This window comes from Grimontia celer, from assembly GCF_900055185.1.
Classification (GTDB): Bacteria; Pseudomonadota; Gammaproteobacteria; order Enterobacterales; family Vibrionaceae; genus Enterovibrio; species Enterovibrio celer.
Window position 1 is genome coordinate 115,344 of sequence record NZ_FIZX01000003.1, and the last position, 115,343, is coordinate 230,686.

The following is a 115,343-nucleotide window of genomic DNA, read 5'->3' on the forward strand; positions in this document are numbered from 1 at the left end:
GCCGCAGGTATTGTCCTTACGGGCGGTGCTGCGCAAATGCAGGGACTGGCGGAATGCGCTGAGCGTGTCTTCCAGAACCAGGTGCGCGCGGGGCTTCCAGCCGGTGTGACAGGGCTGACTGACTATGTCAATGCGACCTATCACGCCACTGCAGTTGGGTTACTGCATTACGGCAAAGAAAACCTATTGAACGAATCGAGCGAGCCGGAGCCTAAAAGAACTGTATCAGGCATGTTCAGTAAACTTAGTGGCTGGCTTAAGAAAGAATTTTAAACCTGATGCGAACAGGAAAGACGGAGAGAACACATGTTTGAACCGATGATGGAAATGTCCAACGATGCAGTAATTAAAGTCGTTGGTGTTGGCGGCGGCGGTGGTAATGCAGTCGAGCACATGGTGCGTGAGTCAATTGAAGGGGTGGAGTTCATCACCGTCAATACCGATGCTCAGGCACTGCGCAAGACAGCGGTAAGCACCGTTATCCAAATTGGTGGCGATATCACGAAAGGTCTAGGTGCGGGTGCAAACCCACAGGTAGGCCGTGAATCTGCAATGGAAGATCGCGAAGCGATTAAAGCTGAGCTCGAAGGTGCCGATATGGTATTTATCGCGGCAGGCATGGGCGGTGGTACCGGTACTGGTGCGGCACCTGTGATTGCTGAGGTAGCGAAAGAGCTGGGCATTCTAACCGTGGCAGTAGTGACTAAGCCATTTAGCTTCGAAGGTAAGAAGCGTATGGCGTTTGCGGAGCAGGGGATTGATGAGCTTTCTAAGCACGTTGACTCTCTGATCACTATCCCGAACGAGAAGTTGCTGAAAGTTCTGGGTCGCGGCATCACCTTGCTGGATGCGTTTGCGAAAGCAAACGATGTATTGCGTAACGCAGTACAGGGCATCGCAGAGCTGATCACTCGTCCAGGCCTTATCAACGTCGACTTTGCGGACGTCCGCACTGTGATGTCTGAAATGGGTCATGCCATGATGGGTAGCGGCGTTGCAACGGGTGAAGACCGTGCAGAAGAAGCGGCCGAAATGGCAATTTCAAGCCCACTGCTGGAAGATATTGATCTGGCAGGCGCTCGTGGTGTTCTGGTGAACATTACAGCTGGTTTTGATATGCGACTGGATGAATTTGAAACTGTGGGCAACACTGTTAAAGCGTTCGCCTCTGACAACGCCACTGTGGTTATCGGTTCGTCCATGGATCCAGAAATGAGTGACGAACTTCGCGTGACTGTAGTCGCTACAGGTATTGGTAACGAGCGTAAGCCAGACATCACTTTGGTGCCAGGCACGCAGCAAAAACCAACACCGGTAGAAAATAAGGCACAGCCTTTGCAAGAAACACCAAAGGCGGCAACGCCTGTGCAAGGTGGACGTCCTTCAGAACCGTCTGTTCAACCACAGACTTCTAACGTTGCACCGAAGCCGAAACAGGAACAAGACTACCTAGATATCCCTGCGTTTTTACGTAAACAAGCGGATTAACAATAGGCAGTGCTTGGTTTGTGTACAGCAGCATGGTATCATGCTGCCCGTTTTGCCCTATTGTGACACTGTAATGAGTGATTTGGGGCGCAAAAACATGTATTCAGTTGGGAATGGCAGATGATTAGACAAAGAACATTAAAAACTATTGTTCAAACGACCGGAGTTGGTTTGCACTCTGGCCGTAAGGTCACCTTGATCCTGCGCCCGGCTGCAGCGAACACAGGCGTGATTTATCGCCGTACTGACCTGAATCCACCGGTAGATTTTCCGGCGGATCCGGCTTCTGTACGCGACACCATGCTGTGTACTGCACTGGTTAATGATGATGGCGTACGTATCTCTACCGTTGAGCACCTTAACGCTGCTCTGGCTGGTATGGGTATCGATAACGTGATTATCGAAGTAGATGCACCAGAGATTCCAATTATGGACGGCAGCGCAAGCCCGTTCATTTATCTGCTGCAATCTGCCGGTATTGAAACACTTAATGCACCAAAGCGTTTTGTTCGCATTAAGAAACCTGTTCGCATCGAAGACGGCGACAAGTGGGCAGAATTGCTGCCATATGACGGCTTCCGCCTTGACTTCGCCATCGATTTCAATCACCCGGCAATTGAAGCTGAGCAACAAAATCTGGTGTTGGACTTCTCTTCTCAGTCGTTCATCAAAGACATCAGCCGCGCACGTACCTTTGGTTTCATGCGTGACATCGAGTATCTCCAGTCACGTAACCTATGTCTGGGTGGTAGCTTTGATTGTGCAATCGTCCTTGATGATTACCGAATCCTGAACGAAGAAGGCCTGCGTTTCGACAACGAGTTGGTGAAACACAAAGTATTGGATGCCATTGGTGACCTTTATATGTGTGGCCACAACATCATTGGTGAGATGCGCGCATACAAGTCAGGCCATGCGTTGAATAACCAGTTGCTGCGTGCAGTGCTGGCTGATCAAGAAGCATGGGAGTGGGCGACATTTGAAGATGAGCAGACGCTCCCAGTGACATTCGCACAACCAGGTATGGTTCTAGCGTAATCGAAAGAACAAAGAAAAAACCGAAGCTAAAGCTTCGGTTTTTTTATGCCTGTAGAAAGGTGACTAATCTTCCCGATTCGACGTGGCTGCGATGGCTTCCAAGCGTTTTTTTACTTTTTCCGGCGCGCCTTCAGCGATAGCTTTAAGATACTCGGCCGCCATAGGGCTAACCTTGCGCATCTTTTTCTCAGCCTCTTTAGCTTCTTCCTTTTTCTCTAAATCGACGGCTAGCGCTGGGTTAACCTTTATCTCAATCGTCATTAGCGAAGGGAGTGTGTTCCTTCTAAGCGCGGACATCAAAGTGTGTCTGTCATAGTTTAGCCTGGTTGCCCATGCTGAAGAACCGCACTCCAAAATCAAAATACCATCACGGTAATTCGCCACGCGGCATTGTTTTGCCGATTGGGTAGGCAGCAAAGCCTTAACCTGCTCATTGAGCTGGGAAAGCGCCATGGCTCGCTGACGCACTTGCCCGGTCAGTGAGCTTTCCAGTAGTTCCTGGGCGGCTTGTGGTCGATGGTCTCTCATTGATGTCTGTTATCCCAAAAAGCATAGTTAAAGAGTATCAATTCCCGGCTATTCTCTCCATGTCATCCCTGCATAAACCTTGATATGGCGTTATAAGTTTGCACCACAACTGAACATAAACTGCACTAAAAAGGTTCTAGTCAATGAACGGGTTCTAATTTTTGTCAACGAAAGTCGATGAACCCGCATTACAGGTGGGATGAGCGATAGATATGCCTTATTATAATCAGCCTTGAAGTACCATAGCGTGATTAACTGATTCACAGGCCTTGAAATCTGACTCCAAAGGCACAAGATCAACGCTATAACGCATCGTTAATTCTTCCGAAAGAATTTTGGCAGAGGGATATGCTGATTGTTCTCTGCCGCACTGGATCCAGGCTTTGGCCAACACGCTAAAGCGACAAAATGAGAGAAACGGCAAAGCCATGTTATCGAAACTAATTACCAAAGTAATCGGAAGCCGCAATGACCGCACACTGCGTCGCCTTCGCAAAGTTGTAAACGAAATCAACAACCTTGAACCGCAATTTGAAGCACTCAGCGATGAAGAGCTGAAAGCTAAGACGGCGGAATACCGTGAACGTATCGAGCAAGGTGAATCACTGGACGCTATTCTGCCGGAAGCCTTTGCTACCGTACGTGAAGCGTCTAAGCGTGTTTACGGCATGCGTCACTTCGATGTTCAGATGATTGGCGGCATGGTACTGAACAATGGCCAAATCGCAGAGATGCGTACCGGTGAAGGTAAAACCCTGACCGCAACCCTGCCAGCTTACCTGCATGCGCTTACGGGCAAAGGTGTTCACATCGTCACGGTGAACGACTATCTGGCAAAGCGTGATGCTGAAACTAACCGTCCACTGTTTGAATTCCTGGATATGACGGTTGGCGTGAATGTGCCAAACATGCATCCGCAAGAGAAAAAAGAAGCGTACCTTACAGACATTCTTTACGGAACCAACAACGAGTTCGGTTTCGATTACCTTCGCGACAACATGGCATTCCGTGCCGAAGACCGCGTTCAGCGCTCCCGCTACTTTGCCGTAGTGGATGAGGTCGATTCAATCCTTATCGATGAAGCGCGTACCCCTCTGATCATTTCCGGTCCAGCAGAAGACAGCTCAGATATGTACACTCGTATCAACACGCTGATCCCACAACTGGTTCGCCAGGACAAAGAAGATAGCGAAGAGTACCGTGGTGACGGTCACTTCACTGTTGATGAAAAGGGCAAGCAGGCTCACCTGACAGAAACCGGTCAGGAATTTGTTGAAGAACTGCTGAAGAAAAATGGCCTGATGGAAGAGCACGACACTCTGTACTCTCCAGCCAATATCACTTTGCTTCACCACATCAATGCTGCACTGCGTGCGCACGTGCTGTTTGAGAAAGACGTTGATTACATCGTGAAAGACGATGAAGTCATTATCGTTGACGAACACACAGGCCGTACTATGCCTGGCCGTCGTTGGTCTGAAGGTCTGCATCAGGCTGTTGAAGCCAAAGAAGGCGTGAAGATCCAGAACGAAAACCAGACGCTGGCATCGATCACTTTCCAGAACTTCTTCCGTCTGTATGACCGTCTGTCAGGTATGACAGGTACCGCAGATACCGAAGCGTTCGAGTTCCAGTCGATTTATGGTTTGGATACTGTAGTTATTCCAACCAACAAACCAATGGTCCGTGATGATATGGCGGATCAGGTTTATATGACCGAACGTGAGAAGTTCAACGCGATCATTGAAGATATCAGAGAACGTAGCGAGAAAGGCCAGCCTTCTCTGGTGGGTACGGTTTCGATTGAAAAATCTGAGCTGCTTTCGAATGCACTGAAAAAAGCGGGTGTTAAGCACTCAGTACTGAACGCAAAATTCCACGCTTCAGAAGCAGACATTGTCGCTGAAGCGGGTGCACCAGGTGCGGTGACCATCGCGACCAACATGGCGGGTCGTGGTACTGATATCGTGTTGGGTGGTAGCTGGCAGACTGAAGTTGCTAAGCTGGAAAACCCATCAGAGCAACAAATTGACGATATCAAAGCGAAATGGCGTGAGCGTCATGACGCAGTGAAAGCAGCGGGTGGCCTTCACATCATTGGTACCGAGCGTCACGAATCACGCCGTATCGATAACCAGCTACGTGGTCGTTCAGGTCGTCAGGGTGACCCAGGCTCAAGCCGTTTCTACCTGTCGATGGAAGACTCACTGATGCGTATTTTTGCTTCTGAGCGTGTGTCAAACATGATGAAGAAGCTGGGTATGGAAGAGGGCGAAGCGATTGAGCACCCATGGGTGAACAAGGCGATTGAAAACGCCCAGCGTAAAGTAGAAGGTCGTAACTTCGATATTCGTAAGCAACTGCTGGAATTCGATGACGTCGCTAACGACCAGCGTAAGGTAGTTTACGAGCTACGTGATGAGTTGATGGAAAATACCGACATCAGCGAAATGATCGAGCAAAATCGTGAAGACATCGTCGATGCGGTGATTGATCAGTACATCCCACCTCAATCTCTGGAAGAAATGTGGGACATCGCAGGACTCGAAGGCCGTCTGAAAGCCGACTTCGACGTTGAGCTTCCTTTGCAGCAGTGGTTGGACAACGACGACAAGTTGTATGAAGAGCAACTGCGTGAGCAGATCCTGAATAACATCGTTGATGTCTACAAATCGAAAGAAGCCGCTGTGGGTGCTGAAACCCTGCGTAACTTCGAAAAAGCGGTCATGCTGCAAACGCTGGATACGCTTTGGAAAGAGCACCTGGCCGCAATGGATCACCTGCGTCAGGGTATCCACCTGCGTGGTTATGCGCAGAAGAACCCGAAACAGGAATACAAGCGTGAATCGTTTGAACTGTTTGAAGGCCTGCTGGAGTCACTGAAGTCAGATGTGATCATGACACTGAGCAAAGTACGTGTACAGCAGCCAGAAGAAGTGGATCGCATGGAAGAGCAGCGCCGCGCGCAGGCAGAAGCCGCAGCACGTCGCCAGCAAATGAACCATGCCGAAGCGGAAAACCAATTGGCCGACGGTGAAACACAAAATGCATCGTCAGAAACTGTGGTTCGCGATGGCCGTAAAGTGGGTCGTAATGAACCTTGTCCTTGCGGTTCCGGTAAGAAATTCAAGCAGTGCCACGGTAAGATTGATTAAACCTAGGCACGCGAAAGAAAAGGCCGCTTAGCGGCCTTTTTTATGGAAGTGAGATAATTAAATGGAAAAGAAACGACTTCATATCGCTGCAGGGATCATTTTGAACCCTGAAGTCAATGCGATTTTCATCACCCAGCGTCCAGCCAAGGCTCACAAAGGCGGCTTTTGGGAATTTGCTGGTGGTAAAGTTGAAGATGGTGAATCTGCTCTGGAAGCGGTTAAGCGAGAGCTTGAAGAAGAAGTGGGGATTACCGCTAAGACTATTGAGCCATTTATTTCACTGGCGCATGAATACCCTGATAAAGCGTTGGCTTTCGATTTCTTTCTTGTCAGAGAATTCGAAGGTAAACCGTTTGGTAAAGAAGGGCAGCCAGGGGAGTGGGTGGCTATCAGTGAGCTAGCAAACTATACCTTCCCCGAAGCGAACGATCCGGTGCTGGATAAAATCCGCGAGATTCTGGGTTAATTGTTTCAGTGTGGAAAATAGGCTCCTAGGACCTAAGCCCCAGGAGCTGATCTTTTTCAGTTATCTTCTGACCAGCCGTCACTGTCAGACATATCCGGTGCACCGGCAATACGCTTTTCTTCATCGGCCCATTCGCCAAGATCAATCAGTTGGCATTTCTTGCTACAAAACGGTCGAAATGGGCTGACATCGCCCCAAACCACAGGAATGCCACATTGTGGGCAATTGACGATGGTTGGCTTTTCTTGACTCACAAAAACCTCTTTAATTAACAAACTGCCAGAGATAAGGCCATCATGTCTGGGACAGGCTGACTCTCATCAAATGGCATAAAACGGATGGCAAAACGCGACTTGTGACCAGATACTAACGGGAAAGCATTGTATTCAGTCGAGAGTTGAATGCGTAGCAAGCTTGCTCCTTCCACATCCTGCTGATAAAACCCATTCACCACCGTACATGGCTGAAGGCCAGCACTGCCGCGGGTCAGACGCAACCAGAAGCTCAGCGCGTTCTCTAGCGGAGCAAGCGTCTGCTTCCATTGTTCCGCATTAGATTGCTTGTGTGCCAGCGGAAGATTCAGCCAGTGGTGCAGAGACGGCAAATCAAAACTGCAGGTACCACCAGGAATGGAAAAGCGCTGGCGGATAGATGACAAAAACTTATCTTCACGAAGCTTCTGGCCAAGGCGCGAACCCTGCAGCAATGCTTGCTGGATCTGGCGGCTTTCAAGCAATAGCGCTTTTAGTTGTTCAGTATCGACATTTGGCACATCGAGCCATGTTTCGAGCTTGGCACGTTGTTTCTCTAAATCCTTGGCAAGGTCGCCCTTTACCTGTACCTGTTCCAAAATCTCAACCAAGTCGAACAGGCTGCGGAAAAATACGCGCCACTGACCGTCATCAGTCAGTGTGGAAGATTGATTGATTTGATCGAGTAGGTACTCAAGACGCAGGTATACGCGAACCTGCTCAGTCAGGGGATGCTCGTAAAGGGTGTCACTGCTCATCTTGCTTCCCGTTTATTGCGCCGCCAGAGCGAGATACTGGTGGTGCAATGTTTCTATCTGTTGTGACAACACTTTGCTGTCATCTTCATTGGTTATGACGTCATTAGCAGCTTCAAGTCGCTGTTCGCGAGTGGCCTGCGCGGCGAGAATGCTTTTAACCTGCTCTTCTGGCACTTGGTCCCGTTGGGTGGTTCTGGCAATTTGAGTGGCTTCACTGACATCGACAACCAACACACGTTGGCAGAGTGATTGAAGACCATTTTCCACCAGAAGGGGAATGACTAACAGGCAATAAGATGACTTGGCCTGAGCGGTTTGGGTAATCATCTCGTGTCTGATCTTGGGATGCAACAGACCATTGAGCCATTCCTTGTCTTCTGGATGAGAGAAAACGTGTTCGCGCAGTGCCCCGCGGTTCAGCGTGCCGTCGTCATTAAGCATGGAAGCACCAAACTTTGCCGCAATAGCTTTTAGTCCCTCAGAGCCAGGTTCAACCACTTGTCTGGCAATCACATCGGCATCAATCACCTCAATGCCTTTTTCCGCGAACAGGTTGGCAACCGTGGTTTTTCCACTACCAATACCGCCTGTGACGCCTACCACGTATGCCATGAATCAGTAACCCAGGTAAGAAGTTAAGTACCAGTCGATGATCTTATTGCCCCAAAGCAAACTGATCCACCCCGCAATCGCGAGATAAGGGCCAAATGAGAAAGGTGTTTCTTTTCCGGTGCCTTTGACACGCATCATAATGATGCCGCCAATCGCACCAACAAACGAGGCCATCAGCACCACCATCGGCAGCGCTTGCCAGCCAAGCCAAGCGCCAAGAGCCGCTAAGAGCTTAAAGTCACCATATCCCATTCCTTCCTTGCCTGTCAGGATCTTAAACAGCTGGAATACGCTCCAAAGCGAAAGATAACCCGCCATCGCACCAATAACTGCATCTTGCAGCGACACCGGAGAAACACCAACAAGTGCGAGCAAAATACCTGCCCACATCATAGGAAGTGTCATTTGATCCGGCAGCAGCATGGTGTCGAGGTCGATAAAGCAAAGAGCGACCAGTACAAAAGTGGCACCAATCACAGCCAGTGACCAATAGCCAGTCAAGTTGAACGCCACAAAGCCTGAGAGGACTGCTGTCAGGATTTCGATAAGAGGATAGCGAACGCTGATTTTAGTTTTGCACGAGCGGCATTTACCGCCAAGGAACAGCCAACTCAACACAGGAATATTGTCAATGGCACGAACCGGGGCTTGGCAAGAAGGGCAATGAGATCGTGGCAAGCTCAGGTTGAAGATGTCGCTTTCCTTTGGAGCAGGCATGTCATCAGGAAAGCACTCATGGCACTCCTGCCGCCACTGGCTTTCCATCATTTTGGGAAAACGGTAAATCACCACATTGAGAAAACTGCCTACGATGAGGCCAAACAGCGAGGCGAGAAAAACATACAGACCCGGAGAGTCAAAAAGCCAGTCCATCAATCAATCCTGTGTAAACTTTGTTGGGTATGATAACGACTTGTGCCGCTTCGCTCCATGTGAAATGAAGCAGTTAGCCGCACAAAACAAAGAAGGGTCGGAAGCCTAGCCCATCACACTCATTAGATTGAACATTGGTAGGTACATCGCCACCACCAATGAGCCGATAAGAATACCCAAAGTGACGATGATCATCGGCTCCAGAATTTTACCGAGATTATCTACCGTGTTATCCACGTCGGCTTCATAGATACCAGCCACTTTATTCAGCATGTCATCCAGCGCACCTGATTCTTCTCCAATCATTACCATCTGGGTCATCATGTCAGGAAATTCTCCGGTTTCCTTGATGGAACGGTGAAGAGGGCGGCCACCAGACGTTTGCTTATGCACTTCCTCAATAACCATTTTAAAGTGGCTGTTATTAGCTGTTTTGCCCGCGGCAGACAAACCATTGAGTAATGGAATACCGGCACTAAACGTAGTCGCAAGTGTTCGGGTAAATCGAGAAATGGTGGCTTTGGTCAGCACATCCCCAATTACAGGAATATGCAGTGAGAATTTGCTGACTTTAAGTCTGAAGCTGTAGCTTCTGTTCACGCAAGCTTTAAAGGCAGCAACAAACAGAATGAGCGCCACCAACAGATAAAGCCCGTAGTCCCGAATCGCGTCAGATATATTCAAAACTTTTTGTGTGAACCAAGGTAGTTCTGCCCCGAAAGAAGAAAACACATCTTTGAAAGTTGGGATCACGAAGATCAGCATGCCGATAGTCACGCCAATAGCGATAACGCAGACGATCGAAGGATAGATCATGGCTTTCACCACTTTCGCCCTCGTTTCCTCGCTCTTTTCACGATAGACACAAATACGCGCAAAGATTTGCTCCAATCGACCGGTTTGTTCACCGGTGGCAACCAAATCACAGTAAAACTGATCAAAAAGAGGTGAGCTCGCTTTCATCGATTGCGCCAGTGAAGAGCCCGCTTCAATGTGGCTGTAAATCTGGCTGATGATCAGTTTCATTTCCGCTTTCTTAGCGCTGGATTTTAGCAGTCTCAGCGTTTCTCCTAGCGGCACGCCCGCTTCCAGCATGGTTGCCATCTGGCGGGAGAAAAGGGTGATATCTTTGGCTGTCGCCGAGTTTCTGCGGCGAACCCAGGAGGACGGCGAACGCTTTTTAATTTTCTCCAAGCGAATGTGTTGTTCCTGAAGGGATTGCCTAGCTTCTTGCTCTGAGAATGCCAGTGTCTGGCCTTTTACCTTGGCGCCTTTGGAGGTAACGCCGCGCCACTGATAAGAGAAAAGTTTATTGGGACTGGAGGCCATGATATTTCCTTTTACAGACTGATCACGCGTTGCAGTTCTGCAAGGCTGGTGATGCCTTCATTGAGTTTTTCGATACCAGATAATTGGAGCGTTAACATGCCATTGCCCATGGCGAGGGTTTCAATGCGGGACGCTGACGCGCCATTACCAATCGCTTCTGCCAAATCTCTACTAATTGGCATGACTTCGTAAATACCGACGCGGCCAAGATAGCCATGGTTGCAATGATCGCACCCTTCCGGTGAGGCTTGATAAACCAGCTCTGGTTTGAGCGAAGGATAGTGTTGTGTCAAGGCTGTCAGATGATGGTCATTAATATCATGCGGCACTTTACAGTGTGGGCAAAGGCGACGGCCTAAGCGCTGGGCGATAATCAATGTGAGTGAAGCGGCAAGGTTATAGGCAGCAACGCCCATGTTTGCCAGACGGGTGACACTTTCCGCCGCTGAATTAGTGTGCAAAGTCGACAATACCAAGTGACCAGTTTGTGCCGCCTTGATACCGATTTCTGCGGTTTCTAAATCACGGATTTCGCCGACCATCACCACATCTGGATCCTGTCGGAGAAAGGCACGTAGTGCCTTAGCAAAATCCAACCCGATGTCGTTGTTGATGTTGACCTGGTTAATACCGGGAAGATTGATTTCAACTGGGTCTTCGGCGGTGGAGATATTGCGATCAGCGGTATTGAGATACTTCAGACCAGTATACAAAGAAACGGTTTTTCCGCTTCCCGTCGGGCCAGTCATCAAGATCATCCCTTGTGGGCGATTCAGCGCATTCAGATAATCTTGTTTTTGCTGCGCGTTATAACCCAGAGAGTCAATATCCAGCGCAACACTGCCGCCGTCCAAAATCCGCAGCACCACCTTTTCACCCCAGAGCGTTGGTAGAGTGGAAACCCGCATATCAATGGATTTTTCTTCGGAAAGATTCAGCTTAATCCGTCCGTCTTGTGGAAGACGGCGCTCAGCGATATTCAGCTTGGCGATAATTTTTAACCGTGTTGAAAGACGGCGCGAGATACCGGCTGGCGGGGTGCTGTGGGTCTGCAAAATACCATCCAAGCGGAAACGGATTTGATAACTCTGTTCGAATGGTTCGAAATGGATATCGGAAGCTTGTTTACGGACAGCATCCATCAGGACTTGTTGGATGTAACGGCTGACGGGCGCATCGTCCGAAAACAGGTCTTCGTTTTCAGCAATGTCATCGATGCTGTTACTCAGTGCTTCCAACTCAGAGTCTGTCACACTGTTGGTTCGAACTCTTTCCGTGACATTCTTACCATAAAGCCGTCGAATCGCCCCTTCAATTTGGCCATGTTCCAACAGTATGGGATTAACTGAATAACCTGTGGCGAACTGGAAATCATCCTGAATATCTATTCGTGTGGGGTCACTAACCCCTAAAAGCAGTTGCTGATTGCGAATTTCTAAAGGGAGAGATTGGGAATAAAGCACCAAATCTTTTTGATTCAAAGTCGTGTTGGTGTTTTCCCAAGGATATTGCTTGATGTCCTGCAAAGGCTCGCCAAAAATTTCAGAAACGGCTTTAGCGAGCGCTTCACTGGATAGGATCTTTAAAGCGAGCAAAGCCGAAGGTGTGCTCACACCTTCGGCTTTGATTTTTGCTGTGATTTCTTGCTCCTGCGCTGGGGAAATGTATTCCGCTCGGCGCAGGGCTACAGCAAGGTTTAGTAACATTATTCTTATGGAGTTGCCGGAGCATTACATCCATCGATATCGCCAGCAGCAGTTATAATTTCTGCTTCAGCTACACACTTCCAAGCTTCCGCATTTCTTGTGAAAGTAATTTTTTTATCACCAAAAGATGAATGTTCAGTATCAAATGTAAAGACTAAAGTTCCTGCCACTGCATCATCGCCTGTAGTAGCTGCCGTACCAGTGATCTTTCCAAGGGCACCTACTTTAAATTCACCCGCAGCCTCATCAGGATCTAAAGCATCTGCAAAGGTTGCTAAAGTGTTGGTATTGTTCGCGGCAATATGCAATTCAGCTTTAGTTAGTAGATTTTTAACCGAGGCAACACCAGCTTTAGCATCTGACTCAAGTTTGTATTTGCTATATGCAGGCACAGCGATTGCAGTCAGTGCACCAATAATCCCCACTACAATGAGGAGCTCAATTAAGCTAAAACCCTTTTGCTTTTTCATATCCATTACTCTCCAGTTTATATATTTACGCAACTGTGTGCTTAAAGTGGTTCCAAGATAAGGCGGATAGAAAGGGGAAAACAGCAGATAAAATTCGGGTTACGAGTGGTGGGTTGTCTTTTCTGTAACTGATTTGTTAATCAATTACTTTAATGTGAAGCGCGAAATAAAAAAGCAGGCGTTATGCCTGCTTCTATCAATTAGTCGATTGATATTAATGAGTTACTTTAGTCTCATCGACAAGTCCATGGCGCGAATATGTTTGGTCAGTGCACCGACTGAAATGTAATCCACGCCGGTTTCTGCAAATTCGCGGATGGTATCAAGGGTGACATTGCCGGAAACCTCCAGCGCGACTTTCCCTTTGTTGAGCTCCACAGCTTGGCGCATCATTTCGGTGGTGAAGTTATCAAGCATCACGATGTCTGCTCCTGCATCAATCGCCTGCTGCAGCTCATCCAACGATTCAGTTTCAACTTCAACCGGTTTACCAGGATTTAACTTCTTAGCCGTTTCTACCGCACCTTGAATACCGCCGCAGGCAATGATGTGGTTTTCTTTAATGAGGTAGGCATCGTAAACACCAATGCGGTGATTAAAGCCGCCCCCACAGGAAACTGCATATTTCAGCGCGTTGCGAAGCCCGGGAATAGTTTTACGTGTATCCAGCAGGCGGGTTTGGGTGCCAGCAATCTTTTCTACGTAGTGGGCAGTTTCTGTTGCGCAGCCAGAAAGTGTCTGGATAAAGTTCATCGCGTTACGTTCGCCGGTTAGTAGAGTGCGGGCTGGGCCTTTCAGTTCGCAAAGCACCTGATTCGGTTCGACCTTATCACCGTCTTCCACTTTCCAGTCGATAGTGACCGTGCTGCCAAGTTGGCGGAACACTTCATCAGCAAAAGCACGGCCGCAAAATACGCCAGCCTCACGAGTGATGATAGTTGCTTCACCTTGAGTGTCGGCAGCAATCAGACTGGCTGTGATGTCATTGTCCGCATTAATCTCGCCGCCCAAATCTTCTTTCAGTGTATCAGTGACGCAGCGAACCACATCTTCTTCAAGGTGTGCTTTGAGGTAGGCGATACGGCTTTGGCTATCATGGACGCGTGAAGTATTTGAAAGATCGGACATGGTGGTTCCATCACAGTGAATTCGGTTTAAATCAGGCTTTACCTGAACATTGGCAGCAAGTTTACCGCCGGGACAGAAATTTTGCGAGGTAAGAGGTGAGTTCTCTGTATGCTGAATCGTTAGAAAGTTGTGCCTGTTTTGGCAAATGGCGGGTTAAAATAGTCAAAGACCTGTTTTGCAGCTGAGTTTTCAATGTTAACCATCACCGATCATTTGTTGGATAGCGCCAGTTATGTTCCTTCGCCTCACTTTAACGAGCGCCCGGTCGAGGAAGACATTTCGCTGCTGGTGGTACATAACATCAGCTTGCCGCCGGGTGAATTTGGTGGCAGCTATATCGAAGATTTCTTTCAGGGAAAACTCACCTCTACATCGCATCCTTTCTTTGATGAAATCCGCAATGTTCAAGTCTCAGCCCATTGCCTGATTAAACGTGATGGCAGTGTGGTGCAATTTGTTCCTTTCAATCAACGAGCTTGGCATGCTGGGGTGTCTTCATTTGAAGGCCGTGAGCAGTGTAATGATTTCTCGATTGGTATTGAGCTTGAAGGAGCAGATGACTTGCCATATACAGAGGCACAGTACGTTTCATTAGCAGATGTATCTCGCGCTATCATGAAGCACTATCCTGCTATTACCCCTGGGCACATTACTGGCCACGAGCACATTGCACCAGGAAGAAAAACCGACCCCGGCCAGTCATTCCACTGGGAGAAGTTTAAAGCGCTCCTCTAGGCCAAAAAAACAGAGGGGATGTGCGTAAAGGTGTGTTGACGATTTACTACACCACCTGAAACGACTTTGAGACTGAGCGCACAGAATTCCAACCGTGACCAAAATAATTGGTCTGACCATTACATCTCCATTGATTAATAAATGCGCGACATCTAATTGTAACTTCTATGACTTAAATCAAGTTTACGGTGGACACTAAAGCCGCATTCTGGTAACTTTTTATGTGTTTGGTAATTGGTCTTACCAATTTACAAGGCCAGAAAATGGGATAGGACGCGCAGGAACTCCGGCGCCAAATAAATAATAAAACGATGGCTATACAACGGATTCGTCAACCCAAACTATCTGACGTTATTGAGAAAGAGCTTGAAAGCCTAATTCTGGAAGGAACCCTCTCGCCTGGGCAAAAACTGCCACCAGAGCGCGAGTTGGCGAAGCAATTTGATGTTTCCCGCCCCTCCGTCCGAGAAGCAATTCAGCGATTAGAAGCCAAAAAACTCCTTAATAGAAAACAAGGTGGTGGCACCTTTGTGAGTGAGCGCTTGTGGCAGCGTTTCTCCGAGCCTTTGATTGGCCTGTTGGCTGACCACCCTGAAAGCCAGCTTGATTTGCTGGAATCCCGTCATGCGCTGGAAGGTATTTCCTCCTATTTCGCTGCGCTGCGTGGAACTGATGAAGATTTAAAGCGAGTGTGTGCTTGCCACGACAGCATTCGCGAAGCCCAGCAGCTTGGTGATTTGAAAGCCGAAGCCGCCGCCGTTATGAAATACCTGATTGCCGTTACCGAGGCATCACATAACGTGGTTCTGCTGCATATCATGCGCAGTCTGGCGCCATTGCTGGAGCAAAACATTTTGCAAAACTTTGAGTTACTGAACCGACGTGAAGATGTCGTCGCGAAAGTAACCAAGCACAGAGCCAATATTGTTCAGGCGATTACCGCTGGTGAGCCGGAAAAAGCCCGCCAGGCATCGCATGCACATTTGGCCTTTATCGAGGAAACCCTGCTGGATCTGGGCCGTGAGGAGAGTCGAATTGAGCGCTCTCTTCGCCGGATACAGCAACGCAAGGACGAGTTGGAATAGCGGATCCCGACAGCTTTGAGGAGTTGTCAGGAACCGTTTTTTCAGCTGCGACAACATTAGTTTTGTACGAGTCAATCAACGAAAGGATAGATCGCCATGTCTGAAGTCATGAAAAATGACGTGGACGCACTAGAGACCCAAGAGTGGCTAGCAGCTCTTGAATCAGTCGTTCGTGAAGAAGGTGTAGAACGTGCCCAGTTCCTGCTTGAGCAAGTTATGGAAAAGGCGCGCCTTGACGGTGTTGATATGCCAACTGGCATCACCACCAACTATGTGAATACCATCCCTGCAGACAAAGAGCCTGCATACCCGGGTGATGTAAACCTGGAACGTCGTATTCGTTCTATCATTCGTTGGAACGCGATCATGATCGTGTTGCGCGCATCGAAGAAAGATCTGGAACTGGGCGGCCACATGGCGTCTTTCCAATCTTCAGCTGCATTCTACGAGACCTGTTTCAACCATTTCTTCCGCGCACCTAACGAGGTGGACGGTGGTGATCTGGTTTACTACCAAGGTCATATCTCACCGGGTATCTACTCGCGTGCATTCGTTGAAGGTCGTCTGACTGAAGAGCAACTGGATAACTTCCGTCAGGAAGTCGACGGTAAAGGTATCTCTTCTTACCCACACCCTAAACTGATGCCTGAGTTCTGGCAGTTCCCAACCGTATCTATGGGTCTGGGTCCAATCTCTGCTATCTATCAAGCACGTTTCCTGAAGTACCTGAACGGTCGTGGTTTGAAAGACACTACCAACCAGCGCGTATACGCATTCCTGGGTGACGGTGAGATGGATGAGCCAGAATCACGCGGCGCGATTTCTTTCGCAGCTCGTGAGAAGCTGGACAACCTGTGCTTCCTGATCAACTGTAACCTGCAGCGTCTGGACGGCCCTGTAATGGGTAACGGCAAGATCATCCAAGAACTGGAAGGTCTGTTCAAAGGTGCTGGCTGGAACGTGGTTAAGGTTGTTTGGGGTAGCGGTTGGGACAAACTGCTGGCGAAAGACACCACCGGTAAACTGCTGCAACTGATGAATGAAACCGTTGATGGTGACTACCAGACGTTCAAAGCAAAAGACGGTGCTTACGTTCGTAAACACTTCTTCGGCAAATACCCAGAGACTGCAGCACTGGTTGCTGACATGACTGACGAAGAGATCTTCGCGCTGAAGCGTGGTGGTCACGAGCCGTCGAAGCTGTACGCTGCATTTAAGAGCGCACAAGAAACTTCAGACCGTCCAACAGTGATCCTGGCTAAGACCGTTAAAGGTTACGGCATGGGTGAAGCGGCTGAGGGTAAGAACATTGCGCACCAGGTTAAGAAGATGGATATGACCCATGTTCTGCACCTGCGTGACCGCCTGGGTCTGCAAGACCTGCTGTCTGACGAAGACGTTGCTGCACTGCCTTACCTGAAACTGGAAGAAGGTTCAGCGGAGCACCAGTATCTGCACGCTCGTCGTCAAGCGCTGAAAGGCTACACGCCTAAGCGTCTGCCTAACTTCACTGAAGAACTGACTCTGCCACAGTTGGACGCATTCCAACCTCTGTTGGAAGAGCAGAAGCGTGACATCTCTACCACCATGGCTTTCGTACGTGCACTGAATGTGCTGCTGAAAGACAAAGGCGTGGGTAAAAACATCGTTCCGATTATTGCGGACGAAGCGCGTACCTTTGGTATGGAAGGTCTGTTCCGTCAAATCGGTATCTACAACCCGCACGGCCAGAACTACACCCCACAAGACCGTGACATCGTTTCTTACTACAAAGAAGCAACGTCAGGTCAGGTACTGCAAGAAGGTATCAACGAGTTGGGTGCAATGTCTTCATGGGTTGCTGCGGCAACTTCATACAGCACCAACGATCTGCCAATGATCCCGTTCTACATCTACTACTCAATGTTCGGCTTCCAACGTGTTGGCGACATGGCGTGGATGGCTGGCGACCAACAAGCACGTGGCTTCCTGCTGGGTGCAACTGCGGGTCGTACAACTCTGAATGGTGAAGGTCTTCAGCACGAAGATGGTCACTCACACGTTATGGCAGGTACGGTTCCTAACTGTATCTCTTACGACCCAACTTTCGCTTACGAAGTAGCAGTGATCATGCAAGACGGTATCCGTCGCATGTACGGTCCAGAGCAAGAGAACGTGTTCTACTACCTGACGCTGATGAACGAAAACTACGCGCAGCCAGCAATGCCAGAAGGCGCTGAAGAGGGTATCCGTAAGGGTATCTACAAGCTGGAAGCATACGCGGGTGACAAAGCTAAAGTTCAGCTGATGGGCTCAGGCACCATCCTGAATGAAGTACGTGCAGCGGCTGACATCCTGAGTAAGGATTACGGCATCGCATCTGACGTATTCAGCGTGACGTCTTTCAACGAACTAGCACGTGATGGCCAGGCGTGTGATCGTCAGAACATGCTGAACCCAATGGCAGACGCGCAAGTCCCATACATTGCACAAGTGATGGGTACTGAGCCTGCTATCGTAGCGACTGACTACATGAAGAACTACGCGGACCAAGTTCGTGCGTTCATTCCTGCTGAGTCTTACCGCGTGCTGGGTACTGACGGCTTCGGTCGTTCAGACAGCCGTGAGAACCTGCGTCGTCACTTCGAAGTTAACGCTGGCTACGTTGTAGTTGCTGCGCTGACTGAACTGGCGAAGCGTGGTGACATCGAGAAATCAGTGGTTGTTGAAGCCATTGAGAAGTTCGGTATCGACACTCAGAAAGTGAACCCACTGTACGCGTAAGAGGCATATATCAAATGGCAATCGAAATTAACGTACCAGACATCGGTGCCGATGAGGTTGAAGTTACTGAGATCCTCGTTAGCGTTGGTGACAAAGTTGAAGAAGATCAGTCGCTGATCACCGTTGAAGGTGACAAGGCGTCGATGGAAGTACCTGCATCACAGGCCGGTGTGGTTAAAGAAATCAAAATCGCAGAAGGCGACAAAGTTTCTACCGGTTCTCTGATCATGATTTTCGAAGCCGAGGGTGCAGCTGAAGCTGCACCTGCTCCTGCAGCAGAGGCCGCTCCAGCAGCGGCACCTGCTCCAGCAGCAGCGGCTGAACTGAAAGAAGTTCACGTACCAGATATCGGTGGCGACGAAGTAGAAGTCACTGAAATCATGGTAGCGGTTGGCGACAGCATTGAAGAAGAGCAATCTCTGATCACTGTTGAAGGCGACAAAGCATCAATGGAAGTACCAGCTCCTTTCGCTGGTATTCTGAAAGAAATCAAAGTAGCAGCGGGTGACAAAGTGTCTACCGGCTCACTGATCATGGTTTTCGAAACTGCAGGTTCAGGCGCAGCAGCACCAGTTGCAGCGGCTCCAGCAGCAGAAGCTCCTGCGGCAGCACCAGTCGCTGGCGGCGTGAAAGAAGTTCACGTTCCAGATATCGGTGGTGACGAAGTCGAAGTGACCGAAATCATGGTAGCAATCGGCGACAGCATCGAAGAAGAGCAGTCACTGATCACTGTTGAAGGTGACAAGGCTTCTATGGAAGTTCCTGCACCATTCGCAGGTGTGCTGAAAGAAATCAAAGTAGCAGCAGGCGACAAAGTGTCTACTGGCTCGCTGATCATGGTATTTGAAGTGGCGGGTGCAGCACCTGCACCAGCGGCGGCAGCGCCAGCAGCATCTGCTCCTGCAGCGGCTCCAGCTCCTGCTGCGGCACCTGCAGCAGCTTCTGCGCCAGCAGCAACTGGTGATTTCCAGGAAAACAACGAGTACGCACACGCGTCTCCAGTTGTTCGTCGTCTGGCTCGTGAGTTTGGCGTTAACCTGGCGAAAGTGAAAGGTACTGGTCGTAAGAGCCGTATCCTGAAAGAAGACGTTCAGAACTACGTGAAAGACGCGCTGAAGCGTCTGGAATCTGGTGCGGCGGCTTCTGCTTCTGGTAAAGGTGACGGCGCAGCATTAGGCCTTCTGCCTTGGCCGAAAGTTGATTTCAGCAAGTTCGGTGAAACTGAGGTTCAACCTCTGTCTCGCATCAAGAAGATTTCTGGCGCGAACCTACACCGTAACTGGGTAATGATCCCTCACGTGACTCAGTGGGACAACGCTGACATCACAGAGCTGGAAGCATTCCGTAAAGAACAAAATGCTATCGAAGCGAAGAAAGACACTGGCATGAAGATCACCCCACTGGTGTTCATCATGAAAGCTGTTGCGAAAGCGCTGGAAGCATTCCCAACGTTCAACTCTTCGCTGTCTGAAGACGGTGAGAGCCTGATCCTGAAGAAATTCGTTAACGTTGGTATCGCAGTAGACACGCCAAACGGCCTGGTTGTTCCTGTCTTCAAAGACGTGAACAAGAAAGGTATCTATGAGCTGTCTTCTGAGCTGATGGAAGTATCGAAGAAAGCACGTGCTGGCAAGCTGACTGCAGCTGACATGCAAGGTGGTTGTTTCACTATTTCCAGCCTGGGTGGCATCGGTGGTACTGCATTCACGCCAATCGTGAACGCACCTGAAGTTGCAATCCTGGGTGTGTCTAAGTCAGAAATGAAACCTGTATGGAACGGCAAAGAATTTGCGCCTCGCCTGCAGCTGCCATTGTCTCTATCGTATGATCACCGCGTGATCGACGGTGCAGACGGTGCACGTTTCATTACTTACCTGAACGAGTGTCTGTCAGACATTCGCCGTCTGGTACTGTAAGGCAACACTCCCCCGATCAGCGTTCGTCTGCATATGGCGAACGCTGATTTGATGTACAGCTCACAGGCTATGGGTTTTTATTTTTCAGCTTGTTAACACGGCTGTAAAATGTCAGGCCAAATGCGAGGCTGCAGATGTACCGCGCAGTGAAACAAATGGTCCAAAATAATAAAACTCTTAGTCAGGGATATAAGACTACAACGAGGTCAGAATGAGTAAAGAAATCAAAGCCCAAGTCGTCGTACTGGGTTCGGGTCCTGCAGGTTATTCAGCGGCGTTTCGCTGTGCAGACCTGGGTCTGGACACCGTTCTGGTAGAAAAATACAGCACGCTGGGTGGTGTGTGTCTGAACGTGGGTTGTATCCCATCGAAAGCACTGCTGCACGTTGCGAAAGTTATCGAAGAAGCAAAAGCGATGGCTGACCACGGTGTTGTATTTGGTGAACCAACTACAGACATCAGCAAAATCCGCGTATGGAAAGAGAAAGTTGTTAACCAACTGACTGGCGGTCTTGGCGGCATGGCTAAGATGCGTAAAGTGAACGTGGTTAACGGCTACGGTAAATTTACCGGTCCTAACACCATCGTGGTTGAAGGTGCAGATGGCGCGACCACTGTTAACTTCGACAACGCAATCATCGCTGCGGGTTCTCGCCCAATCGAACTGCCATTTATCCCGCATGAAGATCCACGCATCTGGGACTCTACCGATGCACTGGAACTGAAAGAAGTTCCTGAGAAAATGCTGGTTATGGGTGGCGGTATCATCGGTCTGGAGATGGGTACTGTTTACCACTCACTGGGTTCTCAAATCGACGTGGTTGAGATGTTCGACCAAGTTATCCCAGCAGCAGATAAAGACATCGTTAAAGTCTTCACCAAGCGTATCAGCAAGAAGTTCAACCTGATGCTGGAAACCAAAGTGACTGCGGTTGAAGCGAAGGAAGATGGCATCTATGTAACGATGGAAGGTAAGAAAGCACCTGCTGAGCCGACTCGTTACGACGCAGTACTGGTTGCTATCGGCCGTGTACCTAACGGTAAGCTGCTGGACGCTGAGAAATCAGGTGTTGAAGTTGATGAGCGTGGTTTCATCAACGTTGACAAGCAAATGCGTACCAACGTACCGCACATCTACGCGATCGGTGACATCGTAGGTCAGCCAATGCTGGCTCACAAAGGTGTTCATGAAGGTCATGTAGCGGCTGAAGTTATCGCTGGTAAGAAGCACTACTTCGATCCGAAAGTGATTCCTTCCATTGCGTACACTGAGCCAGAAGTGGCTTGGGTTGGTCTGACTGAGAAAGAAGCGAAAGCACAAGGCATCAACTACGAAGTTGCTACCTTCCCATGGGCTGCATCTGGCCGTGCAATCGCGTCTGACTGCTCAGACGGTATGACGAAGATGATCTTCGACAAAGACACTCACCGTGTTATCGGTGGTGCGATTGTTGGTACCAACGGTGGCGAACTGCTAGGCGAAATCGGTCTGGCTATCGAGATGGGTTGTGATGCAGAAGACATCGCATTGACCATCCACGCTCACCCGACTCTGCATGAGTCTGTTGGTCTGGCTGCAGAAGTGTTTGAAGGCACGATTACTGACCTTCCAAATGCGAAAGCGGTGAAGAAGAAAAAATAATTTCTGATTCCAGAATTGAAAAGCGTCTCTTAGGAGGCGCTTTTTTATTTCTGCTGTTTAATAAATTAGGCTTGGTGTTAGCGTTACTTTACAAGCGTAAGAGCTTGATATAACGGCTTTTTGAACCAGTCTTAAAATTTTTAAACGGTCAGCGTATTTTTATTTCGATTAGGTCAAAGAAGTGTTTGATAATGTTTCTGAATAATTGAAAAAACGCATAATATTGCGGACATTGATCGTGTGTTTGTCTGATTTAGCGTAAGCCTATTTGGTTCCCCTTTTTGACAGCGTGTGTGCTCATCACCACTTTTCTGTCAGCCCTACCTTTTTGCTTTTTCAACAATACCCATCGATCGTTTATGCAGTTTGAGGTTCCCATGTTTGCGTTTAGCCAACTTTCGTTTAAGACCAAGCTTTTTATACCGCTTGCGTTTGTTAGCACCATTTTTACTGGCGTCTTAGTGGCGTCTTATCAGACTTTTGAAAGACAAATTACGCTCAACGAAGAGCTTAATGAGCAGCTTCAGCCCACATTCACTGATATTGAAGATGCCTACCGAGACCTCTATCAGTCGCTGGGAAGTTTGGAAGGTTTGCTGGCGCGAGGAGTATCACCAGCAACGATTGAAGTGCAGCAATTCGAGTTTTATGACAATGCACCGAAAGCGGTACAGCGTATGAAATCCTTTCAATCTCTGATTGATACGGGCATTGTCGATAGATCTCTTCAGGCTGATCTAAACCGACTCACACAGAAGACGGATCGTTGGCTTGATGCTTTGGAAGTGATTATTAACGAGCCTTCCACCGCGAAAGCTCGATATGCAGAGCAACATAAGGCTCTCTCCGACGATTTCGCCGACATCCGAGGTGATATCAAGATCCTTGAGAAGGCGATTGAGGCTGCGACTAAACGAGTTTCCGGCGAAATCGCTGAGTCCACGATTAGCGCTGAGCGCTTGATTGTTGGTGGCACGTTCGCTGCGCTTATTCTGGCACTGGTCGGCGGGATAGTGCTGTCCCGAATGCTGATGAAGCCGATCAATGAAATGTTGGAAGCACTGAGAAACATTGCTTCAGGAGATGGCGATCTAACGCAGCGACTGTCAGTGCAATCACAAGACGAAATTGGACAACTTGGTAACGCATTCAATGAATTTGTCACAAAGATACAAACCAGTATCAAGCAGGTTGTTGATGCCTCTCATGATGTCCGTGCTCAAACAGAGCAGATCGAAACGGCGATGCGAAGCAGTGTGACGCAAACAGAAAGTCAGCAACGTGAAAGCGACATGATCGCTGCTGCGGTACAGGAAATGAGTGCCAGTAGCTTCCAGATCAGCGAAAACGCTTCGGAAGCAGCAGAAGCAACTCATACTGCGACGCAGGAAGTGGGCGCAGCGCAGGATAGCCTTGCGAGCACTGTGAGCGCCATGGCATCGCTTCGTGAGCGTATTGAGCAGTCACAATCGACCATTGGTACTCTTAACAATGATGTCGACAGCATTGCGTCAATCATCGACGTGATTCGTGGCATCGCAGAACAAACCAACTTACTGGCATTGAATGCGGCGATTGAAGCTGCGCGTGCGGGTGAGCAGGGTCGAGGTTTTGCTGTTGTTGCCGATGAAGTGCGCGTGCTGGCGAACAAGACTCAGCAAAGTACGGAAGAGATCCGTGAAATGATTGAGCGCCTTGAAACCGGCACCAAGAATGCCGTGGTAGCTATGGATGAAAGTAGCGAAGCGAGCCAGAAGACCGTCGCTCAAATCCAGCAAACCTCGGAATACCTGGATGCAGTATCCACCATGATTGTCACCATCAATGACCAGAACAGTCAGGTCGCAGCAGCGTCTTCTCAGCAAAAGACAGTATCGGAAGACATTAACCGCAACATTCACGGTATCGTGGAAAATGGAAAGCAAGTGCACGATAACCTGGAAGAAGTGGAAGGTGTGTGCCTGAATCTGGCGGAAAGAAGCCGACAACTCGACAGCGTGGTTGGCGCTTTCAGAGTCTAAGCGTTCACGCACAAAAAACGCCGCAATTGCGGCGTTTTTTGTTTTTTTTGGCAACGTTTAAAGTTTAAAGCGTTTTACCAGTTCGTCGAGTGTATGCGAAAGTTCCCGCAACTCATCGCTGGCACGAGCCATGTTCTCAGCCGTATCTGCGGTTTGCTGAGTGGTTTCGTTAATGTCTTCGATGTTGCGGTTGATGTCAGCAACGACGGTCGACTGTTCTTCCGTCGCTGTTGCGACTTGAGTGTTGATGTCTGAAATCAGTACGATTTGCTCGTTGATTTGCATCAGTGCTGAAGAGGCATTCTGTGACGCATCCGCGCCCTGGAAGGTCAGTTGTTGACTGCTCTCCATCGCTTCAACAGCAGATTGCGCTTCTTTCTGCAGATCATCGATCATGGTCTGAATTTCATTGGTGGATTCCGCGGTTCGGCTGGCAAGGCTTCTCACTTCATCGGCAACCACCGCAAAGCCGCGCCCTTGTTCGCCAGCACGTGCCGCTTCAATCGCTGCATTCAGGGCCAGTAAATTGGTTTGTTCTGAAACGCCACGTATAACATCCAAAATTCCACCGATTTGCTGGGTATTACCAGCCAGCTTGCGGATCACCTCTGCCATGTTGTCCATGTCAGTGGCGAGCTGCTGAATACTGTCTTGCGCCGACATGACCACGCTCTGGCCCGTCGCCGTTTCATTCGCTGCATTGTTGGCTGAATCCGCCGCATGAGCAGCATTGGCCGCGATTTCATTCACTGTCGCGCCCATTTCATTGATGGCGGTAACAACAAGCATGGTACGGTCACGCTGACTTTGACTCTGATTCTGGGTCATTTGCGCTTGCTCAGCCACGACAGAAGCCGAGTTGTTAAGTGACTGGCTGGTGGCTGCAACATCACCCACCACTTGATGGATTTTGCTGACGAAACCATTGAAGCCCTGCGCAAGTTGACCGATTTCGTCGTTGCCTTTTACCTCAAGACGTTGGCGGAGGTCGCCTTCGCCTTCACCGATATCACGGAAAACTTTCGCCAAATCGGAGATAGGACGGGTGATAGTCGATGCAAGGAATACCGCAGCAACGGCAATCAGCGCACACACCAAGACGGACAGCAGGATGATCTGCTGTGCCGTGCTGGTGAGTTCATCGTAAACTTCGCCGGTCGGCACTTCGGCGACTACAAACCAATCCAAAGAAGGAATGTAGCTGGATGCCAAAAGAACATCACGCTCACCGGTTGATGTCGCAATCAGGTTAAAGTCACTTTGAATTAACAGGTCACGAACATTTCCCTGATACATCTGAGAGATGTTACTGCTGCCCATGTGGGCACTGTCGCGGTGCAACTGCACTCGGCCGTCACGGGAAACCATAAATACAAAGCCACTCTGCTCGACTTTGAACTGGTTCATGAAGTTGACCATGTTATCCATTGAACGGGACAGACCAGCCAATAGGGATCCGTTAAGCTGTTGATAGTTTACAAACAGCTTCAGGTCGCCGTTATCTTCCCGGTATACACTGGTGGTGCGCGCTTTACCGCTGCTGACCAGTTTAAAGAACCAGGAGCTGTCTTCTGGTTTCAGTTGACGCAGAAAGCCGTCCTGGTTCCAGTAGTCACCGTTTGCACGGTTGGCGACAGAAGCATCCGTTAATTGGTATTGTTGTTTAAGGGATTGAAGTGTCTCAACGATATCCGACTTGGAGCGTGGGTCCCCAGCAGCCTGAACGGCGGTTGCCATCATTGGCATACTGGCCAATTGCTCTGCGGCGGCTTTCAGTTGGGTGACACTTTGCTCCACTTCTTCACGGATATTGGTGAGAAGTAGTGGCAGCTCATTGTCGAGCAGACGCGCCTCTACCATATCGTGGGCTTTGGTGAGACTCAGGAAACTGACGAGGGTGGTGGAAGCGATAACCGCTGAGATCATCGCAAAAATGAGTTTCTGTTTTATAGTTAACCGCGTGAAATACATGCTTTTCTCCGTGGTGCCGATATGCGTTCGGCGTCGTTATTAGCGTTCATGGAACATTGAAATTGCAAGGCAGCAAAAAATGTTGATTAGGCTTCTAAAGGGCAGGTTGGTTACTGCAGCGATACTGTTGTCGGCCACGCTGTCTGCATCTTTAGCGTTTGCGGAAAATAATTCTCAAAGACCAACTATTGGTTTAGTACTGGGTGGCGGGGGCGCGAAAGGCGCAGCACACGTAGGTGTGCTAAAGGCTTTGGAAGAAATGCACATCCCTGTGGACTACATTGCCGGTACCAGTATGGGTGCCTATGTAGGTGGACTTTATGCCACGGGCATGAGTGCTGATGAAATTGGTGCCATGATGGAATCCATCGACTGGAATGAAGGTTATCAGGACAGAGTTTACCGCGGCGACCGTCGTATCCGCGACAAAGAGCATGAAGACCGTTATAACCTCTCCACCAATCTCGGCTTCGATTTTAAAAGTCTGAAAACACCGCAAGGGGTTGTTCAGGGTCAGAATATGATCCGTATTCTTCGAGACTCGACGGGCAATCTGCCTTCCTTTGCATCGTTTGACCAAATGGTGGTGCCATACCGAGCCGTTGCAACAGACATTGAGCGACTGATTCCCGTTGTCATCGGTGATGGGCAACTGACCGAAGCCATGCTTGCAAGTATGGCTGTACCGGGGGCATTGCCTCCTGTGGAGCTGGATGGGCATTATCTGGTCGATGGCGGTTCAGTGAATAACTTACCCGTTGATGTAGCGAAAGCGCTGGGTGCTGATATCGTCATTGCTGTCGATATTAGTACCGACTACTACCCGGCAGAAGAGCTGGGCTCTTACCTTCAGGTTATGAATCAGTTGGTGAACTTTATGGTTCGCCAGAGCACGGAAAAACAAATCGGAAACATGGATAAGAACGATTTCCTGTTGACCCCGGATGTGGGTGATATGGAAACCACAGAGTTTGACCGTGTGCCGGAAGCACTGCAGAAAGGCTATGAGATCGCCATGGCCAATCGGGCGGCGCTGGAAAAAGTGAGCCTGACTTCCGGTGAATATCAGGAGTATGTGGAAGAAAAACAAAAGCGCCGCCGAATGATGCTTTATGGTGACACGTTGGATGTGGACCGTATCGTGATTAACAACGACACCAGCTTCTCTGACGAAGTACTTAAAGCCCGTCTAGACCTGGAAACCGGCAAAATGGATTCCGAGAATCTTGAGAAGTCGGTACAGAACCTCTATGCGCTGGATCGGTTCGAAACCGTGCGTTACCACCTTGAACAGGTAGGTAAGGAAAATGTGCTGGTCGTTGATGTAGCGGAAAAGAGTTGGGGGCCGAACTTTGTCGACTTCCGCTTTGCCCTTGAAGATAACTTCGAGTCAGATACCAATTTCTCTGCGGGCGTGAGTATCAACACTACGGGGCTTTCGGATTATGGCGCAGAGCTTCGCTCGACGTTTGAATTAGGTACTGACAAGAAAGCACAGGCTGAACTCTATTTACCATTCTCCGCCGAGCAGACCTTCTTTGCGGAAATCCTGGGTGGGTTCGAGGTCAGAGAGCGTGATGCCTACTTTAGAGAGGAAGAGCCGGTACTGGGCAATGATACTTTTGCCGTCGGCGTTCGTTACAGCGAGGTAATTGGTGATATCAGTGTGGGTTGGCAGCCAAAGCTGTGGGGCGAGTTTAAGCTGGGTTACCGCCATCTTTACGGCGAAGAGAAAGTGGCGAGCAGTGAAAGTTACCGGAGCGACTATGAACGAGCCATGCCATATCTTTCGTTTACTCTCGACACTTTGGATAACCGGGTCTTCCCGAACTACGGCGCCTATATTGATGCCTCTCTTGGCTATGCAAAAGATAGTCTGAAATCTCAGGGTGAGCGTTCGGACAGTGAAGCGGCGGTGCTTAATGTAGAAGGTATCTACGCCCAAAACTGGGGCAAGCACACCCTTTACGGCAAAGCGAAATATGGCACCATCAATGCCAGAGTGGGCAATGTATTGATTGAGCCACATGAGCTGGGCGGCTTTCTGAACCTGTCAGGTATTCCAAGAGATTCGCTCTGGGCGAACAATATCGCTTACAGTGCGTTGGTTTATCGTTATCGTCTGCTGGATAACGACTTTGGATTGTTTAAATCTCCTGTGTATTTAGGCACTTCCTTCGAATACGGTGGAGTGTGGAACAACCCAGACTTTTCACTAAAAGATATACCGTTTTACACCGCAGGCAGTATATTTGCTGGGGTCGATTCACCATTGGGGCCAATCATTGTCGCCTATGGTCGTACAGAAAATGATCTCGATTCGTTCTATTTTATAGTCGGGTCCCAATTCTAAAGGACGCAGAGAACGAAGTGACCACTTCGTTCTCACTGACAAATCAGATGTTTCATTCCATGCCCGGAATTTAAAATTTGGTTAAAAAGTGATAACATGCCAGCTTCGTTATGCAGGGCACCATAGAAAGATAGCTACCTCCTACATTTCATCCGGTGCCTGCTAGCCGAGCTTAATTCCAAGGATGTCTGGCCGCGACGGCCGGACCGCAATATGAGGAAAACGTCGTGCTTGAAGCCTATCGTAAACACGTCGAAGAACGTGCTGCTCAGGGCATCGTCCCTAAACCACTTGATGCGGAGCAAACCGCAGCCCTAATTGAACTGCTCAAGAACCCACCTGCCGGTGAAGAAAGCACTATTATCGATCTGCTGGAAAACCGAATTCCACCAGGCGTAGACGAAGCGGCATATGTTAAAGCTTGCTTCTTGTCTGCTGTAGCGAAGGGCGAAGACAGCTCTCCACTGATCAGTAAAGAGCGCGCAGTTGAACTGCTTGGCACCATGCAAGGCGGCTACAACATCGAATCACTGGTCGCTCTGCTGGATGATGACGCACTGGCGCCAATTTCGGCTAAAGCGCTCTCTCACACTCTGCTGATGTTCGATGCTTTCTACGATGTAGAAGAAAAAGCGAAAGCGGGTAACGCATTTGCGAAGCAGGTGATGGAGTCTTGGGCGGAAGCTGAGTGGTTCCTTTCCAAGCCGAATGTTCCTGAAAAAGTCACCCTGACAGTATTTAAAGTGACTGGTGAAACCAACACTGATGATCTTTCACCAGCACCGGATGCCTGGTCTCGTCCAGACATCCCACTGCACGCTCTGGCGATGCTGAAAAACGAGCGCGACGGTATCAACCCTGACCAAGCGGGCGTGGTTGGTCCAATCAAGCAAATCGAAGCACTGAAAGAAAAAGGTCACCAACTGGTTTACGTGGGTGACGTTGTCGGTACGGGTTCTTCTCGTAAGTCTGCGACCAACTCTGTACTTTGGTTCATGGGCGATGACATTCCAAACGTTCCAAACAAGCGCGCAGGCGGTTTCTGTCTGGGTGGCAAAATTGCCCCTATCTTCTTCAACACCATGGAAGATGCTGGCGCACTGCCAATCGAGTTGGACGTTTCCAAGCTGAACATGGGCGATGTGATTGACATCTACCCGTTCAAAGGTGAGGTTCGCAGCCACGGCTCTGACGACGTGCTGTCTACGTTCTCCCTGAAAACTGACGTACTTTACGATGAAGTACGCGCAGGTGGCCGTATTCCATTGATCATCGGCCGTGGCCTGACAGACCGTGCGCGTGAAGCACTGGGTCTGGCTCCATCTGACGTTTTCCGTCGTCCTCAACCAGTGGCTGACTCTGGTAAGGGCTTTACCCTTGGTCAAAAAATGGTAGGTAAAGCATGTGGCGTTGAAGGTATCCGCCCTGGCACCTACTGTGAGCCTAAGATGACCACAGTAGGTTCTCAGGACACTACTGGCCCTATGACTCGTGATGAGCTGAAAGACCTGGCGTGTCTGGGCTTCTCTGCTGACCTGACTATGCAGTCTTTCTGTCACACTTCGGCGTATCCTAAGCCAGTTGATGTGAACACTCACCACACGCTGCCAGATTTCATCATGAACCGCGGCGGTGTTTCCCTGCGTCCGGGTGATGGTGTTATCCACTCATGGCTGAACCGTATGTTGCTGCCAGATACAGTAGGTACCGGCGGTGACTCACACACCCGTTTCCCACTGGGTATTTCGTTCCCAGCAGGTTCTGGTCTGGTTGCATTCGCAGCAGCGACCGGTGTGATGCCTCTGGATATGCCAGAATCAATCCTTGTTCGTTTCAAAGGTGAAATGCAGCCAGGTATCACTCTGCGTGACCTTGTACATGCGATTCCTTACTACGCCATCAAGCAAGGCCTGCTGACGGTAGAGAAAGCAGGTAAGATCAACGCATTCTCTGGCCGCATTCTGGAAATCGAAGGTGTTGAGCACCTGACGGTTGAGCAGGCATTCGAACTGTCTGATGCATCAGCAGAGCGTTCTGCTGCAGGTTGTACTGTGAAGCTGTCTCAAGAGTCAGTGGCAGAGTACCTGTCTTCTAACATCGTGATGCTGAAGTGGATGATCAGCGAAGGTTACGGCGATCGTCGTACCATCGAGCGTCGTATTTCTGCGATGGAAGCATGGCTGGCGAACCCAGAGCTGATGGAAGCTGACGCAGATGCAGAATATGCAGAAGTGATCGAAATCGATCTGGCTGAGATCAACGAGCCAATCCTTTGTGCGCCAAATGACCCAGATGATGCACGTCTGCTGTCTGACGTTGCTGGCGACAAGGTAGATGAAGTATTCATCGGTTCTTGTATGACCAACATCGGCCACTTCCGTGCAGCAGGTAAACTGTTGGATAAATTCGGTGGCACGCTGGAAACCCGTCTTTGGGTCGCTCCACCAACTAAGATGGACCGAGACCAGCTGACTGAAGAAGGCTACTACGGTATCTATGGCCGCGCTGGCGTACGTATCGAAACTCCTGGCTGTTCACTGTGTATGGGTAACCAAGCGCGTGTTGCTGACAAGGCAACCGTACTGTCTACCTCTACCCGTAACTTCCCGAACCGTCTGGGTACAGGTGCGAATGTTTACCTGTCTTCTGCTGAGCTGGCATCTGTTGGTGCTATCCTGGGTCGTATCCCGACGGTTGAAGAGTATCTGGAATACGCGAAGCAAATCGATGCGACAGCGGCAGATACCTACCGTTACCTGAACTTCCACCGCATGGATCAATACACCAAGAAAGCGGATGAAGTGATTATCCAAGCAGCGGTTTAATGCTTGAATAACTGATAAAAGAAAGCCTCCTAATTGGGAGGCTTTGTTCGTTATAGGGGATACTGATTTCCTAGGACCTAGGACCTAGGACTTAGGTCCTAACTTCAATGTTCTCGCTACATTCTGAGCGGTCAGTTCAACATTCTCTTTGGCATTAGTCAGCGCATCTTCCAAGGTACATGCACCTGATACCACGCTGAACAACACATCGATCCCGTGGTCATACACCACAACGCTATCTTGAGTGATGCTACCTGCGATGCCGATGACTGGCAGGTTAAATTGCTTGGCACAGCGTGCTACACCAATTGGGGTTTTGCCGTGAATGGTTTGGCTGTCGATCCGGCCTTCGCCCGTGATGACCAGATCTGCATCTTTCAGCTGCTCTGACAGGTTAACGGCATCCATCACGATTTCGATACCTGGACGCAGATCAGCATGGAAAATACCCATCAACGCAGCACCCATACCGCCTGCGGCACCCGCACCGGCACTGTTTTTCACGTCGCTGCCAAGCTCTGATTTCATTAGGTCAGCATAGTGAGCAAGGTTAGCATCCAACGCTTTGACCATTTCTGGTGTCGCCCCTTTTTGCGGGCCGAAAATCGCTGACGCGCCTTTTTCACCACACAGTGGGTTGTCGACATCACAGGCCACCTCGAGTTTTACGTTTTTGAGGCGGGAGTCGACTTCGCTACAGTCAATGGTGTGAAGACTTGCCAATGCAGCGCCACCAAAGCCAATCGCTTGTCCGTCTTTGTCCAACAGCTTAACGCCAAGTGCTTGAGCCATGCCTGCACCACCATCGTTGGTTGAGCTGCCGCCGATACCGACAATCAGGTGTTTGGCGCCATGATCCAGTGCAGCTTTAATCAGTTCACCCGTACCGAAGCTGGTGGTTACCAGAGGGTTGCGCTCTGTGGGTGGAACCAAATGAAGGCCTGAAGCTGCAGCCATTTCGATAACAGCGGTTTCGCCATCACCCAGAAGACCAAAGAAGCCTTCAACGGGTGTACCGAGTGGGCCAGTAACCTTAGTTTGAATAATGTTGCCGCCAGTGGCATCGACCAGGGATTGCACTGTGCCTTCGCCGCCGTCTGCCATGGGCAGTTTGACGATGCTGGCTTCTGGCATCACGCGGCGGAAGCCATTTTCGATTGCAACAGCCACATCCATCGCAGACAGACTTTCTTTGTAAGAATCAGGAGCAATAACAATTTTCATCAGCAACGTCCTTTTAAACAAACAGGCCAAACACGCCAAAGATCAGAGTCGAAACCAGCGCGATAACGAAACCGACCGCTGATTCATAAGGAATAAGTTTGAGTCGCTCTTTCATGTCCATGTGAACGGCACCGCCAGTTGCATGGAAGAAGCTGCCGTGAGGCATGTGGTCGAACACAGTCGCACCAGCATGGATCATCGCCGCGCCTGCTAGAGCTGGAACACCTAACTCAAGGATAGTATTAGCAAAAACACTGCTCGCGACGGCGGTACCTGCCGTGGTGGATGCGGTGGCCAGCGACATCAGCGCACCGGAGAACGGGGCAAGCAGGTAAGAAGGCAGGCCAGAGCTTGTTAGCAAATCAATCAGGCCACTTTTTAGGCCAGAGTTGGCAATGATGCCCGCCAGCGTACCGGTACCGAGAAGCATCACTGCAACCGGCGCCATGCGGTTAAGGCCAGAGACTGCAAAGTGGTTGGTGTCCTTAAAGCGGCGCATGGCAACGGCACCTAAAAGGCCACCCAACGGTAGGGCGATTAATGGGTCAATATTGATGCCGGCAATCGGGCGAAGTGCCAGAAGAGAAATTGCGACCATAGGCGCCACAATGGCTGCGCCAAACGAAGGCAGGCGACTCATATCTACTTCAACGACTTCCGATGCGGCGACTTTACTGCCACGGTTGACCAGCTTCTGTGCAATGAAATACGCGACAAACATACCGCACAGGCCAGGAATGACACCTGCTGCCATCACAGAGGTTAGCGGGACATTGAAAGCATCAGCTGCGGCAATGGCGTTCGGGTTTGGTGACATCACGTTACCGGCTTTACCGCCGCCAACCATCGCCAGTAGGATAGCCATTTTCGACAGGTCGGCACGGCGAGCAATCGCCAGCGCAATTGGCGCTACAGTAATCACTGCCACGTCGACGAACACGCCAACGGCGGTGAGGATCATGGTGGCGACTGCAAGTGCCAATAGGGCGCGGGTTTCACCTACTTTCTTCACTATGGTTTCAGCAATGGTGGTAGCCGCGCCAGATTCAATCAGCACGCCAGCCAGCACACCCGCTGCCAGTATACGAAGCACTGCAGTAACAATGCCCTGTGCACCGCCAATCATCAGGGAAACGGTGTCAGTCAGTGATACGCCACCGACAATACCGCCCACTAGGGCACCAATGATCATGCCGTAGGCTGGCGGCACTTTTCTCAGAATAAGGGTGATAGAAACGATCAGGGCAGCCAGTGCACCTAAGGTTGAAACTTCAGTCATCTCATACTTCTCTGCTGAAACGAATAACTGTCTGCACTGTACGCCTGAGGTAAGACGTAAGCTTTAGGCGCTCGCCCAAATATAGTGTGGAGTATTACGGCTTTATTTGTTCATTTGCACAAAATTAGTGTTTTTGATGCCAGGTAATAAAGGAAAGGTAAAGCAGGGTTTTGTCTTCTAACTTATTGATATCTAGCTCTGTTATCTCCGAAATGCGCTGCAGACGATAGCGCAGCGTGTTTCGGTGAATATGCAGCTTTTCGCACGTTTGAACTAAATCACAGTTCTGCTCAAAAAATGCAGTGAGAGTCTTCACCAGCGTACCGCGTGCATCATGGTCAACCAAAGTGGTGAACAGGGAATGAAGTTGCTGGGTTCGCCAATCCTGCTCAGGCATGGCGCTCAACAATACCGCAAGGGCATGATCTTCAAAATAAAGTACCGGCTCTTCAGCATGGCCTGATGAAAGTGTTGCGATTGCAGTTTGATAGGATTTGGCAAGTCCTTTGAGGGAAGGAAAATAGCCACCGTAGGCAATCTGAGCACGGAAAGCTTTTTGTTCCGCAATGCGCTTGAGCAGCTGTTTTACTTTCTTCTGCTCAGACTTTCTCGACCATTCTCCGTTATCAACACTGATCGGTTTCAGCACCACGATTTCGTTTCGAGAGACTGAGGTAATACCCACCAAATTGTCCCGCTCAGGGTGCTCGAGCATGTGTACCATTGATTGGAGGTGTTCCAGGGAAAGTGACTCAGCCTGATGGGGGTAAAGTTTAATCACGGCGGCGACACGGGGCTGTTCTAAATCCAAATCCAGTCGCTGGGCGATGGATATTAACTGACGGTCGTTAAGCTCGGATTCGCGTATCAATTGAAGTAGTAGCTCTTCCCGGTGGCGTTTATCCCACTGCATCTGGGAGATCAACGCGGCTTGCTCAACGATGAGCTCGGCGGTCATCTTGACCAGCTCGCCATAGCTTCTCACCTTGTCCGGATCGCCCGAGATCCCGACAACACCAATAGCTTTACCGTTAAACACCACAGGAAGATTAATCCCCGGTCTGACGCCCATCAGCAAGTTTGAGGTTGCTTCATTAATCTCAACAACGCGCGACTCAGCAAGTGTCAATAATGCGCCTTCATGCTTTTGATGCAGACGGCTCGGATCGCCGGAGCCTATAATTAGGCCCTGCTCATCCATCACGTTGACGGAAAAGCCGATGATTTTCATCGTACGTTCGACGATTTGACGCGCGATCATGCTGTTGAGTTGCATTAGGTCTTCAGATCCTGACAATGAGCAAACTTTCCAACCGCCAGTTCGGTAAATGGCTGGCATACATAGTGATATCGAGGATACCACGTGGATTATGAATTTCGACGCAATACTTTAGATGATAGCTTTCATGCGGAACTATCAATGGGGCATGAGGCTCTGGGGCGCTGGCTGGTTGATGAACTTGGCACAGACCATGATGCCATTGATGAAGTTTTGGAAAATCTGAAGCTGGTCATGGAGCAAGGTGGTGAATGGACTCGCTCAGGTAAAGTGTTCCTCCTGCAACTGACACAGGAAGAAGCCTTGGTGCAGGCCAATATCGTGCTTGAAGGCAGTGATGAAGAGATGCCAGATGTGGATCTTCATGCCTATGAAGAGGAAAGTGTGTCACTTTGTGGGCCAGAAGACCTCCTTTTGGTGCTTGAAGCATGGCAAGACTTCATCCGCCGCTATGGTCGCTAATTAACTGATATTTAAAGATAACGGTAATGGATGACCGTTAGTCCAATCTTTTATCCTTCCTTTGTCTAACTTTCCTGACGCAACTTTTTGGTGCGTCGTTATACCTATTTTGACTTCCTGCCTGATCACGGTGAATTTCGTGCACCAATATGGTGCATGTCATTTTGCATATATCTCACATTTAATTTAAATAATTGAAATTAAACAAAATAAAAAACTGGCACATCATTTGTTTATAAGTTAACCAGAACACAAATATTTTCTGGTTCAAGGAGACGGTAATGAAATTGATCAACGCAATTATCAAACCCTTCAAGCTCGATGATGTGCGCGAAGCACTGGCTGAAGTCGGCGTGGATGGTATGACAGTGTCAGAAGTCAAAGGTTTTGGTCGTCAGAAAGGCCATACCGAATTGTATCGCGGTGCAGAGTACCAGGTAGATTTCCTGCCTAAAGTGAAGCTGGAAATTGCAGCGCACAGCGAGAATGTTGACGAAATTATTGAAGCCATCAGTAAGGCGGCACAGACCGGCAAGATTGGCGATGGAAAGATTTTTGTTTATGACCTCCAGCAAGCTGTACGTATTCGTACTGGCGAGATGGATGCAGAAGCGATTTAAGGGTTTAGGGGAGTAAGAAAGATGGAACTGACTACAACTGTGACAGAGCTGCGTTATGCGCTCGATACCTTTTTCTTTTTAATTTCAGGTGCACTGGTAATGTGGATGGCGGCAGGTTTTGCCATGCTGGAAGCTGGTCTGGTGCGTTCTAAAAACACCACGGAAATTCTCACCAAGAATGTTTGTCTGTATGCGATTGCATGTACGACTTACCTGCTGGTGGGTTACAACATCATGTACGTCGACAATACGGAAGGCGGCTGGCTGCCATCGTTCGGTGCCTTGATTGGTACTCAAAGCGAAGGCGCGGACCACTCTCTTGAATCTGACTTTTTCTTCCAGGTTGTCTTCGTAGCGACTGCAATGTCTGTGGTTTCTGGTGCAGTAGCTGAGCGTATGAAGCTTTGGGCTTTCCTGGCGTTCTCTGTTGTACTGACGGCGTTTATCTATCCTATGGAAGGTTACTGGACTTGGGGCGGTGGCTTCCTGTCAGAAGCAGGTTTCAGCGACTTTGCAGGTTCAGGTATTGTTCACATGGCGGGTGCTGCAGCGGCATTGGCGGGTGTTCTTCTGCTGGGTGCACGTAAAGGCAAATACGGTAAGAACGGTCAAATCTACCCAATTCCAGGCTCAAACCTGCCATTGGCGACCCTGGGTACTTTCATCCTGTGGTTCGGTTGGTTCGGCTTTAACGGCGGTTCGCAGCTGATGGTGTCAGACTTTGAAAACGCAACAGCAGTTGGTCAAATCTTCCTGAACACCAATGCGGCAGCGGCGGCAGGTGCTATTGTGGCACTGGCAGTGTGTAAAGCCACTTGGGGTAAAGCTGACCTGACAATGGTATTGAACGGCGCGTTGGCTGGTCTGGTAGCGATTACTGCTGACCCACTGTCACCATCTCCAGTCGCGGCACTGACTATCGGTGGTCTGTCTGGTGCACTGGTTGTTATCAGTATCGTTGGTCTGGACAAACTGAAGATTGATGATCCAGTAGGTGCTATCTCTGTACACGGTACTTGTGGTCTGTTTGGTCTGCTGGCAGTACCTTTCAGCAACGCTGACGCGACCTTCGGCGCTCAAATCTTCGGCGCAGCAGTTATCTTTGCTTGGGTATTCGGTGCAAGCCTGGCGGTTTGGGCAGTGCTGAAAGCCACCATGGGTATCCGTGTGGGTGAAGAAGAAGAACTAGAAGGCATGGACTTCCACGACTGTGGTGTTGATGCTTACCCAGAGTTTGTTAGCGTGAAATAATATGTAACATTTCTAGCTGCTACCAAGCCCCGCATCCTTTGGATGCGGGGCTTTTTGCTATTTATCGGTTACATAACGTATTGCATACGCATATTTGGTGTGTATACTAATCGCATTGATAAACGTTCTCATTTGAATTTGCACTTTAGGGAATCAAGGATATGAAAAAGCTATTGACTGCATCAGCACTGATGTTTGGAGTTATGGGTACAGGCGTAGCGCAAGCTGCAGAAGAAGTTAACGTATACTCTTACCGTCAGCCGTTTCTGATTGAGCCAATGCTTGACCAGTTCACCAAGGAGACAGGTATCAAGGTAAACGTGAAGTTTGCTAAGAAAGGTATGGCTGAGAAAGTTGAGCAGGAAGGCGAATACAGCCCGGCTGACGTTCTGCTGACCGTTGATATCTCTCGTCTGATGGAGCTGGTAAATAAAGATCTGGTTCAACCTGTTGATAGCAACATCATTGATGAAAACGTACCTGCTCAATACCGTGATGGTGAAGACCGCTGGTTTGCCCTGACTACGCGTTCTCGCGCGGTATACTCTTCTCGTGACCGTGTAGGTCAACTGGGTGCGGACTTTGATTACATGGATCTGGCGAAGCCTGAATTCAAAGGAAAAATCTGTACACGCTCTGGTAAGCATCCGTACAATGTTTCCCTGATTGCTTCTATCATTGCTAACCATGGCGAAGCAGAAGCAAAAGAGTGGCTGGAAGGCGTGAAAGCGAATCTGGCTCGTAAACCACAGGGTAACGACCGTGCACAAGTCAAAGCGATCTCTGAAGGTTTGTGTGACGTGTCTCTGGGTAACAGCTACTACCTGGGTAAAATGCTGGCAGACGAGAAGCAAATCCCTTGGGCTGAGAGTGTATACCTGAACTACCCTGGCCAAAAAGCTGACGGCACACACGTGAACATCAGCGGTATGGCGATGGCGAAATACTCGCCAAACAAAGAAAACGCACAAAAACTGATGGAGTACCTGACGTCAGATGCGGCACAAAAGATGTACGCGGAAGTGAACTACGAAGAGCCAGTTAAGCCGGGCGTTGCAAGCTCTGAGCTGGTGGCATCTTGGGGTGAATACACTGCAGACGATCTGCCACTTGAAACCATTGCGGATAACTACGCAACAGCGATGAAACTTCTTGATGAAGTGAAATTCGACCTGTAATGGTAAAGGGGGAACTTGGTTCCCCCTTACTGCATTCTGACGCCATAATGTTGTAGGCAATGTTAGAACAGAATCGATTTTTGAAAGCCAGTAGTTGGGTGTTTTCCCTGCTGCTGGTTTTGCCTATTTTGGCAATCTTTTACACTTCGCTTGGTGAATCCGACGAAGTCTTCGGTCACCTGATGTCGACGGTGATGGGTACTTACACGCTCAATACCGCATTGTTGGTATTGGGAACCGTTTCTCTTTCCCTATTAATGGGCATTCCCTCTGCTTGGTTGATGGCCAACTATGCCATTCCCGGTGACCGTTGGTTGCAGTGGGCCTTGGTACTTCCCCTTGCAATGCCCGGCTATATTGTTGGCTATATCTATACTGATTGGTTTGATTTCGCGGGCCCTATCCAACTCCTTTTACGGGATGTGACCGGCTGGACGTCAGCCGCGCAATATTGGTTCCCTGATTTACGTACCTTGCCGGGTGCATGTTTTGTCTTGGCGTTAGTGCTGTACCCGTATATCTACCTTCTTGCCCGTGCGGCGTTCATGGAACAAAGCCTGACGTTGACCCAATCTGCACGCCTGCTTGGCTGCACTCCGACCCAAAGCTTTTTCCGTGTCTCACTGCCGCTTGCCCGTCCTGCTATCGCAGTTGGGGCTTCGCTGGTTGCCATGGAAGCGCTGGGTGATTTCGGTACCGTTTCCTATTTCGCAGTGAGCACGCTGACAACAGCGGTATACGACACCTGGCTGGGTTATTCCAACCTCAATGCCGCGGCGAAAATCTCTGCCATCATGCTGGTTGTGATTTTTGTGCTGATCAGTAGTGAACGCTATAGCCGCCGCAAACAGAAGCTTTTCAGCCAGAATGTCACGCCGGATACCATTGCCAAATCGCCACTTCGTGGTAAGTACAAGATGCTGGCAACGGTTTGGTGCTGGGGGCTGTTTACCATCGCGTTTATCGCGCCGCTTGGTCAGCTTCTTATCTATGCGTGGGATTACCATTCCAGCAGTTCGGTGGAAGATTTTGCACAATACAGTGTGAACAGCCTTTATGTATCGGCGATTGCGGCGGTAGTTGCATTGATTATTGCGCTATTAGTGAATTTCTATAAGCGTCTGTCCGGCCGCGCCGCGAGTAATGTGCCCATTCGTATCGCCTCAATGGGGTATGCTGTGCCTGGGACAGTGCTGGCGATTGGGGTGCTGATTTTCTTAACCAGCGCCGATCACATTATCAATGATATTGCTAAAGCCTTGGATTGGGGACGTCCGGGACTCCTTCTTTCTGGCACCATGTTCGCTATGTTGACGGCATTTGTGGTACGTTTCAGTGCGGTTGCTATTGGTAGCGTTGAGTCCAGCCTTGCGAAGGTATCGCCTTCGCTGGATATGGCTGCACGCACTATGGGATGCAACGTGCGCAGTATGATTCAGCGCGTGCAGTTGCCTTTGATTCGACGTGGCTGTTTGATTGCCATGCTGTTGGTGTTTATCGAATCGATGAAAGAGCTCAATGCTGCTTTGCTGCTCCGTCCTTTCAATTTCGAAACGCTGGCGACCTATGTATTTAACTATGCTTCTGACGAGCACTTGGAGTACGCCGCATTGCCTGCGGTATTGCTGGTGCTGGTCGGACTTATCCCTTTGATCATGATTAACCGTTCTCTGGAGCAAAGCCACTCATGAGTTGTGCACTGACTGTAAGCAATCTGATTTGTCGTTATAACGGCCAGGCAGTGCTGAATGATCTCTCCTTCCGCGTCGAGAAAGGCGAAATTGTCTGTTTGTTGGGGGCGAGCGGCTGCGGTAAAACGACTTTATTGAAAGCTATCGCGGGTCTATTGCCGCTCGACGGCGGAGAGATGATGATTAACTGTCGTCAGATCGTTGGAGCTTCGCTGAATGTGCCACCTGAGCAGCGCAACATAGGCATGATTTTTCAGGACTATGCTTTGTTCCCGCATTTAACGGTTGCGGAAAATGTGGCATTTGGGCTGAAAGGTTGGCATAAAGCTGCGACCAATGTGCGCGTCAAAGAAATGTTGGCGTTAGTGAAGCTAGATGGCTTGGATACGCGCTACCCGCACCAACTCTCTGGAGGGCAGCAGCAGCGTGTAGCGATTGCACGTGCACTGGCTGGCAAGCCGGATTTACTGCTATTGGATGAACCTTTTTCCAACATCGATACCCAAGTGCGCCATAGCTTGATCAAAGAAATCCGTAAGATTTTTAAAGAGCAGGGCGTGACGGCCATTTTCGTCACTCACAGCCGCGAGGAGGCCTTTGCGTTTGCCGACAAGCTGGCAGTGATGAACAAAGGCGTTATCGAACAATACGGCGGGGCGACGGAGCTTTATTACAGCCCAAGTAGTCGATTTGTTGCAGATTTTCTGGGGCACGGTTCTTACGTGCCGGTTTCTGTGAATGGCGACAGTAAAATGTATACACCATTAGGAGAGTGGCCTGTTGAGCAGGCCGCTAATGGAAGCGATTTGGAATGGCTTATCCGCCCACAAAATCTCTCGATTACTCCGGATGATTCGGGCAATGGTGTCGTGAGTGATGTGCAATTTATGGGGGATAGCTGCCGTTATCTGGTAGATGTGAATGGCCAGAGTTTAATGGTGTACTCCAATCAGTTGCTGGATATGGGCGATAAGGTGAGGCTCGATATCAGGCCACATCCGCCGGTACTATTTGAAGCCTCTTGAATCGGCTGGGTACCACGGAAGAACAAAAAAACCGGCGAATGCCGGTTTTTTATTGGTTGAATACTAAGATCAACAGACCTTCGGAGTTTAATGCCCGCAGAGCATATCAATGTAACCATCAGCCTGACGAATCAAAGCTTCTTTGTCAGGTTGCTGGTTGGATTGAAGGTAAAGAATGTAGCAAACACCGTCGAAGAGTCGCGCCAGTTCGATAGCTGAGCGGCGCTCGGGGATAACCCCCTCTTGAATGCCTTGATTGAAAAGGGCGGTATATTGCTCGAGTACCACGTTCTTGCCTTCAACAAAATTAGGCCAGATGTCTTCGCGAATGGAAGTGCTCCACTCGTACCAGACTTTGAGCCATTCTTTATCTGCGAGTGCTGCATCGATGACAGCGGAAGTCACAAATGAAAGTGAATTGCGGATTTGGTTTTTGCCCAGATGAAGGTGGCGGGCAATAATCTGTTGAAATTCTTTTTCCGCTTCTTTGAGTACGGCTTCGACGAGATCTTCTCGTGTAGGGAAATAGTTAAACACTGTCGCTACAGAGACTTGTGCCATATCTGCGATATCAGCATGTCCTGCACGCCCGATGCCACGCTTTGAAAACACTTCCAGCGCATAGCCGAGCAGTTGTTCCTTTCTCTGCTCAGGCGACAAACGGGTCCTTGTACGTCCACTTGATGTAGTCATCCTGGTTCCTGCCAACTTATAACGAGTTTGGTTTGCTTATATCTGGCAAACTTTATATTGATGTAACGCTTTACTTAACAACTGCTTGCGGAGTGTACAACAGCAACAAGTTGCTTAACAACGGCTTGACACCATTGAGCGTCGAAATTTTGACGTGCATCGAGAGTAGGCTTGAGCTGGCGGCAGTGGTAGAATGACCGACCTCATTTACACAGGTAGTCTGGCGGATAGCCGTCGAGGGTTAGAATGAAACATACCGTAGAAGTGATGATTTCAGAGCAGGAAGTCCAACAGCGTGTGAAAGCGTTGGGTGCTGAAATCACTGAGCACTATAAAGATTCTCAGGACCTGGTCATGGTTGGCCTGTTGCGTGGTTCTTTTGTATTCATGGCGGATTTGGCGCGTGCCATTGAGCTGCCTCATTCAGTCGACTTCATGACAGCATCAAGCTACGGCAATGCGATGGAAAGTACCCGTGATGTGCGTATCCTGAAAGATCTGGATGATGACATCAAAGGGAAAGATGTTTTACTGGTGGAAGACATTATCGACACTGGTAACACCCTGAGCAAAGTATGCGAAATCCTGTCTATTCGTGAGCCTAAGTCTATCCGCATCTGTACGTTGCTCGACAAACCGGAGCGCCGTGAAGTAGATGTACATGTAGATTGGTATGGCTTCAAAATCCCTGACGAATTCGTCGTGGGTGTGGGCATCGACTATGCTCAGAAATATCGCCACCTACCATACATCGGTAAAGTGGTACCACTGGAAGGTTAATGACCTGACAGTCATGAAAAAAGCGACCTTTTGGTCGCTTTTTTGTATCTGTACATTTCTGAGATTTTCCGGGATTATTCTGGCACCAATTCAGCCATCGCAGACTCATAACCTGCTTCCAGTGTTTCCCGGCTATTTGCCGTCATTCCTAAATCTTTCAATACACCATCGCTGATGTCATAGAACCAGCCGTGAATTTTCACGTCCTGTCCACGCTCCCAAGCCGCGCGCAGTATGGTGGAGTTGCCCAGATTATAAACCTGCTCAGCAACATTGATTTCGCAAAGCTTGTTACCTTGCTCTTCCAAAGAAAGAGCGCTCAAGAAGCGCTTATGCTTGCGGTAAAGATCGCGGATATGAAGTAGCCAGTTATTGATGAGGCCAAGCTCAGGGTTTTCGATAGCAGCATGAACACCACCACAGCGGTAATGGCCACACACAATGATATGTTTGACTTGAAGCACGTCGACAGCGTATTGCACGACAGATAGACAGTTGAGGTCGGTGTGAATCACTTGGTTGGCGACATTTCGGTGAACGAAGAGCTCGCCCGAGTCCAGTCCTGTCAGGCGCTCCGCCGGTACACGACTGTCAGCACAACCTATCCATAGGTATTCGGGGTGCTGAGATTTTGCCAGTTCCGCAAAGTAAGCCGGATTGTCTTCCTTGATGGTTTTAGACCACTTCACATTATTGGAAAGAAGCTGCTTTATTTGAGCCATGGCGCCCCCTGAAATTTACTGCGAGCAACTATACACCACATAAGATCATATTTAGATACAATTTAACACTTTCTACTCAACATATTAGCTCCTCCTACCAGCAGTATGGTTGATATAACAGATCCCTGTTACCGCAATTGATCGGTATACTAGGGCGCGCTTTATCTCCTACCCGCTAACTATTTGGGAACAAAATGTGTACACCAGCCGCAAAGAAACGCGGATGGTTTGGGAAAAGTTGCGTCTTTGATTTGTTGGAGAGCACGGATAGGAGAGCTGATTACCTACTTGGGTAATTGGGTAGCTTGCCGAAAAAGGAAGTATTAAAAGGGAGCAAGTTGTGAATTTAGACCGATTCAAACACTGGAGCCTGAAAGGCGACATTTTCGGCGGTGTCACTACTGCCATCATTTCTCTTCCCCTTGCGCTTGCATTTGGTGTCGCCTCTGGCGCTGGTGCTGAAGCAGGTCTTTGGGGCGCTATTCTCGTTGGTTTGTTTGCTGCGCTGTTTGGCGGCTCCTCCACACTGATTTCTGAACCGACCGGCCCGATGACGGTCATTATGACCGCTGTCCTCACCTCTATGATGGCGAGGTACCCTGAAACGGGCATGGCAATGGCCTTTACTGTCGTTATGATGGCGGGCGCATTCCAGGTCTTACTGGGCACGCTAAAGCTGGGTAAGTACGTCACCTTAATGCCATATAGCGTGGTATCCGGTTTTATGTCCGGTATTGGTGTAATACTGATACTGTTGCAAATTAGCCCGCTAATGGGGCAGGCAGCGCCTCCTGGCGGCGTGCTGGGAACGATTCAGGCATTGCCTGAAACCGTCTCGAATCTCAGTTTTAAAGAGCTTTTCCTCGGCCTTCTGACACTGGGTATTCTGTTTTATTTTCCGAAAAAATACCGTAAGTACATTCCTGCCCAGCTCGTTGCGCTGGTACTGGTAACTCTGTTATCTGTCATTTTCTTTGATATTGAGAGCATTCGCCGTATCGGTGAAATTCCGACAGGTTTACCGTCGATTGTGTTCCCGACTTTTACCCCGGAACAGCTCACCACTATGGTGATTGATGCATTGGTGCTGGGTACCTTGGGTTGTATCGATACGCTGCTGACGGCAGTAATTGCAGACTCACTGACCCGAGAAGAGCACAACTCTGACAAGGAGCTTCGTGGTCAGGGTATTGCGAACATTATCTCGGGCATGTTCGGTGCACTGCCAGGTGCCGGTGCCACCATGGGTACCGTGGTGAACGTTCAGGTTGGCGCTCGTTCACCATTGGCAGGGATTGTTCGTGCCCTTATTCTCGCGGCAGTGGTATTGGTCGCAGGCTTCCTGACAGAGCCGATTCCAATGGCTGTGTTGGCTGGTATCGCACTCTATGTGGGCATTAACATTCTTGACTGGAGTTTCCTGCAGCGCGCCCACAAAGTGAGTAAGCACCAAACGGCCATTATGTATGGTGTGATGGCGTTGACTGTCTTTGTCGATTTGATTGTTGCTGTTGGCTTGGGTGTTTTCATTTCCAACGTGATCGTGATTGAAAGGCTTAGCCGAGAGCAGGCGAAGCAGGTGAAAGCCATCAGTGATGCGGATGAAGATGATGTGCCTTTGACAGATGAAGAGCGAGATTTATTAGATAATTCTGATGGAAAGGTGTTGTTTTTCTATCTCTCCGGCCCAATGATCTTCAGCGTGTCCAAAGCCATCTCCCGACAACACACCAGTATCGGCGATTATCGCGTCATGATCCTGGATTTGAGTGATGTGCCTCTGATTGACATGACAGTGGGTCTCGCGCTGGAAAACGCCATTGCCGATGCCCGCGAAGCGAATTGTACTGTGTTCTTGCTCAGTCCTCATGAGCAGACCACAGAACAGCTAAAACGCCTTCATGTTGGCGACTGGGTCGCTGACACGCACATGTTCGACTCCCGTTACGATGCGCTCAATGCTGCCAAGCGGCTAACGGAAGTCATGCCATAAAAGAATAAATAACACTTATGAAAGCAATTGAGATCGACAATCTGGTCAAGGTATATGGCACAGATGTCAAAGCGCTTAAAGGGGTGTCTTTATCGGTTGAGGAGGGCGATTTTTACGCCCTTCTTGGTCCTAACGGTGCCGGAAAATCCACGACGATTGGTATTGTCAGCTCACTGGTAAACAAAACGTCTGGCAAGGTGAAGATTTTCGGTTACGACATCGACACCCAACTGGTTGAAGCTAAGAAGCAAATCGGTTTGGTACCGCAGGAGTTTAACTTCAACCAGTTCGAGAAAGTGGAACAAATCGTTGTTAATCAGGCCGGGTACTACGGTGTAGAGCGTGAAGAAGCCAAGCGCCGCGCTAAAAAATACCTCACCCAGCTCGACCTTTGGGAAAAGCGTAACGAATCTGCCCGTAATCTTTCTGGCGGCATGAAGCGCCGTCTGATGATTGCACGCGCCCTGATGCATGAGCCAAAACTGCTTATTCTCGATGAGCCTACAGCGGGCGTAGATATTGAACTTCGTCGCTCGATGTGGACTTTCCTGCAGGAAATCAACAAGCAGGGTATCACTATCATCCTGACAACCCACTACCTCGAAGAAGCGGAAATGCTGTGTCGCAATATCGGCATCATCAATCGTGGTGAGCTGATTGAAGACACTTCGATGAAAGCGCTTTTAAAGAAACTGGATGTAGAAACCTTTATTCTGGATTTGGCGCCGGACAGCTCAGTAAAAAGCTTGGAAGGCGTGCAGTGGGTGCAAGTCGATGACCACACACTGGAAGTCGATGTACATAAAACCACGGGCCTTAATACAGTCTTCGAGCAATTGAGCGCGCAAGGCATTCAGGTGCTTTCGATGAGAAACAAAGCCAACCGATTGGAAGAGTTGTTCGTGACGCTGGTGCGCGAAAATGCGGAGGCCAAAGCATGAATAAACTGTATTGGGTAGCCTTTAAAAGCCTCATCATCAAGGAAATAACCCGTTTTACCCGTATTTGGGTGCAAACGTTGGTGCCGCCTGCCATTACCATGACCTTGTATTTCATCATCTTCGGTAACCTGATTGGCAGCCGGATTGGTGAGATGGGCGGCTTCAGTTATATGGCCTACATCGTGCCGGGTCTAATCATGATGTCGGTTATCACCAACTCCTACTCCAACGTGGCCTCTTCTTTTTTCAGTGCCAAGATGCACCGCAACATTGAGGAACTCATGGTTGCGCCTGTACCGAACTACATCATGATTGCGGGCTATGTTGGTGGCGGTGTGGCGAGGGGCTTGGCTGTTGGCTTGATGGTCTCTTTGGTGTCGTTGTTTTTCGTCGACCTGGAGATTGCGCATCTGGGCGTGATAGTGGCAACGGTGATTATGACATCTGTGGTCTTTTCACTCGGTGGACTGATTAACGCTGTGTTTGCGAAAACCTTTGATGACATCAGCATCATTCCGACCTTCGTACTGACACCGTTGACCTATCTCGGTGGGGTGTTTTATTCGCTCTCCCTGCTGCCTGAATTCTGGCAAGGCGTGTCGAAACTCAACCCAATCGTCTATATGGTGAACGCGTTCCGATATGGCTTCTTGGGTGTGTCCGATGTGAATATCGTGACGTCATTTGCTGTATTAAGTTTGTTTGTCGTCGGACTTTACACGCTTGCGTGGTATCTCATCAGTCGTGGTATTGGCCTTCGAAGCTAAGCGTTACATGAGCATAAAAAAACCGCCTTCCGGCGGTTTTTTTATTGTCTGAGTACGACCGTATTACTCTTCGCTGTCGTCAACGACCTGTGGGGTCAAATCAACTGTAAGGTTGTCGATAAGTCTCACTTGGCTCAGGAAGGCAGCTGCGAGGATCACGGCTTTAGAAGTGTGCTCGCTGATAGGTTGCAAGCTGTTGGCATCACGGATGAAAATCTCGTCAGGCTCCAGACCTGCTGCGCGCAGTTGGTCGTTACCGTCAAGCACCAGTTCGCTGTAGTCGCTACGGCCACCACGCATTTGGCTACTGATCCAACGCAGGGTCTTTGCCAGCACTGGTGCACGTTGACGCTCATCGACGGTCAAACGGGTATTACGGCTGCTCATGGCTAGCCCATCCATTTCACGCACTGTCGCAACAGGAATGATTTCGATAGGCAGGCAAAGATCGTCCACCATTTTTTTAATCACAGCCAGTTGCTGGAAGTCTTTCTCACCAAAGCAAGCAACATCCGGTTGAACCATATTAAACAGCTTGGAAACAACGGTTGCTACGCCTTTAAAGTGGCCCGGACGGGAAGCACCTTCAAGCACACCAGAAAGGCCCGGAACATCGACAAATGCGTGATTGTCCATGCCATGGGGGTACATGATGTCGGCTGTTGGGGCGAATACCACCTCAACCCCTTCAGTGTTCAGTTTGGCAATGTCTTCATCCAGCGTGCGTGGATACGCGGCCAAATCATCTGCTTTATCAAACTGCATTGGGTTAACGAAGATGCTAACAACCACTACATCGGCATTCTCACGGGCTCTGCGAACTAGAGTGAGGTGACCGTCGTGCAGGTGACCCATGGTAGGGACAAACGCAATGCGCTGGCCTTCACGGCGCCATTGCTGAACCTGTTCACGGAGTGGGGCAATCTCAGCGATTACTTGCATTTATCGGCATTCCTCAGTTAAACGTCTGCTCTGGGCCAGGGAACTCGCCGCTTGCCACTTCTTCAATGTAACGGGACACAGCCAGACGCATGTCGCCCGTTTCTTTCAGGTAGTTTTTGGAAAAACGTGGGATGTAGTTAGCAGAGATGCCAAACATGTCGTGCATCACCAGAATCTGGCCGTCCGTCGCATTACCTGCACCGATACCAATGACAGGTACACGGACAGCATCAGTGATGCGCGCAGCCAGCGCTTTTGGCACACATTCCAGCAAGATAACCTGAGCACCGGCTTTTTCGAGTGCCAGTGCATCCTGAACCATTTGCTCTGCTTTTTCCTCTTCGCGGCCCTGGATTTTAAAGCCACCGAAGATATTAATAGATTGAGGGGTCAGGCCAAGGTGCGCACAAACAGGCACAGCGCGTTGGGTCAGCATGGTGATGGTATCAGCCAGCCAAGCGCCGCCTTCCACTTTCACCATGTTGGCGCCCGCTTGCATCAGAACCGCTGCGTTTTTGCAGGCTTCTTCTGGCGTGGCAAACGACATAAATGGCATGTCGGCCATCAGAAGGCTGTTCGGGCTCCCTGCTCGTACGCTGCGCGTGTGATAGGCGATTTCGTCAATCGTGACAGAAAGGGTGTCACTCTTTCCTTGCAAAACCATGCCCAGAGAGTCGCCAACCAGCAACACAGGCATTTCCTGCTCTTCAAACAATTGGGCAAAACTGGCGTCATAAGCAGTTGCCGAAGCAAATTTACGTCCTTCCTGCTTCCATGCCATTAAGGTACTAATCGTAATTTTTTTCATCTTGTCTCCCAAACCCTGCTTGTTTTATTTCGGTGCCTAGGCGGGTGTGCTTACGCGAGGGCAGTCAGGCCGTTTTTATCCGTGACGGCGACCAGCTCTGCGACAGCACTGCCATCAGGCAGCTGCAAGTCAGGGGCTATTTCGGCGAGAGGGTAAAGCACGAATTCACGCACTTTCATCCCGTAGTGTGGAACGGTTAACCGTTCACTTTCCAGCTGGAGATCCCCATACAGCAGGATATCCAAGTCCAGAGTTCGTGGTCCCCAGCGTTCTTCTTTACGCTCGCGGCCGAACTCCAGCTCAATGCGCTGTGTATGATCAAGAAGATCTAACGGTTGAAGCTCGGTGTCAATGGCTGCAACCGCATTCACGTAATCGGGCTGGTCGGCGGGACCCATCGGCTTACTGCTATAGAGCGAAGATGTACAGACAAAGCGGGTACCCGGCAGGTGTTTCAGTGCCTCAATCGCATGTTGGGCTTTTTCTACCGGATTGCCTAAGTTACTGCCTATAGCAATGTAAGCACGGATCATGATTCTGTATTCGACTTCGGTTTAGGCTTCCGGCTGCGAGGCTTGGTTTTGCGGCGGCGTCGGGTCTTTTTCGCCGCACTGGCCTTGTTCAGCACCTGTACCATGTCATGGCGATCGTCACGGTTCGCTCTTTGGAAGTCATCCCACCAGGTGGCGAGCTCTTCCAGTTGTCCGCCTTCAATCTTGCCGCGCATTTCAAGGAAATCGAATGCAGCGCGGAACTTGTTTTGTTCCAGCAGTTTGTAAGCGCGGTTACCTGAGCGGCGGCTCAAACGAAGCTGCAATTGCCAGATGTCACGGATCATCGCAGTAAAGCGACGCGGGATCGCGATGCTCTTCACCTGCTCATCCAGGATGTCATTGGCAGCGACCATAAAGGCGTCGTAGTAGTTCAAGCCACTTTCGAAGGCGATTTCTTCTGCGCGGGTTTCCAGCGGGTACCACAGCATGGCGGCATACATAAAGGCTGGATTGATGCGCTGGTCATTGGCGACGCGATCGTCGGTAGATTTTAGTACCAGCTCCAACATCTTCTCGCATTTACTGCTGCGATCTTCGGTGAAGTGCTCATCCAAAATCGGAAACAGTGGTGAAAAGAGGTTGTAGTCGCGTAGCAGGCGATAGGTATCCAAGCCATTGCCGGATTGCAAAAGTTTGAGGCTTTCTTCAAACAGACGGGCGGCTGGAATATCACGAAGCAGGTGAGCCAGCGCAGGAATTGGCGCAGCCGTTGCTTCGTTGATTTGCATGTCGAGCTTCGCGGCAAAGCGCACCGCACGCAGCATACGAACCGGGTCTTCACGGTAACGGGTTTCCGGATCGCCAATCAGGCGGATCACGCGGTTTTTCAGGTCTTCAACGCCACCTGCATAATCGCGTACCGAGAAGTCATCGATGTTGTAGTATAGGGCATTGACGGTGAAGTCTCGGCGCTCTGCATCTTCATCGATGGTGCCGTAAACGTTGTCTCGCAGCAGCATGCCGTCATTCGACTGGCTGGCGGACTTATCACCTTTATCAGCGCCGTGGTGACCACGGAAGGTCGCCACTTCAATCACGTCACGACCGAAGAGAATGTGTGCCAGACGGAAACGGCGGCCAACCAGGCGGCAGTTTCTGAACAGCTTGCGCACTTCTTCCGGCGTCGCGTTGGTCGCGATATCGAAATCTTTTGGCTGTTTATTCAGCAGCAAATCACGCACACCACCACCAACGAGGTATGCTTCAAAGCCTGCTTTATTCAGGCGATAGAGCACCTTCAGCGCATTTTCGCTGATATCTTTTCTTGATATACCGTGCTCTTGGCGTGGAATAACTTCTAGCTTCAGGTCATCAATCGCGCGTGTTTTATTATCGCGATTCAATACCTTACGGCAAAAGCTGGTAACTCGATTAAAGATAACTCACCTCGTATCTGACAGGTCGGGCCATAAAAACGACGGCATATGATATATCACCGCTCCGTATTTTAGAAAGCTGTAATCACTTCCGTCTCATTTGGCAGCTTACTTATCTGCCAGTTTTTCTCGCCCCAAAGGAGCAGTTCTTCCACCGGAGCCCCCTGTAATTCAGCAGGAACAGGGTGCCCTAAAAATGCCAATGCAGCTTCAAGGGCGGGACCAGGATGGGTGTTGTCGATGGCCGGTGCATGGTTTTGCTTAGAAAGCTTATTACCGTCGGCGTTGAGTGCAAGTGGCAAGTGTAAATAACTCACCTGAGGTGCGCCCAGTTTTTGATAAAGAGAAACCTGTCTTCCCGTCGGCTCAATAAGATCCGCGCCACGAACGACCTCTGTGACACCTTGATGAATATCGTCCATCACCACCGCTAGGTTGTATGCATAAAGGCCATCACGGCGCTTAATAATAAAGTCTTCCGCCGCCATCGCAGGGTCGAGTGGCATCACGCCATGTTTGATATCGACAAACTCTGTCACAGGATTATCAATGCAGACACGAACGGCAGAACCGTCAGCGTCCAGCGTGCGGTGTCGGCAGGTGCCGGGGTAAATGCCACCCGCGTCTTTTATCTGGCGTCGGGTGCATTGGCAGAAGTAAGCTTCGCCGTTTCTTAGCCAGTGCTCGATCTTCGCTTGATACGCACCGTAGCGATCATGCTGGTAAAGAATGCCGTCATCCCAATGAAGGCCGTAGGCGTCCAGTGTTTTGAGAATGGCATCAGCCGCCCCGGCGACTTCCCGCGGCGGATCGATATCTTCGATACGAACCAACCACTTACCTTGATGGGCTTTGGCCTGAAGGTAGCTTCCCAGCGCTGCCACCAAGGACCCAAAATGTAGGGGGCCTGATGGCGAAGGGGCAAATCGCCCGACGTATTGCATTTTCTGTTTCTCTGAAAAAGGAAAAAGGGAGCCTTAGCTCCCTTTTTGCCATGAATCTCGGTAAAGCGGTAGGCTTAGCCTGCCATTTGCTTTTCTTTGATTTCTGCAAGGGTTTTGCAGTCAATACACAGATCCGCAGTAGGACGGGCTTCAAGGCGACGCACACCGATTTCAACACCACAAGAATCACAGAAACCGAAATCATCGTCTTCCAGACGCTGAAGGGTTTTGTCGATCTTCTTGATCAGCTTGCGTTCGCGGTCGCGGTTACGCAATTCCAGGCTGAATTCTTCTTCCTGCGCCGCACGGTCAACAGGATCTGGGAAATTAGCCGCTTCGTCTTGCATGTGATGTACAGTACGGTCAACTTCTTCCCTGAGTTGATTACGCCACGCTTGGAGGATTTTACGGAAATGATCAACTTGTTGATCATTCATGTACTCCTCGCCAGCCTTCTCTTGGTAAGGTTCTAACCCGGCCGTAGCCAGGATGCCCAGCGATTTCTTTACTTTGCTCTCTGGCATTAAGCGTTCTCCTAAATACACCCTGACCTGCTCGGTCAAAAGAGGGCGGTATCTATATCAGAAACCCTATAACGAGGCAATCTTTGTTTTTGCCTCTTGTCATCCCAGTGTGAAGATGCCTACATTTTTTCTCAATTCTGGGAGAACGGGACCCGTTTATTTATGCTCATATGGACTGATGAAAGTGTCGTTTGGTAACACAGAATTTCCACACCAAGTGCTTGAGCGTCTATAAGTAGCTGATTATAGACCGCATCTATGTGTTTTGCCGCTGACACCTTCTCAATTCCAGAATGAAGCACGGCAAAAAACAGCACCGCGCGTTTTCCTTGTTGGGCGAGCACGCCCAATTCCCGTAAGTGTTTCTGACCCCGAGTGGTGACAGTATCCGGGAAGAAGCCTTGTCCGTCTTCTTCCAATAACGTGACACTTTTCACCTCTATATAGCAGTCTTCTTTGTCTGGTGATTGAAGCAGGATGTCGATGCGGCTCCTCTCTTCACCATATGGTACTTCGGTACGAAGGGTTTCATAACCCTGCAATTCCGCCACCACATCCTCTTTGATTGCTTCCACCACCAGACGGTTAGCCTGTGCTGTATTAATGCAAATAAGGTGCCCGTGTTGAGTTTCTGTCAGCTCCCAGCTGTTGGCATATTTACGCTTGGGATTGTCAGAAGTGGAGTACCACACGGTATCACCCGGTGTGGCGCAACCAGTCATGGCACCTGTGTTTGCACAGTGCATGGTGACTTCAGAACCATCCGCTAATGTCACGTCGGCAAGAAAACGTTTATAGCGACGGATCAAGGTGGCCGGTTGCAATGGAGGGTCAAATTTCATGATTGTCCTTGATAAATATACCGACGAACATCAACGGGTTAATGTCCAACGATTCAGGCATTGATAATGTATGCCGTGCCCATTTTCAGCCGGTACCGATGCATAAATGCCGAAGTGATAAAAAGTGAGCGGTATTCGGAGCGAACGTCGGTTTTCTGTCGGCCTGGCTCGGCGCGCTAAGGTGATGTGCGGCACGAAATTATGTTCTGCAGAGCGATCTAAGATTTTTGCGGCAGCCTCATGCAGCTGGCAGGCCAATGCTCTTAACGTGGCATTCTCCTCAATCCCTAGCCAGAGGATGCCCTGTTTGGGGAATTCTCCGGTTTCTGTGGTTTGGGTGGAGATAGCTGGAAGCGATACTTTGTCTGCAGCCTCACACAGCGAGCGATAGGCAGGGCTGTCGACTTCGCCGAGAAACGCCAGGGTAATATGGAGGTTATCATCGGGAACGGGCCGACCGTGTTCTGCCAGCGTTTGCTTGAGTGCAACAATGGCGCTGCGGCTCTTGGCGTTGTGCGTGTCGCTCAAATCTAAAGCGAAGAAGAGTCTGCGCGTTTCCTTGCTCAACGTCCTGCATCCTTGCGTGATTTGGGTATACTGTTCGCGTAATTCTGACATAAAGGCCTTTCCATTGTCACAGCTCCCTATCGACAGCGTCTTAGATGACGTGATCTCCGCACTGACCCAATCTTCGCAAGTGATTCTTAAAGCGCCACCGGGGGCAGGTAAATCGACAAGATTGCCGCAGGCGCTGCTGGAGCAAAATGTCTTCGAAGGAAAAATCATCTTGCTGGAACCCCGTCGTATAGCGGCAAGAAACATTGCCCGTTTTCTGGCTTCCCAGCGCGGTGAGAAAGTGGGCGAGACGATAGGTTTACGTGTGCGTGGAGAGACCCGTGTCAGTGACAAAACCCGCCTTGAGATCGTCACTGAAGGCGTACTGACAAGAATGATCCAATCTGACCCAGAACTCGACGGTGTCAGTTTGGTTATCTTCGATGAATTCCATGAGCGCAACCTTCATGCGGATCTTGCGCTGGCGCTCTCTCTGGATGTACAGGGCGCGCTTCGTGATGATTTAACCTTATTGGTGATGTCAGCGACACTGGATGATGCGGCGCTAAAGACCCTGTTGCCTGAAGCCAAGGTACTGACGTCCGAAGGGCGAAGTTTTCCGGTAGAAGTACGTTATCAGCCGATCGCGAAACAATATGGCTATGAGGGTTTAGTGGCGTCTGCCGTTGCGAAATTGATGCAGGAAGAAGAGGGTTCAGCGCTCGTGTTTTTGCCAGGTGCAGGAGAAATCACCCGAGTGGCCGAAGCGTTGGAATCGAAAGTACCCCATGGTGTGATGGTTTGCCCGCTGTTTGGTCAGATGAATGCCAAAGAACAACAAGCTGCGATCGCATCAGCACCGAGAGGCCAACGTAAGGTGGTACTTGCAACCAACATTGCAGAAACCAGTTTGACGATTGAAGGCATTCGTTTGGTGGTGGATTCAGGGCTTGAACGCGTAGCGCGCTTTAACCGCAAAACAGGCATCACCAAGCTCGAAACGGTGCAGATTGCGCGCTCGTCTGCGATTCAGCGGATGGGGCGGGCAGGTCGCTTATCAGCGGGCCTTTGTCTACGCCTATACAGTGAAGACGTGTTCCAGCGGATGCGGGCTGTGCCAGATCCTGAAATCGTCACCAGTGACTTGATGCAATTGGTGCTGGAAATCGTGCAGTGGGGCTGTGCGCCGGAAGATTTGCAATGGCTTGACCTTCCGCCAACCCAACATTGGCAGCAAGCCGTTGCCCTATTGCGACAGCTGGATATTCTCGATGAACACAATACGCTGACGCACAAAGGCAAGCGGGTGACTGAGCTGGGAACAGATGCCCGTCTTGGAGCAATGCTTATAGCGGCAAAGGCGTTTGGTGAGGAAGCCATTTCCACAGCCTGCTGGTTGGCGGCATGGGCAGAAGAACCACCGCGAGGCAAAGCCGACCCTGATTTGCGCCTTCAATTGATGATGGCAATGAAAAAGCCGACCTGTCGCCAGCATGCCGCGCAATTGGTTGCAAGAATGAAGAGCACACTGTCTGAGGGTTTATCCGGTGACTGGTTGCCCATCCTTGCTGCAGCGGCGTGGCCAGATCGGATTGCCAAATCCCGAGGCAACAATGGTCGCTTCTTATTAAGTAATGGCCATGGGGTGCAAATCGATGCCGATCATCCACTCTCGGGGGAAGAAGCGTTAATTGCGGTGGACTTGATGAGTGTTTCGCAAGGCGATAGTCGTATTTTTACCGCCGTGCGTACGGATTTTTCAACGTTGCAAACCCGTCTGCCTTCACTGTTTTCTGAACGAGAATGGGTAGACTGGGACGAAAAGAAAGGTGCGTTGGTCGCTGAGGAACACCTTTGCTGCGGTGAAATCGTTGTCGCTAAAAAAGCGATAGCACGATTAAGTGATGACATGCTGACACGTGCCCTGATTCAGGCGATTAAGCGAAAAGGCGAAACATCGTTACCGATGTCAGACAAAGCGGTAAGCCTTTTGAACAGGGCGCGATGTGCGCAAAGCTGGGAATTAGCCATTTCGCTACCTCTGCTTGATGAATCTGCGCTGTTAGGAGCGCTTGACGATTGGCTGGCACCGTTTATGAACGGTATTCGTAGCTTGAAGGATTTGAAGAAAATCGATTTCTTCAGCGCACTGGAAGCTTGGTTTGGCTGGGACATCACCAAACAGCTTAACCAATTGCTGCCGGAGACTTACGAAGTACCAACAGGCTCACGCTACGCTATTCGCTATCAACAGGGACAAAAACCGGTCTTGGCGGTCAGAATGCAGGAAATGTATGGACAAGCCACGTCGCCAACCATCGCCGATGGCAAAGTGACTCTGGTGGTTGAGCTATTGAGCCCGGCACAAAGGCCGCTGCAAATTACGCAAGACTTGGCAGGGTTCTGGCAAGGCGCTTACCGCGACGTGCAAAAAGAGATGAAAGGGCGCTACCCGAAACATGTGTGGCCGGATGACCCTGCAAATCACCAGCCGACGCGATTAACTAAAAAACACTTTAAACCGGAAGCCTGAACCAGACTTCATGACAAAAGAAACTAAGAACACCAAACCCCGCACGCGACGCAAAACAGCGAGTCCGCGTGGTGGCAAGAAGAAAACGGCTTCAGCGAAAAAAGGCTGGGGTAAAAAACTGCTCTCCTTTGGCTTTAAATGCACGCTGGTATTTGTGGCAGTTATGGCGATTTGGGGTATTTATCTGGATAGCAAAATCCAGGAGCGCTTTGACGGGCAAATCTGGCAACTGCCTGCCGTGGTATATGGCCGCATTCTGCATCTTGCACCCGGAGAAGCCGTTACCATTGATACCTTGAAGCGCGAGCTCGATATCCTGAACTACAAGCGTGTGCGCAATCCAAGCCGCCCGGGTGAGTATTCCGCGTCGAAGACCCGCGTCGAGATTATCCGTCGTCCCTTCGAGTTTGAAGATGGCCCTGAGCAGGCACAACATGCGATGATCTCCTTCTCTGGAGAAGGTGTGCAAAGCTTGAAACAGCTCGATAGTGGCAAGCAACTGGGTTATCTACGAATCGAACCTAAGCTTCTTGGCACCATGGAGTCCAATACCGATGAGCAGCGGATTTTCCTGCCCCGAGAGCGATTCCCTGAGTTTCTGGTCGATGCGCTGTTGACCACAGAAGACAGAGATTTCTACCACCATGACGGCGTTGCACCACTCGCCATTGTCCGGGCGCTGGTGGTCAACCTCAAAGCGGGACGCACCGTGCAAGGGGGCTCAACCCTCACACAGCAGTTGGCGAAAAACCTATTCCTAACCCGTGACCGCACCTTGTGGCGTAAAGCGCAGGAAGCTTATATCGCCGTGCTGCTGGACTATCGCTACAGCAAAGACCGACTTCTCGAAGCCTACCTGAACGAAGTGTATCTGGGTCAGGCTCGCGGCAAGGGCGTTCATGGCTTTCCTTTGGGAGCGCGACTTTACTTTGGTCGTCCAATTGAAGAGCTCAGCATTGACCAGTTGGCGTTGCTGGTGGGTATCGTTAAAGGCCCTTCTTACTACAACCCTTGGCGCTATCCAGAGCGTGTGCAGGAAAGGCGTGACCTTATCCTTCGTATGATGATGGAAAATGGCGTTATCTCCTCCGGGCAATATGCAGAGGCGGCGGCACGTAAGCTTGGCATTCAGAAATCACCAAGCATTAACAGCCGGCAGCCTGCTTACTTTGAACAACTGACCCGCGAAATCCGCGAGCGCGTTGGCAGCCAATTTAATCCAGAGAGTGGCCTCCGCGTTTTCAGTACACTGGATCCTTTGTCTCAGTCGATCATCGATAAAACCGTGGTTAAGAAGGTTGATCAGCTCAAGAAAGTTGCCGGAAAAGATCTGGAAGCGGCAGTGGTGATTGCTGACCGCCAAAGTGGGGAGATCCGTGCCATGGTTGGTGGGAGCCGTCCTGGTTATGCGGGCTTCAACCGGGCACTCAATGGTAGTCGTCAGATTGGCTCACTGTCCAAACCGGCTGTGTATCTGGCAGCTTTGTCTGAGCCGGATAAATACAACCTGGCATCGCCAATTGATGATAAACCCATTGTGTTGAAAGGCGATCAGGGTAGTGAGTGGAAGCCGCGCAACTACGACCGAAAATTCCGTGGGCAGGTGCCTTTGCTCAAAGCGCTGGCGCATTCTTACAATATTCCGACGGTTAACCTTGGTCTTGCTGTGGGCTTGGGAAGGGTAATTGATACCTATGAAGAGCTGGGTGTCGACCCTGACCAAATCACCCGTGTGCCATCGCTGCTGTTGGGGGCGTTCACCTTAACGCCGATGGAAGTGACGCAAATGTTCCAGACCATCGGCAGTGGGGGACGGAAAGCTGATTTAACGGCATTGCGTGCAGTTGTTACCCGTGATGGTCAGGTGCTTTACCGAAATTGGCCGAAGTCGAGCCAGACAGTCTCTGAGCAGGCAAGCTGGCTGACCATGTACGCGATGAAGGAAGTGGTAAGAACCGGCACTGGCCGTTATCTCAACCCTTCTTTCGGTTGGGCTGGACTCGCTGGTAAAACAGGCACCACAGACAACAACCGTGATAGCTGGTATGTCGGCATTGATGGCCGTGAAGTGGTCACGGTCTGGCTGGGTCGTGACGATAACAAATCAACCAAGCTGACAGGATCGTCTGGGGCATTGCGCTTGTATGCAGATTACATCAAAGCAAGAAAGCCTGAACCTTTGGTACTGAATTGGCCATCCGAACTTGCCAGTGTGCCGTATCAGGTCAGGGAAGGGCAGTTCGTGACAGACTGCTTCAGCGAGAGCAAGCTGCCGATGTGGGACCCGAAAGGCCATTGGCGTAAGCGGTGTGACAAGCCCGATCCTGTCGGGTGGCTGCAATCGATATTTAATTAATACCAATCGTAGTAAATATCTGCTCATCCTAGCTTGTTAAAATACTCGATAACTGCGTTGGAAAATTTGATTGTAGAATAACTGCTTATCGAAATTTTCCGCCTTGTTCTCGAGCATTTTTCCTGCGCTATTTCTGATCACCTACCTACTGTGATTGGTATAATTCCAGAAGGGGTTGGGGGAGTGTTCAGCCCTTTTTCTTTTGGCTGATGATAAATTGCAGATACAAAAAAGCCTCGTCAATGACGAGGCTTCTTCGTTTTAGATGGTGCCGGCTACCGGAGTCGAACTGGTGACCTACTGATTACAAGTCAGTTGCTCTACCAACTGAGCTAAGCCGGCACACAAACCGTGGAAACGTTGCTGTTGTATCTGCACCATTTCACTTAACGCGTTGCCTGGAGGCGGAATTGACCGCGCCCGGCTAGGGACCGACACATTTCTGCGAAGCAGAAACAGAATCCATCGCCTATTTAAAAATGGTGCCTCGAGGCGGAATCGAACCACCGACACGGGGATTTTCAATCCCCTGCTCTACCAACTGAGCTATCGAGGCAACGGGCGCCATTAAATAGCAGAGCTGGGTTCTTGTCAAAATAATTTCTCACCCAAATTGTTCGATTGCTGCTTTTTTACCTGATTCGATGCGATTTAAATCAGGCTGATTCAGGTTTGACCAGTTTTCACTGTGTTGTGATGAGCTTATCAGTTATATCCGGCAGGTCTGTGTGGATTTAAACAAGGACTCCGGTTTTGAAAATGACAGGACTTCTGGTCAAAAGTGTCAGGATTCTTACCGAATGTCGCACTATAAATCCAATTGCTTAAAAAACTTTCATTTTTCCCATTATTGCTACACTTAGTGGTACGTAAAGCTTTTCGACGTAAGTCAATAGTTAGGGGAGGGAATTCTGCGATGGGATTCTCATTGGGGGAACAACTAGACATTACACAGGTGATGGACCTAAAAGATCGCCTGCAAGCCGAATTAGAGCAGTCCGACAGCTTGCTGATCGATGGTAGCGAAGTATCACGTGTTGATGCGCCAGGATTACAACTTCTACTCACCGCCAGAAATCTCTGTAACAACCAGTCTATAGGTTGGAAATGGGAAGGTGCGTCCGGTGAACTAGTAGGAGCAGCAAAGACATTAGGATTGATTGAGCCATTGGGTTTAGTCGATTTTGCTGAGTAAGTTTTTCAGGTAGTTCAATCAGGGTGACAGTATGCGAAAAATTCTAGCTGCGGACGATTCTGTATCAATTCGTCAAATGGTAAGCCATACGCTCAAAGAAGCGGGCTATCAGGTAGAAACGGCTAACGATGGTGCCGAAGCACTGCAAAAAGCCAAGTCAGGTCAATACGATGTCATTATTTCTGACGTCAATATGCCGAACATGGATGGACTGGAATTCGTCCGACAGGTTCGAGCTGTACCGCAATACAAATTCACACCGATTCTGATGCTGACCACTGAAACGTCGGCAGAGAAAAAGAGTATGGGTAAATCAGCCGGTGCCACTGGCTGGATTGTTAAGCCATTTAATCCCGACACGCTATTGAAGACCCTGCAACGCGTTATTTAAGTGTTCAACCAAGGAGACCGCTATGGCTTTGGACATGGACCAACTGCGCCGGATTTTCTATGAGGAGTGTCGTGAGAACCTTGAAGTCCTAGAGCGTGAGCTACTTGCCCTTGACCCGGATGCTGATGTTGATCTTGATATCATCAACACTATTTTCCGGGCTGCTCACTCTATAAAAGGCGGTGGTGCGACCTTTAACCTCAATGAAATCAGCCAGTTTACTCATGTCATGGAGACACTGCTCGACGAAGCCAGGGAAGGGAAGCGTCGTCTGGATGCCGCCACCATTGATTTGCTCCTCAAAGGGGGCGATTGCATCAACAGCATGTTGGTAGCTTATGAAACTGATACAGATTTCGACCATGCGCTCCGAGATGCACTGACAGATCAGCTCAATGATCTTCTCAATGGCGGATCGGCTTCCGATAGCGCAGCGCCAGCAGCTCAATCCGAGGAAGCTCTGCCTGAACAAAGCGGCGGCTCGGGCGATTGGATCGTTCTCTTCAAGCCCCATAAAGAGATGTTTTTCTCGGGCAACGATCCTGTACGCATCCTTCGGGAAATGTTCGATCTTGGCGCGGAATGCGTCATTGAATGTGTGCAGGACACTTTGCCGACGCTTGACGAGATCGAGCCTGAGATGTGCTACCTCAGTTGGAAGATCTCGGTAGACAGTGTTGTCACCCGAGATCAGATTGAAGAAATCTTCGAATGGGTGGAAGACGAATGTGATCTTGAAATCACTCAAGCGGAAGGCGAGCAGACCGAAGAAGCTGTGCCAGAGAGTGCGCCAGTTGAATCGACTCCTGCTGCAAGTAGTGCGCCTACACCTGCTGCAGCGGCCAAGCCTAAAGCGCCATCGAAGGCACCTGCTTCAAAAGCCGATGCGGTATCGTCAATCCGTGTGGAAATCGACAAGGTCGATAACCTTATCAACCTCGTTGGTGAGCTGGTTATTACACAATCCATGCTCACTGAACTCAGCCAGAACTTTTCTGAAAGTAAGCTCGAACGCTTGCAAGCTGGGCTTGACCAACTGCTGCAGAACACCAAAGAACTGCAAGAGAGTGTGCTGAATATCCGCATGCTGCCAATCAGCTTTGCGTTCAACCGCTTCCCACGACTTATTCGTGATTTGTCCTCCCAATTGGGTAAGAACGTTGAATTGATCATCGAAGGTGAGCAGACAGAGCTTGATAAAACCGTGCTAGAGCGTATTACCGACCCATTGGTTCACTTGGTACGCAATGCAGTAGACCATGGCTTGGAATCGCCGGAGGTTCGTGCAGAGAAAGGCAAGTCAGAAACCGGACGCGTCAACCTTTACGCCTATCACCAAGGCGGGTCTATTGTGATCGAAGTGCGTGATGACGGTGCTGGCCTCAACAAAGAAAGGGTCTGGAAAAAAGCCATCGAGAAAGGTCTGCTTCATGCAGAAACTGCAATCGATGATCTTTCCGATCATCAGGTCTACAACCTGATTTTCGCGCCGGGTTTCTCGACAGCAGAAGTCGTCTCGGATGTATCCGGCCGCGGTGTGGGCATGGATGTGGTGAAGCGAAACATTGAAGATCTAGGCGGACATATCGAAGTGGACTCTAAGCCCGATGAAGGCAGTGTGTTCCGAATCAGCTTACCACTGACGCTCGCCATCCTTGACGGGCAATTGGTGAAACTCGCCGATCAAGTCTTTGTCGTCCCACTCATTTCGATTATCGAATCCATTCAAATCGAATCTGATCGCGTGAAAGTGGCGACGGGTGGTGTAGAGCTTTACCGACTGCGTGATGAAAATATTCCAATCCTCCGCTTGAAAGAAGAGTTTTGCCTCGGCGAATCCGGTGCACTCGACAAGCAACTGCTGTGTCTGGTGGAAGCCGGTGGCAACCGAATTGGTCTGCTACTCGACGAAATGCTTGGGCAGCAGCAGGTGGTGATTAAGAGTCTTGAATCTAACTACACCCGCGTGAATGGCATCTCGGGTGCGACGATTCTCGGTGACGGTTCGGTATCGCTGATCTTGGATGTGCAGGGGCTGATGACAGGATTCCTGAGTCGCGTCGGCGATGCCAACAGCCATATTGCGGCATAGGAGGAGCAAATGAGTGAGCAAGCCCTGGCTGTAGCAGAAAACAAAGATGAAATGGTCAACGGTGAAGACCGACTCAAGGGATCGGATTTCCTGAGCTTCGATCTGGCTCATGAGCTTTACGGTGTTGATATCCAGACCGTTGAGGAGATCCGGGTTTGGGAGTCGCCCACACTGATTCCAAGAGCGCCTGAATTCATTCTTGGAGTGATCAACCTCCGAGGAATGATCGTGCCCATCATGGATCTTCGTGTCCGATTCGATATCGGAAAGGTGGAATACCTTCCCACGACTGTGGTGTTGATCCTCAAAGCAGGTGAAAACGCCGGAAATCGCATGATGGGGATCGTCGTGGATGCAGTGTCAGATGTGATCGACATGGGAGACAACAGCTTGATCCCACCGATTGGTGACTCTGTTGTGATGCCGTTTGTCAGCGGCCTACTGAATGTGGATGCGCAGGTAATGAGCCTGTTAGATGTGGATGCGCTGCTCGACATCGACAACCTGGTGCATTGAGGAGTGAGAGATGTCTGAAGAAGTCATGGAATACCTCAGCTTCCTTATCGACGAGGAAGAGTACGGACTGAACATTCTAGACGTGAAGGAAGTACGTGGTTGGTCGGAAGTGCGCAAACTGCCAAACAGTGAAAGTTATCTGCTGGGCGTTTTAGAGCTTCGTGGTGAGTACATTCCTATTGTGGATCTTAGGCAACGTTTCAGCATGGATCCGTCGGTATTGAGCAAAACCACGGTGGTGGTCATTGTGCGCAATGCCAAAGGCCAATCGCTGGGCGTTATCGTGGATGCAGTAGCTGAAGTCTATCAGCTGTCCGAAAGCCAAATAAAATCGGCACCCGGTTTTGTGAAAATTGATGAGCGGTACATTGAAGGTATCGCATCAGTTGATGGCAAACACGTGGTGTTGATTCGTTTAGAAAAACTGTTCGATTTTGACGAGTTGCATGAAGTAACGCAGCCAGATTTGGTTAGCGAGGAATAACAATTATGTCGTGGTGGAAGAAAGAGCAAACAGCTGCAGCTGAAAACACACAAAAAGATCAAGGTTTAAAAGCTCATATTGTGTCTGCGTTGGATGCGGCGCAGACGGCACTGATGATGGTCGACCGGGACTTTAAGGTGTTTTATGTCAATAACAAATCTATGGAATTGTTGAAGATACATGAAGCCCTGTTCCGTTCAAAATGGCCGAGCTTCCGCGCTGAGAAAGAATGGATCGTTGGAGCTTGTATCGACATGTTCCACTCCAATCCAGCGCATCAACGACAGATGCTTTCGAACCCGGCGAATCTCCCTTATGAAACTAACATTCAGGTCGAAGATGTGACGCTTCGCCTTGTGGTGGGAGCGGTCACTGACGACAAAGGCGATTACATTGGTAATACGCTTGAGTGGGATGACATTACCGAGGATCTGAAAGCTGACAATGAGCGCGCCCAATTGCAAGCGGCGATCGATCAATCACTGACGGCGATGGTGCTTATTGACCGCGACTTTGCCATTACCTATATCAATGAAGAAACTGTCAGATTGTTCGAATATCATCAAGCGTCATTCAAACAAGTTTGGCCTAGTTTCATGGCCACCAGAGATTGGTTGATGGGCCGTTGCATTGATGAATTCCACAAAAACCCTGCGCACCAGCGCCAGCTTCTGTCTGATCCTAACAATCTCCCTTACAAAACCGATATTCAGGTCGCTGGAGTCACTATTGAACTCAATGTTGCTGCAATTGTTGATGCGAAGGGCAAGTACATTGGCAACAGCTTAGAGTGGCGTGATGTGACAGCAGAACGTGAGCGTGAGATAGAAGTTGGACGCTTAGTTTCTGCGGTGGAAGGTATGACCACCAACATCATGATGGCCGACAAAGACGGCAATATTACCTACTGTAACCCTGCACTGACAAAATTGCTTGGTGGTCGTGAAAGCGAATTGCGAACTATTTTCCCTGGCTTTCAGGCGGATGCGCTGGAAGGGAAGAATATCGATATTTTCCATAAAAACCCGGCGCACCAACGCAGCATTATCAGCAATCCGGACCGCTTACCTTACACCGCCGAAATCAAAGTGGGTGAGCTTGAATTCTCACTGACCTGTATCGCCATGTATGACGCGGCGGGCAACTACATTGGCCCTGCTCTGCAGTGGGAAGATATTACCGAGCAAATGGCGGGCCAGCGTGATGTTCAAAGGCTTATTGAGGCGGCCTCCGAGGGGCGTTTGGACACGCGTATGGATACTTCTAGATACACCGGTTTTATGGCTAACCTGAGTGAAGGCATCAATGGTTTGCTCGATTCAATGGTTTCGCCGCTGAATAACTGCAAAGACGTTATGTCTAAAGTCTCGGCAGGGAACCTCAAGGTAAACATGCCGGAAGACTACAAAGGGGATTTCGCCCTGTTGAGCGAGGCGGTGAATACCTCCATTACTAATCTTCGTGACATGGTTGAGAAGATCACTGCGTCCTCTTCCCGCGTGGCATCGGCGTCCGGTGAGATTGCCGACGGTAACTCGGACCTGAGTGAACGAACTGAAGAGCAGGCAGCAAGCCTCGAAGAAACTGCCGCCAGCATGGAAGAGATGACCTCAACCGTGAAGCAGAATGCAGAAAGTGCCAATGCGGCTAACCGTCTATCACTTGATGCCAGTACTAAGGCCCAGAAAGGCGGTGAAGTTGTGAAGCAGACCGTCAAAGCCATGGGTGAAATCAACAAAGCGAGTAAGCGCATTTCAGACATCATCAGCGTGATCGATGAAATCGCCTTCCAAACTAACCTGCTTGCCTTGAATGCAGCCGTTGAGGCAGCGAGGGCTGGTGAGCAAGGTCGTGGTTTCGCGGTGGTTGCCGGTGAAGTGCGTAACTTGGCACAGCGAAGTGCTGGTGCAGCAAAAGAAATCAAAGATCTCATCAAAGACAGTGTTGAAAAGGTATCTGAAGGCTCAAGGCTGGTGGATGAATCCGGTGAAATGCTGAATGAGATTGTCGATGCAGTCGGTGAAGTGAGCACACTGATTGGCAAGATCAACTCCGCGAGTCAGGAGCAGGCGACCGGTATCGATGAGATCTCGAAAGCCGTGGTCAAGATGGATGAGATGACCCAGCAGAATGCAGCATTGGTTGAAGAGGCCTCAGCGGCCAGCCAGTCACTACGTGACGAAGGTAGCGAGCTTCTCAATCTGATCGGTTTCTTTCAGGTAGACAGCGCCAACACGGGGTTCAGTGCAGCCAGAGAGCCGATTAAGAGCTTCTCAGGAAGCGCGCCAGCTTCGCCAAGAGTGTCAGTGCCTGCACCGGCGACAGTGAAGAAAGTGGCCAACGGTACTCCTTCTTCAATGGCAGACGAAGATGATTGGGAGGAGTTCTAACAGTGGACGCCATTCAGGCGCTGAGCCAAATCGAAGAGCAGCGCGAGTTTGAGTTTACTGACAAGGATTTTAAGTACATTCAGGAGTTCATGCTCAGAGAGACAGGCATTTCTCTCTCTGAGCGAAAGAACTCCATGGTGTACGGACGGTTGGCAAGACGCTTACGTCGCACAGGGCTCGATAATTTTCGGGATTACTTTAGCCGTGTTGAGAGCGACTTGGACGAACGGGTCGCGTTCATCAACGCCCTGACCACAAACAAAACCCAGTTCTTTCGCGAGAAGCACCACTTTGATTTTCTGGTGGACACGTTGGTGACGGAATGGCAAAAGCAGAAAAAGCGCCGTATCCGCATTTGGTCAGCCGGCTGTTCAACAGGCGAAGAACCTTACACCATTGCATCAACATTGGCTGCGTGTGGCCTGTTAACGCCGAATTATGACTGCAAAATTCTGGCGACAGACCTCGATACGCAAGTGCTGGAAGTGGCCAGAAATGGCACGTATGGCATTGACGCAATGAAGGCGATTCCCGACCAGATGTTGCGACATGGATTCATTCGCGGAAAAGGTAAAAAACAGGAACTACTGAAAGTTAAACCCCTGCTTCAACAGGCAATCACGTTCAAGCAACTGAACTTGATGGGGGACTGGCCACACAAAGGGCCACTTGATGCCATTTTTTGTCGTAATGTCATGATTTATTTTGAGAAAGATGTGCAGCAGATGCTTATCCAGCGCTATTGGGAAAAACTTGGAAGCGGCGGCATTCTTTTTATCGGTCACTCAGAAAGCATCGGACAGATGGGAAGTCGGTTTGAAAACCTGGGACAAACCATGTTTCGCAAACCCTGACTTCGGAGTCCCCCGTCCTGCATTAACATCGAACAGAGCTCTGTATGCATAAGATTTTGGAGCTTACCGGATGTCCGATTGGGGCAGGGGCGAGGCGTTTCTATCACCCCGGTAAGCAAATGATGATGGTAAAGATTCAGCCCGGCGAGGTCTATGTGACCAACGAGCGTGAATTGATCTCGACGGGATTGGGATCTTGCATCTCAGCCTGTGTTTGGGATCCCTTCGTCGATCTTGGTGGCATGAACCACTTTATGTTGCCCTTCGGTGATGCAGACGACATTGAAGGCTGGGATCCCACTCAGTGGCGATCTAATGCAGCGCGATATGGCAACTATGCCATGGAATTATTGATCAACACCTTGATCCAGCAGGGTGCTATCAAGAGTCGTTTAAGGGTGAAGCTTTTTGGCGGCGGCACTGTGATGGGGAAGCAGGCCAATGTGGGTGAAAAGAATATTGAATTCATCCGCAATTACATCAAAAGCGAAGGATTGACGCTGGTAGGGGAAGACTTAGGCAGCGAGTTCCCCAGAAAGGTGGTATTTGACCCTATGACAGGCAAGGCCTGGGTGAAGAAGCTTCGTGGTTATCGTGGTGAGGTAGAAGCAGAAGAAAGCAGTTATAAACGTCGCCTGGTCAATGAGGCGAAACGACAAGATGACGACAGTGCGGAGCTTTTCTAATGGGAAAACGAGTACATAAAGTACTGATTGTTGATGACTCTGCCGTTTTTAGAGCATTGCTCAGTGAAATTATCGATTCAGATCCTCAACTTGAGGTGGTGGGCGCGGCAGTTGATCCCTACGAAGCGCGCGAAAAGATTAAGAAGCTCAAACCTGATGTGATCACATTGGACATCGAAATGCCCAAAATGGATGGTGTTCAGTTCTTAAGAAACCTGATGCGTCTCCACCCTATGCCAGTGGTGATGATTTCCACACTGACTCAACACGGGGCAGACGCCACCTTGGCAGCGCTTGATTTGGGTGCTGTTGACTACTTCCCCAAACCTACTGAGAACGTAGCGGCTGAAATGGGCAACTATCGCCAGTTGGTGATAGAGAAAGTGAAGATGGCAGCCTCTGCCAACATTGCGGGTGCAACTCACCGTTCACAAGGCGAAATCAGTGTATCGGGACGTAACCTTTGCTCTGACTTCGACATTATCGCCATTGGTGCATCAACAGGTGGTACTGAAGCCATCCGTAACGTCTTGGAATCACTCCCTGAGATGATGCCACCGATTGTCATTACGCAGCACATTAAGGCGGTATTCAGTAAGTCTTTTGCCGAAAGGCTCAACCGCGCCTCCAAACTACAGGTGGAAGAGCTTTCATCGGATAAAGCGCCACTTGTGAATGGACGTGTCTATGTTGCTCCAGGAGACATGCACATGCAGGTGGTAAAGCGCGCAGGTCGTTATTACTGCGTGCGTAACGACGGAGAACCCGTTCAGCGCCATAAGCCATCTGTTGATGTGATGTTTTCCTCCATTGCGGAAGCAGCAGGTAACCGTGCTATGTCGATTCTCCTTACCGGTATGGGTAGGGATGGGGCGGAAGGCATGCTGGAAATGCGCGAAGCGGGCGCAGTGACTGTCGCGCAGGATGAACACAGTTCGGTGGTGTGGGGAATGCCGAGGGCAGCAGTAGAAATAGAAGCGGCACAGCAAGTGCTGCCATTGGAGAAAATCGCGACTTACCTGGTAGGCAAAGTGTATGGGTAGAAAAAGCGTTAGATGGGTCATCGCATTATTGGGGATTGCTGCAGGTTGTTATCCGCTGGTGGCAGCACAGACGCCATTAACGATGTCGGCTGCGGTAGTTGTGTCACTGGCTGTGTTGCTTCTGGTGAGGCAAGGCGAGAGCGATGTCAGTGTGAAAGCAGATGTTGTCGAGGAATTCCCGCTGGATGACAACTCTGTCTCTTATGAGTCAACGGCCATCCTGAGAAAGATTCACAGCATCCTGAATATTGAGCTGATCCCTATCCGGGAGCAGCTCGACCGCCAGCAAGAGGTGATCAATGACTCGGTTCATAACCTCAACTCCAGTTTTTTCGGCATGGAGCGCGCGGTGGGAGAGCAGTCAACACTCGCGAAACACATGGTGACTGAGCTCCTGAACAACGAAGACAGTGAGTACAACCTCACCAAAGTGTTACCGGAAACTGAACAGGCGATCGACCAGTACATTGACCTTCTGGTGCAGGTGTCGGAGAAATCCATTACGGCAATCCACTGTATCCACGACATGTCAGAAAAGCTTCAGGCGGTATTTGGTCTTCTGGATCAGGTACAGGCGATGTCTGACCAAACCAACCTGCTGGCACTCAATGCGGCGATTGAGGCTGCCCGGGCCGGTGAGCTCGGAAGAGGCTTTGGTGTGGTAGCAGCGGAAGTGCGTGATTTGGCAAACCGCGCATCGACGCTCAACAGCCAAATCCACCGCGACATCAACCTTGCTCAGGATACGGTCAAGCAAACCAGCTCGATAGTGGGTGAGATTGCCACGCTTGATATGACCACATCCATAGAATCTAAAACGCGCATTGAATCCCTGTTGAAAGGCGTACAGGAAGTTAACCAACAGGTCACCCTGGAGATCGGCAAGATGACCGACCAAGGTGAAGCGGTGCGCGCAGAAGTATCTAAAAGTATTCAGGGCCTGCAGTTCGCAGACATTGTGTCTCAGCAGGGCCAGCACGTACTTAACAACCTCCACATTCTGGAAGACCTCAATGCCCTCATTATGGCGAGTTTGGAGTCTGGCAATGTGGATTGGGTCGCGCTGCATAAAGCAGTGGATGATATTGAAGAAATGGCTGGCTCAGCAGAGCGAGCCCCGGCAAAACAAATGTCTGCAGATGAAGGCGACATAGAATTGTTTTAGGAGACACTATGGCCATCAGTCGTGAAGAAAAAAATGACGGTAAATCAGTGGTAATCCACGTAAACGGGCAGTTTGACTTCAGTGTTGTACAGGAGTTTCGAGATGCCTATACGGATTGCCAGGGCAAAGAAATCGTGGTCGATTTTCGCGGTACCGAATATATCGACAGTGCGGGGCTTGGCATGTTGCTGAACATGCAGAGTTTCCTGAATAAGAAGGAAGGGGATATCCGACTTATTAATACGATGCCGCAGATCAAACGTGTATTAGTGATCGCCCGCTTCGAGAAGAAATTTATTATCGAGTAAATCGATTCCCGGAGGTGGCGGGTGAAAGCATTAATCGTTGAAGACGAAGTCTCGCTGCAGTGCTTCCTTGAACATGTGCTCAAGGATGAATTTGACGAGTTGCTGATTGCTGACAATGGCCAGATGGCGTTAGATATTCTGGAATCTCTGGAAGAACTGCCCAATCTGGTCATCATGGATGTGTTGATGCCGGTAATGGATGGCTTTGAAGCGGCCAAACAAATCCGGATGCGTTACCGCAACACCTACCTCCCTATTGTGTTTCTCACGGGGATCACTGATAACGACGCGTTTAACCGCTGCATGACGCTGGGGGATGACTTTCTTACCAAGCCCATCAGCCGAACCACCATCGTTGCCAAAGTGCGTGCACACTGCCGGAACATACGTTTGTATAACGAAGTGTCCGAGCAGCGCGATAAGCTCAAGCATTTTCAGGCGCATACCCTTTATGAGCACACAATGGCAGAAACCATCTTCAGTAACCTGATGCAAGCGTGTTATCAGGAAGCGGAAGGGGTGGAGTTCTACACCAGTTCCTTTACCAATTTTAACGGTGATGTGGTTCTGGTGACCCCCAGACCGCAGGGTGGTATTTACGCCATGCTTGCGGATGCGACTGGCCATGGTCTACCTGCTGCTATTTCTACGATTCCTGCTACCAAAGCCTTCTTTGCCATGACCAAAAACGGTTTTGCCCTTGGCGACATCGTGAAGGAAATGAACGATACCCTAAAGAAATTCCTGCCTCCTGGCATGCTGGTGGCTGCAAACCTTCTTGAGGTGTCGGCGAATGGTCTCGAGGTGAATTGGTGGGGAGGCGGTATGCCAGATGGTTATCTGCTCGACAAGCGAGGAGAAATTAAACATCGCCTTCCATCAGCACATATGGCGCTTGGTGCAATGGATTCTGATGAGTTTGAAGCGAATCTGGTTGCTCTGCGAATGGAAGAAGGGGACAAGCTCTTTTTCTTCACTGATGGCGTCATCGAAGCGCGGGATGCAGAGGGCAGAGAATTGGGAGAAGAAGGGCTGGAAGCCATGTTCTCTGACAATCAGCCGAGCATTATCGAAGCAACCCGAGAGCATGTGACCAAGTTTACCAAAGGTGGTGGGGTCGGTGACGACATGTCGATGTTGGAAATGACGGCACCGATATTCAGCCGTGTGGAATTGCAGCCCGGTGAACCTGAATATTATGAAAGGCGTTCACCTGCGCAGCTCACCGTCTATTTCGGCGCTGATGAACTTCGTAAGGTGAATCTGGTCGGAGAGATCCGCCGCATGCTCAAAGGGACGCTTGGCAGCAATATCGATCTGGATTTGATGTGTACCATTATGTCAGAGCTTGCTAACAATGCCTTGGAGCATGGTTTGCTGAGATTGGCCTCTAACCTCAAGGTAGATGACGAAGGGTTTCTGGATTACTACATCGAACGTCAGGCAAGGCTGGATGCGCTTGACCGTTTTGCTTATCTGGAAGTGGGAATTTCATTCAGCCCAAGTAAGCGTGAACTCACATTCTATGTTTCGCACAATGGCGAAGGTTTCTATTACGAAGATGGAGACAGCACGCTTGATGATTCAGTTGCCCGATGTGGCAGGGGTATCGCGCTGGTCACTGAGCTTTGTGAGGACTTTTCCTATCTCGATGAAGGGCGCACAGCACGTGGCACATTCCGCTTGTCGGCGGGTATGGAATACAACGCCTAACATTTTATGGACGACACGAAGACAAGAAGCCTGCTATCACTAGCAGGCTTTCTTATTTGGTAAGTCTGAAGGGGGGCGAACAAAGCTCAGTCTTTCGTCGGGAACGCCTAGTTTAGGCTTCTTAACTGGTTCCCGCTGCTGGATCTTGGAACGAGCCATACAGGTAAGGCAGTCTTCCGTCAGCAACATATAGGCGCAAAGTGCTAACGTACAGACGAAAAAAAGCCCAGTCTTTCGACTAGGCTTCTTAAGTGGCTCCCCCTGCTGGACTTGAACCAGCGACATACGGATTAACAGTCCGCCGTTCTACCGACTGAACTAAGGGGGAATTGTCTGGTACTGATAAATTATCAATCACCATTCAAATATGGTGCCTCGAGGCGGAATCGAACCACCGACACGGGGATTTTCAATCCCCTGCTCTACCAACTGAGCTATCGAGGCAATGATGTAAGCGCGAGACTATACATCAAAAAAGTGGTGCCGGCTACCGGAGTCGAACTGGTGACCTACTGATTACAAGTCAGTTGCTCTACCAACTGAGCTAAGCCGGCACACAAACCGTGGAAACGTTGCTTTCGTATCTGCACCATTTCACTGAATATGGTGCCTCGAGGCGGAATCGAACCACCGACACGGGGATTTTCAATCCCCTGCTCTACCAACTGAGCTATCGAGGCAACGAGGTGCATTAAACGGATTTTGAGGCTTACCGTCAACACCTTTTTTTAAAAAAAACGTCAAATAAGACCGTTTGATGGCTTTTTGGCCTGTTTGGTTTAAAAATCCTCAGCTTTTCCAGTGTTTCCCGCGTTTTTATTGCATAGAGCGGAATTCTTTTTGGAACTTAGTGACCTTTTGGAGATAGCGTCTCGACTCTGACGACGGGTGTTTATTGGTTAATGCCCAATACACTTGATTAGGATTTAATCGGTTTAAATCATTCATCGCCCGTTTTCGGTCAGAACGGTGGAAGGTTTTCAATACATTACCTGTTCCGCCATTGTAAGCAGAGATCATGCTGTAATGTTTTGAAAGCGGATCGCGCACATCTTTCAGGTATCGTGTTTTCAAGATGTAGAAATACGCGGTACCTGCATCAATGTTCTTCGCTGGGTCAAAAAGATACTCAGGAGAAGGTTCTCCTGGGCGCTTTTTCACCAGTTTAAACACATCTCGTCCTGCTGTTTTTGGCACCACTTGCATCAAACCATATGCATTGGCCCAACTCACGGCGTAAGGGTTGAAGCTGCTTTCGGTTTTGATGATGGCGTAAATCAGCTCTTCGGAGATGCCATAGCGACGTGAAGCATCACGAATAAGGTCAGCATACTGATAGCGACGTTTACTGGAGTGATCCTTCACCATTGGTATTTCGACATAGAACACTTTCTGGAACCGCAGCGATTTGGTTTTCACTTTATTCGCCACCAGATACTCGGCGTAGCGATTGGCGCGCCATTCCCATGCGATCTCTTTTCCGTCTTGATCCAAAATCTGCCCTTGCAAGAAAGGCGCGCCGGATAGAGGAACATCAGCGGCGGAATAAAGATCGACCGACGCAGGATCGTTTGGTGTTAAAAGTGTCGTGACGATCGCCTGCTTCAAGTGCTGCTTGGGCTCAGTGGTGGCGACGGTTTCGATGGTGACAAGGCCGTTGGCGAAATCGACGCGGGCTCGGCTCATGTAGTTGTCGGTGTACTTTACGTAATCACGCTTGCCGGAAATGTAGATTTCGTCTTTACCCCAACGCACTTCGATGTCGCCGCTAAAACCGTTGATGAGCTTATCAAGTGCTGCGAAGTCCTTTTCAAATTGCCCCGGCAAAGGCGCGAGGTTTTTGGCAAAGCGGTTGGTGGTCTCGTAACTTACTCCAAGCGTAGACTCGACCATTTCGCGGCTACAGCCTGAAGTTAGGATTGCCAGAAGAAGTATTGTGAATAAGCGGCGCAAAGCGAAGAATCCCATAAAAACAAAAAAGCATCTCGATTAGCGTAATCAAGATGCTTTTAAATACAAAGCTATAAGGCTGATTGTGTGCAGAAAGCCTTACTCTGAAGGTGGAGTATAGCCTTCGATCACAGTGTCATGACCTTCGAACAGGAACTTTACCATTTCCTCTTCAAGCAGCTTGCGGTGCTCTGGCTCCATCATGTTGAGCTTCTTTTCGTTGATCAACATGGTTTGCTTGCTTTGCCACAGGGCCCAGGCTTCTTTGGAAATGTTATCGAAAATGCGCTTACCCAGCTCACCCGGATACAGTTGAAAATCCAGACCGTCTGCGTCTTTCTTCAGGCGCTGGCAAAATACAGTGCGGCTCATCATTAAGCTCCTAGTTACCCTAGTTATTATTTGAAAGTTCTAGCTCTCTGGTCAGGCTTTCCAGCAGCTTTTGTACCGGTGCTGCCAGCCCGACTTTCGCTGGTTGGGTTAAGTTATACCAAAGCCCGCCGTTGCCTTCCATGATCCCGTTTTCCCCAATGTTATCGGGTTTACTGTGTAACTTGACGCGAACGGGCACGATATCTAGGTGAAAGTGGCTAAAGGTATGACGAAACGCCGTGAGATGCTCTGGCTCATCAAAGTTGTTTTTCGCCAGTTTACTGGCAACAAAATTGTTGGCGGTTTGCTCGGGGGTCTCCGGCAGACACCACAACCCACCCCAAAGTCCTGCTGGTGGTCGCTGCTCCAGCCAGATTTGGTCTTGGTACTGGAACAGAATAAAACAGGTTTCTTTCTCTGGGATGGTTTTCTTGGGTTTCTTTCCGGGAAAATCCGTCTGACGACCCAGTGCATTGGCTTCACAGCTGTAATTGATCGGGCAGATATCGCATTTTGGTTTGCTACGGGTGCAGATCATCGCCCCCATATCCATCATTGCCTGGTTGTACCGCTGCACACCTTCAGCTGGCGTGTTTGCTTCGGCATGTTCCCAAAGCTGGTTCTCAACAGGCTTTTTCCCCGGCCAGCCTTCAACGGCGAAGTGGCGGGAAAGGGTTCGCTTTACGTTGCCATCTAAAATCGGATGATGTTGACCGAGTGACAGTGAAAGCACAGCACCGGCGGTTGAGCGGCCGACACCGGGTAGTGCCATCACATCTTCAATGTTTGTTGGGAATTCGCCACCAAACTCAGTGGCGATCTTCTGCGCCGCTTTATGCAAGTTACGGGCACGGGCGTAGTATCCAAGCCCAGTCCAGAGGTGCAGCACTTCATCGAGCTCGGCATTGGCCAAATCCACCACCGTTGGAAAGCGCGCCATAAAGCGTTCGAAGTAGGGGATAACCGTCGCAACCTGTGTTTGCTGCAACATGATTTCTGACAGCCACACTTTGTAAGGTGTTTTTTCTTGCTGCCACGGCAGGGTTTTACGGCCGTATTTGTCATACCACGTCAAAATGGCATCGGAAAAAGACTGACTCACTTTGCTTGCTCTTTGTTATCTTTATTGGCGGACAGTCTACTACGGTCGCTGATTAAAAAAGACCACGTTTTCTGGAAAGATTTGTACGGCAAGCGTCCAAGACTTGCACCGAGGCGCAATCTTTGGATAATGCGCGATCCGCTTAACTTTTCTTCATTATTGAGTTGCAGGCATAACACCATGGCAGAAGTCATCAAAACCGAATTGAACGAAGACGGCAAAGTTATTCGTAAGATCAGAAGCTTTGTACGTCGCGAAGGGCGTTTGACCAAAGGTCAGGAGCAAGCAATGAACGATTGCTGGCCGACCATGGGTATCGACTTCGAAGAGAAGCAACTCAATTGGACTGAAGTGTTTGGAAACGACAACCCAGTCGTGCTGGAAATAGGTTTCGGCATGGGCGCATCTTTGGTTGAAATGGCAAAGAATGCACCGAAGAAGAACTTCATCGGTATTGAAGTACACAGCCCAGGTGTTGGTGCATGTTTGATGGCTGCGCGTGACGCAGGTATTACTAACCTGCGCGTAATGTGCCACGACGCGGTTGAAGTGTTCGAGCACATGCTGCCAGTTGCGAGCCTTGATACCGTTCAGCTTTTCTTCCCGGACCCATGGCACAAAGCACGTCACCATAAGCGCCGTATCGTTCAGCCAGCATTTGTTCAAATGCTGCGTGACAAGCTGAAAATCGGTGGCATTTTCCACATGGCGACGGACTGGGAAAACTATGCTGAACATATGGTTGAAGTGATGGATGTGGCACCAGGTTACAAAAACACAGCGGTAGATGGTCCATACATTCCACGCCCTGAAGAGCGTCCACTGACTAAATTCGAAGCGCGCGGCCACCGTCTTGGCCACGGCGTTTGGGATATGAAGTACGCCCGCGTCGATTAATAAAAAACTCATACCATTCTTGCGACACGACTGTGTAAAGTGTCGCAAAGCCTAAAGCCAACCTCGTGTTGGCTTTTTTGACCACTGGAGATAGCAATGAAACCCACCCCAGAGCTTTTGAGCGGTATCCTGGAAGAAGTTCGTCCGCTGATCGGACAGGGCAAAGTCGCCGACTATATTCCGGCTCTGAAAAAAGTGCCAGCCTCTAAATTGGGCATCGCGGTGTGCTACAACGACGGCGAAATCATCACTGCTGGCGACGCTGAAGAAGCCTTTTCAATCCAGTCTATTTCCAAGGTGCTCAGTCTCACGCTAGCCCTGCAAAACTACCAGCCAGAGGAGATCTGGCTGCGGGTGGGTAAAGAGCCTTCAGGTCAGGCATTCAACTCTATGATCCAGCTTGAAATGGAGCAGGGGATCCCCCGGAATCCGTTCATCAATGCAGGCGCTTTGGTGGTGTGCGATATGTTACACAGCCGCCTTTCAGCTCCGCGCCAGCGCATGCTGGAGTTCGTTCGTCACCTTTCCGGTAACGAGCATATTTGCTACGACAAAGTCGTTGCATCCTCTGAAATGGATCACAGCGATCGCAATGCCTCAATCGCTTATCTGATGCGGGCTTTCGGCAATTTCGACAACGATGTGATGCCGGTACTGGCTAACTACTTCCATTATTGTGCGCTTCGTATGAGCTGTGTGGATCTGGCAAAGACATTTAACTATCTGGCAAATAAGGGACTTCCTTTAGGCGCAGAAAAAACAATTGTCAGCCAGACTCAGAGTAAGCAGGTGAATGCGCTTCTCGCCACCTGTGGTTTGTACGATGGCGCAGGGGAGTTTGCTTACCGTGTTGGCATGCCGGGTAAGTCCGGTGTCGGTGGTGGGATCATTGCAATCGTGCCGGGCGAAATGTCTATCGCCGTTTGGTCACCAGAGCTGGATCCATCAGGCAACTCCCTAGCGGGCACAGCAGCACTAGAACTGCTGGCAGAGCGCATCGGCCGTTCAATCTTCTAGGGTCTGTGGTCAGGCTCTAGCGCCTGGAAAGGTGTGACTTAAAAATCCGGTTGCACCGTCTAAGCCAGAGATGCGGAGAAGGTTTATGGGAATTGTGAGTCTGACAAATATGCTGAAAGTATCTTGCTTTTTTATGGCAATGCTGCCGTTTTTCGCTGCTGCAGAGAGCTGCCGTCCGGAGCTGCACGGCGATATTGAAATCAAATCCAACAGTATTCTTATCGAGCAGAACAACAACAGGTTCCGCATCGAGCCCAATGGTAACCTCTATGTCGACGTGCACCGTGTTAGCCTGTCTGATGCTCAGAAAGCGTCTTTGACTGCTTACAGTGAAAGAGTGCGTGCTGATTTACCTTATTTCAGTAAATCGCTATCTGATGAGCTGCAAACCTCCTGGCGTGCGCTTGATGGTGTGTTGGCCGCAGAGCTTGGTGAGCAAAGCAGCCTTCGTGGTGAGTTTGGGCAATTCCACCAACACTTGCAGCGCAGTGTCGTTGCTTCTTTCTACGGGGAAGATCATTCGCCACAGCTGAATCACAAAGCGCTGACACATGCAGTGCGTGAACTTGAGGCCAGCCTTCCTCAGTTAATTGCGACTGTTTCAAGTCGTGGACTGATGGACATTGCAGCGCTCAGTGCAGGCCAGAACAACCGAATGGAGTTCATCTCCAAGAAGATGGCGACGCTTCAGGATAAGCTCGCCAATGAAGTCCGCGTGCAGCGCAATCGTACTGTAGAGGTAAGACAGGAGCTGTGCTCTCGTCTTGGTGTTTGGCAAGAGCGGGAATCAGAAATTTCTGAGCTTATCCCGGCGTTGAAGGGCTGGAAGACAGTTACCGTTAGATAGTTTTCTCTTCTTGAAAAAACGGCGCGGACTTCCACGCCGTTTTTGTTTCTGCTGTCCTGCCTCATTACGGTTTATAGGTAAACTCGTAGTCCACGTTTTGCCATGCGTCATCCACATGTCTCATGTACTGGCGAAGCTCTTTGGCTTCTACATGTCGGGTTTTGGCACGGTAGTAATAATCCGCTTCCACGTAGGTTTTATCCAGCAAAACCTCACCGGGTTCGGCCACGGTCTTCAGTGAGCTTTTGAATTCGAAAAATGGATTATTCACTGTGCTTTCGGATTGCTCTATGTTCCAGTTTTCAGGAAGGCTCAGTTTGATTTTTTGACGCACGGCGCCATCAGTACCAAAGCGGAATGGAGTTTTGCGACGGATGAGATCGGGTTTGGTCAGGTAATCGTCGACAATGTCGCCAGAGATCACGAAAGAATAAGTGTCTTCAGTCTTCGACCAAAGATCGTCAATCACGTACGCTTCATTGAGCGTTAGCTCATTCAGATCTTTATCGTCGCTGACTGACAATGGACGCAGGAAATCGAGACCACTGAAGAACCCTGCATAGTAGTTGGCATATTCCTCACCCAGCTCGCGAAGCGGTTTGGATTCGAGGTAACGACGCCAGCGTTCGGCTTCTAATCCGCGATAAGTGGTTTTTACTGCCAGATAGCTTTCCGCGTGAGCATGATTGACGACATAACGCTGCTCGATGTCCTGAGTTACTGGGACTTCCTGTGAGGACATCTTGGTGAGATCGTTGCTGTCTGGTTGGAGTATCAGGCCATACCCGAGTCTTGACTGGGCAAGAGTGTCGAGTCGGTTCCCCTGATGGGTACGGGTTGCATCAATCCAAATCCATTCGCCTTCTTTCTTTAGCGCCACAATGACATGGTTAAAGCTGAATGGAGCGGCAGGTTGATGGGCCAATTGATCGCGCCAGAAAGTGTCGACCAGCGCGGGATAAGCTTCAACGCCCATCGCTTCCAGCATAGACACCAGCAGCAAGGCTTTGTCTTTGCAATCGCCATAGCCCTGGGAAATGATTTGTGCAGGCGGGCGCGGCTTGTGCGAGCCAATGCCATTTTCAATGCCGAGGTAGCGGATGTTGTTTTGCACGTAGTGAATCGCAGCAACGGCCTGCTTTTCCTGTGAATCTGGGTACGTTTGCTGGATATCTTTGACCAATGCCTGAACTTCGTCGTCGTCCGGCGTGGCTTGATAAAGCGGCAGCGCCCAGCTCACCACATCTTTCCAATCTGTATAGCTCGAAACATGAAGATAAGGATATGGGTTGTACCAGCGCGGCTGTTCAGGTTCGTCGAAGTCATACAAACCATTAGCTTGTCGGTAGGTGAAAGTCGTGATGCCATCGTCGCGGGTCTGGCGGAAATCGCCCTGTCCTTTACCGTCCAGATTGGTGACGGAAATGCCACTGTCTGAAGGGGCCAGAATCCGCGCATTCACCAGCGCTACTGTGCTCGCCCAGCCGGTTTTTATGTACCACTCACGTCGTTCACCAAACACGGGATTAAATCCAGTAATGGTGTAGCTGACATCAATCACATCACCTACCTGAACATCATCAAGCACGATATGCAGGGTTTCATCACCGTTGTAGAGCAGGGAATCCAGTTCCACTTCCCGTTTGAAGCGGTCGATCTGAGCGGTTTCTTTTCGATCCAGTACTTTACCGTCCCGCACCAGTTCGAGGCGGTGAATCGCGACTTTCTGATAGGAAGGATCGAAGTCAATTGAGATCTGGGAGCCGGACTCAACACCTTCAATCGAGACCACTTTGCTGGTGTAGCGTTTATATTCGACGGGGTTGGGCACGACGAGATTTAGCTGTCTGTCCACAATCAAAAATTGTTGATCGTAGAAGTGGGCGCTCTTGTCGAGTTCGGGGATTTGGGAAATAGGCTCTACCCAATCTGGCAGAGCGGTATATAAGTCATTTTGTTGCGCTAGTGCGAGGGAGGGAAAGCTCGCTATCACGCCAAGGGCAATCAGATACTTCTTCATCTACAACGCTGTCCTTTGCTTTCGAGAACAAAAGGCAGCGTCGCATTGCTGCCTACTCGTTGATGAACCCTGCGAGTAGATCGTTCAGGAACAATCGCCCTTTCTCTGTGACTTGCCAGTGGGTGTTAGTGTCTGTCAGCAAGCCTTCCTTAATTGCATGTCGCAGCGGCGTCTCCACAGTGTCGAGTGACAGTCCGGTTCTTGCCGGGTAATCGGCCTTCGGACAGGACTCTACCAGTCGGAATCGGTTCATGAAGAACTCGAACGGCAGTTCATCTGCCTCCACTATATGCAATTCGCTGAGGTAATCTTTCTCAGGATCGAGATATCCGCGCGGATGTTTCACTTTTACTGTTCGCTGTACGGTATTGTTATCTAAAGTAACTTTTCCATGAGCCCCGCAACCAATACCCAGATAATCACCAAAACGCCAGTAGTTGAGGTTATGCCGGCACTGGAATCCCGGCTTGCTGTAGCCAGAGGTTTCATACTGAACATACCCGGCATCAGACAGCAGTTTGTGGCCTTGTTCGAATATGTCCCAAAGGTCGTCATCATCCGGCAGTGTGGGCGGCTTGGAGTAATACTGGGTGTTCGGCTCGATGGTGAGCTGATACCAAGAAAGGTGAGGTGGGTTGAGCGCAATCGCCTGTTTGAGGTCATCCAGCGCGCCTTCGAGTGTTTGATCAGGAAGACCATGCATCAGATCGAGGTTAAAGCTGTTGAGTCCAGCTTCATGCGCCAGATTGGCAGCACGTTTGGCTTCATCCGCGCCGTGAATGCGCCCAAGACGGGCGAGCTTTTGGTTATCAAAGCTCTGCACGCCAATCGATATGCGGTTCACACCAGCTTTGCGATAAGCAACGAACTTGTCAGCTTCCACAGTACCGGGGTTGGCTTCCATGGTGATTTCAATGTCATCATCAAACGGGATCTGCGCTTCGATGCCTTGCAGCAAGCGAGTGATCTCTTCCGGTGACATCAGGCTCGGTGTGCCGCCACCTATGAAGATGGAATGCAGCTCGCGGCCACTCACCCCTTTGAAACGGTTGAGGTCTTTTCTCAAATCATCCAACAGGGCATCAATGTAGTAGCGCTCCGGCACCTCGCCTTTCAGCGTGTGGGAGTTGAAATCGCAGTACGGGCACTTTTGCACACACCAGGGGATGTGAACATAAAGGCTCAGGGGAATGTGAACCGCCATCGGGGATTACTTCTTCTCTTCGCTCATCGCAGCAAACAGCTTCTTCAGCGCCTGACCGCGGTGCGAGATTTGCTTTTTAACGGCAGGCTCAATGTTTGCGAGCGTGCAGCCATGCTCTTCGACGTAGAACACTGGGTCGTAACCAAAGCCGTGTGACCCAGACGCTTCACGAGCGATGGTGCCTTCGAATTTGCCGTGGCAAACCAGTGGTGTTGGGTCGTTGGCATGGCGCATATAAACCAGCACACAATGGAAACGCGCGGTGCGTTTGTCATCCGGTGCGTCTGCCATGTTTTCCAGCAGCTTTTCCAGATTCGCTTGATCGCCTTTTCCTTCGCCGGCATAACGCGCGCTGTAAACACCCGGCGCACCGTTGAGGTAATCCACTTCCAGACCAGAATCATCAGCGATTGCTGGCAGGCCAGTTTCTTTTGCTGCATGGCGCGCTTTGATGATGGCGTTTTCAATGAAGGTGGTGCCGGTTTCGTCGGCGTCTTTTACCGCGAACTCACTTTGTGCAAACACTTCCAGACCGAAATTCTGTAGCAGATCAGCCATCTCTTTGACTTTGCCAGCGTTACCTGTTGCCAGAACCACTTTGCTCATTGTTCTCTCCTGAATTTGGGGGCGGCCGCGAATCGAAAACCAAAAAAAGGCGCCGCAATGGGGCGCCATGATACCTGAATAAACAGGGGTCAGTCAGCGTAAAACGTCTGGTTAAAGGTGAGTTTTCCGCTGCGGTTTCCTTCAGCGCTGATATCAATAGTGAAGGCGTAATTTTCTTCGTTGGCAAACCGAAGCTCTGCCAGATAGTAAATCGCATCTCCTTCACGCACTTCGCGGAAGGTCAGTGGCTTTTTGTTGCCTAGAAGATTGCGCGCTTCGCCGGTCAGTGTTGCTGTGAGTGCCGGTTTTCCTGCCTGCGCTTTATCTAAAATGGCGATATTCAGGATGGCATTCACACCACTGCGTTTCAGGTCATAGGCCTTAGCAACTTTTGGGGTAATAAACGTTGAGTTAAACGCCGAGTAATGCACTTCCAGTGTGCCAATGTCTTTAGACTGACCAGCGTGTGCGAACGGGGAGAGCAGCATCAGTGCGCTTATCAGCGGGAGAACGAAACGTTTCATTGCGGATATCCTTGTCAGGTGAAACCAGTGCGTCCATTTGCTTCGTCGTCTAAGACCATTTGCTTAGTAGCCCAGGAAAGGACGCACCTTTTAATTACTGCTTAAGTGCAGGGATCAGATCACCGATGGCATCGGGACAAAGCGAAGGGCTGTGAATGCGAACCTGCTTATGTCTGCCAAGCTCACCTTTTTCGATATCAATCTGGCCTTTGACCACTTTGAACTGTTTCGACAGGAATTTGGTGAGATGGGCGTTGGCTTTGCCATCAACAGGCGGGGCGGTGATGGCGAGTTTAATTTCCTCGCCGTGTTGCCCCATCCATTGGTCCCTGCTGGCCTTGGGCTGGATATAGAGCCTTAAGATAAGGTCATCGTTATCCAGCCAGGCCGGGCGTGGTGCGGTCATGACTATGACTTACAGCACGAACCACAGATTGCCGAAGTAGGGGCTCAGCAGATCGCCGATAAAGAAGTTCAGGAACTGCAGCGCGATGAACAGGAACAGGATACTGAGATCCAGACCGCCCAGTGGTGGGATCACGCGGCGAATTGGCGCGACCAGTGGCTCAGTAAGCTGCACCATCACATATTCAATTGGGCTGCGGCCTTGGCTCACCCAGCTCAGAATTGCGCGAAGGATCAGTACCCAAAACAGCAGTCCACCTGCGGCTTTCACTAATGCCACTAAACCAATCAGGAAGTAGCTGGAATCAAACACCAAGGTGCCTGAACCGACCAATTGCAGGGTGAAGAACTTCGCTACACACAGCAAGTAAGCAAACAATACAGTCGCTAAATCCAAGCTTCCGATGGAAGGAATGATGCGGCGCAGCGGTGAAACCACTGGCTGGGTAGCTTTCACCACAAATTGGCTGAATGGGTTGTAGAAGTCAGCGCGTGCCCACTGCAACCAGACCCGAAGCAACACCACCATGATGTATAGATCGAACAGTGTTGAAACGAGAAAATTCATCGAGTTCATAAAATAGCCCTAAAATAGCGATTCCATCTCTTCGGCGCGGCGCACTGCAGCCTGCATGGCTTCAGAGACCGTTTCCGTGAGTTGTTTGTTATTAAATACGTTCAGTGCCTCAGCGGTAGTGCCGCCTTTGGACGTGACTTGTTCTCTTAAGGTTGCCAGTTCAATGTCCGGGTTGGCAACCACCATTTTAGCCGCGCCGAGCGCCGCTTGCTGAACAAGCTCTCGTGCGGTTTGTGTATCAAATCCCTGACGCTCTGCTTCTTTCTGCATGGCTTCCATGAACAGGAAGAAATAGGCAGGTGCACTGCCGGCTGCGGCAATGACACCATTGATGCCAGATTCTTCGTTCACCCAGCAGACTTTTCCAACGGCGCTTAACAGTTCGCCTGAGAATTGTCGGTCAGCATCAGATACAGAGTCTGGCGCATAAAGGCCACTCATTCCTTCACCAACCAATGAAGGTGTGTTTGGCATCACACGAACAAGGTTGAGCGGTGTGCCAGCCATTTCGCTCAGACGTGATACTGATATGCCGGCAGCGATAGAAATCGCGAGTTTATTCGACCAGTCAACATCTTGCATGCTGGCTAGGAGCTCTTCCATGCCTTGTGGTTTAACGCCAAGCACGACAACATCGGCTTGCTTCGCGCTTTCAATACCGTCTTCACTGGCATTGATGCCAAAGGTTTCACGAAACGCGGCGCTTTTTTCTGGTGTACGGTTAACAGCTGTGATTTTATCTGCTGGATAGCCAGCCTCAATAAGGCCAGCAATGATCGAGCGTGCCATGTTGCCGGCACCGATAAAGGCGATTGTGCGTTGTTCCATCAATCTTAATTCCTTTGTTTAGGCGGCGTCACCGCCGCGAGTGTTCTGTCACTTGCGATTGCTGTAATCACGCGCACCGAAAATCGCGGTGCCGATACGCACCATAGTGCTGCCGGAAGCAATCGCTGCATCCATGTCGCCACTCATACCCATAGACAGGGTATTAAATTGGGGGCGACCTACTTTCATTTCTTCAAACAGCGCGGACAGTGGCGCGAAGGCCTCGAGCTGTTTCTGGTGATCGTCTTCCGGCTGTGGAATGCACATCAGGCCGCGAAGGGTCAGGTTTGGCAATGCATCGATTTCATCTGCCAGCGTTTTCACTTCTTCAAATCCGGTGCCGGATTTAGAGATCTCACCGCTGGTGTTGACCTGAATAAGCACCTGAAGTGGCGCTGATTCATCCGGACGCTGATCGCTCAGGCGTTGCGCAATCTTGCTGCGGTCAATCGAGTGAACCCAATCGAAGTGCTCAGCAATCGAACGAGTTTTATTGGACTGGATAGGGCCAATAAAGTGCCATTCAAGATTGGGGTGAATCACGTTGAAGTGGGTGATTTTTTCGACACCCTCCTGCACATAGTTTTCGCCGAACAAGGTGTGACCTGCTTCCACGGCGTCTGCGATGGCTTCAATGGGTTTGGTTTTGCTGACAGCGAGTAATTGCACGCCAGAGGCGTCTCTCCCGCATTTTTGTGCGGCACTGTCTATTTGGCTGGTGACCTGTTCTAGGTTTTGTTTGATACTACACATGTTAGATTCTGCGAGGAAACGAGTTAATGGATATTACTGAATTACTGGACTTTAGTGTAAAGCATAACGCTTCAGATCTACATCTTTCAGCTGGGGTTCCCCCAATGGTCCGCGTAGATGGTGATGTCCGCAAGCTTAGCCTGCCTCCGCTAGACCACAATGCGGTGCACCGTCTTATTTTCGATATCATGAACGATGCTCAGCAGCGCGAGTTTGAACAAAACCTCGAAGTCGACTTCTCTTTTGAACTGGCCTCTGTCGGCCGTTTCCGTGTGAATGCGTTTCATCAATCCCGTGGTTGTGCCGCGGTGTTTCGCAGCATTCCTTCGAAAATTCCGACACTTGATGCGATTAACGCGCCTGCAGTGTTCCAGCAATTTACCGAGTATCAGAAAGGTCTGGTACTGGTCACCGGGCCGACAGGCTCAGGTAAGTCGACCACGCTGGCCGCGATGATCGACAAGATTAACAGCAGTCAGCATCGTCACGTATTGACCATCGAAGACCCTATTGAATTTGTCCATGAGCAGAAAAACTGTTTGATCAACCAGCGCGAAGTGCACCGTGATACCCATTCGTTCAACAATGCGCTCCGCTCGGCGCTGCGTGAAGACCCGGACGTGATTCTGGTCGGTGAGCTTCGTGACAAGGAAACTATTAGCCTTGCGTTGACGGCAGCAGAAACCGGTCACTTGGTCTTTGGTACGCTGCACACCTCCAGCGCAGCAAAAACCATCGACCGTATTATCGATGTCTTCCCGGGGGCGGATAAGCCGATGGTGCGCTCCATGCTGTCTGAATCGCTGCGTGCGGTGGTGTCGCAAAAACTGGTGAAGCAGATTTCCGGCGGTCGTATCGCTGCCCACGAAGTGATGATTGCGACACCGGCGATTCGAAACCTTATCCGTGAAGACAAGATTGCCCAGATGTATTCGATGATTCAAACCGGATCAGGCCTTGGCATGCTGACGATGGAACAGTCACTTCGTAACCTCACCATGCAAGGGCTGGTGGACACGGCTGAAGCAAACAAAGCACTGGATAACGCAGGGATGGGCTTCTAACCATGCAGAACACGCTCCAAGAACTGCTGGATAAGATGCTGGCGCAGAAAGCGTCGGATTGTTACATCACGGTTGATGCGCCTTGTATGTTGCGTGTCGATGGTAGCCTAAAACCAGTGGCTGGAAAGCTCGACTTAGAAGGTGTCAAAGCGCTGGTCACTGAGGCCATGGATACCGAAACCGAGCAGAAGTTTTATGCCGACCGTGAAGCGAACTTTGCTTTAGTCACTGAAAATGGACGCTTCCGTGTTAGTGCGTTCTGGCAGCGTGACTTACCGGCTATGGTACTTCGCCGCATTGAAACCCAAATCCCTGATATTTACTCGCTGGGTTTACCTGATGTGATTCAGGATTTGTCGATAGCCAAGCGTGGTCTGGTGCTGATTGTCGGTGCAACAGGTTCGGGGAAATCAACCTCGATGGCAGCGATGGTGGGGTTCCGCAACCGACACCGCAGCGGCCATATCCTGACGGTGGAAGACCCGATTGAGTTTATCCACCCGCATGACAAATGCATCGTGACCCAGCGTGAAATCGGTATTGATACTGACAGCTACGAAGTGGCGCTGAAAAACTCGCTACGTCAGGCGCCGGATATGATCATGATTGGCGAAATTCGAACCCAGGAAACCATGGAATACGCCATGCAGTTTGCTGAAACCGGTCACCTTTGTATCGCAACCTTACACGCCAACAACGCCAATCAGGCACTGGAAAGGGTGTTGCATCTGGTGCCTAAAGAGCGTCGCGAGCAGTTCCTGTTTGATTTGTCGCTCAACCTTCGCGGTATTCTGGCTCAGCAACTGGTGCCAGATGTCAGTGGCATCGGCCGTCATGGCGCATACGAACTTCTGCTCAATACCTCTCATGTGTCGGATCTGATTCGCCGTGGTGAGCTGCATGAGCTGAAAGAAACGATCCGCAAAGGCAAGAATGCGGGAATGTGTACCTTTGACCAATCCTTGTTTGAGCTTTTCCAGATGGGCAAAGTGTCGAAAGACGAAGCGCTTCATCATGCGGACTCGCGCAATGATCTCAAACTCATGATGAAGATGGCGGAACAGTCATCCAGCAGTTTGTCGCTGGCGAATGTCAGTATTGAGGGGCAGTAAAGAAAGTTGGCCTTCACAGAGAAAAGAAAAGCGCCTCAGGGCGCTTTTCTTTTATTCACCGTATTGATTTTCAAACCAGCTCTCGACAATGATGACTGCTGACTGGCTGTCTATTTCACCTTTCCCCAAGGCTTTATAGCCGCCATACTCAAACAGCGAAGAGCGTGCTTCTGTGGTAGTCAAACGCTCGTCATGCAGCTCCACATTCACACCGAAACGGCCTTTAAGGCGGTTGGCAAATTTACGGGCGCGAGGCGTAATGGCTTCCAATTCGCCGCCGTGTAAATCCAAGGGTAAACCCACGACGACCAGGTCCGGTGTCCATTCTTTCAAAATGGCTTCAATGTTTTCCCAGCTAGGGATGCCGTCTTTTGCTTTGAGAGCTTTGAGCGGACGGGCGGTGCCGGTAATAGCCTGACCGATGGCCACACCGATGCTTTTTGTGCCGTAATCAAAGCCCAGCACTGTTTGAATGTTACTCATGGAAAACTCTTATGCGTGTCCAACGTCTGTGGACAGGTTCAAGGCGTCTATGCCCATTTGTTTGAGAGCTTTTTCCCAGCGCTCGTTGATGGGAGTATCGAAAATCACTTTTGGGTCGGCTTCAATTGTGAGCCAGCTGTTTTCTGCCAATTCCTGCTCAAGTTGACCCGCATCCCAACCCGCGTAGCCGAGGGCGACAATAAACTGGGCTGGCTCTTCGTTAGTCCCAAGGGTACTCAGAATGTCTTTGGATGTTGTCACCGTCAGCTCATCAGATAACTGAATGCTGGAGCCAAAAAGCTTGGGATTTTTATGCAATACAAAGCCGCGATCTTCCGAAACTGGACCGCCAAATAGCACGGGCTGGTCAAGGCTCACTGGATGGGTAACATCCTGCTCGCGTTCCACTTCGATTTGATCCAGCATTTTGGCAATGGAGATGTTGATGGGCTGGTTGATCACCAATCCCATGGCCCCGTCTTCATTGTGTTCGCACATGTAAACGACACTGTGCTGGAAGCGTTCATCAGCCATGCTGGGCATTGCGACTAAGAAATGATTTTTTAAATTCACTGTGTCTTCCACATTGCGCCCTTCATTGCGTATGAGCCTACTTTCATTATGAGCAGTAAGCTGAAGAATGTCAGATCCGGGCGAGCAGTTTCGCCCGGTTTGCCTTGCGGTTATTTTTGCAGGCGAGCTTCGATAGCATCCATCAATTTGCCACTGATATTGATATCAAATGCAGCTTCAATTTCGCGGATACACGTTGGGCTGGTCACGTTAATTTCGGTCAGCTTGTCACCAATGATGTCCAGACCCACGAAGATCAGGCCTTTCTCTTTCAGCGTTGGTGCCACTGCACGGGCAATTGCCCAGTCAGTGTCGCTGAGTGGGCGCGCTTCACCACGGCCGCCTGCTGCCAGATTGCCTCGGGTTTCCCCTTTAGCTGGAATACGCGCCAGGCAGTAAGGCATGGGTTCACCATCCACCACCAGAATGCGTTTGTCGCCGTTGCTGATGTCTGGCACAAACGTCTGCGCCATGCAGTAATTGTTACCAAGGCCAGTCAGGGTTTCGATGATCACTGACAGGTTAGGATCGCCTTGCTTCACGCGGAAGATAGACGAGCCACCCATGCCATCCAAAGGTTTCAGGATCACGTCGCCGTGTTTTTCCTGGAATGCTTTGATTTGGTCTGCACGACGGGTCACTAGCGTGATTGGCGTGTGCTCTGGGAACCAGGCAGTGAACAGTTTTTCGTTACAGTCACGAAGGCTCTGCGGTTTGTTGACGATAAGACAACCTTCCACTTCCGCGCGCTCGAGAATGTAGGTCGCGTAGATGTATTCGGTATCAAACGGTGGGTCTTTACGCATCAACACAGCGTCGAGATCGGCCAGCGCGATTTCCTGCTCGCTGACCACCTCGAACCATTTCTCCGGGTTTTCTTCAAGCGTGACAATTTTGGTGCGTGCCAGCGCTTTGCCTTGCTCCAAAGACAGGTCATTCATTTGCATGTAATGAATTTCCCAGCCGCGCTTTTGCGCTTCCAGCATCATGGCAAAGGAGGAGTCTTTTTTGATGTTGATGGACTCGATTGGATCCATCACTACGCCCAGTTTGATCATTAATTTATCCTTATTAACCGAGGTCGTCTTTAACCCAGATCGCCAAAGCGAACCTGCAGGGCAGTGATTGCCGTCAGTGCTGCGGTTTCAGTGCGCAGAACACGTGGCCCCAATAATGTTTCCTCAAACCCAAATTCACGGGTTCGTTCAATTTCTTCTGATGACAGACCGCCTTCAGGGCCAATCAGCAAACGCACACGGCTAACTGGCTCGGGCAGGGTATTGATTGAGTATTTTGCGCGCGGGTGAAGGTTCAGTTTCAGCCCGTCAAATGTTTCCTGCATCCACTCATCCAGCGACATTACAGGACGAATCTCTGGCACCACATTGCGCCCGCATTGCTCACAGGCTGCAATCGCGATTTTCTGCCATTGATACAGTTTCTTGTCGAAGCGATCTGCATTGAGCTTGACACCACAGCGTTCAGAGATCAGTGGAGTAATAATGTTGACACCTAGCTCTACCGATTTTTGAATAGTGAACTCCATTTTGTCGCCGCGGCTGATGACCTGGCCCAAGTGCAAATCCAGCGGTGATTCGATGCTGCGTTCAACACGCTCAACGATATCGACAGTGACAGATTTTTTACCTGATTCAGCAATCACGGCAGGGAACTCTGCGCCGTGACCATCAAACAGCAATACTTCCTGACCCACCTGCATACGAAGCACACGGCCAACGTGATTGGCAGCGTCATCGCTCAGGGCAATGCGGCCAGTGTCAGGTAAGGATTCAGGATGGAAAATTCTTGGGATACGCATGGTGTTTTCATGACTGGATAACAATAGACAGCAGTGTATCACGCTGCTGCCTATTGGCTGTAGTGTTGCGCGCTCCCTGAAGTATCAGAGACCGGTCTTTTCACAGGAAGCTTGCACAAATGGGTTGTGATTGCCTTGCTCTCGGGCGATGCGGCGGTCACGCTCACATTCCCACTCGGTCACCGGGTAGGTTTTGTCCCAGGCGTCCATCAGCTTTTTCTGTGCGGATGCTAGACGAAAATCATATTGCTGGTTCATGTACTTGTAGGTTCGCGCAATGGCACCGCGGCTTTGTGCTGGCGGCTCAAATACACGTTGCTTGAAGTTCACCTTCGCCGCGCACTGACCATAAAAAGCCCCGTCGTTGCCATTCCATTGCGAGAAGCGGAAGTTCGAGCGGTCACCGTTAACTTCGCCAATGGCGGGAACCAGATTGTGCAGGTCAGCTTCCATCAGTTTGAAAGCCACGTCATTGAGGGTGCAGTTCTTGCGCCCACCGTCTTGCCAGCATTGACGCTGATGGCCAAATTGCCATGCAGGCACCACATGCTCCCATTCAATGCGGCTGGCACGCTTTTCCTGTTTGCGAACTTGATAACCACACTCAGAAAAATCAGGCACGCCCTTCTTGCCCTGCCATTCAATGTCACAGCCGCAGTAAAACGAAGTTGGGTAGTCCTGATAGATTTTTTGCGCGATGCGTTTGGCTTTACTGAAGGATTGCGGATGCTCGGCTGCTGTTGTGATCGAAGGGATCATCAGTGCCGAAAGCAGCATCAGAAATGTTCTCATGTGTAATTAGCGCTCGGTGTTGGAATTGTGTGGTTTGATTATTACAGACTATTGCGAGCGAAATCGCACTAAATTAGTGTTAATTGAAGAGTTTATTGATAAGTAAAGCGTTGCTTATGCAAGAGAAGGGACGAAGACAAGAGGCCGTTTGCAGCGGCGGCAAACATATTGAACCTGTTCGCGTTGAACTTTATTGTGACGACGAATAGAGAGCTCGATATGGTCACAGCCGCACTGATAGGTAAAAGTTTTTCCCTGAACAGAACTGACATCAAAGCTGTGGGTGGTTTTGGGTATTACACCAAACACCTGTGACATCACCGCCTGCCACTCTTTACCATGCGGCCGCACTTTTCCAAAACGGGCATAGACAACCAAGTGACTGATTTCGTGCGGCACCACTTCGTCAAAAAAAGCCTCGACGTTTTCTTCCAGCAATACCGGGTTAAACCTGAGTTGCCAGCGTTGAAGCAATGCCATTCCTGCCGTTTTCCCACGAATATCAAACCGGATTGCAGGCACCGCAAATTCACTCCCAAGCTGCTTGTTAGCCAGAGTGATGCATTCGCTGACGCGTTGAGTAAGACGATAGTGGAGTTCGTTCATGTTCGGCAGTTTAGATTCAGGAGCCGACAGGGTAGGGAACAGAAACAAAAAAGGGAAGCCTGAGCTTCCCTTTCGTATTCAGACTGCGATTACTTGATTTGAGCGAAATCGCGCAGTGCTGCCACTTTATCGGTCTTTTCCCAAGGGAACTCTTCGCGACCGAAGTGACCGTAGGCTGCTGTCTTCTTATAGATAGGTTGCAGCAGGTTCAGCATTTCCTGCAGGCCGTAAGGGCGCAGGTCGAAGTGTTGGCGAACCGCTTCAATGATGATGTCGTGAGACACTTTCTCGGTACCGAAGGTTTCAACCATGATAGACGTTGGATCCGCAACACCGATGGCGTAAGACAATTGGATTTCACAACGGTCAGCCATGCCTGCAGCAACGATGTTCTTCGCTACATAGCGTGCAGCGTATGCAGCAGAGCGGTCAACTTTCGATGGATCTTTACCGGAGAATGCACCGCCACCGTGGCGAGCCGCGCCGCCATAGGTATCAACGATGATCTTACGACCCGTCAGACCACAGTCACCCATTGGGCCACCGATAACAAAACGGCCAGTTGGGTTGATAAAGAAGTTGGTGTCTTTGTTCAGCCACTCTGTAGGCAGTACTGGCTTGATGATCTCTTCCATCACCGCTTCACGCAGGTCTGGCGTGGAGATGCTGTCACAGTGCTGGGTAGACAGAACAACCGCATCGATGCCAACAATCTTACCTTGGTCGTATTGGAAGGTGACCTGAGATTTTGCATCCGGGCGCAGCCAAGGTAGCGTACCGTTCTTACGAACTTCTGCCTGACGTTGAACCAGACGGTGAGAGTAAGTGATTGGTGCAGGCATCAATACATCAGTTTCGTTACATGCGTAACCGAACATGATGCCTTGGTCGCCCGCGCCCTGCTCTTTAGGGTCAGTTTTATCAACACCTTGGTTGATGTCAGGAGACTGTTTACCGATGGTGTTCAGAATCGCACAAGAGTCTGCGTCGAAACCCATGTCAGAGTGAACGTAGCCGATTTCGCGAACGGTTTCGCGGGTCAGCTCTTCGATATCAACCCATGCTGAGGTTGTGATTTCACCACCAACCATCACCATGCCGGTTTTCACGTAAGTCTCACAGGCTACGCGTGCTTTTGGATCCTGCTTCAGAATCGCGTCAAGAACGGCGTCTGAAATCTGGTCTGCGATTTTGTCTGGATGACCTTCTGATACTGACTCAGAAGTAAACAGGTGTTTAGCCATGTCTTTTCCCTAGCAATAATAAATGTTGGTTGATACCGAATCTTTGTTTGTAAAAGCATCTTTGGTCGTCTGACCGTATAAAAGTATAGATGCTTTTCCATCTGGACGTCTATTTTACGCAGGGCAGCGTATAAATCAACCTCACAAATTGTCTGCTTTATTGAGTAATCGTTTGCGTCCGTAATCTTGTAGTTACAAATAGATGCAGAACTTTCCCATTGAGAACAGACAGAATCCCCTAAAATCAGCCATGTAAAACGTTTGCAGACCTGCTGGACTCTTGCGACAATACTCGCCCGCCGAATTCAGCAATCTGGCTGCTTGGTTAACAAGTATTGTGCCGGATTGCCTATAACTCAAAACCTCTAATGATCTCAGGAGCAGACATGTCTTCTCGCAAGGTTTTAGCAAACGCGATCCGTGCCCTAAGCATGGACGGTGTACAACAAGCTAACTCTGGTCACCCAGGTGCCCCTATGGGCATGGCAGATATCGCCGAAGTCCTGTGGCGTGACCACATGAACCACAACCCACAAAACCCTGAGTGGGCGGACCGCGACCGCTTCGTACTGTCAAACGGTCACGGCTCTATGCTGATCTACTCTCTGCTGCACCTGACCGGTTACGATCTGTCTATCGACGATCTGAAAAACTTCCGTCAACTGCACTCGAAAACGCCGGGCCACCCTGAGTACGGCTACGCGCCAGGTGTAGAAACGACCACTGGTCCTCTGGGTCAAGGTATCACCAACGCTGTCGGTATGGCGATTGCAGAAAGAGCACTGGCTGCTCAGTTCAACCGTGAAGGCCACGACATCGTTGACCACAACACTTATGCGTTCCTGGGTGACGGCTGTCTGATGGAAGGTATCTCTCACGAAGCATGCTCGCTGGCAGGCACGCTGGGTCTGGGCAAACTGATCGCGTTTTGGGATGACAACGGCATCTCTATCGACGGTCATGTTGAAGGCTGGTTCACTGACGACACACCCAAGCGTTTCGAATCTTACGGCTGGCACGTTATCCCAGCAGTAGACGGCCACGACGCTGACGCAATTAATGCAGCGATTGAAGCGGCGAAAGCAGAAACCGGTCGTCCTACCCTAATTTGTACCAAAACCATCATCGGTTTCGGTTCACCAAACAAAGCAGGCTCTCACGACTGTCACGGTGCACCACTGGGCGCTGACGAAATCAAAGCGGCACGTGAGTTCCTGGGTTGGGAACACCCTGCATTTGAAATCCCGGCTGACGTCTACGGTCGGTGGGACGCGAAAGAAGCGGGCGCAGCAAAAGAAGCGGCTTGGAACGAAAAGCTGGCTGCGTACGAAGCTGCACACCCAGAGCTGGCGGCAGAGTTCAAACGCCGTGTAAACGGTGACCTGCCTGCTGAGTGGGAAGAAAAAGCCAACCAAATCATCGCCGACCTGCAAGCGAACCCAGCAAACATTGCTTCACGTAAAGCATCTCAAAACGCGCTGGAAGCGTTTGGTGCGATGCTGCCTGAATTCATGGGTGGCTCAGCTGACCTGGCACCTTCTAACCTGACCATGTGGTCTGGCTCAAAAGCCCTGACCGGTGAAGATGCTTCCGGCAACTACATCCACTACGGTGTGCGTGAGTTCGGTATGACCGCGATCATCAACGGTATCGCTCTGCATGGTGGTTTCGTCCCATACGGCGCGACCTTCCTGATGTTCATGGAATACGCGCGTAACGCGATGCGTATGGCAGCACTGATGAAAGTGCAGAACATTCAGGTTTACACTCACGACTCTATCGGTCTGGGTGAAGACGGCCCGACGCACCAACCGGTTGAGCAAATCGCTTCTCTGCGCCTGACACCAAACATGAGCACATGGCGCCCATGTGACCAGGTAGAGTCTGCAGTTGCTTGGAAACTGGCGATTGAGCGTAGAGACGGTCCAAGCTCGCTAATTTTCTCGCGTCAGAACCTGGCACAGCAAGAGCGTTCAGCGGAGCAAGTAGCAAACATCGCCAAGGGTGGTTACATCCTGAAGGATTGCATTGGCAAACCAGAACTTATCCTGATTGCGACTGGTTCAGAGGTTGAATTGGCGGTTGAAGCAAGCACTGAACTGTCAGCGCAGGGCTTCAATGTTCGTGTGGTTTCAATCCCATCGACTGATGTGTTTGACAAGCAAGATGCGGCTTACCGTGAATCGGTACTGCCATCAGACGTGACAGCACGTGTGGCTATCGAAGCGGGTATCGCGGACTTCTGGTACAAGTACGTGGGTTTTGACGGTCGTATCATCGGCATGCATACCTTCGGTGAATCTGCGCCGGCAGGCGAGCTGTTCAAGATGTTCGGCTTCACCACTGAAAACGTGGTTGAGACAGCAAAAGAACTGCTGGCATAAGCAACAAAAAAGACCCAAAAACCCGCCAACTGGCGGGTTTTTTCTTTCCCGCTCTTTATCCAATCCTTAAGAAACATTGATGAGAGACCAGTCACATTCTGCGTGCGAAATTCACGTGCTTGAGATAGACTGTCAGCCGCATTTCATTAACGACACAGATCAGCAGGGATATGGCATTACGCGTCGCAATTAATGGATTTGGCCGCATTGGCCGTAGCGTGCTCCGCGCGCTGTATGAAAGTGACAAACGCGACCAGATAGAAGTGGTTGCGGTGAACGAATTAGCTGAGCCTGATGCCATGGCGCATCTGCTTCAGTATGACTCCAGTCATGGCCGCTTTTTCAAGAAAGTGACCAACAGTCAGGAGTCCCTGTTTGTTGGCGACGACAAAATCCGCATTCTGCACCTTAGTGATATCAATCTACTCCCTTGGCGAGATCTGGACATCGACATCGTGCTCGACTGTACGGGTGTGTTTGGCAACCGTGAACACGGTCAGGCGCATTTGGACGCCGGTGCCAAGAAAGTGCTGTTCTCCCATCCAGGCAGTAACGATCTGGATAACACCATCATCTTTGGTGTGAATGAAGAAACCCTCAAACCGACGGATCGCATTGTTTCCAATGGTTCCTGCACCACCAACTGTATCGTGCCTGTGATTAAGGTATTGGATGAGCAGTTTGGGATTGAGTCAGGAACCATTACCACGATTCACTCTTCCATGAACGACCAGCAGGTGATCGATGCCTATCACCCAGATTTGCGACGCACGCGCGCTGCCAGTCAGTCTATTATTCCGGTCGACACCAAATTACATTTAGGAATTGGAAGAATCTTTCCGAAATTTTCTGACAAATTTGAAGCGATTTCGGTTAGAGTGCCAACAATTAACGTCACAGCAATGGATTTGAGTGTTACTGTTCACACAAAAGTGAAAGTTAATGACGTAAATCAATCACTCGAGGAGGCCGCTCGGTGTACATTGAACGGCATCGTCGACTATACCGAGGCACCACTTGTCTCGATAGACTTCAACCATGATCCCCACAGCGCCATCGTGGATGGTTCGCAGACACGAGTTAGTAATCATCATCTGATAAAAATGTTGATTTGGTGCGACAACGAATGGGGGTTTGCCAACCGCATGCTGGATACAGCGTTGGCCATGGCAACAGTTACCAGTGGCTCGAAGGCTTGAGCCACGGCTTTCCGAAGTAAAGAAAGCCACAGCAAATTTTTGATTTTTGCAACTTAGAGAGAGGACGAAAATGTCTGTAATCAAAATGACCGATCTGGATCTGGCTGGCAAACGCGTATTTATCCGTGCCGATCTGAACGTACCAGTAAAAGACGGTAAAGTGACTTCTGACGCGCGTATTCTGGCGTCTCTGCCAACCATCAAACACTGCCTGGAAGCTGGCGCGAAAGTGATGGTTACTTCTCACCTGGGTCGTCCGACTGAAGGCGAGTACGCTGAAGAATTCTCTCTGCAGCCTGTTGTTAACTACCTGAACGACGCACTGGATTGTGACGTTAAACTGGCAAAAGACTATCTGGACGGCCTGGAGCTGAACGCAGGTGAGCTAGTTGTTCTGGAAAACGTACGTTTCAACAAAGGCGAGAAGAAAAACGAAGACGAACTGTCTAAGAAATACGCTGCACTGTGTGACGTATTCGTGATGGACGCGTTCGGTACTGCTCACCGTGCACAAGCATCAACCTACGGTGTTGGTGTGTTCGCTCCAATCGCATGTGCAGGTCCTCTGCTGGCTAACGAACTGGAAGCACTGGGCAAAGCAATGGATAACCCAGCGCGCCCAATGGTGGCAATCGTTGGTGGTTCTAAAGTTTCTACCAAACTGACTGTTCTGGAATCTCTGTCTAAAATCGCTGACCAACTGGTTGTTGGTGGTGGTATCGCGAACACCTTCATCGCAGCAGCAGGCCACAACGTAGGTAAGTCTCTGTACGAAGCTGACCTGGTTGATACTGCTAAGAAGTTGATGGACGAGTGTGCGATTCCAGTAGCGACTGACGTTGCATGTGCGAAAGCATTCGACGAGAACGCAGAAGCGGAAATCAAGAACGTTTCTGAAGTTCAGGACGACGACATGATCTTCGACCTGGGTCCAGACTCAACACAAGCGCTGGCTGAAATCCTTAAGAATGCAAAAACCATTCTGTGGAACGGCCCAGTAGGCGTTTTCGAATTCAAGAACTTCGAAGCTGGTACTAAAGGTATCTCTGAAGCGATCGCTGCTTCTGAAGGTTTCTCTGTTGCAGGTGGTGGTGACACGCTGGCAGCTATCGACCAGTTCGGTATCAAAGCTGACGTTTCTTACATCTCTACCGGTGGCGGCGCTTTCCTTGAGTTCGTTGAAGGTAAAGTATTGCCTGCAGTAGAAATGCTGGAAACTCGCGCGAAAGCGTAATGACGAACGGGGGTTACTGCCCCCGTTTTTTATGCATCTTTGATAACTCTTTAATCATTGGAATGCATATCTAAACGCAAAAAATAATGTGTTTAGAATCACGTTTGGGTACAATGCGCAGCACTGTTCGCAAACGTTTGCCGAATTGAAACAAGTCGGTAGGAAAGACCGGCTTGGATAGGATTTCACTCAAGACAACAGAGTAAATAGGACTATTGTTATGTCTAAAGTTTTTGATTTCGTAAAACCTGGCGTTATCTCTGGTGACGACGTTCAGAAAGTGTTTGAAATTGCTAAAGAGCACAAGTTCGCTCTTCCAGCGGTAAACGTAGTAAACACTGACTCTATCAACTCAGTACTGGAAGCTGCTGCGAAAGTTAAAGCACCAGTTGTTGTTCAGTTCTCTAACGGCGGCGCTGCGTTCTTCGCAGGTAAAGGCCTGAAGCTGGAAGGTCAGGAATCACAAATCAAAGGCGCAGTAGCGGGTGCTAAATACGTTCACGCTATCGCTGAATCTTACGGTGTGCCAGTTATCCTGCACACTGACCACGCAGCTAAGAAACTGCTGCCATGGATTGACGGTCTGCTGGCTGCAGGTGAAGAGCACTTCGCTGCAACTGGTAAGCCACTGTTCTCTTCTCACATGATTGATCTGTCAGAAGAATCTCTGGAAGAAAACATCGAAATCTGTGCTGAGTACCTGGCTCGCATGGAAAAGATGAACATGACTCTGGAAATCGAACTGGGTTGTACTGGTGGTGAAGAAGACGGCGTAGACAACTCTGATATGGACGCGTCTGAGCTGTACACTTCTCCAGAAGACGTTGCATACGCATACGAGAAACTGAACGCTATCAGCCACCGTTTCACTATCGCTGCGTCTTTCGGTAACGTACACGGTGTTTACAAGCCAGGTAACGTTGTTCTGACTCCAACTATCCTGCGCGATTCTCAAACATACTGTGCAGAGAAATTCGGTATCGCACCTAACGCGCTGAACTTCGTATTCCACGGTGGTTCTGGTTCTTCTCAAGCAGAAATCGAAGAGTCTATCTCTTACGGCGTTATCAAAATGAACATCGACACTGATACTCAGTGGGCGACTTGGGATGGTATCCGTCAGTACGAAGCGAAAAACCACGATTACCTGCAAGGTCAAATCGGTAACCCAACTGGCGAAGACGCACCTAACAAGAAATACTACGATCCACGCGTATGGCTGCGTGCTGGTCAAGAAGGTATGGTTGCGCGTCTTGAGCAAGCGTTCAAAGATCTTAACGCGATCGACGTACTGTAATTTAAGTTTTATTTAAAAAATTTAATTACAAATCGTGATGAAACCCGCTAAATTTAGCGGGTTTTTTTATGGCTGTTATTCAACCTGATTGATAGTGGCCATTTTCCCTAGCCACCTCAAGAGAGAAAAGACGCGTGATGCGCTTTTAACATCTTGAGGTGGTTTGGTTTTTTTATACCAATCACAGTAGGTCGGTGATCAGAAATAGCGCAGGAAAAATGCTCGAGAACAAGGCGGGAAATTTCGATAAGTAGTTATTCTACAATCAAATTTTCCAACGCAGTTATCGAGTATTTTAACAAGCTAGGATGAGCAGATATTTACTACGATTGGTATTAGCCTTTATGAGAGATGTAAATGACTGAGCAAAACGCTGTTGAGTCTGTTGAACAAACAGCAACTGAAGCGATGAACTGGTTGGCCTCCAACCAGGAGTTGATGATCCAATACGCAGTGAACGTCGTGACTGCACTACTTATTCTGTTCATCGGTAACTGGGTAGTGAAGAAAGTGGCAGGCTCTGTCGCTGCAGTATTGAAGAAACGCGATCTGGACCAAACGGTTGTCGATTTTATCGAGAACATGGTTCGCTATGTGATGTTCGCGATCGTGCTGATTGCGGCATTGGGTCGCGTGGGTGTTGAAACTGCGTCTATCGTTGCGGTTATTGGTGCGGCGGGTCTGGCTATTGGTCTGGCACTGCAAGGTTCACTGTCGAACTTCGCCGCTGGTGTGCTGATTGTGACTTTCCGTCCGTTCAAATCCGGTGATTATGTAGAAGTAGGCGGTGTGGCTGGTTCTGTTGCGTCTATCCAGATCTTCTCTACGGTGTTGACGACCCCAGACAATAAAATGGTAGTGGTTCCAAACGGCACTGTAATTTCCAGCCCAATCACCAACTACTCACGTCATGCGACCCGTCGTATCGATTTCATTATTGGTGTGTCTTACAAGGCTGATCTGCAGAAGACCAAAGAAGTGCTGACCCGCATCGTTAAAGCGGACGAGCGCGTGCTGCAAGATCCAGAGCCAACTATCGGTGTTCACGCGCTGATGGACTCTTCAGTAAACTTTGTTGTGCGCCCGTGGGTGAAAACAGAAGATTACTGGTCAACCTACTTTGACCTGATGCAAGCGATCAAAGAAGGTCTGGATAAAGAGGGTATTGAAATTCCATTTCCACAAATGGATGTTCACTACCACGCAGCAATGGCAAAAGCCGCTGCTCCAGAAGAAGAAAAGCAAGTGGCATAAGCGCCTTGCTGCTCAAACTTAATGCTGAAACCCTGTCATACGACAGGGTTTTTTTATGGCTATGCTCTCGTGAGAGCAGGAAGGAACAGTGTTTTCGTTTTAAATTTGAGACACTTTTTGATGCTGCTTAAACTGTAAACTCTGCTCTGATTTTTATCCGAGTCGTTTCGTCAGGATTTTGAGATACAGTGCTGTCGAATCTCAGGAAGTAAACAAACACAGACATAACTATACCAAGGAAACCGCAATGGAAAATGCTACTAACGAAGCCATGAACTGGTTCAACGGCAATCAGGATCTGCTGCTTCAATATGGTGTCAACATCATCTCTGCTCTCCTCATTCTCATCATTGGTAACTGGATCGTGAAAGCGATTGCCAATGGTGTTGCCAAAGTCATGCGTAAGAAAGAACTCGACGATGCTGTTGTCGACTTCATGCATACTTTTGTTCGCTACCTGCTGTTCGTTATCGTGCTCATCGCGGCGTTGGGTCGCCTGGGTGTGCAAACGGCTTCTGTGGTTGCGGTTATCGGTGCGGCCGGTCTGGCTGTTGGCCTCGCACTGCAAGGCTCACTTTCTAACTTCGCAGCAGGCGTACTGATTGTTGCATTCCGCCCATTCAAATCAGGCGACTATGTAGAAGTGGCTGGTGTTGCGGGTTCAGTTGATTCTATTCAGATCTTCTCTACCGTACTGAAAACACCAGACAACAAGATGGTTGTGGTACCGAATGGTGCGATCATCTCAAGCCCAATCACTAACTACTCCAAGCATGACACCCGTCGTATCGACTACGTTGTAGGCGTGTCTTACAGTGCTGACCTGCAAAAAACCAAAAAAGTGTTGGCTGATGTACTGGCGAAAGAAACCCGTTTGCTGACTACCCCAGAGCCAACTATTGGTGTGGTTGAACTGGCAGACTCTTCTGTGAACCTTGTGGTTCGTCCATGGGTTCGTACTGCAGATTACTGGGCAGTTTACTTCGACCTGCTGCAAGCGATGAAAGAGGCGCTGGACGCAGAAGGTATCGAAATTCCATTCCCGCAAATGGATGTTCACCTGAACAAAGTCGACGGTTAATTTCTCCCTGAGACTGACAAAAACGCCAATGGCTATTTGCTGTTGGCGTTTTTGTTTTTATCGCAGGAAGTCGCTCAAATGAAGCACCCATTCGGTCGCAGCATGAAAGGCTTGATCGAGTTAAAACTATTGCTTTTTGTAAGGTGATTTTTCTTGCGAAGTGTTCAAGGCTTTCCTAATTTGCGTATCTAACACTATGTGCTATCCCTTATTTGTCGAGCGCTGCAGCACGTTTTTCTAGAAGGAATCTGATTTATGAGCAATATCCCATCTGAGCTGAAATTCACAACTTCCCACGAGTGGGTGAGACCAGAAGGTGACGATGTGTATACCGTAGGCATTTCCGACCATGCACAGGCTTTGCTGGGTGACATGGTATTTGTGGACTTGCCAGATGTGGGTGATACGGTAGACGCAGGTGATGATTGCGCCGTGGCGGAATCTGTAAAAGCAGCGTCAGATATTTACACGCCATTGACCGGTGAGATTGTGGCTATTAATGAAGATTTGGAAGGGTCTCCAGAGTTGGTGAACAGCGACCCATACGGTGATGGATGGTTGTTCCAAATTCGCATCACGGATTCCGCGGAAATTAATGAGCTGTTGGATGCCGAAGCTTATCAGGGCTCTATTGAAGAAGAGGAAGAATAATCTCCTTTTTGTGAAGATAAAAAAACACCGCGTTAGCCGCGGTGTTTTTTTCAAGCGAAGTGCCAGATCAAACGATCTATAGCCATCAGTACATTTCTTTCAGCTTGCGGATCTCAGTGTTGATCTCCTTCACTGTCCGAAAGTGTTCAATATCTCCATCTGACTGCGCCTGCACCATTCCTTGATGGAAGTCGAAATCACCCCGCCCGTCAATGTGAAGCCGTCCACTGAATAATCGGTAAACGTGTTTCGCAATGAGGGTTGGGATATAACGATTAAACATCCGCATTCGCAATTCCTTTTTTGTTTTTATTTCCTGCCAACTTCCTAAACCGACAAGACCCGTTGAATGCAAAGACAGTCACGTTCTGCTCGGTTTTGGCGGGCGGCATTATAGCGGGAGGGGTGTGACTACTGTGTGACAGATATGACACTTACCCGAAATTTTAGGGATGTAATCGTATGACTTTGGGGTTGGTCACAGTATGGAAACCAAGGCAGAAAGCCTATCTATCTGGCACGTAAATCTTGCACCTGATTACGCACTGTTTTATCAATGGTTTGGCGTATCCAAAGGTTTTTAGCGCTGGTGGCATTTTTCTTGTGCCAGATTTGGCGGATAACAAAATTGCTGACATCGATGGGCGTGGCACTGATAGCAAGCTTGTCATTGAACATGTCGAGTTTGGCCATCAACTCCGCCACAGTGCAGATAAGATTGCGCCCAGAGAGAAGATGACGAACGGTAAGGAAGCGTTGTGAGCCCATCACAACCTGGCGATCGCAACCCAGGGATTTGAGCGTGTTATCGACAGGGCTGCTTAACTGGCCATCTACCGTCACCAAGGCATGAGGCGTTTTGGTGTAGTCAGTTAATGAGAGAGGTGCACTCAGCCCCGTGGACTTGGGGTCAAACAAACAGACATGTTTTTCGGTGTACAGTTCTTCCATCAATAACACTGGGTCTTCGGTTTCCACCGCACCCAATACCACATCAACCTGATCGTTTTTCAATGCCTCGCGGTAGTTGACCCGATCGACTGGTCTACAACTGAGTTGACACTGCGGCGCCTGCTCTCGAAAAACATCAAACAGCGCCGGGGCAAAAACCAACTCGGCATAGTCGGTTAAACCGATGCGAACGGGCCCTGAATATTGCGTTGGCTCGAACGACACCGGGGTCAGCACATCGGTGGCAATCGTGTCGAGAAGCGCAGTAACAACGGACTCTAGCTCGAAGGCACGTGTCGTCGGTTGCATTTCATTGCCTTGACGATGGAAAAGCGGGTCATCGAGCAGGGTACGCAGCCTAGAGAGGTTATGACTCATTGCCGATTGGCCAATTGAGAGCTTCTCGGCAGCGCGGGTCACGCTGCGGGTTTCCATTAGCGCAGCGAAGGCAACCAAAAGGTTAAGATCAACGCCGCGCCAATTAACCGGTTTCATGTGGCAGTCTCATCATCACGTCGGATATCAGCGATGGTGGGCCCACAAAAATCGACCAAATCCTGAAAACGAAGTTCTACGCCTGCCATAGGTGAGCCACTGCTGATGTTGATGTATTCGAACTCACCAAGGCTTGGGTCAAAGAATATTGGTAACATGCCGAACACTGAAATAGGCGTCACCATGCCAGGTGAATAGCCGGTAATGCTCTGCACATGCTTACTGTCAACCATGGTCATGCGCCGGCATCCAAGAAGGTCGCGGACTTTCTTTGGGTCTACGGACGCAGTACCCGGCACGCACGCTAATGCCATTTGTCCGCCCATATCGCGCAGCAGCATGGATTTGACCAATTGATCCGGCTTAACACCGCGTTGCGTGGCTGCATCGAGTATGGTTGTTGCCTCACTTTCATGAGGCAACAAGCGGTGTGCGATGCCCGCATCGCGCAAAATGGAGAGGATAGGGGTATCAATCGAAGTCATCACTAAGCGTCGTCTTCCAGACTGTATGGCAGATCGACTTTCTGCCAAAGCACGTCGGTGTCGGCCAGTCGGAACTGACTGTCGTCATCAAGGTTGTTTGGTAGTACAACCAATGCCAGTGCCTGACCATCTTCAAAACGGTAGCCAGAGAGTACGGTACCTCCGGTACGCCAGTTTTCGCCGACACTGCGGTCAAAGGTATCACCGGCTTTCGGTGCTTCTGCCGCTTCACCTTGAAGCAGGTAAGCTGCGCGTTTGTTGATACCACGATATTTCGCGCGCGCAACGGTTTCTTGTCCAGTGTAACAGCCTTTCTTAAAGCTGATGGCATCTAGCGCTTGCAAGTTGATGGACTGAGGGATGAACTCGCTGATGTTCGCTTCTTCAATCGCAGGCATTGCTGCGCGAAGCTCCAGCAGTGTCCATAGTGAGCTGTCACTCAGGGTTGCACGCTCACCCAGCTCAGCAATCAGTGCGTCAGCTTCTTCGGCATTCATTGCCAGCAACCAGCGTTTGTTACCGATACGAACCGCGGTGCCAGTTTGTGTTGCGCGCACATCACCTTCTCCGATAAAGCGGGAGGTTACGGCGCTATCTGCCTTCTCGCCCGCCACACCAATCAGTACTTGCTCTGATAGCGAAAAATCCACTTTGGAGAACACGGCGTACTTTTTGATTTCTGCCAACTGCTTTTCTGCCACAGATGCCGGTTGAACGTAGGCTACGCCATCATTGTGATGAAATAGGCGAATGGCAGACCAAACTTTACCTTTTGCATCGCAGTGAGCCGCAAGGGTTGAGTGGCTTTTGTCAAGCGACACCAAGTCACAGGTCAACTGGCCTTGAAGATAAGGAATGGTGTCCTGGCCGACTGCCGTGATCAAAGAAAGGTTATCCAGTGAGATAACTGACAGGGCTGGCAGCGCGCTATCTGAGGAAAGAGGAAGACGGTTGAAAGCGTGTGTTTGATACCAGGTCGTCATGGTGTTTCTCGCTTAAAAATAGTTGGGATTATGGTAATCCGAGTCGAAGACAAAGTCAGCAATATGCCTTTGATATGGGGTCAGATCACAGGGTTACAAGATTCAATCCGGGAGTCATAGCAAGGCGATCAGCGCGCTGATACTATTTGAGCCAGTTATTTTTGGCCTAATTTTCGAGGTACTCATGCTGGGCGCAGAAGACAAAGCGCGTATCAAGTGGGCATGCCGTCGCGGTATGTTGGAGCTTGATGTCATTATCATGCCGTTTTTTGAAGAATGTTTTGATACGCTGACAGAAGAAGAAAAACATCACTTTGTCGCTTTGCTGGAATGCGATGATCCTGACCTTTTCACATGGTTGATGGGACATGGCCGAAGTGACAAACCTGAACTGGCAGCGATGATAGATAAAATTGTCGAGCACAACCGTAGCAAACTCCGTTAATACCGATATCCAGCCCTCCCGCTTTTTACATGCGGGCGTTGTCGGTATCTATGCGCTGTCAGCAATGATTTTGTTTGTTGTCAGCGCCTTGCCTCTTGAAGTCAAAGCACTGCTGCTTTGCTTTCTCATTCGGGAACTGGGTTCTCAATCCTTTATCTCTCAAAGCAATAGTGAGCTTTTCCTGAATATCGATGGTACGTGCCGGTTGAATGGTAAGACATTCGACGTGGAAGGGGTCAGCTTTTTCAGTCGCCACCTTATTGTTCTTGATTTGACTTCCCAGTTCGAAAAGCGCCGATTAGCGCTGGCCTTTGATGCTTTTCAGGAGGACACCTTCCGTCATCTTAGTCGCGTTTGTCTTGTGTTGAAAATGTGATCAAAATCTTGCTTTTCTTCTTTAGCGTACATCATTCCTAAACGATTTATTGATAGCGCCGATAAGGATCGAAGCAGGCATCAGCATTGCCGCCGACTCAAGAAGTTAGAGAGGGAAGAGGTGACATGAAAATAAGAACAAAACTGTACGGTCTGACGGCATTTTCTGCAGTGTCGTTAATTTTATTTGCATTCATCGGCTGGCAAGCGTCAGAGCGAATGGTCGATTTGAAAACCAAGCAATCTCTGGTCGCAGAGTTGGAAGTGCGACTGCTTAATCTACGTCGAAACGAAAAAGACTTTCTGGCACGACTCGACACCAAATATGTTGATCGATTCTCTGGCAATGTTGCCAAATTCGAAGAGGATCTGAATACCCTTTCTCAGGATGCAAAGCGGTTGGAGATCTCGCTACCGCAGATTGGCGCCGTGTCCCAGGCAATGAAGAACTATCACGGTGGTTTTATCACTCTGTCGAAAGGTTATGAAAAGCTGGGATTGAACCGCACCTCTGGTATTCATGGTGAGTTGGGCAAAACCAATGAAAAGCTTTTGGAAGACAACCCTTCTATCAATGATATTGCTTATCTGGTGACGCTGAGCCGACTCTTTATGGCGGATGTCACTGAAGCCCGTTTCGAAGAATTTGGTCGTGTGTGGCAGAGCGTGAAAAACGAAACCGGTTTAGCTTCACTTGAAGCGCAAAAAGCGTTAGTAGAAGAATACATGCAAGTCAGTCGCGAAGTGGGCCTTGACCATAAATCGGGCCTTCTGGGCAACATTCGCGGCCAAACTCATCAGGTCGAAGTTGACTTCGATGACATGCGCGCGCAGCTTGCCAGTGAACTGGAAAGCGCAGAGCAAACGCTGACGGTCACCTCTTTGATCGTGCTATTGGTGATATCGACACTTCTGATCACGGCGAGTATTTTACTGAACCGTTACATTCAACGTCGTCTGAAAACGCTGACCGAAACCATGGAGAAAGTGGCGGAGCAGCGTGACCTGACCCTTCGCGCAGAAGCACAGGGCAAAGACGAAATTGCTCTGGTCGCCACTGATTTCAACTCAGTATTGGAACACTGCCAGTCACTTATTGCTGGCGTGAAAGTCTCCATTACTACTCTCAACTCGACGGCGTCAGATGTGCAGTCACGCAGCAATGACGCAGAAGTGGCGCTTGATAAACAGCAAACGGAAGCTGAACTGGCGGCAACGGCGGTTAACCAGATGGAAGCGACCATTCGTGAGATCGCAACCAACACGGAAACGGCAGCTGCGAACGCCAACCAAAGTCTGACCCGTGCTCAAAAAGGCCACCAAACCGTTCAGGCAACCCGTGATGCGATTACTACGCTTTCGGATGGACTGAGTATTGCCAACAACGATATCCATAGCTTGGTGTCGCTGTCCCAACAGATTGGCACTGTTGTTGACGTCATTAAGGATATTTCAGAACAGACCAACCTTCTGGCGCTGAATGCGGCGATTGAAGCGGCACGCGCAGGTGAACAAGGTCGCGGTTTTGCGGTAGTAGCCGATGAAGTCCGTTCTCTCGCCACACGTACTAACAAATCAACTGATGAAATCGCTACCATGATTGCTTCGCTGCAAGAGCAGACCAACAGCGTGGTAGAGCGCATCAACACTTGTCAGCGAGATAGCGAGCAATCAGTGAGCTATGTGGAAGATGCCTCTATGGAGCTTGATAACATCATCGTCGACATGCAGCAAATCATGGACATGAGCACCCAGATTGCCGCTGCGGTAGAAGAGCAAAGCATGGTGGCGAAAGAAGTGAACCAAAACGTGCACTCTATCCAGGAAATTACGTCGTCTAATACTTCGTCTACTAGCGAGAATGCAAAGGCTGCAGCCCGTGTGGCGGAGCAGAGTCGCGAACTGGAAACCGCGATCTCAGCTTTCCGTTCTTGAGCACTTTTCCGCTCTGATAACTTCCAATAAAAAGCCCTCAATCGAGGGCTTTTCCTTTTCAATGTCGTGTTAAGCAAGGGGCGCTATCAGCAAGGAAAGTCTGGCACCAGAATCGTTGGGCCGGAGTTCTCCGCCTTGTCCGGGTAATCAATGGTGTAGTGTAGACCGCGGCTTTCTTTACGTGCCATTGCACAGCGCACCATCAGCTCAGCTACCTGAAGCAGGTTACGCAGTTCCAGAAGGTTGTTGGAAACGCGGAAGTTGCTGTAGTACTCGTTAGTTTCTTGCTTCAGCAGTTCGATACGGCGAAGTGCACGCTCAAGACGCTTGGTGGAGCGCACAATCCCCACGTAGTCCCACATAAAGAGACGTAACTCGTGCCAATTGTGCTGGATAACAACCTCTTCGTCTGAGCAACATACCTGGCTGTCATCCCAATGTGGCAGTGTAGGTGGAATTTCTGCTGTGGCAGCATTTTCACCAATATGCATAGCCGCGGCCCATGCGTAAACCACGCATTCGAGCAGTGAGTTTGATGCCATACGGTTAGCACCGTGGAGGCCGGTGTAGCTAACCTCACCAATCGCGTATAAGCCTTCCAGATCCGTCTGACCGTTCTGATCAACCATAACGCCACCGCATGTATAGTGAGCAGCAGGAACGATAGGAATGGCTTCTTTGGTCAAATCGAAACCAAAGGTCTTCAGCTTTTCATCAATGGTTGGGAAATGCTTGGTGATGAACTCTGGGTCTTTGTGGCTGATGTCGAGATACATACAGTCCGCACCGAGACGCTTCATCTCATAGTCAATGGCCCGGGCGACAACATCGCGTGGAGCAAGCTCAGCGCGATCATCAAAATCCGGCATAAAACGGGAGCCATCTGGGCGACGCAAGTAAGCACCTTCACCGCGAAGGGCTTCGGTCAGAAGGAAGTTACGAGCTTCTGGGTGGAACAGACACGTTGGGTGAAACTGATTAAATTCAAGATTGGCGACCCGACAGCCTGCACGCCATGCCATGGCAATGCCATCACCGGAAGATACATCTGGGTTAGAGGTATATTGGTAAACCTTGGATGCGCCGCCTGTGGCAAGAACCACAAACTTGGCACGCACGGTTTCGACGGCTTCACGGTCGCGGTTCCAGATATAGGCACCCAAGACGCGGTTTGCACCACTGATCCCAATCTTCTTGCGGGTGATAAGATCCAGCGCGTTATGGCGTTCCATCACATTGATGCTGGGATGCTGCATGACATTTTCCTGCAGCGACGTTTGAACTGCAGCGCCTGTTGCGTCGGCAGCATGCAGAATCCGTCTGTGGCTGTGACCACCCTCACGGGTGAGGTGGAATTTGGGCTCATCATCGTCGCTGTCTTCTTCGCGGTCAAAAGGCACGCCACCATCAATTAGCCACTGAACACACTCTTTGGCATTCTCAGCGATAAAGCTCACGACGTCTTCTTCGCAAATGCCGTCACCGGCAATCAGCGTGTCGTCAACGTGGGATTCGACGGAGTCGCTTTCATCAAAGACTGCAGCAATACCGCCTTGTGCGTAGTAGGTCGCCCCTTCGCTGCGCGGTCCTTTGCTCAGCACCATCACTTTCTGGGTCGGGGCCAAATGGAGAGCCAGAGACAAACCGGCAGCGCCACTGCCAATTACCAGCACATCACACACGTGTTCTTGGTTGCTCATTGATTACGTATTCCTTTCTCCCAAGTAGCCATGTAAGTCAGCTACCTGAAACAACGAGTTCGAGTCATTTCAGTGAGTTTACACTAATGTGGCAACACGTAGAACGTTGCCAGTTGCTTCATTATGCGACAGAGTGGGAACGGCAGAATGAGAGTTGGTTATGGTGTGACCAAACATTCTGATAGACTTTGCGATCCGGATCTAATCGTATAACGACGGGAATCCGTTTAGGGAACTTTCTTTTAATGTTTCACTCATACACTGTGCTCACTCAATAAAAACCGCGCGGCAGAAAAAGAAGCCGGGCACCACAGTGGCAAAGAGCGAGAAGAAATACCGGTAGCTGACAGTGTTCTGACCTTAGCGGTGAACACTGCCACAGTGAAAGCAGACTACTGGTATCAATAATAAGGAGAAGGCGCTCGAATGAGCGAGCAGTTAACCGATCAAGCCTTAATTGAGCGCGTACAGAATGGTGATAAGCAGGCGTTTAACCTGCTGGTCGTAAAATATCAAAACAAGGTATGCAATCTGATCTCTCGCTATGTCAGCAACAGCGGCGACGTGCCTGATGTTGCGCAGGAAGCTTTTATTAAAGCGTATCGCGCCTTGCCGGGATTTCGCGGTGAGAGTGCGTTCTACACCTGGCTTTACCGCATTGCGGTGAACACGGCGAAGAACTATTTGGTTGCACAGGGTAGACGCCCGCCATCAAGTGATATTGACGCAGAAGAAGCGGAAAATTATGAAAATGGTGGCGCACTGAAAGAAATATCGAACCCTGAGAACCTTATGTTGTCAGAACAGTTGAAACAGGTCGTTTTCAACACGATTGAGTCTTTACCTGACGATTTGAAAACGGCGATCACCCTGCGTGAAATTGATGGCTTAAGCTATGAAGAGATCGCAGAAGTGATGGACTGCCCGGTAGGAACGGTACGTTCGCGTATTTTCCGTGCCAGGGAAGCGGTAGACAAACGTGTTCGTCCTTTGATGAACCACTAACAGTGTTACCTGTTGATAACGGTGAAATAAATGGCTGAAAAAGAAAACCTTTCCGCATTATTTGATGGTGATGAGATTGATCAGGCGCTGATTGATGCGCTGGAAAATGATCAATCGGCACAGCAAGCATGGAAAAGCTTTGCCGTCACCCGTGATGTAATGCGTGGAGAAGCGCCAAGCCCAAGTTGGGATATTGCGTCCAACGTGGCTGCAGCGCTTGAGTTCGAGCCTGCGCACGGTGCGCAAGCGGCGCCAAATGTTGTTCCTATTCAGGAAGCACAACCTACACCAGCGGTTGCTAAGAAAGGCATGCCTTCTTGGTTGCAGCAACTCACTCAGGTAGGTATGGCAGCAGCGGTATCTCTTGCAGTGATTGTCGGTGTTCAGCAATACAATGGCGGCGATCAAGTGGATCCGGTTCTGGCAGCGTCACAGCCCCCAGTTTTACAAACTATTCCTTTGGCTGGCTCAGCTGAACCTGTGAGTCTTAGCCGTGAATCGTTGCAGAACAATCCGACTGAAGCACAGCTTATGGAGCAGCGCCGCCGTGTGAACGCGATGTTCCAGGACTATGAGTTGCAGCTTCGCCTCAATGCTGATGAAATGATTGAACAAGATGAGAAGCTAACACCAGAAGTGAGCACATTAGATTGATGAAACATCTCCTGATCGGTGCCTGTGCACTGGTCAGTCTGGTTGCTAATGCCTCGACGGAAGAGAATCCCGCCGAGGCATTGTTGCATCAGATGGGCCAGGCAACCGAACAATTGGACTACGAACTTTCTTATATTCTGGTCCGCAAAAACAGTATTGAGCCCCTCCGTTTTCGCCACGCGTTAGTTGATGGTGAGTCATTTGGTCATATTGCTTATCTGGCTGGCCCACCGCGTGAAGTGATTCGCCGTGGTGACGAAGTTAGTTATTTCGAACCGGGCATTGACCCGTTTACTATCGCGAGCAACCAGATGGTGGCACCGTTGCCTGCCATCATGCATTCCGATATCGATCATCTTTCGACCATGTACGATTTCGTGCCACTGGGAAGAGCGCGTGAAGCAGGTCTTGCTTGCGATGTGGTACGCGTGTCCCCGAAAGATGGTGCACGTTACTCCTATGTGCTCTGGATTGATCAGAATACCAAACTGCTTACCCGTGCAGACCTTCTGGATCGCGATGGCGACCCAATAGAGCAATATCGTGCTCTATCTCTGGTGATTTCCCCACAGATTGGCGACGTGATGAAGCAGATGTCGGGCATTGAGTTGCCTCCAGTGGTTCAGGTACCGAAGCAGCGTGACGCGGGTCTTGGTTGGCAAGTCACCTCTTTGCCTGATGGCTTTTCCCCAATTTATAGCAACCGTCACCGTTTGATGATCACCGAACGTCCGGTAGAAAGTCAGATGTTCAGCGATGGCCTGTTCAGCTTCTCGGTTTATCTGTCAGAAGCCGATGATTTGTCAGTGCGCGAGCAGCTGGTCAGAAAAGGACGTCGCACGCTGCACAGCCATGTGTCCGGCAATGCAGAAATCACTGTGGTAGGAGACATTCCACCAGCGACAGCGAAAAAAGTGGCTGAATCAGTTCGTATGACAGCGCCACAAGCGGCGGAAGGAACGCCAACGCCATGATCACGGCATTGGCAGAGGTTACTGGCAGCGGTGAGGGTTACTTGACTGTTCGCTGCCAGCAGAAAACCAGCTGTGGAAGCTGTGCTTCTAAGAGCAACTGCGGCACGGGCATCGTCAGCAATGCCCTGCCGGGTAAAGTCCTGGATATCCGTGTGCCGTCAGAGAAGTCTGTAAATGCAGGTACCTTGGTTGAAATCGGCTTGGAAGAGCAAACCTTGTTGCAATCTGCGCTGGTGGTCTACATCTTGCCGCTGTTATTTGCGATTGTGGGCGCGGTTTTCGGGCAGTTTCTCGCAGATTTAATGGCGACGGGAGAAGGCGTGATCATTCTGTCTTCACTGGTTGCCGGTGGGCTGGGATTCCTTGTAGCACGCCATTTTTCACGAAAGCTGGAGCAGGATGTGGGCGCAACGCCTAAACTGTTACGCATTCTTGGCAGCCCTGTTGAGCCGGCGGCGGTGATAAATGCCGCAACAGAGGATAGCGACTAGCCATTAATTTCGGTAGAATCCCGCCACTTGATCGTAAGATCCTCTTATTTTAACTAACGAGTTAGTCACACCATTTATGAAGCACATTCGTAACTTTTCGATTATTGCCCACATTGACCACGGTAAGTCGACTCTGTCAGACCGTCTTATTCAGGTCTGTGGCGGCCTAACTGACCGTGAAATGGCGGCGCAGGTTCTGGATTCCATGGATCTTGAACGCGAACGTGGTATCACCATCAAAGCACAAAGTGTGACGCTGAATTATGCAGCGCAGGATGGGGAAACCTATCAGCTGAACTTCATCGACACCCCAGGGCACGTTGACTTCTCGTACGAAGTTTCTCGTTCTCTGGCGGCGTGTGAGGGTGCTTTGCTGGTGGTGGACGCGGGTCAGGGCGTAGAAGCTCAGACGTTGGCGAACTGCTACACCGCGATTGAAATGGATCTGGAAGTGGTTCCAATCCTGAACAAAATTGACCTGCCAGCAGCTGATCCTGATCGCGTAGCGGAAGAGATTGAAGACATCGTGGGTATCGATGCGACCGAAGCGACCCGCTGTTCGGCGAAAACGGGTCTAGGCGTAGATCTGGTTTTGGAAGATATCGTTAAGAATGTTCCGGCACCTGAAGGTGACCCAGAAGCACCGCTACAAGCGCTGATCATCGACTCATGGTTCGATAACTATCTGGGCGTTGTGTCGCTGGTTCGTATTAAGAACGGCGAGCTGAAAAAAGGCGACAAGATCAAAGTCATGAGCACCGGTCAGGTGTGGGGCGTTGATCGCATCGGTATCTTCACACCAAAACAAACTGACACCCAAGGTCTGCGTACCGGCGAAGTGGGCTGGGTTGTTTGTGGTATTAAAGACATTCTGGGCGCGCCAGTGGGTGATACCCTGACTCACGCAAAACACGGTGCAGAAACACCGCTACCAGGTTTTAAGAAAGTGAAGCCTCAGGTTTATGCGGGTCTGTTCCCTGTTTCGTCTGACGACTACGAAAACTTCCGTGATGCACTGGGTAAACTGAGCCTGAACGATGCGTCACTGTTCTACGAGCCAGAAAACTCAGCAGCACTGGGCTTTGGTTTCCGTTGTGGTTTCCTTGGCATGTTGCACATGGAAATCATCCAGGAACGCCTGGAGCGTGAATACAACCTGGATCTGATCACCACGGCGCCAACCGTAGTGTACGAAGTGAAGAAGACCAACGGTGACACCCTGTACGTTGATAGCCCTGCGAAATTGCCAGCGGTTAACGATATCGAAGTGATGGGTGAGCCAATTGCACGCTGTAACATCTTGGTACCTTCAGAGTACCTGGGTAACGTTATCACCTTGTGTGTAGAGAAGCGTGGCGTTCAAGTTGACATGGTTTACCACGGCAACCAAGTAGCCCTGACTTACGATATTCCAATGGCAGAAGTGGTTCTGGACTTCTTCGACCGTCTGAAGTCGACGTCACGCGGTTATGCTTCTCTGGATTACAACTTCCAACGTTACGAAGCATCGAACATGGTGCGTGTTGATGTATTGCTGAACGGCGACAACGTGGATGCATTGGCTATCATCACTCACAAAGATCAGGCGCAATCCCGTGGCCGTGATTTGGTTGAGAAGATGAAAGAATTCATCCCTCGTCAGCAGTTTGACATCGCGATTCAGGCAGCAATCGGTAACCACATCATTGCGCGCTCGACCGTGAAACAGCTTCGCAAAAACGTCACCGCGAAGTGTTACGGTGGTGACGTAAGCCGTAAGAAGAAACTGCTGCAGAAACAAAAAGAAGGTAAGAAACGTATGAAGCAGATCGGTAACGTCGAACTGCCTCAAGAAGCGTTCCTGGCGATTCTGCACGTAGGCAAAGACAAATAATAAAAGGGATTAAAGGTTTAGGGGAACACGATGGCTAATACTTTCTCGCTGATTCTGGTGCTTGTCACCCTGTTTACTGGGATTATCTGGGCACTGGATAAGTTCAAATGGGCGCCGCGACGCCAGCAAAAAGCGGCTGAAGCGCTCAATGTGGACGGTGGTGAGTTAAGTGAAGAGCAGGTTGCACAAGTTGCCCCTCAGCCAAGCTGGGTAGAAACCTCAGCCTCCGTGTTCCCTGTTATTGGCCTTGTTCTGGTGCTGCGTTCGTTTATTTACGAGCCGTTCCAGATCCCATCTGGTTCTATGATGCCGACACTTTTGGTGGGCGACTTTATCCTGGTGGAGAAGTTCGCTTACGGCCTGAAAGACCCGGTATTCCGCCATCAACTGGTGGAAAACGGGAAGCCAGAGCGCGGTGACGTGGTGGTGTTCAAGTACCCACCACAGCCAAACGTCGACTTTATTAAGCGCGTGATTGGTGTGCCGGGTGACACGGTTCGCTATAGCGAAGACAAACGTCTTTGTATCCAGAAGAAAGGTGAATCGACCTGTGAATTAGTGCCAGTGGATGATGTTCACAAGAGTGAATTCGTTCAGCGTGGTGCGAACCTGATTCAGGCGCAGGAAGAGTTAGGTGTTGAGCCTCACCAGATTCTGGTGAACCCATATACGAAAAATCAAGCAGGTCAGTATTACCCAACACCGGGTCTAGGTGAGTGGGTGGTGCCGGAAGGCGAGTACTTCGTGATGGGTGACAACCGTGACAACAGTAAAGACAGCCGCTTCTGGGGCTTTGTACCTGAGGCTAATCTGGTAGGTAAAGCAGTCGGTATCTGGATCAGTTTTGAATTTGATGAACAAGGCGACAGTTTCCTGCCGTCTTGGGTACCTGTCGGGGTGCGTTTCAATCGCATCGGCGGCATTGATTAACTTGGAACGACATGACAACACCTATAAATAAATTACAGCGTCGCATCGGCTATGAATTTAGTGATGCGGCGCTTCTCAGTCTCGCCCTGACACACCGAAGCGCCAGTGGAAATCACAATGAGCGTTTGGAGTTTCTGGGCGATTCTATTTTGAGTTTCGTTGTTGCTGACGACCTCTACCATCGTTTCCCGAACGTTGATGAAGGTGATATGAGCCGCATGCGTGCAACCTTGGTTCGTGGTAACACGCTGGCTGAATTGGGCCGCGAGTTCGAACTGGGTGATGTGCTGCAACTGGGGCCGGGTGAGCTGAAAAGTGGCGGTTTCCGCCGTGACTCTATCCTGGCAGACGCCGTTGAGGCGATCATCGGCGCTATCTACCTCGACAGCGATCTGGAAACGGTACGTGGAATTGTATTGAGCTGGTACAAACAACGTCTGGAAACCATCCAGCCGGGCGCGAACCAGAAAGATCCGAAAACACGTTTGCAGGAATTCCTGCAAGGGCGTCGTAAGCCGCTGCCTGCCTATAATGTTACTAAGGTACAAGGCGAAGCGCATAACCAGCAATTTACGGTGGAATGTGAAGTAGCAGGTCTGGATCGACCTGTCGTAGGTAAAGGCAGCAGTCGTCGCAAGGCTGAGCAAGCGGCTGCAGAACTGGCATTGCAAAAGCTGGACTCATGACAGACACGCACGAAACACACCACTGTGGCTTTATTGCCATCGTAGGCCGCCCGAATGTGGGCAAATCGACACTTCTCAACCGCTTGGTTGGGCAGAAGCTGTCTATTACCTCGCGTAAACCACAAACTACCCGCCACCGTATCATGGGTGTCGATACCCGTGATGGGTATCAGGCGG

106 protein-coding genes and 6 tRNA genes (2 of these 112 cut by a window edge) are annotated in these 115,343 nt (G+C 50.0%); 60 read left to right on the forward strand and 52 right to left on the reverse strand.

Going from position 1 to position 115,343, the window contains the following annotated elements:
- The 3 genes from ftsA to lpxC all read left to right on the forward strand — a co-directional run.
- On the forward strand, positions 1 to 273 hold the 3' portion of the coding sequence (gene ftsA, locus GCE9029_RS19125) for a cell division protein FtsA (RefSeq protein WP_062666020.1). It extends 984 nt beyond the left edge of the window; the window shows 273 of its 1,257 coding nt (coding positions 985-1,257); its start codon lies beyond the left edge, outside the window; it ends in the stop codon at positions 271 to 273.
- Positions 274 to 306: 33 nt separating this feature from the next.
- Complete coding sequence (ftsZ, locus tag GCE9029_RS19130; RefSeq protein ID WP_062666022.1) at positions 307 to 1,488, forward strand: cell division protein FtsZ; 1,182 nt, start codon at positions 307 to 309, stop codon at positions 1,486 to 1,488.
- 120 nt (positions 1,489 to 1,608) lie between these two features.
- The gene (gene lpxC, locus GCE9029_RS19135) at positions 1,609 to 2,526 is read left to right on the forward strand and encodes a UDP-3-O-acyl-N-acetylglucosamine deacetylase (protein WP_039849731.1); all 918 of its coding nucleotides are present in this window, start codon (positions 1,609 to 1,611) and stop codon (positions 2,524 to 2,526) included.
- A 63-nt stretch (positions 2,527 to 2,589) separates the two neighbouring features.
- On the opposite strand, the gene GCE9029_RS19140 is transcribed toward lpxC, so the two are convergent.
- On the reverse strand, positions 2,590 to 3,054 hold the full coding sequence (locus GCE9029_RS19140; protein ID WP_062666024.1) for a DUF721 domain-containing protein: 465 nt from the start codon (positions 3,052 to 3,054) through the stop codon (positions 2,590 to 2,592).
- A 428-nt stretch (positions 3,055 to 3,482) separates the two neighbouring features.
- Between GCE9029_RS19140 and secA the strand changes: the two genes are divergently transcribed.
- Together secA and mutT are read left to right on the forward strand one after the other, a co-directional pair.
- On the forward strand, positions 3,483 to 6,209 hold the full coding sequence (gene secA, locus GCE9029_RS19145) for a preprotein translocase subunit SecA (RefSeq protein ID WP_062666026.1): 2,727 nt from the start codon (positions 3,483 to 3,485) through the stop codon (positions 6,207 to 6,209).
- 61 nt (positions 6,210 to 6,270) lie between these two features.
- Positions 6,271 to 6,675 (forward strand): 8-oxo-dGTP diphosphatase MutT, encoded by a 405-nt coding sequence (gene mutT / locus GCE9029_RS19150; protein ID WP_062666028.1) that lies wholly within the window; start codon positions 6,271 to 6,273, stop codon positions 6,673 to 6,675.
- A gap of 56 nt (positions 6,676 to 6,731) precedes the next feature.
- On the opposite strand, the gene yacG is transcribed toward mutT, so the two are convergent.
- The 8 genes from yacG to nadC all read right to left on the reverse strand — a co-directional run bounded on the left by yacG (position 6,732) and on the right by nadC (position 13,802).
- Positions 6,732 to 6,929 (reverse strand): DNA gyrase inhibitor YacG, encoded by a 198-nt coding sequence (yacG, locus tag GCE9029_RS19155; RefSeq protein ID WP_002537389.1) that lies wholly within the window; start codon positions 6,927 to 6,929, stop codon positions 6,732 to 6,734.
- 14 nt (positions 6,930 to 6,943) lie between these two features.
- Positions 6,944 to 7,684, reverse strand: coding sequence for a cell division protein ZapD (gene zapD / locus GCE9029_RS19160; RefSeq protein ID WP_062666030.1), 741 nt, complete (start codon positions 7,682 to 7,684; stop codon positions 6,944 to 6,946).
- A 12-nt stretch (positions 7,685 to 7,696) separates the two neighbouring features.
- On the reverse strand, positions 7,697 to 8,296 hold the full coding sequence (coaE, locus tag GCE9029_RS19165; protein ID WP_062666032.1) for a dephospho-CoA kinase: 600 nt from the start codon (positions 8,294 to 8,296) through the stop codon (positions 7,697 to 7,699).
- A 3-nt stretch (positions 8,297 to 8,299) separates the two neighbouring features.
- Positions 8,300 to 9,169: a prepilin peptidase gene (locus GCE9029_RS19170; RefSeq protein WP_062666034.1), complete on the reverse strand. Its 870-nt coding sequence runs from the start codon at positions 9,167 to 9,169 to the stop codon at positions 8,300 to 8,302.
- A 105-nt stretch (positions 9,170 to 9,274) separates the two neighbouring features.
- Positions 9,275 to 10,498: a type II secretion system F family protein gene (locus GCE9029_RS19175; protein ID WP_062666036.1), complete on the reverse strand. Its 1,224-nt coding sequence runs from the start codon at positions 10,496 to 10,498 to the stop codon at positions 9,275 to 9,277.
- A gap of 11 nt (positions 10,499 to 10,509) precedes the next feature.
- A complete protein-coding gene (pilB, locus tag GCE9029_RS19180) occupies positions 10,510 to 12,204 on the reverse strand; it encodes a type IV-A pilus assembly ATPase PilB (protein WP_082804396.1) in 1,695 nt (564 codons plus the stop codon).
- Positions 12,205 to 12,209: 5 nt separating this feature from the next.
- Entirely contained in the window at positions 12,210 to 12,674 is a 465-nt protein-coding gene (locus GCE9029_RS19185) for a pilin (RefSeq protein WP_062666327.1), read from the reverse strand.
- 222 nt (positions 12,675 to 12,896) lie between these two features.
- Complete coding sequence (gene nadC / locus GCE9029_RS19190; RefSeq protein ID WP_062666038.1) at positions 12,897 to 13,802, reverse strand: carboxylating nicotinate-nucleotide diphosphorylase; 906 nt, start codon at positions 13,800 to 13,802, stop codon at positions 12,897 to 12,899.
- A 192-nt stretch (positions 13,803 to 13,994) separates the two neighbouring features.
- Here nadC and ampD point away from each other — a divergent pair, with 192 nt between their 5' ends.
- From ampD to GCE9029_RS19220, 6 genes are all read left to right on the forward strand, one after another.
- Positions 13,995 to 14,537 carry a 1,6-anhydro-N-acetylmuramyl-L-alanine amidase AmpD gene (ampD, locus tag GCE9029_RS19195; RefSeq protein ID WP_062666039.1) on the forward strand — a complete coding sequence of 181 codons (543 nt, stop codon included), beginning with the start codon at positions 13,995 to 13,997 and terminating at the stop codon, positions 14,535 to 14,537.
- A 311-nt stretch (positions 14,538 to 14,848) separates the two neighbouring features.
- Positions 14,849 to 15,622, forward strand: a complete 774-nt coding sequence (pdhR, locus tag GCE9029_RS19200; protein WP_002537403.1) for a pyruvate dehydrogenase complex transcriptional repressor PdhR — start codon at positions 14,849 to 14,851, stop codon at positions 15,620 to 15,622.
- A 96-nt stretch (positions 15,623 to 15,718) separates the two neighbouring features.
- Positions 15,719 to 18,385 (forward strand): pyruvate dehydrogenase (acetyl-transferring), homodimeric type, encoded by a 2,667-nt coding sequence (aceE, locus tag GCE9029_RS19205; RefSeq protein ID WP_062666041.1) that lies wholly within the window; start codon positions 15,719 to 15,721, stop codon positions 18,383 to 18,385.
- A gap of 14 nt (positions 18,386 to 18,399) precedes the next feature.
- A complete protein-coding gene (gene aceF, locus GCE9029_RS19210; RefSeq protein ID WP_062666043.1) occupies positions 18,400 to 20,301 on the forward strand; it encodes a pyruvate dehydrogenase complex dihydrolipoyllysine-residue acetyltransferase in 1,902 nt (633 codons plus the stop codon).
- Positions 20,302 to 20,512: 211 nt separating this feature from the next.
- Positions 20,513 to 21,943 carry a dihydrolipoyl dehydrogenase gene (lpdA, locus tag GCE9029_RS19215; protein ID WP_002537408.1) on the forward strand — a complete coding sequence of 477 codons (1,431 nt, stop codon included), beginning with the start codon at positions 20,513 to 20,515 and terminating at the stop codon, positions 21,941 to 21,943.
- Between the two features lie 461 nt (positions 21,944 to 22,404).
- Positions 22,405 to 23,964, forward strand: a complete 1,560-nt coding sequence (locus GCE9029_RS19220) for a methyl-accepting chemotaxis protein (RefSeq protein WP_231870168.1) — start codon at positions 22,405 to 22,407, stop codon at positions 23,962 to 23,964.
- A 57-nt stretch (positions 23,965 to 24,021) separates the two neighbouring features.
- On the opposite strand, the gene GCE9029_RS19225 is transcribed toward GCE9029_RS19220, so the two are convergent.
- Positions 24,022 to 25,935, reverse strand: a complete 1,914-nt coding sequence (locus tag GCE9029_RS19225) for a methyl-accepting chemotaxis protein (RefSeq protein ID WP_062666045.1) — start codon at positions 25,933 to 25,935, stop codon at positions 24,022 to 24,024.
- A 79-nt stretch (positions 25,936 to 26,014) separates the two neighbouring features.
- On the opposite strand from GCE9029_RS19225, the gene GCE9029_RS19230 reads away from it, so the two are divergent.
- On the forward strand, positions 26,015 to 28,288 hold the full coding sequence (locus tag GCE9029_RS19230; RefSeq protein ID WP_062666048.1) for a patatin-like phospholipase family protein: 2,274 nt from the start codon (positions 26,015 to 26,017) through the stop codon (positions 28,286 to 28,288).
- A gap of 227 nt (positions 28,289 to 28,515) precedes the next feature.
- Complete coding sequence (gene acnB, locus GCE9029_RS19235) at positions 28,516 to 31,113, forward strand: bifunctional aconitate hydratase 2/2-methylisocitrate dehydratase (RefSeq protein WP_062666050.1); 2,598 nt, start codon at positions 28,516 to 28,518, stop codon at positions 31,111 to 31,113.
- 84 nt (positions 31,114 to 31,197) lie between these two features.
- On the opposite strand, the gene GCE9029_RS19240 is transcribed toward acnB, so the two are convergent.
- The 3 genes from GCE9029_RS19240 to GCE9029_RS19250 all read right to left on the reverse strand — a co-directional run bounded on the left by GCE9029_RS19240 (position 31,198) and on the right by GCE9029_RS19250 (position 34,892).
- The gene (locus GCE9029_RS19240; RefSeq protein ID WP_062666051.1) at positions 31,198 to 32,337 is read right to left on the reverse strand and encodes a glycerate kinase; all 1,140 of its coding nucleotides are present in this window, start codon (positions 32,335 to 32,337) and stop codon (positions 31,198 to 31,200) included.
- 13 nt (positions 32,338 to 32,350) lie between these two features.
- Positions 32,351 to 33,616 (reverse strand): GntP family permease, encoded by a 1,266-nt coding sequence (locus GCE9029_RS19245; protein ID WP_062666053.1) that lies wholly within the window; start codon positions 33,614 to 33,616, stop codon positions 32,351 to 32,353.
- A gap of 124 nt (positions 33,617 to 33,740) precedes the next feature.
- Positions 33,741 to 34,892 carry a sugar diacid recognition domain-containing protein gene (locus tag GCE9029_RS19250; protein WP_062666055.1) on the reverse strand — a complete coding sequence of 384 codons (1,152 nt, stop codon included), beginning with the start codon at positions 34,890 to 34,892 and terminating at the stop codon, positions 33,741 to 33,743.
- Between the two features lie 87 nt (positions 34,893 to 34,979).
- Between GCE9029_RS19250 and GCE9029_RS19255 the strand changes: the two genes are divergently transcribed.
- The 6 genes from GCE9029_RS19255 to GCE9029_RS19280 all read left to right on the forward strand — a co-directional run bounded on the left by GCE9029_RS19255 (position 34,980) and on the right by GCE9029_RS19280 (position 41,122).
- Positions 34,980 to 35,357 carry a YacL family protein gene (locus tag GCE9029_RS19255; protein WP_062666057.1) on the forward strand — a complete coding sequence of 126 codons (378 nt, stop codon included), beginning with the start codon at positions 34,980 to 34,982 and terminating at the stop codon, positions 35,355 to 35,357.
- A gap of 281 nt (positions 35,358 to 35,638) precedes the next feature.
- Complete coding sequence (gene glnK / locus GCE9029_RS19260; RefSeq protein ID WP_002537421.1) at positions 35,639 to 35,977, forward strand: P-II family nitrogen regulator; 339 nt, start codon at positions 35,639 to 35,641, stop codon at positions 35,975 to 35,977.
- A 21-nt stretch (positions 35,978 to 35,998) separates the two neighbouring features.
- On the forward strand, positions 35,999 to 37,228 hold the full coding sequence (locus GCE9029_RS19265; RefSeq protein WP_002537422.1) for an ammonium transporter: 1,230 nt from the start codon (positions 35,999 to 36,001) through the stop codon (positions 37,226 to 37,228).
- A 161-nt stretch (positions 37,229 to 37,389) separates the two neighbouring features.
- Positions 37,390 to 38,406: a Fe(3+) ABC transporter substrate-binding protein gene (locus GCE9029_RS19270; RefSeq protein WP_062666059.1), complete on the forward strand. Its 1,017-nt coding sequence runs from the start codon at positions 37,390 to 37,392 to the stop codon at positions 38,404 to 38,406.
- A gap of 59 nt (positions 38,407 to 38,465) precedes the next feature.
- Positions 38,466 to 40,097 (forward strand): ABC transporter permease, encoded by a 1,632-nt coding sequence (locus tag GCE9029_RS19275; protein ID WP_062666061.1) that lies wholly within the window; start codon positions 38,466 to 38,468, stop codon positions 40,095 to 40,097.
- Positions 40,094 to 41,122, forward strand: coding sequence for an ABC transporter ATP-binding protein (locus GCE9029_RS19280; protein WP_062666064.1), 1,029 nt, complete (start codon positions 40,094 to 40,096; stop codon positions 41,120 to 41,122). The genes GCE9029_RS19275 and GCE9029_RS19280 overlap by 4 nt, the downstream gene beginning before the upstream one ends.
- Positions 41,123 to 41,209: 87 nt before the next feature.
- On the opposite strand, the gene GCE9029_RS19285 is transcribed toward GCE9029_RS19280, so the two are convergent.
- Positions 41,210 to 41,815, reverse strand: coding sequence for a TetR/AcrR family transcriptional regulator (locus GCE9029_RS19285; RefSeq protein ID WP_062666066.1), 606 nt, complete (start codon positions 41,813 to 41,815; stop codon positions 41,210 to 41,212).
- Positions 41,816 to 42,061: 246 nt separating this feature from the next.
- Here GCE9029_RS19285 and hpt point away from each other — a divergent pair, with 246 nt between their 5' ends.
- Positions 42,062 to 42,595 (forward strand): hypoxanthine phosphoribosyltransferase, encoded by a 534-nt coding sequence (gene hpt, locus GCE9029_RS19290; protein ID WP_002537431.1) that lies wholly within the window; start codon positions 42,062 to 42,064, stop codon positions 42,593 to 42,595.
- 74 nt (positions 42,596 to 42,669) lie between these two features.
- On the opposite strand, the gene can is transcribed toward hpt, so the two are convergent.
- Positions 42,670 to 43,317, reverse strand: a complete 648-nt coding sequence (gene can, locus GCE9029_RS19295) for a carbonate dehydratase (RefSeq protein ID WP_062666068.1) — start codon at positions 43,315 to 43,317, stop codon at positions 42,670 to 42,672.
- Between the two features lie 340 nt (positions 43,318 to 43,657).
- Between can and GCE9029_RS19300 the strand changes: the two genes are divergently transcribed.
- From GCE9029_RS19300 to GCE9029_RS19310, 3 genes are read left to right on the forward strand one after another with little or no spacing between them, the layout of a single operon-like run.
- Positions 43,658 to 45,310 (forward strand): SulP family inorganic anion transporter, encoded by a 1,653-nt coding sequence (locus tag GCE9029_RS19300; RefSeq protein ID WP_062666070.1) that lies wholly within the window; start codon positions 43,658 to 43,660, stop codon positions 45,308 to 45,310.
- 17 nt (positions 45,311 to 45,327) lie between these two features.
- A complete protein-coding gene (locus tag GCE9029_RS19305) occupies positions 45,328 to 46,251 on the forward strand; it encodes an ABC transporter ATP-binding protein (RefSeq protein WP_062666072.1) in 924 nt (307 codons plus the stop codon).
- Complete coding sequence (locus tag GCE9029_RS19310; protein WP_062666074.1) at positions 46,248 to 47,018, forward strand: ABC transporter permease; 771 nt, start codon at positions 46,248 to 46,250, stop codon at positions 47,016 to 47,018. Before GCE9029_RS19305 ends, GCE9029_RS19310 begins: the two co-directional genes overlap by 4 nt.
- A 63-nt stretch (positions 47,019 to 47,081) precedes the next feature.
- Here the strand turns inward: GCE9029_RS19310 and panC are convergent, their stop codons facing one another.
- The 8 genes from panC to thpR form a co-directional block, all read right to left on the reverse strand.
- Positions 47,082 to 47,960 (reverse strand): pantoate--beta-alanine ligase, encoded by an 879-nt coding sequence (panC, locus tag GCE9029_RS19315; RefSeq protein WP_062666076.1) that lies wholly within the window; start codon positions 47,958 to 47,960, stop codon positions 47,082 to 47,084.
- Positions 47,961 to 47,973: 13 nt separating this feature from the next.
- Positions 47,974 to 48,768 (reverse strand): 3-methyl-2-oxobutanoate hydroxymethyltransferase, encoded by a 795-nt coding sequence (gene panB / locus GCE9029_RS19320; RefSeq protein ID WP_002537440.1) that lies wholly within the window; start codon positions 48,766 to 48,768, stop codon positions 47,974 to 47,976.
- Between the two features lie 50 nt (positions 48,769 to 48,818).
- Complete coding sequence (gene folK / locus GCE9029_RS19325; RefSeq protein WP_002537441.1) at positions 48,819 to 49,301, reverse strand: 2-amino-4-hydroxy-6-hydroxymethyldihydropteridine diphosphokinase; 483 nt, start codon at positions 49,299 to 49,301, stop codon at positions 48,819 to 48,821.
- Complete coding sequence (gene pcnB, locus GCE9029_RS19330; RefSeq protein ID WP_082804397.1) at positions 49,298 to 50,701, reverse strand: polynucleotide adenylyltransferase PcnB; 1,404 nt, start codon at positions 50,699 to 50,701, stop codon at positions 49,298 to 49,300. Before pcnB ends, folK begins: the two co-directional genes overlap by 4 nt.
- Positions 50,702 to 50,769: 68 nt before the next feature.
- Positions 50,770 to 51,642, reverse strand: a complete 873-nt coding sequence (gluQRS, locus tag GCE9029_RS19335) for a tRNA glutamyl-Q(34) synthetase GluQRS (protein ID WP_062666081.1) — start codon at positions 51,640 to 51,642, stop codon at positions 50,770 to 50,772.
- Positions 51,643 to 51,716: 74 nt separating this feature from the next.
- The gene (dksA, locus tag GCE9029_RS19340) at positions 51,717 to 52,166 is read right to left on the reverse strand and encodes an RNA polymerase-binding protein DksA (RefSeq protein WP_002537446.1); all 450 of its coding nucleotides are present in this window, start codon (positions 52,164 to 52,166) and stop codon (positions 51,717 to 51,719) included.
- Positions 52,167 to 52,297: 131 nt separating this feature from the next.
- Positions 52,298 to 53,008 (reverse strand): DNA/RNA nuclease SfsA, encoded by a 711-nt coding sequence (gene sfsA, locus GCE9029_RS19345; protein WP_062666083.1) that lies wholly within the window; start codon positions 53,006 to 53,008, stop codon positions 52,298 to 52,300.
- 30 nt (positions 53,009 to 53,038) lie between these two features.
- On the reverse strand, positions 53,039 to 53,626 hold the full coding sequence (thpR, locus tag GCE9029_RS19350; protein ID WP_062666085.1) for an RNA 2',3'-cyclic phosphodiesterase: 588 nt from the start codon (positions 53,624 to 53,626) through the stop codon (positions 53,039 to 53,041).
- A 13-nt stretch (positions 53,627 to 53,639) separates the two neighbouring features.
- On the opposite strand from thpR, the gene hrpB reads away from it, so the two are divergent.
- Both hrpB and mrcB read left to right on the forward strand, forming a co-directional pair.
- Complete coding sequence (gene hrpB / locus GCE9029_RS19355; RefSeq protein WP_062666087.1) at positions 53,640 to 56,096, forward strand: ATP-dependent helicase HrpB; 2,457 nt, start codon at positions 53,640 to 53,642, stop codon at positions 56,094 to 56,096.
- 10 nt (positions 56,097 to 56,106) lie between these two features.
- Complete coding sequence (gene mrcB, locus GCE9029_RS19360; protein ID WP_062666089.1) at positions 56,107 to 58,452, forward strand: penicillin-binding protein 1B; 2,346 nt, start codon at positions 56,107 to 56,109, stop codon at positions 58,450 to 58,452.
- A 266-nt stretch (positions 58,453 to 58,718) separates the two neighbouring features.
- Here mrcB and GCE9029_RS19365 read toward each other — a convergent pair.
- Positions 58,719 to 58,794, reverse strand: a tRNA-Thr gene (locus GCE9029_RS19365).
- A gap of 138 nt (positions 58,795 to 58,932) precedes the next feature.
- Positions 58,933 to 59,008 (reverse strand) — tRNA-Phe (locus tag GCE9029_RS19370).
- A 360-nt stretch (positions 59,009 to 59,368) separates the two neighbouring features.
- Here GCE9029_RS19370 and GCE9029_RS19375 point away from each other — a divergent pair.
- From GCE9029_RS19375 to GCE9029_RS19430, 12 genes are read left to right on the forward strand one after another with little or no spacing between them, the layout of a single operon-like run.
- Positions 59,369 to 59,647, forward strand: coding sequence for an STAS domain-containing protein (locus GCE9029_RS19375; RefSeq protein WP_062666090.1), 279 nt, complete (start codon positions 59,369 to 59,371; stop codon positions 59,645 to 59,647).
- Between the two features lie 31 nt (positions 59,648 to 59,678).
- The gene (locus tag GCE9029_RS19380; RefSeq protein ID WP_002537454.1) at positions 59,679 to 60,038 is read left to right on the forward strand and encodes a response regulator; all 360 of its coding nucleotides are present in this window, start codon (positions 59,679 to 59,681) and stop codon (positions 60,036 to 60,038) included.
- Positions 60,039 to 60,060: 22 nt separating this feature from the next.
- Positions 60,061 to 62,130: a chemotaxis protein CheA gene (locus tag GCE9029_RS19385; RefSeq protein ID WP_062666092.1), complete on the forward strand. Its 2,070-nt coding sequence runs from the start codon at positions 60,061 to 60,063 to the stop codon at positions 62,128 to 62,130.
- Positions 62,131 to 62,139: 9 nt separating this feature from the next.
- A complete protein-coding gene (locus tag GCE9029_RS19390; RefSeq protein ID WP_062666094.1) occupies positions 62,140 to 62,646 on the forward strand; it encodes a chemotaxis protein CheW in 507 nt (168 codons plus the stop codon).
- A gap of 10 nt (positions 62,647 to 62,656) precedes the next feature.
- Complete coding sequence (locus GCE9029_RS19395; protein ID WP_062666096.1) at positions 62,657 to 63,130, forward strand: chemotaxis protein CheW; 474 nt, start codon at positions 62,657 to 62,659, stop codon at positions 63,128 to 63,130.
- A 5-nt stretch (positions 63,131 to 63,135) separates the two neighbouring features.
- A complete protein-coding gene (gene aer2, locus GCE9029_RS19400; protein WP_062666098.1) occupies positions 63,136 to 65,520 on the forward strand; it encodes an aerotaxis transducer Aer2 in 2,385 nt (794 codons plus the stop codon).
- A 2-nt stretch (positions 65,521 to 65,522) separates the two neighbouring features.
- On the forward strand, positions 65,523 to 66,374 hold the full coding sequence (locus GCE9029_RS19405) for a CheR family methyltransferase (protein WP_062666100.1): 852 nt from the start codon (positions 65,523 to 65,525) through the stop codon (positions 66,372 to 66,374).
- 44 nt (positions 66,375 to 66,418) lie between these two features.
- Complete coding sequence (locus tag GCE9029_RS19410) at positions 66,419 to 67,060, forward strand: chemotaxis protein CheD (protein WP_062666102.1); 642 nt, start codon at positions 66,419 to 66,421, stop codon at positions 67,058 to 67,060.
- Positions 67,060 to 68,103 (forward strand): protein-glutamate methylesterase/protein-glutamine glutaminase, encoded by a 1,044-nt coding sequence (locus GCE9029_RS19415; RefSeq protein ID WP_062666104.1) that lies wholly within the window; start codon positions 67,060 to 67,062, stop codon positions 68,101 to 68,103. Before GCE9029_RS19410 ends, GCE9029_RS19415 begins: the two co-directional genes overlap by 1 nt.
- Positions 68,096 to 69,268 carry a methyl-accepting chemotaxis protein gene (locus tag GCE9029_RS19420; protein ID WP_062666106.1) on the forward strand — a complete coding sequence of 391 codons (1,173 nt, stop codon included), beginning with the start codon at positions 68,096 to 68,098 and terminating at the stop codon, positions 69,266 to 69,268. The genes GCE9029_RS19415 and GCE9029_RS19420 overlap by 8 nt, the downstream gene beginning before the upstream one ends.
- A gap of 8 nt (positions 69,269 to 69,276) precedes the next feature.
- Entirely contained in the window at positions 69,277 to 69,576 is a 300-nt protein-coding gene (locus GCE9029_RS19425) for an STAS domain-containing protein (protein ID WP_062666108.1), read from the forward strand.
- Between the two features lie 21 nt (positions 69,577 to 69,597).
- Positions 69,598 to 71,289: an ATP-binding SpoIIE family protein phosphatase gene (locus GCE9029_RS19430; protein ID WP_062666110.1), complete on the forward strand. Its 1,692-nt coding sequence runs from the start codon at positions 69,598 to 69,600 to the stop codon at positions 71,287 to 71,289.
- 252 nt (positions 71,290 to 71,541) lie between these two features.
- Here GCE9029_RS19430 and GCE9029_RS19435 read toward each other — a convergent pair.
- The 7 genes from GCE9029_RS19435 to mutY form a co-directional block, all read right to left on the reverse strand.
- Positions 71,542 to 71,617: transfer RNA gene (locus GCE9029_RS19435), tRNA-Asn, on the reverse strand.
- A 40-nt stretch (positions 71,618 to 71,657) separates the two neighbouring features.
- Positions 71,658 to 71,733 (reverse strand) — tRNA-Phe (locus tag GCE9029_RS19440).
- A 34-nt stretch (positions 71,734 to 71,767) separates the two neighbouring features.
- A tRNA-Thr gene (locus GCE9029_RS19445) sits at positions 71,768 to 71,843 on the reverse strand.
- Between the two features lie 50 nt (positions 71,844 to 71,893).
- Positions 71,894 to 71,969: transfer RNA gene (locus tag GCE9029_RS19450), tRNA-Phe, on the reverse strand.
- A 136-nt stretch (positions 71,970 to 72,105) separates the two neighbouring features.
- Positions 72,106 to 73,257: a membrane-bound lytic murein transglycosylase MltC gene (mltC, locus tag GCE9029_RS19455; RefSeq protein WP_062666112.1), complete on the reverse strand. Its 1,152-nt coding sequence runs from the start codon at positions 73,255 to 73,257 to the stop codon at positions 72,106 to 72,108.
- Between the two features lie 81 nt (positions 73,258 to 73,338).
- Complete coding sequence (locus tag GCE9029_RS19460; protein WP_062666114.1) at positions 73,339 to 73,611, reverse strand: oxidative damage protection protein; 273 nt, start codon at positions 73,609 to 73,611, stop codon at positions 73,339 to 73,341.
- Between the two features lie 19 nt (positions 73,612 to 73,630).
- Positions 73,631 to 74,713 carry an A/G-specific adenine glycosylase gene (gene mutY / locus GCE9029_RS19465; protein WP_062666116.1) on the reverse strand — a complete coding sequence of 361 codons (1,083 nt, stop codon included), beginning with the start codon at positions 74,711 to 74,713 and terminating at the stop codon, positions 73,631 to 73,633.
- Positions 74,714 to 74,893: 180 nt separating this feature from the next.
- Between mutY and trmB the strand changes: the two genes are divergently transcribed.
- From trmB to GCE9029_RS19480, 3 genes are all read left to right on the forward strand, one after another.
- On the forward strand, positions 74,894 to 75,610 hold the full coding sequence (gene trmB, locus GCE9029_RS19470; protein WP_062666118.1) for a tRNA (guanosine(46)-N7)-methyltransferase TrmB: 717 nt from the start codon (positions 74,894 to 74,896) through the stop codon (positions 75,608 to 75,610).
- A 96-nt stretch (positions 75,611 to 75,706) separates the two neighbouring features.
- Positions 75,707 to 76,627: a glutaminase B gene (gene glsB, locus GCE9029_RS19475; RefSeq protein WP_062666120.1), complete on the forward strand. Its 921-nt coding sequence runs from the start codon at positions 75,707 to 75,709 to the stop codon at positions 76,625 to 76,627.
- 85 nt (positions 76,628 to 76,712) lie between these two features.
- Positions 76,713 to 77,474 carry a DUF2884 family protein gene (locus GCE9029_RS19480; RefSeq protein WP_062666122.1) on the forward strand — a complete coding sequence of 254 codons (762 nt, stop codon included), beginning with the start codon at positions 76,713 to 76,715 and terminating at the stop codon, positions 77,472 to 77,474.
- A 64-nt stretch (positions 77,475 to 77,538) separates the two neighbouring features.
- Here GCE9029_RS19480 and GCE9029_RS19485 read toward each other — a convergent pair whose 3' ends face one another.
- The 8 genes from GCE9029_RS19485 to GCE9029_RS19520 all read right to left on the reverse strand — a co-directional run bounded on the left by GCE9029_RS19485 (position 77,539) and on the right by GCE9029_RS19520 (position 84,391).
- On the reverse strand, positions 77,539 to 79,494 hold the full coding sequence (locus GCE9029_RS19485) for a DUF3857 domain-containing transglutaminase family protein (protein ID WP_062666123.1): 1,956 nt from the start codon (positions 79,492 to 79,494) through the stop codon (positions 77,539 to 77,541).
- A 52-nt stretch (positions 79,495 to 79,546) separates the two neighbouring features.
- A complete protein-coding gene (hemW, locus tag GCE9029_RS19490; protein WP_062666125.1) occupies positions 79,547 to 80,698 on the reverse strand; it encodes a radical SAM family heme chaperone HemW in 1,152 nt (383 codons plus the stop codon).
- 6 nt (positions 80,699 to 80,704) lie between these two features.
- Positions 80,705 to 81,304: an XTP/dITP diphosphatase gene (locus GCE9029_RS19495; RefSeq protein WP_062666127.1), complete on the reverse strand. Its 600-nt coding sequence runs from the start codon at positions 81,302 to 81,304 to the stop codon at positions 80,705 to 80,707.
- An 89-nt stretch (positions 81,305 to 81,393) separates the two neighbouring features.
- Entirely contained in the window at positions 81,394 to 81,828 is a 435-nt protein-coding gene (locus tag GCE9029_RS19500) for a DUF4426 domain-containing protein (protein WP_062666129.1), read from the reverse strand.
- A gap of 94 nt (positions 81,829 to 81,922) precedes the next feature.
- Positions 81,923 to 82,234, reverse strand: a complete 312-nt coding sequence (gene yggU, locus GCE9029_RS19505) for a DUF167 family protein YggU (protein ID WP_062666131.1) — start codon at positions 82,232 to 82,234, stop codon at positions 81,923 to 81,925.
- 9 nt (positions 82,235 to 82,243) lie between these two features.
- On the reverse strand, positions 82,244 to 82,810 hold the full coding sequence (locus GCE9029_RS19510) for a YggT family protein (RefSeq protein ID WP_046304353.1): 567 nt from the start codon (positions 82,808 to 82,810) through the stop codon (positions 82,244 to 82,246).
- A gap of 9 nt (positions 82,811 to 82,819) precedes the next feature.
- On the reverse strand, positions 82,820 to 83,638 hold the full coding sequence (gene proC, locus GCE9029_RS19515; RefSeq protein WP_062666133.1) for a pyrroline-5-carboxylate reductase: 819 nt from the start codon (positions 83,636 to 83,638) through the stop codon (positions 82,820 to 82,822).
- Between the two features lie 48 nt (positions 83,639 to 83,686).
- A complete protein-coding gene (locus tag GCE9029_RS19520; RefSeq protein WP_062666135.1) occupies positions 83,687 to 84,391 on the reverse strand; it encodes a YggS family pyridoxal phosphate-dependent enzyme in 705 nt (234 codons plus the stop codon).
- A gap of 26 nt (positions 84,392 to 84,417) precedes the next feature.
- Between GCE9029_RS19520 and GCE9029_RS19525 the strand changes: the two genes are divergently transcribed.
- Complete coding sequence (locus tag GCE9029_RS19525; RefSeq protein ID WP_039849741.1) at positions 84,418 to 85,455, forward strand: type IV pilus twitching motility protein PilT; 1,038 nt, start codon at positions 84,418 to 84,420, stop codon at positions 85,453 to 85,455.
- Positions 85,456 to 85,457: 2 nt separating this feature from the next.
- Positions 85,458 to 86,567, forward strand: coding sequence for a PilT/PilU family type 4a pilus ATPase (locus GCE9029_RS19530; protein ID WP_062666137.1), 1,110 nt, complete (start codon positions 85,458 to 85,460; stop codon positions 86,565 to 86,567).
- Between the two features lie 51 nt (positions 86,568 to 86,618).
- Here the strand turns inward: GCE9029_RS19530 and ruvX are convergent, their stop codons facing one another.
- The 7 genes from ruvX to metK form a co-directional block, all read right to left on the reverse strand.
- The gene (ruvX, locus tag GCE9029_RS19535) at positions 86,619 to 87,050 is read right to left on the reverse strand and encodes a Holliday junction resolvase RuvX (RefSeq protein WP_062666139.1); all 432 of its coding nucleotides are present in this window, start codon (positions 87,048 to 87,050) and stop codon (positions 86,619 to 86,621) included.
- Between the two features lie 9 nt (positions 87,051 to 87,059).
- A complete protein-coding gene (locus GCE9029_RS19540) occupies positions 87,060 to 87,623 on the reverse strand; it encodes a YqgE/AlgH family protein (RefSeq protein ID WP_062666330.1) in 564 nt (187 codons plus the stop codon).
- A 110-nt stretch (positions 87,624 to 87,733) separates the two neighbouring features.
- Positions 87,734 to 88,681 (reverse strand): glutathione synthase, encoded by a 948-nt coding sequence (gshB, locus tag GCE9029_RS19545; protein ID WP_002537492.1) that lies wholly within the window; start codon positions 88,679 to 88,681, stop codon positions 87,734 to 87,736.
- A gap of 29 nt (positions 88,682 to 88,710) precedes the next feature.
- A complete protein-coding gene (gene rsmE / locus GCE9029_RS19550; protein ID WP_062666141.1) occupies positions 88,711 to 89,442 on the reverse strand; it encodes a 16S rRNA (uracil(1498)-N(3))-methyltransferase in 732 nt (243 codons plus the stop codon).
- An 84-nt stretch (positions 89,443 to 89,526) separates the two neighbouring features.
- The gene (locus tag GCE9029_RS19555; RefSeq protein WP_062666143.1) at positions 89,527 to 90,234 is read right to left on the reverse strand and encodes an endonuclease; all 708 of its coding nucleotides are present in this window, start codon (positions 90,232 to 90,234) and stop codon (positions 89,527 to 89,529) included.
- 114 nt (positions 90,235 to 90,348) lie between these two features.
- On the reverse strand, positions 90,349 to 90,840 hold the full coding sequence (locus GCE9029_RS19560) for a SprT family zinc-dependent metalloprotease (protein WP_062666332.1): 492 nt from the start codon (positions 90,838 to 90,840) through the stop codon (positions 90,349 to 90,351).
- Positions 90,841 to 90,929: 89 nt separating this feature from the next.
- A complete protein-coding gene (metK, locus tag GCE9029_RS19565) occupies positions 90,930 to 92,084 on the reverse strand; it encodes a methionine adenosyltransferase (RefSeq protein WP_062666145.1) in 1,155 nt (384 codons plus the stop codon).
- Between the two features lie 386 nt (positions 92,085 to 92,470).
- Between metK and tkt the strand changes: the two genes are divergently transcribed.
- The 7 genes from tkt to gcvH all read left to right on the forward strand — a co-directional run bounded on the left by tkt (position 92,471) and on the right by gcvH (position 101,184).
- Positions 92,471 to 94,468 (forward strand): transketolase, encoded by a 1,998-nt coding sequence (tkt, locus tag GCE9029_RS19570; RefSeq protein WP_062666147.1) that lies wholly within the window; start codon positions 92,471 to 92,473, stop codon positions 94,466 to 94,468.
- Between the two features lie 170 nt (positions 94,469 to 94,638).
- Positions 94,639 to 95,667, forward strand: a complete 1,029-nt coding sequence (gene epd / locus GCE9029_RS19575) for an erythrose-4-phosphate dehydrogenase (protein WP_002537498.1) — start codon at positions 94,639 to 94,641, stop codon at positions 95,665 to 95,667.
- A 70-nt stretch (positions 95,668 to 95,737) separates the two neighbouring features.
- Positions 95,738 to 96,901, forward strand: a complete 1,164-nt coding sequence (locus GCE9029_RS19580) for a phosphoglycerate kinase (protein ID WP_062666149.1) — start codon at positions 95,738 to 95,740, stop codon at positions 96,899 to 96,901.
- Between the two features lie 220 nt (positions 96,902 to 97,121).
- On the forward strand, positions 97,122 to 98,198 hold the full coding sequence (gene fbaA / locus GCE9029_RS19585; RefSeq protein ID WP_062666151.1) for a class II fructose-bisphosphate aldolase: 1,077 nt from the start codon (positions 97,122 to 97,124) through the stop codon (positions 98,196 to 98,198).
- Between the two features lie 357 nt (positions 98,199 to 98,555).
- A complete protein-coding gene (mscS, locus tag GCE9029_RS19590; protein WP_002537502.1) occupies positions 98,556 to 99,452 on the forward strand; it encodes a small-conductance mechanosensitive channel MscS in 897 nt (298 codons plus the stop codon).
- Positions 99,453 to 99,699: 247 nt separating this feature from the next.
- Positions 99,700 to 100,533 carry a small-conductance mechanosensitive channel MscS gene (gene mscS / locus GCE9029_RS19595; protein WP_062666153.1) on the forward strand — a complete coding sequence of 278 codons (834 nt, stop codon included), beginning with the start codon at positions 99,700 to 99,702 and terminating at the stop codon, positions 100,531 to 100,533.
- 255 nt (positions 100,534 to 100,788) lie between these two features.
- Positions 100,789 to 101,184 carry a glycine cleavage system protein GcvH gene (gene gcvH, locus GCE9029_RS19600; protein ID WP_062666155.1) on the forward strand — a complete coding sequence of 132 codons (396 nt, stop codon included), beginning with the start codon at positions 100,789 to 100,791 and terminating at the stop codon, positions 101,182 to 101,184.
- A gap of 85 nt (positions 101,185 to 101,269) precedes the next feature.
- On the opposite strand, the gene GCE9029_RS19605 is transcribed toward gcvH, so the two are convergent.
- From GCE9029_RS19605 to ygfZ, 4 genes are all read right to left on the reverse strand, one after another.
- Positions 101,270 to 101,473 (reverse strand): DUF1107 family protein, encoded by a 204-nt coding sequence (locus GCE9029_RS19605; protein ID WP_062666157.1) that lies wholly within the window; start codon positions 101,471 to 101,473, stop codon positions 101,270 to 101,272.
- A 221-nt stretch (positions 101,474 to 101,694) separates the two neighbouring features.
- A complete protein-coding gene (locus GCE9029_RS19610) occupies positions 101,695 to 102,630 on the reverse strand; it encodes a LysR family transcriptional regulator (RefSeq protein WP_062666159.1) in 936 nt (311 codons plus the stop codon).
- Entirely contained in the window at positions 102,627 to 103,115 is a 489-nt protein-coding gene (locus GCE9029_RS19615; RefSeq protein WP_062666161.1) for an aminoacyl-tRNA deacylase, read from the reverse strand. Before GCE9029_RS19615 ends, GCE9029_RS19610 begins: the two co-directional genes overlap by 4 nt.
- A 2-nt stretch (positions 103,116 to 103,117) precedes the next feature.
- Positions 103,118 to 104,098 (reverse strand): tRNA-modifying protein YgfZ, encoded by a 981-nt coding sequence (gene ygfZ / locus GCE9029_RS19620; protein ID WP_062666163.1) that lies wholly within the window; start codon positions 104,096 to 104,098, stop codon positions 103,118 to 103,120.
- 184 nt (positions 104,099 to 104,282) lie between these two features.
- Between ygfZ and GCE9029_RS19625 the strand changes: the two genes are divergently transcribed.
- The 3 genes from GCE9029_RS19625 to GCE9029_RS19635 all read left to right on the forward strand — a co-directional run bounded on the left by GCE9029_RS19625 (position 104,283) and on the right by GCE9029_RS19635 (position 106,853).
- Positions 104,283 to 104,543, forward strand: a complete 261-nt coding sequence (locus tag GCE9029_RS19625; protein ID WP_062666165.1) for an FAD assembly factor SdhE — start codon at positions 104,283 to 104,285, stop codon at positions 104,541 to 104,543.
- Positions 104,512 to 104,919, forward strand: a complete 408-nt coding sequence (locus GCE9029_RS19630; protein WP_231870169.1) for a protein YgfX — start codon at positions 104,512 to 104,514, stop codon at positions 104,917 to 104,919. The genes GCE9029_RS19625 and GCE9029_RS19630 overlap by 32 nt, the downstream gene beginning before the upstream one ends.
- Before the next feature lie 125 nt (positions 104,920 to 105,044).
- On the forward strand, positions 105,045 to 106,853 hold the full coding sequence (locus GCE9029_RS19635) for a methyl-accepting chemotaxis protein (RefSeq protein WP_062666169.1): 1,809 nt from the start codon (positions 105,045 to 105,047) through the stop codon (positions 106,851 to 106,853).
- A gap of 86 nt (positions 106,854 to 106,939) precedes the next feature.
- Here the strand turns inward: GCE9029_RS19635 and nadB are convergent, their stop codons facing one another.
- Positions 106,940 to 108,553 (reverse strand): L-aspartate oxidase, encoded by a 1,614-nt coding sequence (nadB, locus tag GCE9029_RS19640; RefSeq protein ID WP_062666170.1) that lies wholly within the window; start codon positions 108,551 to 108,553, stop codon positions 106,940 to 106,942.
- A gap of 426 nt (positions 108,554 to 108,979) precedes the next feature.
- Between nadB and rpoE the strand changes: the two genes are divergently transcribed.
- From rpoE to era, 8 genes are all read left to right on the forward strand, one after another.
- A complete protein-coding gene (rpoE, locus tag GCE9029_RS19645; RefSeq protein ID WP_062666172.1) occupies positions 108,980 to 109,558 on the forward strand; it encodes an RNA polymerase sigma factor RpoE in 579 nt (192 codons plus the stop codon).
- 30 nt (positions 109,559 to 109,588) lie between these two features.
- A complete protein-coding gene (locus GCE9029_RS19650) occupies positions 109,589 to 110,212 on the forward strand; it encodes an RseA family anti-sigma factor (protein WP_062666175.1) in 624 nt (207 codons plus the stop codon).
- Positions 110,212 to 111,186 carry a sigma-E factor regulatory protein RseB gene (gene rseB / locus GCE9029_RS19655; protein WP_062666177.1) on the forward strand — a complete coding sequence of 325 codons (975 nt, stop codon included), beginning with the start codon at positions 110,212 to 110,214 and terminating at the stop codon, positions 111,184 to 111,186. Before GCE9029_RS19650 ends, rseB begins: the two co-directional genes overlap by 1 nt.
- Entirely contained in the window at positions 111,183 to 111,677 is a 495-nt protein-coding gene (locus GCE9029_RS19660) for a SoxR reducing system RseC family protein (RefSeq protein WP_062666180.1), read from the forward strand. The genes rseB and GCE9029_RS19660 overlap by 4 nt, the downstream gene beginning before the upstream one ends.
- Before the next feature lie 76 nt (positions 111,678 to 111,753).
- Entirely contained in the window at positions 111,754 to 113,550 is a 1,797-nt protein-coding gene (gene lepA, locus GCE9029_RS19665; protein WP_002537521.1) for a translation elongation factor 4, read from the forward strand.
- Between the two features lie 30 nt (positions 113,551 to 113,580).
- A complete protein-coding gene (lepB, locus tag GCE9029_RS19670; RefSeq protein ID WP_062666183.1) occupies positions 113,581 to 114,480 on the forward strand; it encodes a signal peptidase I in 900 nt (299 codons plus the stop codon).
- Between the two features lie 11 nt (positions 114,481 to 114,491).
- A complete protein-coding gene (rnc, locus tag GCE9029_RS19675; protein WP_002537523.1) occupies positions 114,492 to 115,166 on the forward strand; it encodes a ribonuclease III in 675 nt (224 codons plus the stop codon).
- Positions 115,163 to 115,343, forward strand: the start of a protein-coding gene (era, locus tag GCE9029_RS19680) for a GTPase Era (protein WP_002537524.1). Its footprint extends 734 nt past the window's final position; the window shows 181 of its 915 coding nt (coding positions 1-181); its start codon is at positions 115,163 to 115,165; the stop codon falls past the right edge of the window. The genes rnc and era overlap by 4 nt, the downstream gene beginning before the upstream one ends.

Bases quoted from the DNA above. Each gene is read 5' to 3' on its own strand.
- fbaA (WP_062666151.1), top strand. From the start codon at position 97,122: ATGTCTAAAGTTTTTGATTTCGTAAAACCTGGCGTTATCTCTGGTGAC.
- dksA (WP_002537446.1), bottom strand. From the start codon at position 52,166: ATGCCAGAGAGCAAAGTAAAGAAATCGCTGGGCATCCTGGCTACGGCC.
- trmB (WP_062666118.1), top strand. From the start codon at position 74,894: ATGGCAGAAGTCATCAAAACCGAATTGAACGAAGACGGCAAAGTTATT.
- ygfZ (WP_062666163.1), bottom strand. From the start codon at position 104,098: ATGACGACCTGGTATCAAACACACGCTTTCAACCGTCTTCCTCTTTCC.
- GCE9029_RS19415 (WP_062666104.1), top strand. From the start codon at position 67,060: ATGGGAAAACGAGTACATAAAGTACTGATTGTTGATGACTCTGCCGTT.
- GCE9029_RS19615 (WP_062666161.1), bottom strand. From the start codon at position 103,115: ATGACTTCGATTGATACCCCTATCCTCTCCATTTTGCGCGATGCGGGC.
- GCE9029_RS19635 (WP_062666169.1), top strand. From the start codon at position 105,045: ATGAAAATAAGAACAAAACTGTACGGTCTGACGGCATTTTCTGCAGTG.
- GCE9029_RS19480 (WP_062666122.1), top strand. From the start codon at position 76,713: ATGGGAATTGTGAGTCTGACAAATATGCTGAAAGTATCTTGCTTTTTT.
- mrcB (WP_062666089.1), top strand. From the start codon at position 56,107: ATGACAAAAGAAACTAAGAACACCAAACCCCGCACGCGACGCAAAACA.
- GCE9029_RS19625 (WP_062666165.1), top strand. From the start codon at position 104,283: ATGCTGGGCGCAGAAGACAAAGCGCGTATCAAGTGGGCATGCCGTCGC.
- aer2 (WP_062666098.1), top strand. From the start codon at position 63,136: ATGTCGTGGTGGAAGAAAGAGCAAACAGCTGCAGCTGAAAACACACAA.
- lpxC (WP_039849731.1), top strand. From the start codon at position 1,609: ATGATTAGACAAAGAACATTAAAAACTATTGTTCAAACGACCGGAGTT.
- mscS (WP_002537502.1), top strand. From the start codon at position 98,556: ATGACTGAGCAAAACGCTGTTGAGTCTGTTGAACAAACAGCAACTGAA.
- mltC (WP_062666112.1), bottom strand. From the start codon at position 73,257: ATGGGATTCTTCGCTTTGCGCCGCTTATTCACAATACTTCTTCTGGCA.
- GCE9029_RS19385 (WP_062666092.1), top strand. From the start codon at position 60,061: ATGGCTTTGGACATGGACCAACTGCGCCGGATTTTCTATGAGGAGTGT.
- panC (WP_062666076.1), bottom strand. From the start codon at position 47,960: ATGCAAGTAATCGCTGAGATTGCCCCACTCCGTGAACAGGTTCAGCAA.
- mutT (WP_062666028.1), top strand. From the start codon at position 6,271: ATGGAAAAGAAACGACTTCATATCGCTGCAGGGATCATTTTGAACCCT.
- rseB (WP_062666177.1), top strand. From the start codon at position 110,212: ATGAAACATCTCCTGATCGGTGCCTGTGCACTGGTCAGTCTGGTTGCT.
- GCE9029_RS19610 (WP_062666159.1), bottom strand. From the start codon at position 102,630: ATGAAACCGGTTAATTGGCGCGGCGTTGATCTTAACCTTTTGGTTGCC.
- GCE9029_RS19530 (WP_062666137.1), top strand. From the start codon at position 85,458: ATGCAGAACACGCTCCAAGAACTGCTGGATAAGATGCTGGCGCAGAAA.
- GCE9029_RS19580 (WP_062666149.1), top strand. From the start codon at position 95,738: ATGTCTGTAATCAAAATGACCGATCTGGATCTGGCTGGCAAACGCGTA.
- glsB (WP_062666120.1), top strand. From the start codon at position 75,707: ATGAAACCCACCCCAGAGCTTTTGAGCGGTATCCTGGAAGAAGTTCGT.
- ampD (WP_062666039.1), top strand. From the start codon at position 13,995: ATGTTAACCATCACCGATCATTTGTTGGATAGCGCCAGTTATGTTCCT.
- gcvH (WP_062666155.1), top strand. From the start codon at position 100,789: ATGAGCAATATCCCATCTGAGCTGAAATTCACAACTTCCCACGAGTGG.
- nadB (WP_062666170.1), bottom strand. From the start codon at position 108,553: ATGAGCAACCAAGAACACGTGTGTGATGTGCTGGTAATTGGCAGTGGC.
- ruvX (WP_062666139.1), bottom strand. From the start codon at position 87,050: ATGAGTAACATTCAAACAGTGCTGGGCTTTGATTACGGCACAAAAAGC.
- aceE (WP_062666041.1), top strand. From the start codon at position 15,719: ATGTCTGAAGTCATGAAAAATGACGTGGACGCACTAGAGACCCAAGAG.
- GCE9029_RS19520 (WP_062666135.1), bottom strand. From the start codon at position 84,391: ATGTGTAGTATCAAACAAAACCTAGAACAGGTCACCAGCCAAATAGAC.
- GCE9029_RS19510 (WP_046304353.1), bottom strand. From the start codon at position 82,810: ATGAACTCGATGAATTTTCTCGTTTCAACACTGTTCGATCTATACATC.
- GCE9029_RS19425 (WP_062666108.1), top strand. From the start codon at position 69,277: ATGGCCATCAGTCGTGAAGAAAAAAATGACGGTAAATCAGTGGTAATC.
- GCE9029_RS19305 (WP_062666072.1), top strand. From the start codon at position 45,328: ATGAAAGCAATTGAGATCGACAATCTGGTCAAGGTATATGGCACAGAT.
- hpt (WP_002537431.1), top strand. From the start codon at position 42,062: ATGAAACATACCGTAGAAGTGATGATTTCAGAGCAGGAAGTCCAACAG.
- rpoE (WP_062666172.1), top strand. From the start codon at position 108,980: ATGAGCGAGCAGTTAACCGATCAAGCCTTAATTGAGCGCGTACAGAAT.
- pilB (WP_082804396.1), bottom strand. From the start codon at position 12,204: ATGTTACTAAACCTTGCTGTAGCCCTGCGCCGAGCGGAATACATTTCC.
- epd (WP_002537498.1), top strand. From the start codon at position 94,639: ATGGCATTACGCGTCGCAATTAATGGATTTGGCCGCATTGGCCGTAGC.
- GCE9029_RS19605 (WP_062666157.1), bottom strand. From the start codon at position 101,473: ATGCGGATGTTTAATCGTTATATCCCAACCCTCATTGCGAAACACGTT.
- mscS (WP_062666153.1), top strand. From the start codon at position 99,700: ATGGAAAATGCTACTAACGAAGCCATGAACTGGTTCAACGGCAATCAG.
- GCE9029_RS19660 (WP_062666180.1), top strand. From the start codon at position 111,183: ATGATCACGGCATTGGCAGAGGTTACTGGCAGCGGTGAGGGTTACTTG.
- GCE9029_RS19280 (WP_062666064.1), top strand. From the start codon at position 40,094: ATGAGTTGTGCACTGACTGTAAGCAATCTGATTTGTCGTTATAACGGC.
- GCE9029_RS19170 (WP_062666034.1), bottom strand. From the start codon at position 9,169: ATGGACTGGCTTTTTGACTCTCCGGGTCTGTATGTTTTTCTCGCCTCG.
- secA (WP_062666026.1), top strand. From the start codon at position 3,483: ATGTTATCGAAACTAATTACCAAAGTAATCGGAAGCCGCAATGACCGC.
- panB (WP_002537440.1), bottom strand. From the start codon at position 48,768: ATGAAAAAAATTACGATTAGTACCTTAATGGCATGGAAGCAGGAAGGA.
- metK (WP_062666145.1), bottom strand. From the start codon at position 92,084: ATGGCTAAACACCTGTTTACTTCTGAGTCAGTATCAGAAGGTCATCCA.
- ftsZ (WP_062666022.1), top strand. From the start codon at position 307: ATGTTTGAACCGATGATGGAAATGTCCAACGATGCAGTAATTAAAGTC.
- tkt (WP_062666147.1), top strand. From the start codon at position 92,471: ATGTCTTCTCGCAAGGTTTTAGCAAACGCGATCCGTGCCCTAAGCATG.
- GCE9029_RS19460 (WP_062666114.1), bottom strand. From the start codon at position 73,611: ATGAGCCGCACTGTATTTTGCCAGCGCCTGAAGAAAGACGCAGACGGT.
- GCE9029_RS19240 (WP_062666051.1), bottom strand. From the start codon at position 32,337: ATGAAAATTGTTATTGCTCCTGATTCTTACAAAGAAAGTCTGTCTGCG.
- GCE9029_RS19175 (WP_062666036.1), bottom strand. From the start codon at position 10,498: ATGGCCTCCAGTCCCAATAAACTTTTCTCTTATCAGTGGCGCGGCGTT.
- folK (WP_002537441.1), bottom strand. From the start codon at position 49,301: ATGATCCGTGCTTACATTGCTATAGGCAGTAACTTAGGCAATCCGGTA.
- GCE9029_RS19185 (WP_062666327.1), bottom strand. From the start codon at position 12,674: ATGAAAAAGCAAAAGGGTTTTAGCTTAATTGAGCTCCTCATTGTAGTG.
- nadC (WP_062666038.1), bottom strand. From the start codon at position 13,802: ATGTCCGATCTTTCAAATACTTCACGCGTCCATGATAGCCAAAGCCGT.
- GCE9029_RS19140 (WP_062666024.1), bottom strand. From the start codon at position 3,054: ATGAGAGACCATCGACCACAAGCCGCCCAGGAACTACTGGAAAGCTCA.
- sfsA (WP_062666083.1), bottom strand. From the start codon at position 53,008: ATGAAATTTGACCCTCCATTGCAACCGGCCACCTTGATCCGTCGCTAT.
- GCE9029_RS19265 (WP_002537422.1), top strand. From the start codon at position 35,999: ATGGAACTGACTACAACTGTGACAGAGCTGCGTTATGCGCTCGATACC.
- GCE9029_RS19555 (WP_062666143.1), bottom strand. From the start codon at position 90,234: ATGAGAACATTTCTGATGCTGCTTTCGGCACTGATGATCCCTTCGATC.
- hemW (WP_062666125.1), bottom strand. From the start codon at position 80,698: ATGGCGGTTCACATTCCCCTGAGCCTTTATGTTCACATCCCCTGGTGT.
- GCE9029_RS19650 (WP_062666175.1), top strand. From the start codon at position 109,589: ATGGCTGAAAAAGAAAACCTTTCCGCATTATTTGATGGTGATGAGATT.
- gluQRS (WP_062666081.1), bottom strand. From the start codon at position 51,642: ATGCAATACGTCGGGCGATTTGCCCCTTCGCCATCAGGCCCCCTACAT.
- GCE9029_RS19525 (WP_039849741.1), top strand. From the start codon at position 84,418: ATGGATATTACTGAATTACTGGACTTTAGTGTAAAGCATAACGCTTCA.
- GCE9029_RS19390 (WP_062666094.1), top strand. From the start codon at position 62,140: ATGAGTGAGCAAGCCCTGGCTGTAGCAGAAAACAAAGATGAAATGGTC.
- GCE9029_RS19285 (WP_062666066.1), bottom strand. From the start codon at position 41,815: ATGACTACATCAAGTGGACGTACAAGGACCCGTTTGTCGCCTGAGCAG.
- glnK (WP_002537421.1), top strand. From the start codon at position 35,639: ATGAAATTGATCAACGCAATTATCAAACCCTTCAAGCTCGATGATGTG.
- GCE9029_RS19420 (WP_062666106.1), top strand. From the start codon at position 68,096: ATGGGTAGAAAAAGCGTTAGATGGGTCATCGCATTATTGGGGATTGCT.
- lpdA (WP_002537408.1), top strand. From the start codon at position 20,513: ATGAGTAAAGAAATCAAAGCCCAAGTCGTCGTACTGGGTTCGGGTCCT.
- GCE9029_RS19275 (WP_062666061.1), top strand. From the start codon at position 38,466: ATGTTAGAACAGAATCGATTTTTGAAAGCCAGTAGTTGGGTGTTTTCC.
- GCE9029_RS19380 (WP_002537454.1), top strand. From the start codon at position 59,679: ATGCGAAAAATTCTAGCTGCGGACGATTCTGTATCAATTCGTCAAATG.
- proC (WP_062666133.1), bottom strand. From the start codon at position 83,638: ATGGAACAACGCACAATCGCCTTTATCGGTGCCGGCAACATGGCACGC.
- thpR (WP_062666085.1), bottom strand. From the start codon at position 53,626: ATGTCAGAATTACGCGAACAGTATACCCAAATCACGCAAGGATGCAGG.
- rsmE (WP_062666141.1), bottom strand. From the start codon at position 89,442: ATGCGTATCCCAAGAATTTTCCATCCTGAATCCTTACCTGACACTGGC.
- lepB (WP_062666183.1), top strand. From the start codon at position 113,581: ATGGCTAATACTTTCTCGCTGATTCTGGTGCTTGTCACCCTGTTTACT.
- GCE9029_RS19225 (WP_062666045.1), bottom strand. From the start codon at position 25,935: ATGTATTTCACGCGGTTAACTATAAAACAGAAACTCATTTTTGCGATG.
- rnc (WP_002537523.1), top strand. From the start codon at position 114,492: ATGACAACACCTATAAATAAATTACAGCGTCGCATCGGCTATGAATTT.
- GCE9029_RS19375 (WP_062666090.1), top strand. From the start codon at position 59,369: ATGGGATTCTCATTGGGGGAACAACTAGACATTACACAGGTGATGGAC.
- pdhR (WP_002537403.1), top strand. From the start codon at position 14,849: ATGGCTATACAACGGATTCGTCAACCCAAACTATCTGACGTTATTGAG.
- GCE9029_RS19500 (WP_062666129.1), bottom strand. From the start codon at position 81,828: ATGAAACGTTTCGTTCTCCCGCTGATAAGCGCACTGATGCTGCTCTCC.
- GCE9029_RS19485 (WP_062666123.1), bottom strand. From the start codon at position 79,494: ATGAAGAAGTATCTGATTGCCCTTGGCGTGATAGCGAGCTTTCCCTCC.
- GCE9029_RS19230 (WP_062666048.1), top strand. From the start codon at position 26,015: ATGTTGATTAGGCTTCTAAAGGGCAGGTTGGTTACTGCAGCGATACTG.
- GCE9029_RS19410 (WP_062666102.1), top strand. From the start codon at position 66,419: ATGCATAAGATTTTGGAGCTTACCGGATGTCCGATTGGGGCAGGGGCG.
- coaE (WP_062666032.1), bottom strand. From the start codon at position 8,296: ATGGCATACGTGGTAGGCGTCACAGGCGGTATTGGTAGTGGAAAAACC.
- GCE9029_RS19310 (WP_062666074.1), top strand. From the start codon at position 46,248: ATGAATAAACTGTATTGGGTAGCCTTTAAAAGCCTCATCATCAAGGAA.
- GCE9029_RS19270 (WP_062666059.1), top strand. From the start codon at position 37,390: ATGAAAAAGCTATTGACTGCATCAGCACTGATGTTTGGAGTTATGGGT.
- lepA (WP_002537521.1), top strand. From the start codon at position 111,754: ATGAAGCACATTCGTAACTTTTCGATTATTGCCCACATTGACCACGGT.
- zapD (WP_062666030.1), bottom strand. From the start codon at position 7,684: ATGAGCAGTGACACCCTTTACGAGCATCCCCTGACTGAGCAGGTTCGC.
- GCE9029_RS19250 (WP_062666055.1), bottom strand. From the start codon at position 34,892: ATGCAACTCAACAGCATGATCGCGCGTCAAATCGTCGAACGTACGATG.
- can (WP_062666068.1), bottom strand. From the start codon at position 43,317: ATGGCTCAAATAAAGCAGCTTCTTTCCAATAATGTGAAGTGGTCTAAA.
- GCE9029_RS19495 (WP_062666127.1), bottom strand. From the start codon at position 81,304: ATGAGCAAAGTGGTTCTGGCAACAGGTAACGCTGGCAAAGTCAAAGAG.
- aceF (WP_062666043.1), top strand. From the start codon at position 18,400: ATGGCAATCGAAATTAACGTACCAGACATCGGTGCCGATGAGGTTGAA.
- GCE9029_RS19245 (WP_062666053.1), bottom strand. From the start codon at position 33,616: ATGACTGAAGTTTCAACCTTAGGTGCACTGGCTGCCCTGATCGTTTCT.
- yggU (WP_062666131.1), bottom strand. From the start codon at position 82,234: ATGACCGCACCACGCCCGGCCTGGCTGGATAACGATGACCTTATCTTA.
- GCE9029_RS19395 (WP_062666096.1), top strand. From the start codon at position 62,657: ATGTCTGAAGAAGTCATGGAATACCTCAGCTTCCTTATCGACGAGGAA.
- gshB (WP_002537492.1), bottom strand. From the start codon at position 88,681: ATGATCAAACTGGGCGTAGTGATGGATCCAATCGAGTCCATCAACATC.
- GCE9029_RS19560 (WP_062666332.1), bottom strand. From the start codon at position 90,840: ATGAACGAACTCCACTATCGTCTTACTCAACGCGTCAGCGAATGCATC.